The 86,527-nt window shown below is 37.2% G+C and carries 96 protein-coding genes, 1 pseudogene and 4 riboswitches (1 of these 101 running past the window's edge); of the genes and pseudogenes, 66 read left to right on the plus strand and 31 right to left on the minus strand.

Annotated elements, in window-relative coordinates; translation table 11 throughout:
• From ACOI1D_RS02120 to ACOI1D_RS02240, 25 genes are all read left to right on the plus strand, one after another.
• Positions 1–1,071, plus strand: the 3' end of a protein-coding gene (locus ACOI1D_RS02120; RefSeq protein WP_422498871.1) for a 3-hydroxyacyl-CoA dehydrogenase NAD-binding domain-containing protein. 1,329 nt of this gene lie to the left of the window's left edge; 1,071 of the gene's 2,400 nt are visible here — the last part of the coding sequence; its start codon lies off the left edge, out of view; its stop codon occupies positions 1,069–1,071.
• Between the two features lie 19 nt (positions 1,072–1,090).
• Complete coding sequence (locus tag ACOI1D_RS02125; protein WP_422498872.1) at positions 1,091–2,266, plus strand: acetyl-CoA C-acetyltransferase; 1,176 nt, start codon at positions 1,091–1,093, stop codon at positions 2,264–2,266.
• Positions 2,267–2,311: 45 nt separating this feature from the next.
• Positions 2,312–4,096: an acyl-CoA dehydrogenase family protein gene (locus tag ACOI1D_RS02130; RefSeq protein ID WP_422498873.1), complete on the plus strand. Its 1,785-nt coding sequence runs from the start codon at positions 2,312–2,314 to the stop codon at positions 4,094–4,096.
• Between the two features lie 600 nt (positions 4,097–4,696).
• A complete protein-coding gene (locus ACOI1D_RS02135) occupies positions 4,697–5,053 on the plus strand; it encodes an arsenate reductase family protein (protein ID WP_422498874.1) in 357 nt (118 codons plus the stop codon).
• Between the two features lie 30 nt (positions 5,054–5,083).
• Positions 5,084–5,467 carry a glycine cleavage system protein GcvH gene (gene gcvH, locus ACOI1D_RS02140; RefSeq protein WP_422498876.1) on the plus strand — a complete coding sequence of 128 codons (384 nt, stop codon included), beginning with the start codon at positions 5,084–5,086 and terminating at the stop codon, positions 5,465–5,467.
• Positions 5,468–5,594: 127 nt separating this feature from the next.
• On the plus strand, positions 5,595–5,954 hold the full coding sequence (locus ACOI1D_RS02145) for a toprim domain-containing protein (protein ID WP_422498877.1): 360 nt from the start codon (positions 5,595–5,597) through the stop codon (positions 5,952–5,954).
• A gap of 13 nt (positions 5,955–5,967) precedes the next feature.
• Positions 5,968–6,279 (plus strand): thioredoxin family protein, encoded by a 312-nt coding sequence (locus tag ACOI1D_RS02150; RefSeq protein WP_422498879.1) that lies wholly within the window; start codon positions 5,968–5,970, stop codon positions 6,277–6,279.
• 76 nt (positions 6,280–6,355) lie between these two features.
• A riboswitch (SAM riboswitch) is annotated at positions 6,356–6,468 on the plus strand.
• A gap of 164 nt (positions 6,469–6,632) precedes the next feature.
• Entirely contained in the window at positions 6,633–7,664 is a 1,032-nt protein-coding gene (locus ACOI1D_RS02155) for a methionine ABC transporter ATP-binding protein (RefSeq protein ID WP_422498880.1), read from the plus strand.
• On the plus strand, positions 7,654–8,322 hold the full coding sequence (locus ACOI1D_RS02160) for a methionine ABC transporter permease (protein WP_422498881.1): 669 nt from the start codon (positions 7,654–7,656) through the stop codon (positions 8,320–8,322). Before ACOI1D_RS02155 ends, ACOI1D_RS02160 begins: the two co-directional genes overlap by 11 nt.
• Before the next feature lie 12 nt (positions 8,323–8,334).
• Complete coding sequence (locus tag ACOI1D_RS02165; RefSeq protein ID WP_422498883.1) at positions 8,335–9,189, plus strand: MetQ/NlpA family ABC transporter substrate-binding protein; 855 nt, start codon at positions 8,335–8,337, stop codon at positions 9,187–9,189.
• A 221-nt stretch (positions 9,190–9,410) separates the two neighbouring features.
• A complete protein-coding gene (locus tag ACOI1D_RS02170; protein WP_422498885.1) occupies positions 9,411–9,581 on the plus strand; it encodes a hypothetical protein in 171 nt (56 codons plus the stop codon).
• Between the two features lie 325 nt (positions 9,582–9,906).
• Complete coding sequence (gene sufC / locus ACOI1D_RS02175) at positions 9,907–10,692, plus strand: Fe-S cluster assembly ATPase SufC (RefSeq protein WP_422498887.1); 786 nt, start codon at positions 9,907–9,909, stop codon at positions 10,690–10,692.
• A 17-nt stretch (positions 10,693–10,709) separates the two neighbouring features.
• Positions 10,710–12,011 (plus strand): Fe-S cluster assembly protein SufD, encoded by a 1,302-nt coding sequence (gene sufD, locus ACOI1D_RS02180; RefSeq protein WP_422498889.1) that lies wholly within the window; start codon positions 10,710–10,712, stop codon positions 12,009–12,011.
• Complete coding sequence (locus ACOI1D_RS02185) at positions 12,011–13,231, plus strand: cysteine desulfurase (protein ID WP_422498891.1); 1,221 nt, start codon at positions 12,011–12,013, stop codon at positions 13,229–13,231. Before sufD ends, ACOI1D_RS02185 begins: the two co-directional genes overlap by 1 nt.
• Positions 13,221–13,658, plus strand: a complete 438-nt coding sequence (gene sufU / locus ACOI1D_RS02190; protein ID WP_422498893.1) for a Fe-S cluster assembly sulfur transfer protein SufU — start codon at positions 13,221–13,223, stop codon at positions 13,656–13,658. Before ACOI1D_RS02185 ends, sufU begins: the two co-directional genes overlap by 11 nt.
• A 69-nt stretch (positions 13,659–13,727) precedes the next feature.
• Positions 13,728–15,125: a Fe-S cluster assembly protein SufB gene (sufB, locus tag ACOI1D_RS02195; protein ID WP_422498895.1), complete on the plus strand. Its 1,398-nt coding sequence runs from the start codon at positions 13,728–13,730 to the stop codon at positions 15,123–15,125.
• 184 nt (positions 15,126–15,309) lie between these two features.
• A complete protein-coding gene (locus ACOI1D_RS02200; RefSeq protein WP_422498897.1) occupies positions 15,310–15,615 on the plus strand; it encodes a Uma2 family endonuclease in 306 nt (101 codons plus the stop codon).
• A gap of 222 nt (positions 15,616–15,837) precedes the next feature.
• Entirely contained in the window at positions 15,838–16,653 is an 816-nt protein-coding gene (locus tag ACOI1D_RS02205) for a sulfite exporter TauE/SafE family protein (protein ID WP_422498899.1), read from the plus strand.
• Positions 16,654–16,665: 12 nt separating this feature from the next.
• Positions 16,666–18,069: a bifunctional metallophosphatase/5'-nucleotidase gene (locus ACOI1D_RS02210; RefSeq protein ID WP_422498901.1), complete on the plus strand. Its 1,404-nt coding sequence runs from the start codon at positions 16,666–16,668 to the stop codon at positions 18,067–18,069.
• 64 nt (positions 18,070–18,133) lie between these two features.
• A complete protein-coding gene (locus ACOI1D_RS02215; RefSeq protein ID WP_422498903.1) occupies positions 18,134–18,436 on the plus strand; it encodes a YunC family protein in 303 nt (100 codons plus the stop codon).
• 158 nt (positions 18,437–18,594) lie between these two features.
• Positions 18,595–19,686, plus strand: coding sequence for an HD-GYP domain-containing protein (locus ACOI1D_RS02220; protein ID WP_422498905.1), 1,092 nt, complete (start codon positions 18,595–18,597; stop codon positions 19,684–19,686).
• A 58-nt stretch (positions 19,687–19,744) separates the two neighbouring features.
• A complete protein-coding gene (yunB, locus tag ACOI1D_RS02225; RefSeq protein WP_422499008.1) occupies positions 19,745–20,533 on the plus strand; it encodes a sporulation protein YunB in 789 nt (262 codons plus the stop codon).
• A gap of 46 nt (positions 20,534–20,579) precedes the next feature.
• Positions 20,580–20,755, plus strand: a riboswitch (Lysine riboswitch).
• A 119-nt stretch (positions 20,756–20,874) separates the two neighbouring features.
• A complete protein-coding gene (locus tag ACOI1D_RS02230; protein WP_422498906.1) occupies positions 20,875–22,428 on the plus strand; it encodes a Na+/H+ antiporter NhaC family protein in 1,554 nt (517 codons plus the stop codon).
• Between the two features lie 206 nt (positions 22,429–22,634).
• The gene (locus tag ACOI1D_RS02235) at positions 22,635–24,167 is read left to right on the plus strand and encodes a sodium-dependent transporter (RefSeq protein ID WP_422498908.1); all 1,533 of its coding nucleotides are present in this window, start codon (positions 22,635–22,637) and stop codon (positions 24,165–24,167) included.
• Between the two features lies 1 nt (position 24,168).
• On the plus strand, positions 24,169–24,282 hold the full coding sequence (locus ACOI1D_RS02240) for a methionine/alanine import family NSS transporter small subunit (RefSeq protein ID WP_422498909.1): 114 nt from the start codon (positions 24,169–24,171) through the stop codon (positions 24,280–24,282).
• Between the two features lie 48 nt (positions 24,283–24,330).
• Here the strand turns inward: ACOI1D_RS02240 and ACOI1D_RS02245 are convergent, their stop codons facing one another.
• On the minus strand, positions 24,331–25,293 hold the full coding sequence (locus ACOI1D_RS02245) for a M23 family metallopeptidase (protein ID WP_422498910.1): 963 nt from the start codon (positions 25,291–25,293) through the stop codon (positions 24,331–24,333).
• A gap of 9 nt (positions 25,294–25,302) precedes the next feature.
• The gene (locus tag ACOI1D_RS02250) at positions 25,303–25,875 is read right to left on the minus strand and encodes a YhcN/YlaJ family sporulation lipoprotein (protein WP_422498911.1); all 573 of its coding nucleotides are present in this window, start codon (positions 25,873–25,875) and stop codon (positions 25,303–25,305) included.
• A 164-nt stretch (positions 25,876–26,039) separates the two neighbouring features.
• Between ACOI1D_RS02250 and ACOI1D_RS02255 the strand changes: the two genes are divergently transcribed.
• On the plus strand, positions 26,040–26,315 hold the full coding sequence (locus ACOI1D_RS02255; protein WP_422498912.1) for a YutD family protein: 276 nt from the start codon (positions 26,040–26,042) through the stop codon (positions 26,313–26,315).
• Between the two features lie 27 nt (positions 26,316–26,342).
• Here the strand turns inward: ACOI1D_RS02255 and ACOI1D_RS02260 are convergent, their stop codons facing one another.
• Complete coding sequence (locus ACOI1D_RS02260; RefSeq protein ID WP_422498913.1) at positions 26,343–26,621, minus strand: hypothetical protein; 279 nt, start codon at positions 26,619–26,621, stop codon at positions 26,343–26,345.
• A 220-nt stretch (positions 26,622–26,841) separates the two neighbouring features.
• Positions 26,842–27,108: an SAV0927 family protein gene (locus ACOI1D_RS02265; RefSeq protein ID WP_422498914.1), complete on the minus strand. Its 267-nt coding sequence runs from the start codon at positions 27,106–27,108 to the stop codon at positions 26,842–26,844.
• Positions 27,109–27,240: 132 nt separating this feature from the next.
• On the opposite strand from ACOI1D_RS02265, the gene hepT reads away from it, so the two are divergent.
• A complete protein-coding gene (hepT, locus tag ACOI1D_RS02270) occupies positions 27,241–27,678 on the plus strand; it encodes a type VII toxin-antitoxin system HepT family RNase toxin (protein WP_422498915.1) in 438 nt (145 codons plus the stop codon).
• A gap of 16 nt (positions 27,679–27,694) precedes the next feature.
• A complete protein-coding gene (locus ACOI1D_RS02275) occupies positions 27,695–28,462 on the plus strand; it encodes a TIGR01457 family HAD-type hydrolase (RefSeq protein ID WP_422498916.1) in 768 nt (255 codons plus the stop codon).
• A gap of 53 nt (positions 28,463–28,515) precedes the next feature.
• Here ACOI1D_RS02275 and ACOI1D_RS02280 read toward each other — a convergent pair whose 3' ends face one another.
• Positions 28,516–29,028 (minus strand): phosphatidylglycerophosphatase A, encoded by a 513-nt coding sequence (locus tag ACOI1D_RS02280; RefSeq protein ID WP_422498917.1) that lies wholly within the window; start codon positions 29,026–29,028, stop codon positions 28,516–28,518.
• Between the two features lie 77 nt (positions 29,029–29,105).
• Between ACOI1D_RS02280 and ACOI1D_RS02285 the strand changes: the two genes are divergently transcribed.
• Positions 29,106–30,080, plus strand: a complete 975-nt coding sequence (locus ACOI1D_RS02285) for a hypothetical protein (protein WP_422498919.1) — start codon at positions 29,106–29,108, stop codon at positions 30,078–30,080.
• A gap of 92 nt (positions 30,081–30,172) precedes the next feature.
• On the opposite strand, the gene ACOI1D_RS02290 is transcribed toward ACOI1D_RS02285, so the two are convergent.
• Positions 30,173–30,397, minus strand: coding sequence for a NifU family protein (locus ACOI1D_RS02290; protein ID WP_422498920.1), 225 nt, complete (start codon positions 30,395–30,397; stop codon positions 30,173–30,175).
• 151 nt (positions 30,398–30,548) lie between these two features.
• On the opposite strand from ACOI1D_RS02290, the gene ACOI1D_RS02295 reads away from it, so the two are divergent.
• The 10 genes from ACOI1D_RS02295 to ACOI1D_RS02340 all read left to right on the plus strand — a co-directional run bounded on the left by ACOI1D_RS02295 (position 30,549) and on the right by ACOI1D_RS02340 (position 38,370).
• Positions 30,549–30,881 (plus strand): YuzD family protein, encoded by a 333-nt coding sequence (locus ACOI1D_RS02295; protein ID WP_422498921.1) that lies wholly within the window; start codon positions 30,549–30,551, stop codon positions 30,879–30,881.
• A gap of 68 nt (positions 30,882–30,949) precedes the next feature.
• Positions 30,950–31,306 carry a HesB/IscA family protein gene (locus tag ACOI1D_RS02300; RefSeq protein ID WP_422498923.1) on the plus strand — a complete coding sequence of 119 codons (357 nt, stop codon included), beginning with the start codon at positions 30,950–30,952 and terminating at the stop codon, positions 31,304–31,306.
• 219 nt (positions 31,307–31,525) lie between these two features.
• Positions 31,526–32,560 carry a tyrosine-type recombinase/integrase gene (locus ACOI1D_RS02305; RefSeq protein WP_422498924.1) on the plus strand — a complete coding sequence of 345 codons (1,035 nt, stop codon included), beginning with the start codon at positions 31,526–31,528 and terminating at the stop codon, positions 32,558–32,560.
• 21 nt (positions 32,561–32,581) lie between these two features.
• Positions 32,582–32,716: a hypothetical protein gene (locus ACOI1D_RS02310; protein WP_422498925.1), complete on the plus strand. Its 135-nt coding sequence runs from the start codon at positions 32,582–32,584 to the stop codon at positions 32,714–32,716.
• A 538-nt stretch (positions 32,717–33,254) separates the two neighbouring features.
• Complete coding sequence (locus ACOI1D_RS02315; RefSeq protein ID WP_422498926.1) at positions 33,255–33,665, plus strand: hypothetical protein; 411 nt, start codon at positions 33,255–33,257, stop codon at positions 33,663–33,665.
• Between the two features lie 403 nt (positions 33,666–34,068).
• Positions 34,069–34,710 (plus strand): recombinase family protein, encoded by a 642-nt coding sequence (locus ACOI1D_RS02320; RefSeq protein WP_422498927.1) that lies wholly within the window; start codon positions 34,069–34,071, stop codon positions 34,708–34,710.
• A gap of 362 nt (positions 34,711–35,072) precedes the next feature.
• Entirely contained in the window at positions 35,073–36,176 is a 1,104-nt protein-coding gene (locus ACOI1D_RS02325) for a ParB/RepB/Spo0J family partition protein (protein WP_422498928.1), read from the plus strand.
• Positions 36,177–36,286: 110 nt separating this feature from the next.
• On the plus strand, positions 36,287–36,502 hold the full coding sequence (locus ACOI1D_RS02330; RefSeq protein WP_422498930.1) for a helix-turn-helix domain-containing protein: 216 nt from the start codon (positions 36,287–36,289) through the stop codon (positions 36,500–36,502).
• Positions 36,503–36,891: 389 nt separating this feature from the next.
• On the plus strand, positions 36,892–38,169 hold the full coding sequence (locus ACOI1D_RS02335; RefSeq protein WP_422498931.1) for a hypothetical protein: 1,278 nt from the start codon (positions 36,892–36,894) through the stop codon (positions 38,167–38,169).
• A 36-nt stretch (positions 38,170–38,205) separates the two neighbouring features.
• Positions 38,206–38,370, plus strand: coding sequence for a hypothetical protein (locus ACOI1D_RS02340; RefSeq protein ID WP_422498933.1), 165 nt, complete (start codon positions 38,206–38,208; stop codon positions 38,368–38,370).
• 115 nt (positions 38,371–38,485) lie between these two features.
• Here ACOI1D_RS02340 and ACOI1D_RS02345 read toward each other — a convergent pair whose 3' ends face one another.
• The 4 genes from ACOI1D_RS02345 to ACOI1D_RS02360 are packed head-to-tail and all read right to left on the minus strand — an operon-like array spanning position 38,486 to position 41,397.
• On the minus strand, positions 38,486–40,174 hold the full coding sequence (locus ACOI1D_RS02345) for a DUF2326 domain-containing protein (RefSeq protein WP_422498934.1): 1,689 nt from the start codon (positions 40,172–40,174) through the stop codon (positions 38,486–38,488).
• Positions 40,134–40,400: an ABC-three component system middle component 6 gene (locus ACOI1D_RS02350; protein ID WP_422498935.1), complete on the minus strand. Its 267-nt coding sequence runs from the start codon at positions 40,398–40,400 to the stop codon at positions 40,134–40,136. The genes ACOI1D_RS02345 and ACOI1D_RS02350 overlap by 41 nt, the downstream gene beginning before the upstream one ends.
• Positions 40,397–40,687 carry a hypothetical protein gene (locus tag ACOI1D_RS02355; protein WP_422498936.1) on the minus strand — a complete coding sequence of 97 codons (291 nt, stop codon included), beginning with the start codon at positions 40,685–40,687 and terminating at the stop codon, positions 40,397–40,399. The genes ACOI1D_RS02350 and ACOI1D_RS02355 overlap by 4 nt, the downstream gene beginning before the upstream one ends.
• A gap of 35 nt (positions 40,688–40,722) precedes the next feature.
• Positions 40,723–41,397: a hypothetical protein gene (locus tag ACOI1D_RS02360; protein ID WP_422498937.1), complete on the minus strand. Its 675-nt coding sequence runs from the start codon at positions 41,395–41,397 to the stop codon at positions 40,723–40,725.
• Positions 41,398–41,623: 226 nt separating this feature from the next.
• Here ACOI1D_RS02360 and tnpA point away from each other — a divergent pair, with 226 nt between their 5' ends.
• The 5 genes and pseudogenes from tnpA to ACOI1D_RS02385 all read left to right on the plus strand — a co-directional run.
• Positions 41,624–42,022, plus strand: a complete 399-nt coding sequence (gene tnpA, locus ACOI1D_RS02365) for an IS200/IS605 family transposase (protein WP_422498938.1) — start codon at positions 41,624–41,626, stop codon at positions 42,020–42,022.
• A gap of 10 nt (positions 42,023–42,032) precedes the next feature.
• Complete coding sequence (tnpB, locus tag ACOI1D_RS02370) at positions 42,033–43,154, plus strand: IS200/IS605 family element RNA-guided endonuclease TnpB (protein ID WP_422498939.1); 1,122 nt, start codon at positions 42,033–42,035, stop codon at positions 43,152–43,154.
• A gap of 506 nt (positions 43,155–43,660) precedes the next feature.
• Entirely contained in the window at positions 43,661–44,167 is a 507-nt protein-coding gene (locus ACOI1D_RS02375; RefSeq protein ID WP_422498940.1) for a hypothetical protein, read from the plus strand.
• 129 nt (positions 44,168–44,296) lie between these two features.
• Complete coding sequence (locus ACOI1D_RS02380) at positions 44,297–47,008, plus strand: DNA methyltransferase (protein WP_422498941.1); 2,712 nt, start codon at positions 44,297–44,299, stop codon at positions 47,006–47,008.
• A gap of 337 nt (positions 47,009–47,345) precedes the next feature.
• Positions 47,346–47,438 (plus strand): annotated as a pseudogene (locus ACOI1D_RS02385) (iron-sulfur cluster assembly accessory protein); the annotation flags it as partial.
• Positions 47,439–47,545: 107 nt separating this feature from the next.
• On the opposite strand, the gene ACOI1D_RS02390 reads toward ACOI1D_RS02385, so the two are convergent.
• Complete coding sequence (locus ACOI1D_RS02390; protein ID WP_422498942.1) at positions 47,546–48,529, minus strand: NAD(P)/FAD-dependent oxidoreductase; 984 nt, start codon at positions 48,527–48,529, stop codon at positions 47,546–47,548.
• 313 nt (positions 48,530–48,842) lie between these two features.
• On the opposite strand from ACOI1D_RS02390, the gene ACOI1D_RS02395 reads away from it, so the two are divergent.
• From ACOI1D_RS02395 to ACOI1D_RS02405, 3 genes are all read left to right on the plus strand, one after another.
• Complete coding sequence (locus ACOI1D_RS02395) at positions 48,843–50,063, plus strand: NAD(P)/FAD-dependent oxidoreductase (RefSeq protein ID WP_422499009.1); 1,221 nt, start codon at positions 48,843–48,845, stop codon at positions 50,061–50,063.
• 127 nt (positions 50,064–50,190) lie between these two features.
• Positions 50,191–50,487: a YuiB family protein gene (locus ACOI1D_RS02400; RefSeq protein WP_422499011.1), complete on the plus strand. Its 297-nt coding sequence runs from the start codon at positions 50,191–50,193 to the stop codon at positions 50,485–50,487.
• 58 nt (positions 50,488–50,545) lie between these two features.
• Positions 50,546–51,235: a 3D domain-containing protein gene (locus tag ACOI1D_RS02405; protein ID WP_422498943.1), complete on the plus strand. Its 690-nt coding sequence runs from the start codon at positions 50,546–50,548 to the stop codon at positions 51,233–51,235.
• A 39-nt stretch (positions 51,236–51,274) separates the two neighbouring features.
• Here ACOI1D_RS02405 and ACOI1D_RS02410 read toward each other — a convergent pair whose 3' ends face one another.
• The 3 genes from ACOI1D_RS02410 to deoD all read right to left on the minus strand — a co-directional run bounded on the left by ACOI1D_RS02410 (position 51,275) and on the right by deoD (position 53,352).
• Positions 51,275–51,748 (minus strand): divergent PAP2 family protein, encoded by a 474-nt coding sequence (locus tag ACOI1D_RS02410; protein WP_422498944.1) that lies wholly within the window; start codon positions 51,746–51,748, stop codon positions 51,275–51,277.
• 169 nt (positions 51,749–51,917) lie between these two features.
• Entirely contained in the window at positions 51,918–52,517 is a 600-nt protein-coding gene (locus tag ACOI1D_RS02415; RefSeq protein WP_422498945.1) for a biotin transporter BioY, read from the minus strand.
• 127 nt (positions 52,518–52,644) lie between these two features.
• Complete coding sequence (gene deoD / locus ACOI1D_RS02420) at positions 52,645–53,352, minus strand: purine-nucleoside phosphorylase (RefSeq protein ID WP_422498947.1); 708 nt, start codon at positions 53,350–53,352, stop codon at positions 52,645–52,647.
• Between the two features lie 256 nt (positions 53,353–53,608).
• Here deoD and ACOI1D_RS02425 point away from each other — a divergent pair, with 256 nt between their 5' ends.
• From ACOI1D_RS02425 to ACOI1D_RS02435, 3 genes are all read left to right on the plus strand, one after another.
• On the plus strand, positions 53,609–53,872 hold the full coding sequence (locus ACOI1D_RS02425; protein WP_422498948.1) for a phosphocarrier protein HPr: 264 nt from the start codon (positions 53,609–53,611) through the stop codon (positions 53,870–53,872).
• Between the two features lie 137 nt (positions 53,873–54,009).
• On the plus strand, positions 54,010–54,498 hold the full coding sequence (locus tag ACOI1D_RS02430; RefSeq protein ID WP_422498950.1) for a cation:proton antiporter regulatory subunit: 489 nt from the start codon (positions 54,010–54,012) through the stop codon (positions 54,496–54,498).
• A 7-nt stretch (positions 54,499–54,505) separates the two neighbouring features.
• Positions 54,506–55,684, plus strand: a complete 1,179-nt coding sequence (locus tag ACOI1D_RS02435) for a cation:proton antiporter (RefSeq protein WP_422498952.1) — start codon at positions 54,506–54,508, stop codon at positions 55,682–55,684.
• Between the two features lie 743 nt (positions 55,685–56,427).
• On the opposite strand, the gene ACOI1D_RS02440 is transcribed toward ACOI1D_RS02435, so the two are convergent.
• Positions 56,428–56,808: a kinase-associated lipoprotein B gene (locus ACOI1D_RS02440; protein WP_422498954.1), complete on the minus strand. Its 381-nt coding sequence runs from the start codon at positions 56,806–56,808 to the stop codon at positions 56,428–56,430.
• A gap of 148 nt (positions 56,809–56,956) precedes the next feature.
• Here ACOI1D_RS02440 and ACOI1D_RS02445 point away from each other — a divergent pair, with 148 nt between their 5' ends.
• Entirely contained in the window at positions 56,957–57,175 is a 219-nt protein-coding gene (locus ACOI1D_RS02445) for a hypothetical protein (protein WP_422498955.1), read from the plus strand.
• Positions 57,176–57,298: 123 nt separating this feature from the next.
• Positions 57,299–57,877 carry a superoxide dismutase family protein gene (locus ACOI1D_RS02450; RefSeq protein WP_422498957.1) on the plus strand — a complete coding sequence of 193 codons (579 nt, stop codon included), beginning with the start codon at positions 57,299–57,301 and terminating at the stop codon, positions 57,875–57,877.
• Between the two features lie 51 nt (positions 57,878–57,928).
• Here the strand turns inward: ACOI1D_RS02450 and ACOI1D_RS02455 are convergent, their stop codons facing one another.
• Together ACOI1D_RS02455 and ACOI1D_RS02460 are read right to left on the minus strand one after the other, a co-directional pair.
• Positions 57,929–59,098 carry a MalY/PatB family protein gene (locus ACOI1D_RS02455; protein WP_422498959.1) on the minus strand — a complete coding sequence of 390 codons (1,170 nt, stop codon included), beginning with the start codon at positions 59,096–59,098 and terminating at the stop codon, positions 57,929–57,931.
• 275 nt (positions 59,099–59,373) lie between these two features.
• Positions 59,374–60,720, minus strand: coding sequence for a glucose-6-phosphate isomerase (locus ACOI1D_RS02460; protein WP_422498961.1), 1,347 nt, complete (start codon positions 60,718–60,720; stop codon positions 59,374–59,376).
• 127 nt (positions 60,721–60,847) lie between these two features.
• Between ACOI1D_RS02460 and ACOI1D_RS02465 the strand changes: the two genes are divergently transcribed.
• A complete protein-coding gene (locus ACOI1D_RS02465) occupies positions 60,848–61,087 on the plus strand; it encodes a DUF378 domain-containing protein (RefSeq protein ID WP_422498963.1) in 240 nt (79 codons plus the stop codon).
• 192 nt (positions 61,088–61,279) lie between these two features.
• Here ACOI1D_RS02465 and yugI read toward each other — a convergent pair whose 3' ends face one another.
• On the minus strand, positions 61,280–61,669 hold the full coding sequence (yugI, locus tag ACOI1D_RS02470; RefSeq protein WP_422498965.1) for a S1 domain-containing post-transcriptional regulator GSP13: 390 nt from the start codon (positions 61,667–61,669) through the stop codon (positions 61,280–61,282).
• 99 nt (positions 61,670–61,768) lie between these two features.
• On the opposite strand from yugI, the gene ACOI1D_RS02475 reads away from it, so the two are divergent.
• Complete coding sequence (locus ACOI1D_RS02475; RefSeq protein ID WP_422498967.1) at positions 61,769–62,176, plus strand: YugN family protein; 408 nt, start codon at positions 61,769–61,771, stop codon at positions 62,174–62,176.
• On the opposite strand, the gene ACOI1D_RS02480 is transcribed toward ACOI1D_RS02475, so the two are convergent.
• Together ACOI1D_RS02480 and ACOI1D_RS02485 are read right to left on the minus strand one after the other, a co-directional pair.
• Complete coding sequence (locus tag ACOI1D_RS02480; RefSeq protein ID WP_422498968.1) at positions 62,159–63,160, minus strand: potassium channel family protein; 1,002 nt, start codon at positions 63,158–63,160, stop codon at positions 62,159–62,161. The genes ACOI1D_RS02475 and ACOI1D_RS02480 overlap by 18 nt on opposite strands.
• A 103-nt stretch (positions 63,161–63,263) precedes the next feature.
• Complete coding sequence (locus ACOI1D_RS02485; RefSeq protein ID WP_422498970.1) at positions 63,264–63,812, minus strand: thioredoxin family protein; 549 nt, start codon at positions 63,810–63,812, stop codon at positions 63,264–63,266.
• A gap of 141 nt (positions 63,813–63,953) precedes the next feature.
• Between ACOI1D_RS02485 and ACOI1D_RS02490 the strand changes: the two genes are divergently transcribed.
• Positions 63,954–65,012 carry a M20/M25/M40 family metallo-hydrolase gene (locus tag ACOI1D_RS02490; RefSeq protein ID WP_422498972.1) on the plus strand — a complete coding sequence of 353 codons (1,059 nt, stop codon included), beginning with the start codon at positions 63,954–63,956 and terminating at the stop codon, positions 65,010–65,012.
• 70 nt (positions 65,013–65,082) lie between these two features.
• Positions 65,083–65,229, plus strand: a riboswitch (FMN riboswitch).
• Between the two features lie 239 nt (positions 65,230–65,468).
• A complete protein-coding gene (locus tag ACOI1D_RS02495; RefSeq protein ID WP_422498974.1) occupies positions 65,469–66,047 on the plus strand; it encodes an ECF transporter S component in 579 nt (192 codons plus the stop codon).
• A 500-nt stretch (positions 66,048–66,547) separates the two neighbouring features.
• Here the strand turns inward: ACOI1D_RS02495 and ACOI1D_RS02500 are convergent, their stop codons facing one another.
• The 3 genes from ACOI1D_RS02500 to ACOI1D_RS02510 are packed head-to-tail and all read right to left on the minus strand — an operon-like array spanning position 66,548 to position 68,233.
• Positions 66,548–66,889: a hypothetical protein gene (locus ACOI1D_RS02500; RefSeq protein WP_422498975.1), complete on the minus strand. Its 342-nt coding sequence runs from the start codon at positions 66,887–66,889 to the stop codon at positions 66,548–66,550.
• Between the two features lie 24 nt (positions 66,890–66,913).
• Positions 66,914–67,297, minus strand: coding sequence for a hotdog fold thioesterase (locus ACOI1D_RS02505; RefSeq protein ID WP_422498977.1), 384 nt, complete (start codon positions 67,295–67,297; stop codon positions 66,914–66,916).
• A gap of 15 nt (positions 67,298–67,312) precedes the next feature.
• Positions 67,313–68,233 carry a 1,4-dihydroxy-2-naphthoate polyprenyltransferase gene (locus ACOI1D_RS02510; RefSeq protein ID WP_422498978.1) on the minus strand — a complete coding sequence of 307 codons (921 nt, stop codon included), beginning with the start codon at positions 68,231–68,233 and terminating at the stop codon, positions 67,313–67,315.
• 180 nt (positions 68,234–68,413) lie between these two features.
• Here ACOI1D_RS02510 and ACOI1D_RS02515 point away from each other — a divergent pair, with 180 nt between their 5' ends.
• From ACOI1D_RS02515 to ACOI1D_RS02535, 5 genes are all read left to right on the plus strand, one after another.
• Complete coding sequence (locus tag ACOI1D_RS02515) at positions 68,414–69,799, plus strand: isochorismate synthase (protein ID WP_422498979.1); 1,386 nt, start codon at positions 68,414–68,416, stop codon at positions 69,797–69,799.
• A gap of 2 nt (positions 69,800–69,801) precedes the next feature.
• On the plus strand, positions 69,802–71,541 hold the full coding sequence (gene menD / locus ACOI1D_RS02520; protein ID WP_422498981.1) for a 2-succinyl-5-enolpyruvyl-6-hydroxy-3-cyclohexene-1-carboxylic-acid synthase: 1,740 nt from the start codon (positions 69,802–69,804) through the stop codon (positions 71,539–71,541).
• Positions 71,542–71,548: 7 nt separating this feature from the next.
• Positions 71,549–72,367 carry a 2-succinyl-6-hydroxy-2,4-cyclohexadiene-1-carboxylate synthase gene (gene menH / locus ACOI1D_RS02525; RefSeq protein ID WP_422498982.1) on the plus strand — a complete coding sequence of 273 codons (819 nt, stop codon included), beginning with the start codon at positions 71,549–71,551 and terminating at the stop codon, positions 72,365–72,367.
• A 19-nt stretch (positions 72,368–72,386) separates the two neighbouring features.
• Positions 72,387–73,205 (plus strand): 1,4-dihydroxy-2-naphthoyl-CoA synthase, encoded by an 819-nt coding sequence (gene menB / locus ACOI1D_RS02530; RefSeq protein WP_422498983.1) that lies wholly within the window; start codon positions 72,387–72,389, stop codon positions 73,203–73,205.
• A gap of 356 nt (positions 73,206–73,561) precedes the next feature.
• A complete protein-coding gene (locus tag ACOI1D_RS02535) occupies positions 73,562–75,016 on the plus strand; it encodes an o-succinylbenzoate--CoA ligase (protein WP_422498984.1) in 1,455 nt (484 codons plus the stop codon).
• 65 nt (positions 75,017–75,081) lie between these two features.
• On the opposite strand, the gene ACOI1D_RS02540 is transcribed toward ACOI1D_RS02535, so the two are convergent.
• Positions 75,082–75,405 carry a TM2 domain-containing protein gene (locus ACOI1D_RS02540; RefSeq protein WP_422498985.1) on the minus strand — a complete coding sequence of 108 codons (324 nt, stop codon included), beginning with the start codon at positions 75,403–75,405 and terminating at the stop codon, positions 75,082–75,084.
• A 490-nt stretch (positions 75,406–75,895) separates the two neighbouring features.
• Between ACOI1D_RS02540 and ACOI1D_RS02545 the strand changes: the two genes are divergently transcribed.
• The 3 genes from ACOI1D_RS02545 to ytkD all read left to right on the plus strand — a co-directional run bounded on the left by ACOI1D_RS02545 (position 75,896) and on the right by ytkD (position 77,788).
• A complete protein-coding gene (locus ACOI1D_RS02545) occupies positions 75,896–76,726 on the plus strand; it encodes an ABC transporter ATP-binding protein (protein WP_422498987.1) in 831 nt (276 codons plus the stop codon).
• Positions 76,727–76,854: 128 nt separating this feature from the next.
• Complete coding sequence (locus ACOI1D_RS02550; protein ID WP_422498988.1) at positions 76,855–77,175, plus strand: hydrolase; 321 nt, start codon at positions 76,855–76,857, stop codon at positions 77,173–77,175.
• A 139-nt stretch (positions 77,176–77,314) separates the two neighbouring features.
• Positions 77,315–77,788: an RNA deprotection pyrophosphohydrolase gene (gene ytkD, locus ACOI1D_RS02555; protein WP_422498990.1), complete on the plus strand. Its 474-nt coding sequence runs from the start codon at positions 77,315–77,317 to the stop codon at positions 77,786–77,788.
• Positions 77,789–77,907: 119 nt separating this feature from the next.
• Here ytkD and pckA read toward each other — a convergent pair whose 3' ends face one another.
• Positions 77,908–79,497 carry a phosphoenolpyruvate carboxykinase (ATP) gene (gene pckA / locus ACOI1D_RS02560; RefSeq protein WP_422498991.1) on the minus strand — a complete coding sequence of 530 codons (1,590 nt, stop codon included), beginning with the start codon at positions 79,495–79,497 and terminating at the stop codon, positions 77,908–77,910.
• Positions 79,498–79,756: 259 nt separating this feature from the next.
• A riboswitch (SAM riboswitch) is annotated at positions 79,757–79,864 on the plus strand.
• Between the two features lie 235 nt (positions 79,865–80,099).
• Here pckA and metK point away from each other — a divergent pair.
• Positions 80,100–81,299 carry a methionine adenosyltransferase gene (gene metK / locus ACOI1D_RS02565; RefSeq protein WP_422498993.1) on the plus strand — a complete coding sequence of 400 codons (1,200 nt, stop codon included), beginning with the start codon at positions 80,100–80,102 and terminating at the stop codon, positions 81,297–81,299.
• Positions 81,300–81,355: 56 nt separating this feature from the next.
• On the opposite strand, the gene ACOI1D_RS02570 is transcribed toward metK, so the two are convergent.
• A complete protein-coding gene (locus ACOI1D_RS02570; RefSeq protein WP_422498994.1) occupies positions 81,356–81,763 on the minus strand; it encodes a thiol-disulfide oxidoreductase DCC family protein in 408 nt (135 codons plus the stop codon).
• Positions 81,764–81,775: 12 nt separating this feature from the next.
• Positions 81,776–82,291, minus strand: a complete 516-nt coding sequence (locus tag ACOI1D_RS02575) for a gamma carbonic anhydrase family protein (RefSeq protein ID WP_422498995.1) — start codon at positions 82,289–82,291, stop codon at positions 81,776–81,778.
• A 70-nt stretch (positions 82,292–82,361) separates the two neighbouring features.
• Between ACOI1D_RS02575 and ACOI1D_RS02580 the strand changes: the two genes are divergently transcribed.
• Entirely contained in the window at positions 82,362–83,444 is a 1,083-nt protein-coding gene (locus tag ACOI1D_RS02580) for a tetraprenyl-beta-curcumene synthase family protein (RefSeq protein ID WP_422498996.1), read from the plus strand.
• A gap of 32 nt (positions 83,445–83,476) precedes the next feature.
• On the opposite strand, the gene ACOI1D_RS02585 is transcribed toward ACOI1D_RS02580, so the two are convergent.
• From ACOI1D_RS02585 to ACOI1D_RS02600, 4 genes are all read right to left on the minus strand, one after another.
• Entirely contained in the window at positions 83,477–84,205 is a 729-nt protein-coding gene (locus tag ACOI1D_RS02585) for an amino acid ABC transporter ATP-binding protein (protein ID WP_422498997.1), read from the minus strand.
• A complete protein-coding gene (locus tag ACOI1D_RS02590) occupies positions 84,202–84,846 on the minus strand; it encodes an amino acid ABC transporter permease (RefSeq protein WP_422498999.1) in 645 nt (214 codons plus the stop codon). Before ACOI1D_RS02590 ends, ACOI1D_RS02585 begins: the two co-directional genes overlap by 4 nt.
• Before the next feature lie 65 nt (positions 84,847–84,911).
• Entirely contained in the window at positions 84,912–85,694 is a 783-nt protein-coding gene (locus ACOI1D_RS02595) for a transporter substrate-binding domain-containing protein (RefSeq protein ID WP_422499000.1), read from the minus strand.
• A 193-nt stretch (positions 85,695–85,887) separates the two neighbouring features.
• Positions 85,888–86,460 carry a class I SAM-dependent methyltransferase gene (locus ACOI1D_RS02600; protein ID WP_422499001.1) on the minus strand — a complete coding sequence of 191 codons (573 nt, stop codon included), beginning with the start codon at positions 86,458–86,460 and terminating at the stop codon, positions 85,888–85,890.
• Positions 86,461–86,527: the final 67 nt, after the last annotated feature.

Here is an 86,527-nt window from a genome sequence, read left to right on the forward strand (position 1 = left end):
AAAACCGAAAATGGTAATGTTTATTACTATGATCAGGGAGAATACAAACAGCAAACGTTTAATAAAAAAGAAATTAACTTGAAACAATTAAAAAGTGTAAACGGCGTAATCAAAAGTAATACCGGTGCTAGTTTAGTAGATTTAGGCGATGGTGTTGCGGGATTAGAGTTTCATTCAAAAAGTAACGCAATCGGTTTAGATACGATGCAGATGATAAATTTCGCATTGGAGGAAGTCGACAAAAATTATCGTGGACTTGTTATCGGTAACCAAGGAAATAACTTCTCTGTTGGTGCAAACCTTGCTTTAATGTTATTTGAAGCACAGGACGACAACTTTTTTGAACTAGATATGGTTGTTAAACAGTTCCAAAATGTCGGAATGAATATTAAGTATTCAAATAAGCCTGTCGTTGTTGCACCATTTAATATGGCACTTGGTGGAGGTGCAGAGGTATCGTTACCAGCTGCTGCTATTCAAGCTTCGGCCGAGACGTATATGGGGTTGGTTGAGTTTGGTGTTGGATTAATTCCAGGTGGCGGTGGAACGAAGGAACTTTATTTAAAACAACTTCGTAATCTGCCAAAGGGTGTGAATTTTGACCTGACAAAAGTAGCAAATGATGTTTTTGAGAAAGTTGCAACAGCTAAAGTGTCAACATCAGCTGCAGAAGCACGTGAAAACGGCTTTTTAAACAGTCAGGATGATATTAGTGTTAATCCTGATCATTTATTGCACGATGCAAAGCAAAAGGTTTTGTCACTGGCAAATGCTGGCTACCAGGCACCAAAACGCGAAAAAGTACCAGTTGTTGGTGATTCAGGTTATGCAGCGATGCTAATGGGAGCAAAATCATTACAATTAAGTGGCTTTGCCTCAGCACATGATGTAAAGATTGCTGAAAAACTGGCATATGTTTTATCAGGTGGTCGACTTAAAGAAGGCACACTTGTTGATGAACAATTATTACTAGATTTAGAGCGGGATGCATTCCTAAGTTTAATTGGTGAACGCAAGACACAAGAACGAATGCAGCACATGTTGGTAAAAGGGAAACCGTTACGTAATTAATCAAAGAGGGGGAAGTAATGTGAAGGAAGCAGTAATTGTTGCAGGTGCAAGAACCCCTGTAGGAAGAGCAAAAAAAGGAACATTAGCGAATACAAGACCTGACGATTTAGCAGCATTAACAATTAAAGAAACATTAAAACGAGCAGGTAATTATGATGGGAATATAGACGACGTAATCATTGGCTGTGCAATGCCAGAAGCAGAACAAGGTGTAAACATGGGCCGGAATATTGTAGGTTTGGCCGGCCTCAGTCATACGGTCCCTGGTATTACAATTAATAGATTCTGTTCATCAGGTTTACAATCCATTGCATATGCAGCAGAAAAAATAATGGTTGGAGCCAGTGATTCCGTTATTGCAGGCGGTGCAGAATCAATGAGTTTAGTACCAATGGGTGGTCATGTCATTAAGCCCAATTCTAAGCTTGTACAAGATGCTCCAGGTTATTACATGTCCATGGGTCATACAGCAGAAGAAGTAGCAAATCGTTTCAATATATCTCGTGCAGACCAGGATGCTTTTGCAGTACAAAGTCATGAACGTGCTGCTAAGGCAATTCAAGAAGGTAGATTTAAAGACGAAATTGTTCCGGTTGAAGTAGTTGAACGCTTTGTAGGAAAAAACAATAAAATTGAAGAGAGATCTTCTGTATTTGACACTGATGAAGGAGTACGTCAGGGAACAACCACAGATGTATTAGGGAAACTGCGTCCAGCGTTTTCTGTAACAGGATCAGTTACTGCAGGAAACTCGTCACAAATGAGTGATGGTGCCGCATCTGTTCTTGTTATGGATCGAGAAAAAGCAGAGGCAGAAGGACTTACGCCACTAGTGAAGTTTCGTTCATTTGCTGTAGCTGGAGTTGAACCGGAGATCATGGGTGTTGGACCAGTAGAAGCAGTACCAAAAGCATTAAGAATTGCTGGTTTAGAGCTTTCTGATATTGGACTATTTGAACTAAACGAAGCTTTCGCATCGCAATCATTACGTGTCATCCAAGCGTTGAATCTAGACATAGATAAGGTCAATGTGAACGGTGGCGCCATTGCACTTGGACATCCACTAGGGTGTACAGGTACTAAGTTAACCCTTAGTCTCATTCATGAAATGAAACGCCGTAACGTACAATATGGAGTCGTTACCATGTGCATTGGTGGCGGAATGGGTGCTGCAGGTGTGTTTGAATTACTATAATCAAATCGTTTTAAACTATATTTTATTACGAAGGGGACGTTAAACATGAGCGAAACAAGAGAGAAAATTTTTAAGGGTGGGGCATTTTTAATAGAGGATATTACTGCAGACGATGTGATCACACCTGAGGATTTTACTGATGAACACAAGATGATTGCTAAAACAACTGAAGACTTTGTAAGTGGAGAAGTCTTGCCGAAAGTTGAGAACTTAGAAAACCATGAATTTGAATACTCAGTAGAATTATTAAAGAAAGCAGGCGAGCTAGGCTTATTGGGTGCTGATATACCTGAAGAGTACGGTGGTTTGGCTTTAGATAAAATCAGCTCATCATTAATAACTGAGAAATTTTCGCGTGCTGGTGGATTCTCTGTAACACATGGAGCACATGTAGGGATAGGAACACTACCGATTGTATTTTTCGGAAATGACGCTCAAAAAGAAAAATATTTACCTAAGCTTGCAACCGGAGAACTACTGGCTGCTTATGCATTAACAGAGCCAAGTTCAGGTTCGGATGCACTAGGTGCCAAAACTACTGCTAAACTAAATGAGGCAGGAACGCACTATATCTTGAATGGTGAGAAACAGTGGATTACGAACTCTGCATTTGCTGATGTGTTTGTTGTTTATGCAAAAATTGATGGAGAACATTTCACTGCATTTATCGTAGAACGTGAATTTCCTGGCGTTTCCACAGGACCTGAAGAAAAGAAAATGGGTATTAAGAGTTCATCCACCCGTACATTGATTCTGGAGGATGCTGAAGTACCAGTTGAAAACCTGTTAGGCGAAAAAGGCCGTGGACATGTAATTGCCTTTAATATTCTAAACGTGGGCCGTTACAAGCTTGCAATCGGTGGAGTAGGCGGATCAAAGCGTGGTATTGAGGTTGCTACTAAATACGTAAACCAGCGTAAACAGTTCAATACACCAATTTCAAGCTTTACACTTACACAGGAAAAACTAGCTACCATGGCCGCTAGAACATATGCGAATGAAAGTGCTGTTTATCGTACAGTAGGCTTATTCGAGCAACGTATGGGTGCATTAACAGATGAGCAACTTAAAGATGGTCGTGAGGTTGCGGGTGCAATTGCTGAATATCAAATTGAATGTTCAATGAATAAATATACTGCAACAGAATGTTTGGATTATGTGGCTGATGAGGCTGTACAACTTCATGGAGGATATGGCTTCATGGAAGAATATGAAGTTGCACGTATGTACCGTGACTCACGAATTAACCGCATTTTTGAGGGAACAAATGAAATCAACCGTCTAATCGTACCAGGAACATTGTTGAAAAAAGCAATGAAAGGTGAGTTGCCATTACTTCAAAAAGCACAGAGCTTACAAGAAGAATTAATGATGATGATGCCAGAAGAAGTGGGTACAGAAACACTTGAACAAGAAAAATATCTACTAAGAAACGCTAAGAAAATGGTATTGCTTGGAGCGGGTCTTGCTGCACAAACATATATGAAAAAGCTGGAAAATGAGCAAGAAATTCTTGTTAACCTAGCGGATATGACCGCAGAAGTCTACAATATGGAATCTGCAATTCTTCGTACTGAAAAAGCAATTAATAAAACAGGCGAAGAGAAAAACAAACAAAAACTTCTTTATACACAAGTTTATGTACAAGAAGCATTTAACCGAGTTGAGGCCGATGCAAAAGAAACATTAATTGCAATTGAATCTGGTGACAACCTACGGATGATGCTTTCGTCATTACGCAAGTTAACACGTCATACACCAACAAATGTTATTGCGAAGAAACGTGAAATCGCTGCAACAATCATTAAAGAAGAACGTTATGTAGTATAAAAATATGGTTTAGAGCTGCAATCATCTGGTTGCAGCTTTTTTACACGTAAAGGCTACAAATTAGAATTGACGAATTCGGGGTTTTTCTACTGACTTTCTTAGGAGTAAGGAAAGTATAAAAAATTTCCTTTCTCCATAAGTACAACCAAGGTTTTCTACTAATAAGGCTGTTTTCAAAAAGATAGTTGTTTTGACACAAAATGTATAAACTACGACGTAATTTATCGCTAGATTGATTTCCGCTACGGGCAGTCGCTTTCCGCGGGCACGGCTTCAGACTCCTCGCGGGAAACCACCGCTGCGGGGTCTTCAGACACGTGCTGTTCCCGCAGGAGTCGACTGCCCTCCGCTCCAATCAGTAAGATTAGATGAATGACCGCTTGTTAAGTACTACGACAGCGAAGGAAATACACGAAGCCTCCCGCGGAAAGCGTAGTGTATTTCCGCAGCGGTACATTACGTCGCAGTATGTATCAACTGCAAAGCTTAAAGTGCAACAAACTTACGAAAAGAGCCTATAATTAAAACAATTCTTTCGACCATCAAGTACAATTTTGCTATAATAAATAGGCAGTAATTGAAATGTTTGGGGGAATGCTTGTGGCTTTAACATTTTATTGGTATCCTAATTGTGGCACTTGCAAGAAAGCGAAGAAATGGCTAGATGATCACAATATCGATTATACTAGTGTACATATTGTTGACCATACACCTTCAGAACAGGATATTTTAGATTTGATGAACAAAAGTGACCTTCCTGCTAAGAAGTTTTTCAACACTAGTGGGAAAAGTTATCGGGAAAAAAATATCAAGGATGAAATCAGCGGTGCATCTGACGAGGAAATGGCCAAAATTTTAGCTTCTGATGGTATGTTAATAAAACGACCAATTACCACAGATGGCAAAAAGGTTACAATTGGATTTAAAGAAGACATCTTTAATCATACATGGCATTAGGAACCAGAACTTATTATCGGAGGGATTTTAATGAGCTTACCAAAAGACTTATTGTATTCAGAGGAACATGAATGGGTAAAAAAAGAAGATGGAAAGGTGCGAATTGGAATTACAGATTTTGCACAATCAGAACTAGGTGATATCGTATTTGTAGAACTCCCAGAAGTTGGGGACGACATAGAAGCTGATGAACCTTTTGGTAGTGTTGAATCAGTTAAAACCGTTTCTGAACTATACGCTCCTGTAAGTGGAAAAGTTGTTGAAATCAACGAAGATTTAGAAGATAGCCCAGAGTTCGTTAATGAGTCTCCATATGAAAAAGCATGGATGGTAGTAGTAGAACTATCAAATGAATCAGAATTAAATGAATTGCTAACTGCTGAAAAATACGAAGCAGTAATTGAAGAAGATTAATATAATTAAACAATAATTATTAAAGGCTGACTGGCTCCTTGCTTAAAAAGGTGTATAGTCAGCCTTATTATCATCATATTAATATAGTATGAAAGTTTTGGCTTGATTTCATGAGGAGTGATATGTCATGATAACACCTGAATCTGAAAAAGTAATTATTGTTGAAGGATTAACTGATAAGAAGCAGATTGAAAAGATAATCAGCGAACCAATTACGATTATCTGTACAAACGGGACTCTTGGGGTAGCGAAATTTGATGAGATGTTAGACACATATGATTTATATAACAAAGAAGTTTTTATTCTTGCAGATGAAGATGCTGCTGGTATAAAGCTTCGTAAGCAATTATCTCGTGAACTCCCGCATGCTGAGCATATTCATGTGAGCAGTGAGTATCGTGAAGTAGCCACAACTCCAAGATCGATTCTTGCGATAGGATTAATAAACAAAAGAATTGATGTTAATCCTATCTATTTAACTATGTGATTAGGTGATAGTAATGCAACCAATAACAGATAAAGTGTTACAGCAAGATCATTTTTTGTTGTATATTTATACCCCTTTTTGTGGTACGTGTCACTTAGCTAAAACAATGCTAAACAAAATTGAATCAGTCCATAAAGAGGATATTTTTTTCGAAATGAATGCATCCGTACATCCTGAATTCATGCAGGAAGTGCAGGTTGAAAGTGTTCCATGTCTATTGGTAGTTGACCAAAGTCAGGTTAAAGAAAAGATATATGCATTTCGATCAATAGCTAATATATATAGCTATTTAGTAAAATATGAGCCACAGCTTTTCGCGACCTGATTTTTTATGTTGACAGACCTTTAAACAGGTGGTAGGATATGATTTATACTTTTTACACTAAATGAATAATTTTACTCTCTTATCTAGAGCGGTGGAGGGGCTGGCCCTAAGAAACCGCGGCAACCTTCAAACAATTTATTGTTTGAAAGGTGCTAACTCCTGCAAAGCAGCTGCTTTGACAGATGGGGGGACGTAAAGACTTATTTTTAACGTCTTTCTGTTCTCTTACAGAAGGGCGTTTTTTGGGTTTTGGTAATGAAAGTATAAAACTTTCATTCTGCAAAAATGTAACTAAGGCTTGGCGATAAGCCAAGTTTTCTAAAAATAATATGTTTGACATAAGGAGGTTTGACATGATTTCAATTGAAGGTTTACGTAAACAATTTGTAGCAAATAAATCAACAATTCGTGCAGTCGATGATCTGTCGTTGACAATAAAAGAGGGTGAAATATTTGGTGTTATTGGCTACAGTGGTGCCGGTAAGAGTACGTTTGTACGCCTGTTAAACCGTCTTGAAGAACCTTCGAGTGGTCGGATAGTAATTGATGAACAAGAGATTACTGCACTTAACACCAAACAGCTGCGTATTGCCAGGCAAGAGATTGGAATGATCTTTCAGCACTTTAATCTTTTATGGTCTAGGACCGTAAGAGATAACATCGCTTTTCCACTTGAAATAGCTGGGGTATCAAGGTCTGAACGCGAACGACGCGTCACTGAGTTAATTGGTTTAGTAGGACTGGCTGGTCGAGAGGATGCATATCCATCACAGTTGAGTGGTGGTCAGAAGCAACGAGTCGGTATTGCAAGAGCATTGGCCAACAATCCTAAAGTTTTACTTTGTGATGAGGCAACCTCTGCACTGGATCCAGAAACAACGAATTCTATTCTGGATTTATTGGTGGATATTAATGAAAAGCTTGGCTTAACAATTATCTTAATAACTCATGAGATGCATGTTATCCGAAAAATATGTAATCAGGTTGCTGTTATGGAAAACGGTAAGATAGTCGAGCAAGGAGATGTTCTCGATATCTTCTTAAGACCACAACAACAGGTTACAAAGAAATTTGTTCAGCAGGTGATGGGTACTGATGATGAAAATGAAGGTATCAATCAGCTTATTGAAAGCTACGACCAGGGGAGAATTGTACGTCTTCATTTTATTGGTGAAACAACAAATCAGGCTTTAATAAGTCATCTTGCAAAAACGTACAACATTGATATTACAATATTGCAAGGTAAAATAACCCAGACACAGCGAGGCGCATACGGAACGCTATTTGTCCGAATGGATGGGGAAGATGCTGAGCTAGATAAAGCAATAAGTTTTGTGAATGATGGCACCTCTGTGGAAGTTGAGGTGATTCGAGATGCTCACTAAGTTATTTCCAAATTTAGATGTACAGGATTTTTGGCTGGCTACTTACGAAACATTTTATATGACTATTCTTTCCTTGATTGGAACATTTATCATAGGAATTATTCTTGGCCTGCTACTATATCTGACTGCAAAAGATGGAATATGGCAAAATAAGTCGGTTAATCTTTTGGTAGCGGCTATTGTAAATGTTTTTCGTGCTATTCCATTCATAATTTTGATCCTACTATTATTCCCGTTTACCGAGTTTTTAATTGGTACCATACGAGGTCCAAACGCGGCACTGCCAGCTTTAATAATTGGATCAGCACCATTTTATGGTAGGTTGGTTGAAATAGCGTTAAAGGAAGTTGACAAGGGTGTAGTCGAGGCAGCAAAGGCTATGGGAGCGAAAACCCGTACAATTATTTTTCGTGTATTGTTACCTGAGTCAATGCCAGCACTTGTGTCGGGCCTGACGGTTACAGCAATAGCATTAATTGGTTATACCGCAATGGCTGGAGTCATTGGTGCAGGAGGACTTGGAAACTATGCGTATTTCTACGGGTTCCAACGTCATGATTTTGATGTCGTACTGGTCTGTACCATTTTGATTGTAATTATTGTGTTTATATTTCAGTTCATTGGAGACTTTATATCCAACAAATTAGATAAAAGATAAGGAGCGAGAATAATGAAAAAGATTTTAGCATTAGTTTCAATTTTATTAGTATTAGCATTAGCAGCTTGTGGAGGTAGCAAAGAAGAAAGCAGTCAAGAAACTACCAATAGTTCCGAGAAAAAAAGTAATGAAGTTATCAAAGTTGGAGCATCCAGTGTGCCACACGCGCAAATTTTAGAACAAGTTAAACCAATTCTCGAAGAAAAAGGAATTACATTGAAAATTGAAGAGTACCAGGATTATGTACTACCTAACCAAGATTTAGCAAGTGGTGATTTGGATGCGAACTATTTCCAGCACATTCCTTATTTAAATAACCAAAAAGAAGAGCTGGGATATGACTTTACTTCAATTGGTGGCATTCATATCGAACCAATTGGAATTTACTCTCAAAACATCGATAGTGTTGAAAAAATTCCAGAGGGAACTGAGGTAATTATGAGTCGCTCAGTTGCTGATCATGGACGAATACTTTCTCTGTTAGAAAGTAAAGGATTAATTGAGTTGGCAGAAGGTGTTAACAAGATCGAAGCGACTGTTGACGACATTGTTAAAAACCCAAAAAACTTGGAATTCTCTGCAGATATTGATGCAGCGTTTTTACCTGATATGTATAAGTCTGAAGAGGACGCATTAGTTGCAATCAACACAAATTATGCAATTCAAGCTGAGCTTAATCCTATGGAAGATTCTTTAATCTTAGAAGGCGATGAATCTCCATATGTGAATGTAATTGCTGTTCAAACAGAAGACAAAGAGAACAAGGCATTAAACACGTTAGTCGATGTGTTACATTCTAAAGAAATCCAAGATTACATCGTTAATGAATTTGATGGAGCAGTTGTCCCAGTAGACGGAAAGAAATAACTTTTCTGAATTTGTAAGTAAATTTGTAGTAATAATAAGTAAATGAAAGAAAATGGCTTTAGTAGTAAGAATAAAGTTGTTATCTTTATATTCTGACGAATTATTCAATTCAATCGGTCATCCTAGGTTTATTTGCCTTTTGTGAAGGGTAATGTATATATGATAAAATAGTTCTTGTAATTAAATCGAAAGGATGATTCACTATTTATAGTGGTATACGAATGAATTACACTCCAGAAATGGAGAAAGCGATGCAAAGCTCACATAAAATGGGGTTTGCGGAGTACAGTCGAAAGCTCGAGAATCAAATTGCAGTCGAAAAGAGACGTCAAAATGATTATGAAAAATGCAAAAACATAACTGCCGATTTTGTAAGCCAATTACACAAATAAAATAAATTTTACGATGTTGGTAGTGTGAAAATTTCACACTGCCAATTTTTCTTTTTCAATAAAACTTCAAGAGTACCGGACAAAATGATTTCTCAGTTAACATGTAAAAATGTGTCATATTGGGACAAACTGTAAGAATGTGCACCCATAGTTTCAATTATTTTAGAATCATGAGAAATAAGGTCTTCTATACCTAAGATGTACATAGTTGTAACAGTTGATAATAATTGCAAAATGCTTTAAGATTATAATGAGAATAAATTGAGAATGGATATAAACAATCCATTTGAAAAATTAATATAAAAAAGTAACTGGAGGTATCGATATGGCAGGATCAACGCTAGAAATAAAGAATCTTCATGTATCAATTGAAGATAGTGAAATATTAAAAGGTGTAAACCTAACGATAAAAGGTGGCGAATTCCACGCTGTTATGGGCCCAAATGGAACTGGTAAATCGACACTAGCATCCGCAATTATGGGACATCCTAAGTACGAGATAACAGAAGGAAGTGTACATTTAGATGGCAAGGACGTTTTAGAAATGGAAGTAGATGAACGTGCTCGTGCTGGTCTATTTTTAGGTATGCAGTACCCAAGTGAGATTAGTGGTGTAACAACATCAGACTTCTTACGTTCATCTGTTAACGCACGTCGTGAAGAGGGTGATGAGATTTCTTTAATGAAATTCATTAAGGAAATGGATAGCGCACTTGATTATTTGGAAATAGATAAAAATATGGCACAACGTTACTTAAACCAAGGGTTCTCAGGCGGAGAAAAGAAACGGAATGAAATTCTTCAATTGATGATGATCAAACCAGAAATTGCAATTTTAGATGAGATTGACTCTGGACTTGATATTGATGCATTAAAAGTTGTATCAAAAGGAATTAATAAATTAAGAAGCGAAAACTTCGGTTGCTTAATTATCACACACTATCAACGTTTACTTAACTATATTACACCAGACCAGGTTCATGTTATGATGCAAGGTCGTATCGTAAAATCTGGTGGTCCTGAGCTTGCTAAACGTTTAGAAGCAGAAGGTTATGAGTGGATTAAAGAAGAATTAGGTATTGAAGATGAAACTGTAGGTCAAAAAGCGTAGAAGTTAGGAGGGGTAATATGACTGTTGAAACTAAACTGCCATATGATAAAGAATATATCAGCCAGTTTTCTAAAGATAAAAATGAACCAGAATGGATGAAATCATTACGCCTTCATGCTCTTGATCAAGCCGATACTTTAGATATGCCTAGGCCTGATAAAACAAAGATACGTAAATGGAATTTTAGTAACTTTAAGCATTCAGCTGAAGGTGAGGCAATATCGTCACTTGAAAACTTGCCGGAACAAATAAAAGACTTTATTGAAAAAGATTCAGAAAACCTTATTATTCAACGTAATCACTCAGTTGCATATGCATCTTTAAATGCAGAATTAAAAGAAAAAGGTGTAATTTTCACTGACATCTTTACAGCATTAAAAGAGCATGAAGACCTAGTGAAACGTTATTATATGAAAGATGCTGTATCTGTTGATGAGCATCGTTTAACTGCTTTACATGCAGCATTAATGAACGGCGGAATATTTGTATACGTTCCAAAAAATGTAGAGTTAGATGTGCCATTGCAAACTATTTTTTGGCAGGAAGATCCTGAAGTAGCACTTTTCAACCATGTTTTAGTTGTAGCAGATGACAATAGTTCTTTGACATATGTTGAAAATTATATTTCATCCAACCATGAGCAAGAGACTGTAGCAAACATCGTCACCGAGGTAATTGCACATAATAATGCAAAGATTTCATTTGGAGCGGTTGATAACTTTGCTGCTGGAACTACAACCTATGTTAACAGGCGTGGTATTGCATATCGTGATGCCAAAATAGACTGGGCATTAGGACAAATGAACAATGGGAATACAGTTTCGGAAAACGTTACACATTTAGTAGGTGATAACTCGGAGTCAAATGCTAAAACAGTAACAGTAGGGCACGGAAAACAAATCCAGAATTTCACTGCTAAGATTGTTCACTTTGGTAAAGCTTCTAATGGGTACATTCTACAACACGGTGTAATGAAGGATAGTGCAACTGCTATTTTTAATGGTATTGGTAAGATTGAGCATGGGGCCGCTAAATCAAACGCGGAACAAGAATCCCGTGTACTAATGTTGAGTGAAAAATCCCGCGGAGATGCAAACCCGATTCTCTTAATTGATGAAGATGATGTAACCGCAGGGCATGCTGCTTCCGTAGGTAATGTTGATCCTGTTCAATTATATTATTTAATGAGCCGAGGTATTACAAAAAAAGAAGCTGAGCGCCTGATTATTCACGGATTCTTAGCACCAGTGGTAAATCAACTGCCTATCGAATCAGTTAAAAGACAATTGACACAAGTAATTGAAAGGAAGGTTTACTAATGGATGTAAATGCCATACGTAAAATGTTTCCTATCCTTGATCAGGAAGTAAATGGACATCCTTTAGTATATCTAGACTCAGCAGCTACTTCACAAAAGCCATTACCGGTCATTGAAGCAATCGATAGCTATTATCGTATGGACAACTCGAATGTCCACCGTGGAGTACACACACTTGGTACACGTGCTACCGAAAAATATGAAGGGGCTCGTGAAAAGGTTCGTCGCTTCATCAATGCTTCGAGTACCGCAGAAATAATCTTCAATCGTGGGACGACAACATCCATTAATACTGTGGCACAAAGCTATGCCCGCCAGAATTTAAAAGAAGGCGATGAAATAGTAATCACACCGATGGAGCACCATAGCAATATCATTCCGTGGCAGCAGGCTGCTAAAGCAACTGGTGCAACCTTAAAATATATTCCACTTGAAGAAAATGGAACTATTGCACTTAAATCTGTACGTGATACAATAACTAGTAATACAAAAGTAGTTTCAGTTATGCATGTTTCCAATGTTCTTGGGACAATAAACCCAGTAAAAGAGATCGCGGAAATTGCTCACCAGAACGGAGCAATAATGCTAATTGATGGTGCACAGGGTGCTCCACATATGGCCGTTGATGTAATTGATTTGGATTGTGACTTCTATGCATTTTCCGGACATAAAATGGGTGGACCAACTGGAATTGGCGTTTTGTATGGTAAGCGTGAACTTCTGGAAAAAATGGAGCCTGTCGAATTCGGTGGAGAGATGATTGACTTTGTTAATCTATATGATTCAACATGGAAAGAACTGCCTTGGAAATTTGAAGGTGGAACTCCAATTATTGCAAGTGCCATTGGTTTGGGTGCAGCTATTGATTTCTTAAATGACGTTGGAATGGATAACATCACTCGTCATGAGCACAAATTAGCTAATTATGCACTTGAAAGCCTGCGCACTATTGATGGAATTACTATCTTTGGACCGGAAGAACGTGCCGGACTTGTTACATTTAATTTGGATGATGTTCATCCACATGACACTTCAACAGCGCTTGATGCAGAAGGTATAGCAGTACGTGCCGGACATCATTGTGCACAACCTTTAATGAAATGGTTAGACGTAACAGCAACAGCACGTGCTAGCTTTTATTTATATAACACCGAAGAAGATATTGACAAGTTAGTTTCTGGACTTGTAAAAACAAAGGAGTATTTTGGTGATGTCTTTTAATAATCTTGATACATTATATAGGCAAGTAATTATGGATCATTATAAACACCCAAGAAATCGTGGCGTTCTAGAAGGTGATGTGCTGGCGGTTGATATGAATAATCCTACTTGTGGAGATCGTATACAGTTACAGCTTAAAATCGAGGATGGAACGGTTACAGACGCGAAGTTTGATGGAGAAGGTTGTTCCATCAGCTTGTCATCGGCTTCTATGATGACACAGGCAGTAAAGGGCAAGAAATTAGACGAAGCAATAAGATTATCTAAGCTATTTTCACAGATGATGCTTGGTGAAGATGTTGACACAGAACAGTTTGGTTTAGATGACATTGAAGCATTGCAGGGCGTTACAAAATTTCCAGCCCGAATAAAATGTGCAACATTAGCTTGGAAGGCAATGGAAAAAGGCGTAAACGACGACGAGTAGTCAATTGAAATAAAGTTTCTCTCTAAAACCTGTAATTTGATTTACAAAGACCTAAAGGAGGTTTTTTACATGGCGAAAAAAGCACCTGAAATGGAAGGTTATAAATATGGATTTCATGATAAGGACGTTTCCATTTTCCGTACAGAAAAAGGATTAACACCAAACGTAGTTAAGGAAATTTCGAAAATCAAGGATGAGCCTCAGTGGATGCTTGACTATCGTTTGAAAGCACTGGAATATTTTTATAAAACGCCAATGCCACAATGGGGCGGAGATCTTTCTGAACTGAATTTTGACGAGATCATTTACTATGTTAAACCATCAGAAAGACAAGGAAAAACATGGGATGAAGTTCCTGAGGAAATTAAAGAAACATTTGATAAGCTTGGAATTCCTGAAGCAGAGCAAAAATACCTGGCGGGAGTTTCCGCACAGTATGAATCTGAGGTTGTTTACCATAGCCTGAAAAAGGAATTGTCTGATCTTGGAATTGTGTTTAAAGATACAGATACTGCACTAAGAGAGAATGAAGACCTATTTAAAGAATATTTCGGAAAAGTTATTCCTTATACCGATAACAAGTTCTCTGCTTTGAACTCAGCAGTATGGTCAGGTGGATCGTTTATTTATATTCCTAAAGGGGTAAAAACAACAACCCCTTTACAGGCTTACTTCCGTATTAATTCGGAAAACATGGGACAATTCGAACGCACACTAATCATTGTTGACGAGGGTGCATCCGTTCATTATGTAGAGGGATGTACAGCGCCAGTTTATACAACGAATTCATTGCATAGTGCGGTTGTAGAGATTTTTGTTAAAAAAGATGCTTACTGCCGTTATACAACTATTCAAAACTGGGCAAACAACGTATACAATCTGGTAACGAAGCGTGCTACATGTGATGCAAATGCTACGATGGAATGGGTCGATGGTAACATCGGTTCTAAATTAACAATGAAATACCCAGCTGTTATCCTAAAGGGTGAAGGTGCACGTGGTATGACATTATCCATTGCAATTGCAGGACGTGGCCAACACCAGGATGCTGGAGCTAAAATGCATCACTTAGCACCAAACACATCATCGACCATCGTTTCGAAATCAATTTCAAAACAAGGTGGTAAAGTAACATATCGTGGTATTGTTCACTTTGGTAAAAAAGCAGACGGCGCACGTTCTAATATTGAATGTGACACGTTAATTATGGATAATGAATCAACTTCAGATACGATTCCGTACAATGAAGTAAACAACGAAAATATTTCACTAGAGCACGAAGCAAAAGTTTCAAAGGTTTCTGAAGAGCAATTGTTCTACTTGATGAGTAGAGGAATTAGCGAGCAGGAAGCAACTGAAATGATTGTAATGGGCTTTATCGAGCCATTCACAAAAGAACTTCCAATGGAATATGCAGTGGAAATGAACCGTCTTATCAAGTTCGAGATGGAAGGTTCAATAGGTTAGAATGAAAGAAACCTTGGTATAGAGATTCAACTATACCAAGGTTTTTTCATCGTTTGATTCTGGGAAGGTTTAGTTTATTACAAGATTGACCAGTTAACGAATGCCCATATTATTTGCAGCTATCCCTTCATACGCTGAACATTATAAAATACAGTTAACTAATTCGGAAAAAGGGGATAGTGAAATGTACAAATATCTTAATGAATCAATTTCAGTAGACGAATACTTTAAAATACGTGAAAACAATGAAGTATTACTGGAATATATTGACGGATTTGTCTACATGTCACCTTCACCATCGACGGAGCATCAGCGGATATCGAATATTCTTGAAACGAAATTGAGGGTATTTCTTGAAGGAAAAGATTGCGATTTATTTCATGCTCCATATGATATTGAATTAAAAAGTGAAAAAATAGATGGAACAAAAATTGTCATTCCCGACATTAGCATAATTTATGATAAAGCGGGTTTTATCCCGGCACCCTAATTGCTAAATAAACCGGTTAATGTTGCATGTAGTGTCTTTCATATAAGCCCTGAAAAAACCCGTACGTGGTTGCGGTTTTTTTCATTTATACGATAGATCCCCGTTAAACATACTATACCGACATGCCACCTCACTTCACCTCATAATTCGAAATGGCATGAAAAGCGTGCTAAAATAGAGAATACAGGTTTTATAATCAATGGCAGACAGAAGGGGTATTAAGTGGTTTATATTATTTGTATTATCATTGGGATTTTTACCGCCTTTGCAGGCAGCTTAGTTGGACTTGGCGGTGGTATTCTACTCATACCAAGCTTATTATTTTTAAATCAAATATCAAGTGAATTTTCATGGGCTACTCCTCAAACAATTGTAGGAATTTCATTAATCGTAATGGTATTTACTGCACTTTCGTCAACAATTTTTTATTTTAGAGAAGGACGAGTTGATTATAAAACAGGTTTTCTACTTTTGTCTGGAAGCGTTCCGGGGGGAATCCTTGGTTCCTGGTTAAATCAATTTGTGGCAGAAGACGATTTTTCGTTTTATTTTGGCATTCTAATGATTGTTCTATCTTTGCTCTTTTTTATAAAAAGAAATATGTTGGGGAAACAGCCTGTTACAAAAAAAGGTTTGCGGTCTTTCCAGTTTGATGGAGTGACTTATCAATACACAGTAACTTTTTGGGTGGCTTTTATAACATCATTGGTTGTTGGAACCTTGTCAGGATTGTTTGGAATAGGTGGGGGCTCTATTATGGTGCCGCTAATGATTTTACTATTTGGTTTTCCAGTACATATAGCGATCGCTACATCGATGTTTATCATATTTTTCAGCAGCATCATTAGTGCTGGAACTCATATAATACTTGGTCATGTATCATGGGAATACGTCTTATTTTTTATCCCTGGTGCTTGGATAGGTGGAACGATTGGTGCAAAGGTTAACCAGAGGATGAATAGCAGGGCACTCGAGTGGATTTTACGTGTATTATTAATGCTAATTGGATTACGCTTAATTATTGCAGGATTGACATAAGGAGTAGTTATCATGGAGGAAAAATTATTCTTTTATTATACAAATGATTTACATAGTAATTTTGATCAATGGTCACGTGTTACTGGTTATTTAAAAGAAGCAAGAGAAGATAAAAGAATAGCTAAACAGTCCTCTTGGCTAGTTGATATAGGGGATCACGTCGATCGTGTAAATCCTATTGCTGAAGCTTTTAAAGGTAAGGCAAATGTACAGCTAATGAATGATATAGGATATGATATCGCTACATTTGGTAACAACGAAGGAATCACACTGGCTCATGAAGACTTCTATCATTTGTACGACGAAGCTGACTTTGACGTTGTTTGTGCAAATTTGAACAATATAAGAGGGGATAACCCTCAATGGGTTCAGCCCAGTGTTACGGTTAAAACTAAGGGCGGTGTTAGAATCGGTGTTTTAGGTCTAACCGCTCCTTTTAATGCATTCTATGAGCTGCTTGACTGGCATGTATCACACCCTTTTGACGTTCTGGATGCTTATGTCAGTGAACTTGCAAAGCATACAGATATTATTGTCCTACTTTCTCATTTAGGTATAACAGAAGATCGGGAAATTGCCAGAAGGTATAACGATGTTGACGTTATTATCGGTGGACACACACATCATTTGCTTCGCACTGGAGAGACGATCAACAACACCATTATTACAGCAGCTGGTAAGCATTGTGCGTTTGTTGGTGAGGTCATTTTGACTTGGGATCATAATCAGAGACAGTTAGTACGTAAAGAAGCATATACAACTGATATAACACATAGAGCCAAAGATTTACAAACAGAACAGAAACTAAATGAATTGATTAGTGAAGCTGACAAAATACTTGATGAAAAAATTACCACACTGGACAAAACGATTGAAGTTAACTGGTTTAAAAATACCCCCATAATGGAAAAACTCACAGCAACATTAAAAAAATGGACTGAAGCTGACTGTGCGATGTTAAATGCCGGCGTTTTACTTGATCAAATAGAATCTGGTGATGTGTCACTTAAAGATATTCACCGTATTTGTCCCCATCCAATTAATCCCTGTGTGGTTCAATTAAAAGGTGATGAACTAGTCGAGGTAATCCGTGCATCGTTCACCAAGGAATTTATGGAATTAAAATTAAAAGGTTTTGGGTTTCGTGGAGAAGTTCTCGGGAGAATGATCTTTGCAGGATTAGAAGTGGAAACAGAAGTCAAAAAAGATGGTCAGGAACACGTGAAAAATGTAACGATAAATAATCAACCTATTGATCACAACCATACATACCATGTCGCAACTGCAGACATGTTTACCTTTGGAAGACTTTTACCTGAGATTGCCAAGTCAGAAAGTAAACGATACTTTTTACCTGAATTTTTACGGGATTTGTTAGCTAGAACATTAAATGAAGAATACGGACAGGCAAATTAGTCGAGTAGCACCTATTTTTCCTCTGCATACACTTATAAGGTATGAAGAGGAGGAGGAGGCCAGAATGATTACCGTAAATCCTTTGGAAATTAAGGGAATGTTCTTTACCGCGATTACTGTGGAACTCCCGAAAACAAATTTATTGATGATATCAAATGATATAGGCTATATCATGTGCGGTGCATTAGATGTGGATTTGTTAAATGAGAAGCTTGCAAAACGGGAAATAATTGCAGCAAGAGCAGTTGGTGTTAAAACAATAGACGAATTATTACATGCGCCACTTGAGAAAATAACGGATGCATCAAAGGAGTATGGCTGGAAAGTAGGAATGATCGGTAAAGAAGCGCTAGGTTTAATATCTTAATCAGTATGTCTTCCACATTGGGAGACATTTTTTTGCTGATGAAAGCCAGTTTTATAGTTTTTGTAAAATTAGATGGTATTTTTTGTTGAAATTTGTTAGAATTTTGGTAAAGATGTTTCAGGATGATATTTTGGGAGATGCACAGTTAGGAGAACATTATGAGATTAGCTAATACAAAATCACTTATACCAGGCACTATTGTAGGACAAGCTGTACGAAATGAAAACGGAAGTGTTTTAATACAAAGAGGCCTAAGCCTTACTGGGAAAATGATTAACCGTCTTGTACAACAGGGGATTACATATATTTATATTGAAGATGATCTAACCAGTGATATCCATATTCCAACCGTTATATCCGAAACGACAAGAATCGATGCTACAAATACAATCAGGGATACATTTACTAGTATAAGGCAGCAGGGATTTGCAAATCGTTCTTTTATCATGGAGAAAAAAAACGGCCAAATGACAAGCGTGGTTGAACGGTTGTTAGATGAGGTTATGAATCGGGATGATGCTTTATCATTATTAGCCGATGTTTTTGTTACGGATGATTATATTTTTCAACATTCCTTAAATGTGACTATTTATGCACTTGCAATTGGTACAGAGCTTAAGTTGTCAAAAGAAAAGCTTGTTCAAATTGGTGTCGGTTCAATGCTCCATGATGTTGGGAAAATATTTATAGACCCAAAAATACTTAAAAAGCCGTCCGGGTTGTCGGACGTCGAATATGAAACAATAAAAAATCACACACAATATGGCTATGACTTTCTGCGAAAACAACATAACCTACCGCTTGTAGTTGCACATTGTGCTTTACAACACCATGAGCGCTTAGATGGTACGGGATATCCGAGAGGCATAAAGGGAGAAGACATGCATGCATACGCAAAGATAATAGCGGTTGCTGACGTGTTTGATGCTGTAACAAGTAATCGAAGCTATCGTGAAGCAATGCTGCCTCATGAAGGCCTGGAGATATTATACGCAGGTGCTGTTAATTTGTTTGACAAGGAACTAGTCGAGGCCTTTAAACGAAGTGTTGCTGTGTATCCAAATGGATTAACAGTTGAGTTAAGCGATAACAGGTTGGGAGTGGTTGTCAAACAGCACAAGCATTTATGTGATCGACCAGTTATTCGAATCATCAAAGATTCAACGCAACAGGATGTCATTCCATATGAAATTGATTTGTCAACGAGTCTTTCTATTACTGTTAAATCCTGCTTCCATCAAATAGCTTAATTTAAATTCTAACCTCCTTCATACAAGCATAACTTGTAATAAGGGGGTTTTACTTTTGATGCAACCCAAAAGATTTGTTTTTAAGAGAAAGCGCACGCCACCTCCAGTAAGATACATATTCGTTTTGACGAGTATTTTATTTGTTACAATGGTGTCGTTTAGTATTTGGTATGTTGGTAATAAAATACAACCAACCTTAATGAATATAGCGAAACCAAAAACGATTGAATTTGCGACACGTGCAATAAACGCAGCAGTTAAGTCGACTGAAGGGGTTACATTTGATAATCTTGTTGATGTTCAAAAGGATGATGAGGGATACATCACAATGGTTGATTGGAGCGGCGAAGCTCAAAATAAACTATTAAGAAAAGCAACTGAACGTGCAGAACATTTTCTTTATAATATGAATAAGGGTGAAACTGTTGATACAGATGATCCAGACTTACCACCTATAGATTATGACGATACAGCAGATGATTTAGCAGATAAAGATCCGACTGTAGTTGAGATACCAATTGGGCAGGCTACCGGAAACACTATTCTTGCTAACCTGGGCCCTAAAATACCAGTAAACTTTGAAATTGTAGGCGCCATTGAATCCGATCTAAAAATGGAAACCAAAATGATAGGAATAAATACAACGGTTTACCAATTATATGTTCTAGTTACCGCAAACGTACAGATTGTTATTCCTTTCTCAACGGAACCTGCAATTGTAGAAACGAGAATTTATATTGACTCAAGAACGATCAATTCGGAGGTCCCATTGTATTACGGTGGTGATGGTGGAGGTGATCTGCCCCCTATAGCCATTCCAAAAGAAGACTTGCAAAGTGAAGAATAACTTAGTATAATATAAAAATAATTTCATACACTAAACCTTATCAGATCGGTGAGGTAGAGGAGCAGGCAGTATCAGTAATCGATAGGAGGATGACACCTATGATCATCGACTAAAGGATTGTTTGCCGAAGCATAAGAAGTGTCAACCTTCTTGTGCTGGGATAGTTTTGAAGAAAGACTATACTGTCATGCTTAAGATTGTGCATGGAGAACTACTGATCGACATGGAGGATAACGTATATTGTAAAAACAATGGTAGGTTATTTTCTATCGTTGTTTTTTTGCGTGCTTTTTAAAGTAGTTCTCCTGTACTTTCGTATAAAATATATGGAGGTAAGAACAATGGAAGGAACAATTTATTCATTAATACCAGCAATACTTATGCTTATTTTGGTACTACTAACTAAAAGAGTTTTATTATCACTCGGAATTGGAATCGTTGTAGGGGCTTTATTTATACATGATTTTAATGTGGTAAGCTCGATTGAAGAAATATGGACAGTATTTTATCAGATTTTCTATTCAGAAGGTCTTAATATTGGAAGCTTGTTATTATTAGGATTTTTATTGCTTCTTGGGATAATGACTGCATTTCTAAGCGCATCCGGTGGAAGTCGTGCATTTGGAGAGTATATGATAAAACGGGTTAAGACTCGTACTGGTGCACAATTAATGACTGCATTCTTAGGGGTTATTATCTTTATCGATGATTATTTTAATGCTTTGGCTGTGGGGCAGATTGCTCGTCCATTAACTGACAGACATAAAGTTTCACGTGCAAAGCTAGCTTATTTTATAGACTCAACCTCAGCTCCAATAACCGTACTATCACCAATATCCAGTTGGGGTGCGTACATCATCGGAGTTTTGGGAAGTCTGTTTGTAGCAAATGGAGTAACAGATTTGCAGCCTTTAGAGGCATTCATCAAAATGATTCCTCTTAATTTTTATGCTGTTGGGGCGTTGGTATTTGTATTTTTTGCTGCTGCATTAAAAATGGATATTGGTCCAATGCGAAAGCATGAGCTTAGAGCAATTAAGAATGGACAACTAACTGATCCAGATGAAAAAAACATTCCTGGTGATTTGGGTGAGGTTTTCAATCCACACAAAAATGGACAAGTATATCATCTTATAATTCCTATTATCGTACTGGTATTCGGAACAGTTATTGCGATGATTGTCACCGGAATACAAGCGAGTACAGATGTATCCGCATTATCTATTTTTGCGAATACAAATGTTAATCTTTCATTGTTTATTGGTGGTGCACTTGCAGTTTCTTTAGCAATTATTTTTCACCTACTTCAAGAAAAGCCTAGAAATAACGGATTTAAAATTGTAGGTGAAGGCTTAAAAACCATGCTTCCTGCTATTTATATTCTATTATTAGCGTGGATGATTGGCTCTATAATTGGAACACTTGGAACTGGTGATTACCTTGCTCATTTAGTAGAAAGAGCTTCAATTGATGCTGCAATGTTACCATTCCTGTTTTTCATAATAGCAGGTCTGATGGCGTTAGCGACTGGAACTTCATGGGGAACCTTTGGAATCATGTTGCCAATTGCCGCAGAGATTATGGTGATTACAGATGTATCCTTGTTACTTCCATCCCTTGCTGCTGTTCTAGCGGGGGCAGTATTTGGTGATCATTGCTCACCAATTTCTGATACTACTATCTTGTCATCAACAGGTGCTGGGTCGAATCATATCGCCCATGTCCTAACACAGCTGCCATATGCTTGTATTGTAGCAAGTGTAGGAGCAATTAGTTTTCTGATTGTAGGATTCTCTGGTAACGTGGTATTAGCACTGATATTTACGTTGGTTTTACTAACAATAATAAGCTTCTTGATTAACAATATAAATAGAACAAAAGAATATAGTAAGTAAAATCTTAACCAAGCTGTCGATGATATTCGACAGCTTGGTTCTTTTTATTGACAAAATTTATGCAATTAGCTTTGACATCATAATAAAGTATCGTTTATAATACAAACATAAATATCTGAAAAAAGTAAACATTTATAACATTCCTTCTTAACTTTTTTCATAGGATAATTTATGGAAGGAATAAAAACTAAAAGGAGGTAGAAAAAATGGAGACAAGGTCACAGTGGGGAACAAGAGCCGGCTTTATTATGGCTGCTGTTGGTTCGGCGATTGGACTAGGAAATATCTGGCGTTTTCCAGCAGTTGCTTACGAAAATGGTGGTGGAGCTTTCTTTATTCCATACTTATTTGCACTTCTTACAGCAGGTATCCCAATCCTTATCATGGAATTTACCATGGGTCATAAATACAAGGGTTCTGCACCGTTAACGTACAGAAGAATTAATAAAAAGGCTGAATGGGTTGGCTGGTGGGCAGTTTTAGTTGCCTTTGTAATATCAACTTACTACTCGGTAATTATTGCCTGGGCAATATCCTACTCCATGTTTTCGTTTAATTTAAATTGGGGTGAAGACACACAAGCATTTCTGTATGGTGAGTATTTGAAATTATCGGTTGATCCAGGACAAACAGGAAGCTTTGTTCCAGGAGTACTCATTCCATTAATTATTGTTTGGATTGTCGTATTAGGTATTTTATTTAAAGGTGTTAAAAAAGGTATCGAAGTTGCAAACAGAATATTTATTCCAGCATTGGTAATTATATTTCTTATTATCGTAATTCGTGCAGTTACTCTACCTGGTGCATTAACAGGGTTAGAGGCATTCTTTGAACCTGACTTTAGTAAAATTCTCGATCCAACTGTATGGGTAGCAGCATATGGACAGATATTCTTCAGTTTATCAATTGCATTTGCTATCATGATTACATACTCAAGTTATCTGCCTAAAAAGTCAGATATTACCAACAACGCATTTATCACTGGTTTTGGTAATTCGAGTTTTGAATTATTGGCGGGTATTGGAGTATTTTCTGTTCTTGGTTTTATGGCTGTACAACAGGGAGTTCCAGTTGATGAAGTAGTAAAAGGCGGAGTTGGATTAGCGTTCATAGTGTTCCCGCAAATCATCAATGAGTTCCCAGCATTTAAAGAGTTATTTGGATTCCTGTTCTTTGCTTCATTAGTTTTAGCAGGTTTGACGTCTTTGATGTCTATCACTGAAACTTATGTAGCTGGTTTGGTTGACAAATTTAAAATTTCCAGAACAAAAGCTGTCTTATTTGGTGGAGGATTAGCAGCGCTTGTGTCACTCTTATTCGCGACACAAGGTGGTTTACTCTTCTTGGACGTGGCTGATTATTACATTAACCAATTTGGTGTAGCTTTTGTAGGATTAGTCGAAGTAGTTCTAATGGCGTGGGTGTTCCGTAAGCTAGGTGAATTCAAAACACATGCAAATGAAATATCTGATATACGTTTAGGATCATGGTGGACTGTGAGTTTAGGCGTCATAACACCAATTGTGCTTGGATATATGATGTTTGGATTGTTCAAAGAGAACTTATTGAAAGAATTTGACAATGCAACAGGTAACTATGGTGAATATGGAGATACATTTATCTTATTCAGTGGTTGGGCAGTTGCTGTTGGAGCAGTTATAGTTGCTATAGTGCTAGCTGTGATCAAATGGAAATCCAATCCTGAGCTTGAAGATGATTCTTCAAAAGGAGGCGAATAATATGACTGTTAGTTCAATCTTTGTCATGATATTAGGTATAGTTATCATTTGGGGAGGACTTGCTGCGAGTATTATGAATGCCGTTAAAAAAGCAAAGCAGGCAAAGGAAAGTTAATAAATTCTAAATTTAAGGAGCTATTGCGAATATCGCAATAGCTCCTCTTTATTTTTGTTTCCCCATTCTTTCCCACTTTCGTAAATAAGGATAGGGGTCAAATGACCATTCACTGTAGCCATTATCCTTATACATACCATAATGAAGATGTGGGGGGAACTTTCCGGACGTGCCTGGGGGACCGTACCCTGTTGAGCCGACGTAACCAACAACATCACCGGGCTTAACGATTTGTCCCACTTTTATATCTTTCTCATACTTAGTGAGATGAGCGTAATAATGATAGATGTTATGGACATCACGTAACCCAATTCGCCATCCACCAAATAAATTCCAACCCATTAGTTCAACCACACCATAAGTTGTAGACCTTACGGGAGTACCATAGTTTGCGAAAATATCTGTTCCTTCATGAATACGTAAACCGCCGAATCCCCGTCTGTTGCCCCAAGTATTGTTATAACTGTAATTGTAATTTGATGGCATAGGAAATGTACGGTCGGTTAATTCAATATCTTTGAATTTTTTAAAAACACGGGCGTTATTCATGATTGATTGCACATTTAAATCGCGCTTATATAAATTCCAAAGAGCTATTTTAATATCCTCATTAGAATATCCGTAATTTTGCAGGTACTTTCCCATCGTGTATAGAACATCATCTGGATTCTTTGGGTCTGCCTTTTTATCACCATTTCCATCTTTTCCAATTCCATGAAAAAGTGCAATAACACTTTCATTCTTATTATCCACATTACCAATTCCAAACCATTTGGTTGGAGTAAAAGTAATGGAAATTAGTTGATCAGATGGAACATTCTTTTGAATATTTCGTTCATACTGATCAATGGCAGCAAAATAGTACCAGGGTATTAAAGTTAAAGCTTCTGTTTTTTTGAATAATTCTATACGCTTTGCGTAAATATCTTTATCTGCATGAACAGTCTTTACATCTATTTGCGTGATGAGACCAACAAATAAGATGAGGGCTATTATTTTATAATATCTCACAATACATCATCACCTTTTTTGGTCATTTTCTTTGTCTATTCCCTGAGGTGACCTTTTCATTTCTTGAACAATAGACGTAATCGTGTTTCTGTATTCTCCACCTTGTGGTGTACTATTATGCAAGCTACGGATATCGGCAATTAAATCTCTATCATTAGAAACGTATACCTCAAAATAACTAGGCATGGCAGCAATAGCAGTTTGTTTAGCAATATCTGAAGCTACATCTTCCTCTAGGTCATCGTTGTTGACATAAGCTATTAATACCTCTCTATCCGTAACCAAAGTGGCTACCTCATTAATTCCCTCAGTACGTAATATAATTCGTGTAATCATATCTGCTATCTTGTGTCGATCCATGGTCACAGCATGACCTTTTTCATCGTTGGTGTTTACCTGGTCCCTTGTGTAATGAACGAAACCAAGTCGATTTTCCTCTTCATTGGAAGTGGGGGTTTCGTCGTTTCTATTAGGGTCCAATTCGTTTCTAATCTGCTCCCCTTGATCAGCCTCTTCGTTTGTACCGCATGCTGTTAAGAATGTCATACATAATAAAAGAGCCAATGCGAACTTTTTATACATTATTCATCCCGCCTTTTTGTGTAGGTTTTATTGCGTTATTTTGCTACATGAAAAAGTTTTCATTCATCATTAGAAAGAATCTTCGCATGTAAATTAAGGATAAAATCTGGTTATAACGGAGAACTTTATGGTAAACTGTAAACAGTTAGGTGGGGGTGAAACAGGTGATTGAATTGCATGGAAAGACGTATGAAATAATTGAAAATATAAAGGAAGGTTATGATGCAGAACGCTTAGAAGAGCGATTCTCTGACATTCTAACCAAATACGACTTTATTGTTGGAGATTGGGGTTATGATCAGCTTCGTTTAAGAGGCTTTTACGATGACCAAAACACGAAAGCAGCCTTTGATTCAAAAATAAGTACACTGGACGATTATTTGTATGAGTACTGTAATTTTGGATGTGCCTATTTCGTTCTAAAAAGAATAGATAAGTAATAGCGGTAGTGAAAATAAAAACTACCGCTATTCTTCTGGCCGGACTTCTCCACCCTCATCGTCATGGATTGGATGCGCTCCAGGTGTTTGTCTTGGTAAATCATCATGTTGTTCCTTATCTGGAAAGACAAAAGCACTTTGCCTAAACTGTCCTTCTTCCCACTCGGTCGATTTACTTTGGACTGGTTCCCCCTGATTAATAGGAGATCCCAGTGGACCTTCAGGAAATTCCTCAGGTATTAATTCACTTCTTTGCCTCTTTACATTATCAACTTCAGAGTAATTTTTTTTTCTTTTTCTCTTCATGGTATATCACCCTTTCAGAATTATGTTTTGTTTGATTGTCTATTTTTATTCCATTTTTAAACATGAAAGATTGATTTATTACCTAATTCATAAAAAGCTTTTCTCAATAAGTGAGTAAAAAACCGAAAGGACATTCTAAAGGTGTTAGTGCACTTTAGTAATCATTGTGATATTAGATAAACAAAAAAACGTCGACCACATAGGTCGGCGTTGTCTTAGTTTATAGTAAATCTCTAAGTATTTTCCGCAATTCATCTGCTTCTATTTCTGTAACGTGGAAAGAGTGTTCTATTCCACCTTCATTTGAAAAATCCTCTTTGCTTAACACAGCATAGCGGTTTTTTTGTAAGTCAATTACTACCTTTTTGTCTTGTTCACGAGCGTTTGTGATGGCGAAATCATATCTGCGAAAGTTCCCCATAAAACTTAAGTAGCGAACTTCTTGCTCCAGCGATTCATCTTTTAAAAGTTTATAGTTTTTAGCCATGAAAATCCTCCTTTAATAAAGTGCGACTAGAATATTACTTGGGTCATCACATTTATCTCCACTATAACATGTTTTATTTTTGCAATCATTGTATGATATATTTGGAGTATCAAGAACGGTGGAGGTTTTTTTATGTATTTCGTTGACCGAAGTAAAATAGAACAAACATTAACATACATGGATAGCTTGCTTCAGGAACTTTGGAACCAATCTTTTGAATCCTTTCAGGAAAAGCTATTGTTGGAGAGAATTACACAAATGATTATTGAATCAATGCTAGATGTTGGGAATATGATGATTGATGGGTTTATCATGCGGGATCCTGGAAGTTATGAGGACATTATAGACATTCTTGTAGATGAAAAGGTACTGCCTTCTAATGATCAGGATGGTTATAAAAAGGTAGTAAGACTGCGCACGCTACTTGTTAAAGAGTATTTGAACATAGATCATGAAAAAGTAAAAAGTATCACCACAGAAAATAAACAGTTACTAAACCAATTTGGCGATCGGGTTCGTACTTATTTGGAAAACGAGCTTGGTGTTGCTAACGCGTTCTCAAATGAATGAAATGAGGGTTATTTAGGTGAAGAATTATCAAGGTTATTTGGTTGATCTAGACGGAACAATGTATCAAGGAGAAGCAAGGATCCATGCTGCTAAAGAATTTGTGGATTTTTTACATGAAAATAATCTTCCACATTTATTTTTAACTAATAACTCTTCTAAAACACAGTTGGAAATTGCCGAAAAGTTAAACAAGATGGACATACGTGCAACTGAAAAACATATATTCACCTCTAGTATGGCAACAGCTAGCTATATTGCCAGCCAAAATCAGGGTAGGCGTGTATTTGTTATTGGTGAGAGAGGTCTTCATGAGGCGATTGAAGAGAAAGGTTTAATAATAACTGAAGAGAATCCCGACTTTGTAGTAATTGGAATTGATCGAGAAATTACATATGAGAAACTAACGAAAGCTTGTTTATTTGTTCGAAACGGTGCTACATTTGTTTCAACAAATAGTGATGTAGCAATTCCCACAGAGCGTGGGCTGGTCCCGGGAAATGGAGCACTTACCTCTGTTATTACTGTAAGCGCCGGAGTTGAACCAATTTTCATTGGGAAACCTGAACCTATTATTATGGAGCAAGGATTAAAAACACTCGGTTTATCAAAGGATGCGACATTAATGGTTGGCGACAATTACCACACAGACATAATGGCTGGAATTCAGGCTGGCGTAGACACATTAATGGTGTTTACAGGTGTCACCCGCTTTAAGGACTTTCCTGATTTACCAAAGAAACCAACCTATCATGTACAAAATTTAAGTGAATGGTTAGTGACATAAAAAAAAAGCTGCCTACCTGAGTGAATACCCCGGTAGGCAGCTTTACTTATATTTTAATCATCTAACATTTCAGCATCCCGTGTCCCATGTGCTAATCTACTTGAGGCTGCAGCTGCAATTGCGCCAACAATATCATCTAAAAAGGTATGACATTCTCCTGTTGATTTATCATTTAACCGCTCAAGAATTCCTGGTTTTTGTTTATCAATATAACCATAATTAGTAAACCCTATTGATCCATAAACATTAACGATTGATAAGGCAATAATCTCATCTACACCATATAGACTTTCATCTGTTTCAATTGTTTGTTGAAGTGGAAAATCCAACATTTTTTGCTCTGCTAGTTTGTCTAATTGAATACCAGTAAGTACTGCATTTTGAACCTCGCGCTTTGTTAAAACACGATCCACATTGTGAAGACAATCTTCCATACTCAAATCATCATGATATTTTGATTGCAAATAATAAACCAGCTCAGCAATATCATCTAAGGTAACACCTCGTTCAGTTAACCATTCACGTGCTTTTAATTCTAATTGATCTTGATTTGTATTTTCATCCATTAAAATCACCTACTCTTACGTATTTTTGACCATTTGTAATACATATACTTATTGTAAATGTGAAAAGGGGGAAATATGTGCGAAACTTACTTACTACTTATTATGGTATCCAAACAGAAGGAACTTGTTTTTTGGATGGAGCAGAGGGTTATATCGGCAACGAATACATTTATTTTATCATTCCTGCTGTAAACAATGAAACTATTCATGCAGAACAGCTCTCATTAGCGTATTACCTTTTTGAGAACGGATTAAACAATATTGCTGTACCAGTTCAAAATATTAATGGAGATTGGGTTACTTTATTTATGGGTGAGGAATATATTGTAACCAAAACACAACATATAAATCAACAAAACAGATTAGAACATGGACAGTATTTAGCCAATTTCCATCGAATAGGGGCAGGCTATCCATATGAACCACAGGATTTTTCAAGCTATGGGGAATGGAAACAGCTATGGATAAACAAATTAACTGCCTTTGAGCAAAAGGTGGATCAGGATGAACTGATGTACCAATCATCCTATCACCGGAAACTTTCCGATCTGTTTCCTTATATTATTGGTATTAGTGAAAATGCGATTCAATATTTACAGGAAACCGAATTTGATAATCGTTTTCATGATGGTGATAGAGGGGCAATAACCTTCAGACGTTACACAAATCAGTGCAGCAGGGATATAATTTGGCATGGTAATTTTATTGTTGACCATCCAGTACGTGATCTAGCAGAATACATAAGATATTGTGTTCTGTATCAAGGGGATAGCGGGAGGGATAATGTTGTTAAATTCCTCCATGTGTACCAACGTGAGCAACCACTTTCCGTATTTAGCTGGCGATTATTGTACGCACGTCTTCTTTACCCAGTTCATTTTTTTGATTTGATGGAAAAAGGCTTTACCTCGACTTCGCATGATTCGTTATTAACTAGTTTGAACGATTTACAACAAAAACAATTACGTTACGAAAAGTTTATGGGTGAGTTTTTTCAACTAGTTGAGGTTAATCATGACATTTGGAAAATACCTGTGGTAGACTGGTTATAAGAAATAAAGAGTAGCGGCATTTACTAAGATTTATACGTGTTAGATAAATAAAAAAAGGCAAACATACAGATGTTTGCCTCCAATCTATTGTATTAAAATACTTGTTCGATTTCTCTAACTCCAGGAACTTCAGCAATTAATGCGCGTTCGATTCCAGCTTTTAACGTGATTGTTGAACTTGGGCAGTTACCACATGCACCCATCAAACGAAGAAGTACAATGCCATCCTCATCAACATCTATTAACTCCACATCTCCACCGTCACGAAGTAAAAATGGGCGTAATTTATTTAAGACTTCTTGGACTTGTTCTTGCATTATTCATCTTCCCCTTTCATATTTCCATTATAAGATGAATGACTAAAAAAATCTATTGTTAATATATATTATATCATTAATAGATGGTTATATTTTATCTTTTTTAGAAGGTTTTGTAAAATATAAGTAACTAAATAGTAGGGAGGCTATCATGGTGGATGAAAAAGCTGTAATTACAGTTTATGGGGCGGAACAGATATGTGCCAGCTGTGTAGGTGCCCCAGGGTCAAAGGACACATATGAATGGTTGCAGGCAGCGATAGGCAGAAAGTATATAGACAATGTAGTTGGTTACAATTATATTAATATTAATGAACCTCAAGCAGACCAAAAACACAGTGATTTTATTGAAAGAATTTTTTCTGAGGATTTATTTTATCCGATTGTGTTTGTAAATGAAGAAATGGTCGCAGAGGGGATACCGCGTTTGAAAACGATTTATCAGGCATTAGACAAATATGAAATTCCATTACAGTTGAAATAAATTTATAGCAATAAGTTGAATAGTAATGCAACAGTTTGTATAATTAAAGGTAAAGAGGAGGGGACGACATGGTTGTTACATTTACTGACAATGCAGTAGGACAGATTAGAGAAATGATGCAAGACGAATCAGAAGATGTTCGTCTACGCTTTGGAATAAAAGGTGGCGGCTGTAGTGGATTATCCTATTCTTTAGGATTTGATTATGACATTAATGCCGAATTGGATATGGTTGATGAAATTAATGGTGTTCCTGTTGTGATTTTTAAACAGGATATCCCTATTATAGAAGGAACGAAAATTGATTTTAAACAAAATATGATGGGCGGCGGATTTAGCATCGATAATCCGAACGCTATGGTTAGCTGTGGTTGTGGATCATCGTTTAAAGCGAAAGATCGCGCGGGCGCACCGGAAAAATGTTAGCGGTGTGACAACGTTTTGTGAAGGTTTTCTAATCGTAGTATCATTCGGTAAACCTAAACGGAAACAAATCGTAAAGGTTGCGGACTACACTAGTTTAACCGAGCATATCGACAGTTCAAACGAATATAAACAACCGTTATATAGACGTTTTGCGGTTGTTAATAACGATAAGTAAGACTTTCTTAGCGCTAAATTTAGGCGTTGGGGAGGTCTTTTTTTGTGTCTTTAAAGAAACGCAAGAGAATCACAAAACTAGCGGAACCTGTAAAGGATTTTCCGAACTTGACGCAAACACAAGCGATTGACATTGTTATTAGCGGAAAGCGAACGGAAGGTGTAAGGGACCGCACTATTAAAGATTACGTTAAGATGTGGGAATATTTCACGAAGTGGCTAAACGATAACTACATAGTGGACTATGTAAACGACTTAACGGCGGAGGAATTTCGGAATTATATAAATTACATGAAGTACGACAAGCGCAAGTATGCGGGACACAAGTATATAGACGGTGATAAGCAAGCGATCGGATTGTCCGACACGACGATAAATATTAACTTGCGATGTTTGAAGGCGTTGTTTAATTACTTATATCGCGAGGGCTTGCTCGAAGTGAATCCGATAGAAAACGTTAGGTTACTACGTCAGGACAACGTAAACGACTTAACCAACCCGTTAACAAATGACGAGGTGAAGGATATTTTAGCACTACCAAACAAGCGTGATTTCGTGGGTTACCGTGACTTTGTAGCTATTAACACCTTGTTAGATAGTGGCCTACGTATTCGTGAATTACTTTCATTACGTGCGGAAGACGTGGATATAAAGACACGGTTTATTACGATTAAGTCTAGCGAAAGCAAGAGCCGTAATTTCCGATTAGTTCCTATATCTACGCACGTAGCGAAGTTGCTATTGCAATTAATAACGGAAACCAAGACGCATTTTAAAACGGATAGGATTTTCTTATCTAGTTACGGGGAGCCGTTAGGAGCGAATCACTTTAATAAACGGTTGAAATATTACGCAGAAAAGGCAGGAGTTAAGAACAAGAAGGTTACGGCACACGTCTACCGCCATACATGGGCCAAGAATATGATACTTAACGGTTGCGACGCCTTCACGTTGCAGAAAATCGGCGGCTGGGCAGATATACGTACAATGCGCCGGTATATACAAATGGACGTATCAGAAATGAGAGAAAGCCACGACCAGTTTTCACCGGTCAATACGATGTTTAATAAACGTAAATAAAAAAGTGAAGGAGGTAATCAAGTGGACAAACGAATTGCATTTTATACAAAAAAAGTAGCGCAATACGGATCGACTCATGTTAGCAAACGCAGGAACCAATACCGTTATGACCGACTCATGCAGTACAAATCGAAGTTGAACGAACTAGCAAAGTAAAAATCACACAAAAAAAAGGCGCTATACCCAAACGTCGAAACGTAAGAATACACCACCTAGTCACGTAGGTATATCTTATAAAATTTAAGTGTATTTGTCAATTCGGAGGGTTTAACACAAAAACAGAACATACGTTTGTTTTATAGCGCCCTAATCGGAGGGCAACGACATGCAACCTAAAACTTACGAGTCATTAACATTCGAGAATATCGAGCAATACCGCACGTTTGAAACTAAGCACGAAATGGACGTTAAAATATATGAATACATTGAACGGTTACGCACGGACGAGCAGCCGGAATCAGTAATAGAAGTATTACGTTTCTTTGGGCGGTGTAGCTTACGAGTTAAAGGCGTTAGTTTCGCTAAGTATCAAACAATAGCGGACAGTATAGGCAAGTCCGTAAGCACCGTCAAAAGGTCGGTCAAGGTACTTAAAGAGTACTGCATGATCGAGTGTGTTCCGACTATTAAGAAGTGGCTAGGACGTGGCAAAAGCCGTAGAAAGTCAGTTAATATTATTCAGATTTTATCGCAGATGAACCGACAGAATGAACCCACAGCAGAACTCAAAGAAACTAGCACGGACGCGCCTTCCAACGTTGAAAAGGAAGTCGAACCATCTGTATTAAATCATTCAAATACTAATACCTACGTACTAGAGACGGGAGTGACGTTAAACTCGGCCAGGGCGATTAAGAACGCTATACCGGAAGTAATTTATAACACGTTAAACCCGTTCTTCAACGCCAAGGATTTACAGCGATTGACTGGCGTTGTGTTCCGTGCTAAGACGTCTAAATTACATATAGAAAGCTATTCAGACGCATTTACAGACGCTCTACTCGACGTTATAAGACGTTACAAGGAAGGCACTATATCGAACCTTGACGGCTATTTGTACGCAACTATAAAACGATTAAGTAGACGGCTATTTCTTGCGAGTTAATGTGTAAAGTATAAAAACTTGACGGCCATGCGCGAGTTTAGTCGTAAATTCACGTGTGATTTAGTGTGATAAAGCGTGTGTTACTTTTAGTAAGTGTATGAGATTACACGTATCTTCACGTATGTGAAACGTTGGGGGTACAGAGTGGCGGTTTTTCCGTTCACCAGCCGTCCTTGCCGAAAAATACGAGGGTGCTGCTTGGTATAACCGGACAAAACGCGGGATCAGTGACGCTTGGCAACCGTGTCCGCAAAAGTATACATATATGAACATGACGAACTTAGCCGTTCCGCCGTTCATAAAAGTATTACGCTCGATTACATGAAAGTTCGTATAAATATTGACATTTTACGAACGATAAGTTATACTGAACGTACCATAAATTAATCGGAGGTAATCGTACATGAGTGAGGACAAAACATTCGCATATATTCGAGTATCAAGCAAGGATCAGAACGAAGCTAGGCAAGTCGATACTATGCAACGGTTAGGCGTCAACGAACGGGACGTATACGTCGATAAGGTTAGCGGTAAGAACACGAATAGACCGCAATACCAAGCGTTAAAGACGCAAGCACGGAAGGGTGATACAGTTATATTCGACAGTATAACTCGTATGAGCCGGAACATGAACGACATAAAGGCAGAGTTTAAATATTTTGTTGACAAAGGCGTATCGTTACAATTCGTTCACGAACCTATGTTAAACACGACAGCCACGGACGAGAACGGCGACGTATTACAACGTGCTATATCCGATATAATTCTAACGTTACTATCCGCATTTGCAGAGAAGGAACGGACAGACATAAACGAACGCCAAGCAGAAGGAATCGCAGCAGCTAAACGCAACGGGAAACAGTTAGGACGTCCAACAGTAACATATAACACGCTTACCAAGGAACAACGTGACTTATTCAACGTACAGTATAGACGTTGGAAAGAAGGCGCACAGACCGCCGTAGAAACAATGAATAACGTAGACATGAAGAAAACAACGTTTTATAAGATTGTAAAGGAATATGAAGGGTTAATCGGAACGTAAGCACAGACGCAAACAGCCACAGGAACGCCACACACCGCCATACAACAGCATATGAGAAGTAATAGATTTATAGGTCGTTAGTCTACGTATAGCCTTTATACGTGTTACTGACGGCCTTTTTGTGTTGACGGATTACAACGGCAAGGCAAGAGTGTTATGGGGGTGGGGTATCTCGGAAAGACTGGCTGCCGGGCGCTTGAAAATTTACGTTAAAATTTTGTATGTCGAGGGCCAAAAGTTCATAAATTTGTCACAAAGGCACTGCACTGCAGGTATGGCATACGATTAAAGGCTATAACTCGGGAGCAGTGTCGGGCCATTGTCCTGTATATTTGGATGCAAATTTAAGGAGGCGTTATGAAATGGAAATCACAAACATTAAACTTACAGAAATCATTGCAAATCCAAACCAACCACGGAAAAACTTTGATGATCAGGCACTCCAAGAGTTGTCCGATTCAATAAAAATTGACGGGCTTATGGCACCGATAACGGTTCGAATCATGCAACATGACACAATGGGCTATGAAATCGTACAAGGTGAACGGCGCTATAGAGCATCGAAAATTGCAGGCTTAACAGAGATTCCCGCATTTATTCAGGAATTAACCGACGAGGATGCGTTCCACCTATCTGTTATCGAGAATATCCAACGTGAACAATTAACGGCGTTAGAAGAAGCGCGGGCATTTCAAAGTTACGTTGAACTCGGTTATAAGCATGGTCAAATAACAGAAAAGGTAAGCAAAAGCCGGACATATATAACGAGTAGGCTTCGGTTGTTGAAATTATTACCGGAAATACAGGACATGATTGCAGAAGGTAAGTTAACAGGAGGACATGCGATACAGATTTTAAAACTTCAGAATGACTTGCCAGGTAAGCGGGATAATGAAAAACCATTCGAATACGCGCAGGAAATATTGGTAGCGGAATATGAGGGAGTGGATAAAGTTTCTGTCAGTGAAGTTAAACAGGCTGGTGAAAAGATAAAACAAGGGTTTATCATTGCCATTTTAGATGTGTTTAATAAGGTGTGCAAAAAATTAAAATCGTTGGATTTGTGTGACGAAACCGGAATAGACATAACGGACATTAAAAAAAGTCATTTAGAATCGGCGGCAGAGTATGAAATCAAAATGATGAATCCAGGTGAAAAGAAATCAGAAGTATATGAAAAGTATGAGGCAATTGAAGAAGAAATACTAAACAGTTCCTATGATGAACTGATGGATAAATGGGTAGACGGATTATTAAAGCTTCGAGAAGAATCCATTAAAAAGTCTATGGAAACCTTACGGCAAACACAGATAGATTTAGTCAAATCATACCGTGATGCTGCGGAGTTAAACACAAGTGGACAAAAACAAGAATTAAAAGATAAGGCAGATTATATTGAGAAGATGACGTTTGAAGATTTCAACGACTATATACTTGAAAGCTTCCTACCAAAAAGTGTCACGTGACACAATCGTAATTGTAAACGTAAATGGCCTAATCTTATTGGTGGTTGGTCATTTTTATTTTAGTAAAAGGAAGGAAATTATCAGAATCTAACGGAAAGGGACGATTTAATATGAATAACCAACAACTGAAACTGATCCGGTTATACAACGGAATGAGCCAACGAGAGTTTGGCGCACATATTGGCGTTGCAGAATCGACCATAGCGAAGATCGAAAGCCGCTGGCAATCGGTAAGCGAAGTGACTAGGGCAAGGGTCCTGCGAAACTTTGACGTAAGCGATCCGGAGTTTATCACGTTTTGTGATCGCATGGACGTAAGAGCATAAAGTTAGCGGCACTCGTGAGTGCGTAAGCAAGTAGTAACGGTATACAACGAAGATAACCGGGATTGTCAACAATCCAAGGGAAAGGCTATCGCCAGCATTTCGGGGAGACCGCCCTCATTGCTAAACTATTGCCTTTTTCGTACAAGGATATTTACGAAAAGGAATTTACACAGTTAGCGCCCTGAATGGAATGAAGGGCGCAGGGTTTAGGATTTGTAGTAACGATATACAACGTTAAAAAGTGTACTTATTCCTTTTAAGGGTTAGGTCGTATAAACCCCGTCATGACAGCGTTTTGGCAGGATTTTGGGACGATAACTTCCCAAAACCGTTCTAAAAACGATGACAAGTAGCACGGTTCTAAAACGAAAATAAATAGGAGGAACACGATGATTAAAGTAAATGAACGTAAGGAAATAACCGTAATTGATTCGATAATGGGAAGCGGAAAGACGCAATGGGCAATACAACGAATGAACGAAGCTAACCCGCCAGAGAAGTTTATCTATATAACGCCGTTTCTTGACGAAGTGGATCGTATCAAAAAGGACGTTACTAACCGTCAGTTTGTAGAGCCTAATAACGCAAATGATGAGGGACGCAAGTTACGCAGCTTAAAGGACTTGATCGTACAAGGAAAGGACATAGCGTCCACACATTCGTTGTTTAAGACGGCGGACGATGAACTTATTGAATTATTAACAGATAGTGGCTATACGATAATACTTGATGAAGTAATGGACTGTGTTGCGTCGGTAGAAGTGAAACCGTCGGACATACGTAAGCTAGAACGTGCTGGCGACATTGAAATAAACGAAGGCAAGGTTATATGGACGGGCGATCCGCAGGACAATAGTCGTTACATGGATATTCGTTTGGTAGCACAAGCGGGCAACCTTTTCTACTACCGCGGTAAGTTTCTAGTGTGGGCGTTCCCGCCAAGCGTATTTAATGTCGTGGACGATGTAACCGTAATGACTTACCTATTCGATGGCCAAACACAACGATATTACTTTGACTTGTACGGATTCGACTGTAATTATAAAGCGATTAAGCAAGTAGGAGAACGATACGAAATAACGGACCACGTCGTACAGAACGAACGTAGGAAAGAATTGTACGCGTTGATTAATATTTATGACGGCAAGATGAACGACATCGGAGAAAGCAAGAATGCATTAAGTGTAACTAATTTAAAGCGAATAAATAAAATGGCTGACCTTGACTTTATGAAGAAAATTAGGAACAACCTAAGAAACTTTTTCGACCACAAGGTAGGCGCAAAGCGCGAAAATGTTTACTATTCTACCTTGAAAGAGATAGAAGGGATCATTCAGCCTAAAGGTTATAAAGAACCAAAAGTAAAAAAGAGTGACCGGGGCAAGCGTATCAAACCAAAAGTAGTTATACCGCATAATACTAGAGCGACAAACGAATACGCCGACAAGTGGGCGATGGCTTATATATTTAACCGCTATATGAAACAAGATATAAAGGTATTCTTCCAGGACAACGAAGTCAAAGTCAACGACGACCTACTAGCAGTTAGTGACTTATTACAATGGATATACCGATCAAGAATACGCAACGGCGAGCCAGTCGAATTGTATTTACCGTCTAGCCGTATGCGCGGGTTACTCAAACAATGGGCGCATTATGAAATATAAAATCTACTAATCAAACTAAAAAAGGGGAGGTATAACGTGCAAGAGGTCGGAGATTTAGGGAGAGATTCAGGTGCAGGCGCTGTTAGGTTTACGAAACAATTCACGGAAGGTCTAAACGTAAAAGCGCAGGCGGGCATTTGCGCCCGCCCGCTGAAACTAATCCACGCATTGAGCTTGAAAGAGTCATACTGTATAAATTAATTAGAACGAGTTGAACGTTTAAAACTGTGCCAATTAAATGCAAATGTACATCTAAGCTATCATTCAATGACGTTCAGTTGGTTGTTAGAACTCTTAGCTAAATTATTTGTTTAATTTATTCTTTTAGAGTAAATCTTAGAAGCTTATCATCTTCAGCCAATTCAATCACTCTATTACTTAAAATACTCATTAATTCTTCATCATCTTTTTTAATTTGGAAATCATTTACTGAAAGGATAAATTGCTTGTTTTCTTTAATAGCTATATCATTAGAGATTTTTATAATACTCGCGATTTGTCTATTATCTATTCCACCAGAATAACATGAAGAATCATGTACTAGTAATTCAAGTAATGAATTATATTTAAAAACCAAGAGATCAACAATAAGTTTTTTTACCTCTCCAACTCCTTCGCCGCCATCCCCCTTTAAATTTAATTCCATTTTAAAGGGCCTGTTTTTTTGATGCTTTTTTTTAAGCTCTAACGAGAAGAAGGCTGTAACTTGCTCTGTATATATATCTTTAACAGTAGAATAAATGAATTTTTGGTATTTTTGTACTAACTCTTCATACTTGTCAAATTCTTGTTTAACCTCAGTGTATGCATCTGTTAATTTTAATTCTTTTGCTTCTCTATTCTTAATGGCCTCTTCTATGCGAGCCAAATCCCCTTGGTTATATTTCAATTGTTGTAGTTCTAAGCTTTTTGCTTCATATATTTTAATAGCTTCTTGAAATATCTTATTGACAGATATTATTTTAGCTATTTCATCAATCTTTGCTGATCTAAATGTAATCTCGCTCTTTAATTCTTCCTGCTTAATTTGTAATTCTTCTATTTTCATCTGAAGTGTATTTTTTCTATCTATAAACACAGTATTATAGAAATCTTCTACATCTTTAAACCGTTTAATAACCATTTCTGGAATGTCAACTTCAGCTTTTTTAAATAACAAGTTAATTTGAGAGTGTGAAATGTCTACCTGATTAGATTCCTCAATAAATTCTTTTAAACGAATAATTTCTAACTTTACAGATTCAAAACTAGACTTTATTTTCTTTAACTCATAATTCTTATCTGAATAATTTTTCACCAATTCTAGTTTTTCCTCTGAAATTTCAATTGACGAAATCTTTTGATTTAATTTTTTTATTTCTTCTTCTTTTTCTAAAACATTTTGGTTAGTGAGAAATATTTTCTCATTTATTTCTTTGGGTTTTATATCACCAAAAATGCTTGTTACTTCTTTCTCAATTTTTTTAAGATATTTAAGTTTATCTTGGATTTCATAATATTTTCTAGTTAAGTTGGCGAGGTCATATAAACTGAGTAACGAAAAATAGCTTACATAGTCTTCTAGTGTAGGTTCAGGCCTTGAACTAATTATATGACTCTTTTGCTTTATAAAGATTTGCTTATTATACAAATTTCTATCTATGCTAAAGAAACTCTTGTAATCTTTTAAGGAGTTTAATTTACCATTTATTTCCATATCTGAAGATCCTAGTTTTCGAGTAACGTTAAATTCTTCATTTTCATACTTAACTATGGCTATTAACTTCCAACCATTGATTTCTTCTTTTACAACAGTTTTATCTTCATTTGCACCGAAAATATAATCAACAAATTTTAAAAGTAAGGTCTTTCCGATACTGTTTGAGGTTTCCCTGTTTTCATTAGGCTTTGTAATTTTTCCGTAGATGACGGAAGTACCTGTTTCTGAAAAGTTTAGTTTTCTTACTTTCTCACTATTCGGGTTTTCAATTGTGAGATTTAATATTTTCATTAAAAACCATTCCATTCTCGCTATAATTAACCATTCCAACAATATACATAAAATTTATAGTCAATATGAATTTTTGGTATGTTGGTGGATTTTTCAACTTTTTGGTATTAATATATTTCTTTTGAAAGTCTTTCCATATTGTTTCAACCGGAAGGTGTTTTTTACTTAAAACACTAAGAATGAAAGAGCTGATACCTAAGAGACTTTCTGAATTGGAAATATATTTATCAGGTAAAATCACCTTATCACTTCCTCTGTAAAAAATTCATCTTTTTCAAATATATCGCAACGGTCAAATATATATACCACTAACATTTTGCAAGGGGTTATCAGCCCTTGACTAAATTCTGCGTATTCAATAATTTGACTAATAAGCTTTTCATACAATTTTGTTCCTGAAAGTGTTTCTGATAATGTATCGTAGGACGAAATAATATAACTCTTTACTCTATTAAATTTATCTGAATATAATAAGTCCTGATTAATTGTTGAAATCATTTTTTCTACTACATCTAACTGGTTAATCATTTTTTCTATTTCTTCTTTTTTATCATTGAGGTTATTTAAACCAATTTTTTTTCTGAAGAGATTCTATCATAACTCTTATTAGTTTCATTTGAAAATATTTTTTCTTGAACCATACCAGATAGAACGTCTATAACTTCATACATCATCTTTGCACTAATTGCGTTATGATCGATAATTGATCTTACTCTTAATATTGTACTTAAGGATATTAAATCATTAATTTCCATAATCTCTAATATATCTCTTATGTAAGCGACATTTGTAACCTCATATTCAAATTTCTCACCGTACTTTTTTTCTAGTTTCTCACATTCAAGTTTATAATACCTCTCACTATCGTGTGGTAAATTCCGATCAATCGTGTTAACTATAAACACAAATTTTTTCAGTCCTTTTCCCCACTTACCATGAGTGTATATTAAATCAAGCAGCTTGCTAAAGTCCTCTGAAAATTTACTCTGCATATCTTTCCTTAGGCTATTTTTCATTTGCTGCGGAGAATAAATTTGGTAAAAAAGTTGGTCTTCAACAACCCATCCATCGTTTTTATCATCCCCACCAGATGAATTAGGCATTTCATATGTTTTGTTGCAAAAAGTATAATATCTCTTTAAGATTTCTCCAACTTTAACTTGGAAATTTATATCAGTTGTACTTTTTAATTCTAGTACTATCGCCTCTATATAATCATACTTATCCATTCCACTCAAAACTCTTCCCCCCTCATCAAACATAGTTTTTTGTTCGTCTTAGTGCATGGTTTCTTTATCATTTTCCGACAGAAGACTCCCACTTCAAGGAATGTGAAGGGCGTAGCCCAATAAGTAAGTGGGAGATGAATGTCGGTTAGGCGTGAGCCTAAATGCTTTTGCTCTTGATTGTTCAAAACCCGTCATGGTATAATCAGTCTTAATTAGTAGAAAGGTTGATATAACAATGAAATTAGATGGTAATAATCATTCAGTGTTCTTGTTGTATTATCACCTTGTGTTAGTCGTTAAATACCGAAGAAAAGTCATTGATGATACGATTTCTGATTACGCAAAAGAAAAATTTGTATCAATAGGTGAAAAATACAACATTTCCTTAATTGAATGGAATCATGATTATGACCATATTCACATTCTATTTAAGGCACACCCGAACACTGAATTATCAAAGTTCATTAACACTTACAAAAGTGCAAGTTCAAGACTAATCAAAAAGGAATTTCCACAAATAAGGAAACATCTGTGGAAAGAAATGTTTTGGTCAAGAAGTTTTTGCTTGCTGACTACTGGCGGTAGTCCGATCAACGTTGTGAAAAAGTATATTGAAAATCAAGGTTTAAAGTGAGGTGAAATCAATGTTTGTCAACAAAGCATATAAATTTAGAATCTACCCAAGTAAAGAGCAAGAAATTCTAATCGCTAAGACGATTGGTTGCAGTCGTTTTGTATTTAATCACTTTTTAGATAAGTGGAATAGCACATACAAGGAGACGGGTAAAGGCTTAACTTATGGTGCTTGTTCTTCTCAATTAACGAAACTAAAGAAAGAGTTGGTGTGGCTGAAAGAAGTTGACAGCATTGCTGTTCAATCATCACTTAAGAATCTTGCTGATTCGTACTCAAGATTCTTTAAGAAGCAGAATAAATCTCCACGTTTCAAGTCTAAGAAGAACAGAGTGCAGTCTTACACAACAAAACATACTAACGGCAATATTGCGATTATCGACAATAAGATTAAGTTACCTAAACTTGGATTAGTTAAGTTTGCGAAAAGTCGTGAAGTCGATGGTCGCATTCTTAATGCTACTGTTAGACGTAACCCATCAGGTAAATACGTTGTATCTATCCTTGTAGAAACAGAAGTGCATGAGTTACCTAAAACGGATTCTTCTGTGGGTATTGATGTTGGACTGAAAGAGTTTGCTATTCTTTCTGATGGAACAGTGTACAAGAATCATAGATACTTTCGCACATTAGAAAAGAAATTAGCAAAAGCACAGCGTATACTATCAAGACGGCAAAAAGGTTCTTCTAACTGGCATAAACAACGAATTAAGGTCGCACGACTTCACGAAAAAATCACCAACGCACGTAATGACTACTTGCACAAAATCTCTACCGATATTGTCAAAAACCACGACATCATTGGGATTGAAGATTTGCAGGTATCAAATATGCTTAAGAATCATAAGTTGGCGAAAGCCATCAGTGAAGTAAGTTGGTCGCAATTCCGTACGATGCTTGAGTATAAGGCGAATTGGTACGGCAAACAGGTTGTGAAGGTTGCTAAGAACTTCCCATCAAGCCAACTATGTTCATGTTGTGGCTATCGTAATAAAGACGTTAAGAATCTCGCATTGCGTGAATGGACATGTAGAGAATGTGGTGAACATCACGACAGAGATATTAACGCAAGTATAAATCTTAAAAATGAAGCTATAAGGCTTCTAACTGTAGGAACTACAGGGATAGCCTAATCAATAACTGGCGGTTACGCTGGTGTTCTTAGGAATCTCCCACTTCAAACAGACCGCAAGGTCGTTAAGTGGTGAGAGGTTCAATGGAATTGGACTCATAATCAGGAAGATAAGTTAATTTTTAGCTTGAGTATATAATTTCGACAATAAATTCATAAATCCTTCTTTTAAGTCACATAAAATACCCTAGTCATATTCGGACTGGGTTCAGTTATTCTTGTAAGAATCGTATAAGAACGGATATATTCAAACTTATCCGTATGATTCATAGTTAAGCTAACTTTCAAGCTACCTCAAGGCTTTCGCCTATTCATCGACTTGCCGAAAGTTTCTAAACTATGAATCGTAGGTTCGAATCCTGCCAAGGGTATCAAACAATTACTTGACGCTATTTTATCGGCAATTCTTACGATAAGCTATTCGGCAAGCACACATTTTAACCTAATATGTACGAGTAGCCTAAAGTCTCTTTTCCATTCTAATAACGGGAAGGAGGCTTTTTTACGTTGGCTAACCGAAAAGGTAGACCGTTTGTTAAACGCGCACGGCTTCAAAAGTATATTCACCGGCAACAGCGTCAATTTATCGCTAGAGGAACGCTAGAGTACGTTAATTCCTATAAGCAGTCGAAGGTATGCGCCAAAGGACATTGGACCAGTATCGTCTCTTTTATTTGGCTATTTACAACGTGGCTAGGTGAAAGCTATTCGGACATATACCACATAAACGAAATTACTAGCGGACATATTCGCCAGTCTTTTATTTATTTGTCAGAGGAACAACACAACCAATGTAGGCAGGAATACGGGCTATCACTCTATACGGTAAACATTCGGATTAGGTTGCTAAAATTGTACTTTACAGCATTGCATAAAGAGGAAGTTATCGACATGAATCCAACTGCGACTATAAAACTAATGAAAGTTGAAGAGGATAACTTCGAACCTCGACTTTTTCTAAATTCATTCGATATTCTGAATAATTGTGTTAAAATAAATATATGGAGATTGTAAGGGAAGGGATTGTTCTTAAACTAACGTGAGAGGGTTTACTGGAATAAGAACTAGTATAATATTGATAAGAAAATTTTGTACATTCAATTATAGGTGATTTTCTTGCGTTTAGATTTAGGGGGAATTTTAATGAATAATGAAAGCAGAAGTGAAGTATTAAATAAAGCATTAGCATTCGTTAAAGAACATGAAAATGATCGTGATGAAAAACAACAAGCTCAAATGTGGGTTAGAGATTTCTTAGAAGCATTTGGAGTACCATACCAAAAGATTAAGTTAGGTTTCGAATGGCGTGTAAATATCGATGGGAACACTAAATTTGTTGACCACTTGATAAACGGAACCTTACTTATAGAAATGAAGTCTAGGGACAAAGACTTAGATAAAGCGAAGTCACAAGCCTATCGTTATGTGATGAATTTATCCAATGAGGACTTACCAAGATATGTAATGATTTCTAATTTTAAGCGTATCCGACTATATGACCTTTCTAGTGATGGTACATGGGATTTTCTTATAACAGACTTACCGAAATATATTGATCTATTTGGATTTTTAGTAGGGAAGCAAATAAACGTAGCTATTCCAAAGAACCCTGTGAATGAGAAAGCAGCTAAGATGATGGAAACTCTTCACAAGAAATTACTAGAATCTAAGTATCCGCGGAACTTTGCAGATCTACTTATGACTCGCATTGTATTCTGTTTGTTCGCTGATGATAGTGGCATTTTCAAACAGGATCAGTTTACCAATTACTTGAGGAACGAAACAAGAGAAGATGGAAGTGATCTTGTTGACAGATTAGCTGTCCTTTTTCAAGTATTAAATACAACAGAAGATGAACGTTTTCAAGCTGATGTGTTAAAAAACTTTCCTTATATAAATGGTGGTTTATTTGAACATCCACAACTTACAGGGTTACCGTTAACCAAAGAAATCCGAACGCACTTGATTGAAACTTCAGAACTTGATTGGAGTCGAATTTCACCAGTAATCTTTGGTTCCATGTTTGAAGCAGCTATGGATGATACACGGAGGCATAATCTAGGAGCACATTACACGTCTGAAATCAATATTATGAAGGTTATTGATAGTTTGTTCTTGGAAGATTTGAAAGAGGAATTTGAGCATATACGCAAATTGAAGCATGGTCGAGATAGACGATTATTAGAGTTTCATGATAAATTATCTAACTTGAAATTTTTGGACCCAGCTTGTGGTTCAGGGAATTTTCTTATCGTTGCATATCGTGAGTTAAGAAGATTAGAGCATGAGGTTATTGATGAGATTCTCCATGGACAAGCCGTGTTTGATATTGGTGAATTGATTAAGGTTGAGGTAGCACAGTTTTACGGACTAGAGGTTGTTCCTTATGCTGTTTCTATTGCTAAAGTTGGATTATGGCTTATGGATCATTTGATGAATCGTGAAGCCAGTGAATTATTTGGGAGATTATTCTTACGACTACCACTACATGCGGGGGCAAATGTTGTAAATGCCGATGCATTGCAAGTCGATTGGCAAGAAATAGTTACAACGGGTGAATTGAATTACATTTTAGGGAATCCTCCGTTTTTAGGGGCAAAAAAAATGTCTAAAGAAAGCAAGCAGATATTAAAGGAAGTCGCGCCTAAAATGAAAGGAATTTCAAATCTAGACTTTGTAGCTGGTTGGTTTATTAAAGCAGCTAGATTAATGCAGGAAAATCAAAATATAAAATCTTCTTTAGTTTCAACAAATTCAATTTCACAGGGGATTCAAGCAACATTGTTATGGCGAGAGTTGCGTACTATGAATATAAATATAAATTTTGCTCACCAGACGTTTAGTTGGAATAATGAGGCAAATGTTATGGTGGTTATAATTGGTTTTTCAACGCAAAATCAAAAAGAAAAAACTTTATTTACCTATACAAACAAGAAAGGTAATCCTAATAAGAATGTTGTAAGTTCTATTAATGAATATTTGATTGATGAACCATTTTTATTAATAGACCCTAATACTAGAAAACAAATTTCGGGCTATCCACCAATGACTTTAGGAAGTCTTCCATTAGATAATCAGCAATACATACTCTTGGAAGATGAAAAAAATGAAATTATCAAAAAGTACCCTGAGATGGTAAATTATATTCACCCTTATTTCGGTAGTCAAGAACTACTAGAACCTAATAAGTATAAGAGATTTATTATTTATGCTAAAGATATTCCGTTTAACCGACTAATGAAAATGCTTGAGATACAAAAACGTGTAGAAAACGTTAAGAGGTTTAGATCAACTGTTGCTCAAGAAGATAGAAAATTAAGCAAAACACCTTTGTTATTTAAGCGTGATAGGTACTGGAAACAAAAAGTACTGATTGTTCCTAGAACAAGTTCTGGCGGAAGAGAGTATGTTCCAATGGGATATTATGATGAAAATGTAATTGTTAGTGATGCGGCTTATCAAGTTGCAGATGCTTCTTTGTTATTATTTGGCTTCTTAGAATCTAAGATGCACACCAGATGGATTAATCTTGTTTCAGGGAAACTTAAGGGAGACTTTAGGTACTCTAATACTCTTTGTTATAACACATTTCCGTTTCCACCTATTAATAGCAAAAATAAAATAAGGGTTGAAAATATATCAAAACAAATATTAGATACAAGAGAAAAATACTTCAATGAGGGAAATAGCCTTCGTGACCTATATGGTAAGATTATGCCAACTGATTTATTGTTGTTACATGAAAAATTGGATAAAGTAATCGAAACATTATACAGGAAAAAGGCATTCAATTCAGATGAGGAAAGAGTAAAGCACTTAATCAAGGTATATCAAAAAGAAGTTTACAAAGGGTGAAAAAGCGTACGAGAGAAATAAGAAAGAAGACTAGCGGTCAAGTATTCATTGTTTAGTACACGGCGGGCAGTTTTAACTACTTGTCCGTCTTTTGTGCAAAATTAACCGGTATAATATAGGAAGAAAAAGGAATGACATTAAGTTTTATAAATATACATACAAATAACGGTTGCAATAACGGTATAAGTTGGGTAATATGTAGGTAACGTAATTAGTCGCTAGGAAAGATCGTTATAAACAATCGTTATGAACATTAACAATCGTCGATAATATAAGCAAAGTGCCGGCACACTAACGATAAACTGCCGTTAAACATACCGTAAACGTGTACGCCTACTTTAGCATCGATAATCCGAACGCTATGGTTAGCTGTGGTTGTGGATCATCGTTTAAAGCGAAAGATCGCGCGGGCGCACCGGAAAAATGTTAGCCTGATTTTGGATACTGGAACGCTCACCTGGTGGGTGTTCTACTTTTTTTGCAGAAAATCCAGAAACAAAAAAGCCTGTGTATTGTGCACAGGCTGTAATTTTTATACTAAAACATACTAGTTGAATGCTTTGGTTGCAAGCGTGCTTTTGGATCAATGTATGACTTAGCGTTATTGATGGCTGTTGGACCTTCACCAAAACCGGTTGCAATTAATTTAACTTTACCAAGATACGTACAAATATCACCAGCTGCATAAATGCCCTGAATATTTGTTTCCATTTTAGAGTTAACAACAATACTATTCTTTTCGATTTCAAGTCCCCAATCCTTAATAGGTCCTAAGGAAGAAACAAAGCCATAGTTACACAATAAAGTATCAACATGTAAAGTGATTTCCTTATCCCCTTTAACTTCTTGAAGGACAAGCTGTTCAATTCGTTCTTCCCCTATAACTTCTGCTGGGGCAAAGGGAGTGACGACATTGACACTTGATGCCATCAATTTCTCTACACTGTGTTCATGTGCTCTAAATTTATCACGGCGGTGTACGAGTGTTACACTTTTTGCTATTGGTTCTAACATAAGCGCCCAATCCACAGCAGAGTCTCCTCCACCAAGTAGAACAACATCCTGACCAGCATAATGACTCATTTCTTTTACATGATAATGTAGGTTTATACCTTCAAATTTTTCAGAATTATCAAGATTGAGGCGGCGTGGTTGGAAAGCACCGTTTCCAGCTGTGACAATAATTGTCTTGGAATAGTGAACTTCCTTATTAGTTGTCAACTTAAATGTATTGTCTTCTAATCGTTCGACCTTTTCAATTTCTTGTTCCAATACAATAGATGGATCAAACATGTTCGCTTGTTCTTCAAGGTTGTCCACTAATTCCTGGGCCCTGACTTTCGGAAATCCAGCAATATCATATATATATTTTTCAGGGTAAAGGGCAGTTAGTTGCCCTCCCGTGTGTGGAAGGCTCTCTATAATTTTGACGCTTGCTTGTCTCATTCCACCATAAAAGGCTGTAAATAACCCTACTGGGCCTGCTCCAACTATTGTCACATCGTAAATATTTTCGGACATGGTTAATTCCCCCAATTTAGCTGTTTCTTTTTCCCATCATGCTTATATTATCATAAACTTAGTGTTTTGTTTATTTTTAACTTCAATAACGTTAAGATTACGAAAATATTAAATTTTATAACATAAAAATAAAGGTTGAAAGTGTAGATGAAAAGAGCTACTATTATTTTTAGGCATTATATTACATTTGTGTGACAAATTAAAAATATCTTTTAACCCTTTTTTTTGTACTAATACGTGAAATATGTCACATACATTTATAATAATAATACAGAAGTGTAACGAAATTATACAGATGGAAGTGATGAGAGAGATGAAGAATCCGAGTATAGTAATTTTGGGTGCAGGGTACGGTGGAATGATGACTACTGTAAATCTACAGAAGTCTTTAGGGGTGAATCAAGCTAATATTACGTTAGTTAACAAGCATGATTATCACTATCAAACAACATGGTTGCATGAAAATGCTGCAGGTACACTGCATCATGACCGAACACGTATTGAAATAAAAGAAGTAGTTAACATGAATAAAGTTAACTTTGTAAAGGATACGGTTGTTTCCATAAAACCTGACGAGAAAAAGGTTAAACTAAAAAACGGTGAGCTTTCCTATGATTACCTGGTAATTGCTTTAGGTTTTGAAGCAGCAACTTTTGGAATTCCAGGACTTGATGAACATGCTTTCAAAATAGGAAGCATCAATAGTGCGCGTTTAATAAAAGAGCACATTGAATACAATTTTGCAAAATATAATAATGAAAAACATCCGAATGATGCGCGTCTGAATATAGTTGTTGGTGGTGGTGGTTTCACAGGAATTGAGTTTGCAGGTGAGTTAGCCAACCGTATACCAGAGTTGTGTAAGGAATATGATATTGATAAACACAAAGTACGCGTTATTACGATAGAAGGTGCGCCAACTGTACTGCCAGGATTTGATCCAGATCTCGTAGAATATGCAATGAATTCTTTAGAAGCCCGTGGGATAGAAATAAAAACAGGTGCATTATTAAAAGAGTGTAAAGCAGACAGCATTGTAATTGAAAAGGATGGCAAGCTGGAAGAAATTCCTACAATGACAACTGTGTGGGCTGCTGGAGTCCGTGCTAATTCAATCGTTGAGGCATCCGGATTCGAAACAAATCGTGGGAAAATAGAAGTGCGGAGCGATATGCGAGCTCCCGATTATGACAATGTTTTTGTTGTAGGTGACTGTGCTTTAATAATGAATAAAGAAAGTGGACGACCATTTCCTCCAACTGCCCAAATCGCAATTCAAATGGCAGGTGCTGTTGCGCATAACGTGAAAGCCGTTGCGATGGGAAGTAGTGGATTGGAAAGTTTTGAACCAAAAATTTTGGGCACTGTAGCATCATTAGGACACGACGACGCAATTGGTGTAATTCTAAATGACCGTAAATTATTTGGTTGGAAAGCTACCGTAATGAAAAAGATTATTGATAACCGCTACCTGTTAAAATTGGGTGGGCCTGGTTTATTATTTAAAAAAGGAAAATTTAATATTTTTTATTAAATTCTTATCCGAGCAAAGGCAAAGTTGCTGCCTTTGCTTTTTTGATGTTTTCCTATAAAATATAACTTGTGTTAAAGATTGTACGAGGGAGGATTCATAAGTGATTCCATCAGTTGTTCAAATTATAATGTCAGTTTTACTATATTTGGTGATTTTTTTCGGACTAGCTTTTATTCTTAATATGCTGTTACGAAAGACTTGGTTAATGGCTTGTATATATCCAATTATTGTATTATTAATAGTTGACGATATAGCAATGACCGCCTATTTTACAGACTTGCCTAATTCAGTTTCTATAGCATTTACCAAACTAATGGAAATTACTCCAGTTGATATAATTATCTTAAGTTCTGGTTTAGCAGGCACGATTATATCTGGGGTAGTTATTAAGTTTTTAAGGAAAAGCGGGTATCAAATGTTTTAATTAAAATGAATAAAAAGCAAATAGAATGGAAATGATGACATGCAGTGAGGTGTTATCAATGAAAACAAAAGCTTTTATTCGGAGAAGTCTAATGGTTTTATTATTTTTTGGGGCAATCTACGGCACCCTTTCATCCATTTCAAACGTAACAATAAAGGATGTTCATGTATGGGCGGAACAGGAGTCTAATAAAGCATCGTCTTTCAATGGTAGTTCCTTGAAACTGAGAGATATAGCTTTAGAGGAAAAGAAGTTGAATTTTGAAAAGGAACAAAAAAGATATATCTCCAGTGAACAAATAGAAGGACCAAAAACCATTGCTGAGGCGATGAATCTTGAACAGTACCCAACTACAACATTGCTTGCAACAGGATATACCGCTGGGTTTGAATCGACTGGTAAAACGCCCGATCATCCTGAATATGGTATTACGTATTCCGGAGTTCAGGTAAAAAGAGATTTATATTCTACTATAGCAGCAGACTTAGACGTATACCCTATTGGTACGATTATGCATATACCAGGATATGGTTTTGGTGTAGTTGCTGATAAGGGAAGTGCTATTAATGGGCATAAAATAGATCTTTTTTACCAAACAGTTGAAGATGTCTATGAAAAGTGGGGCAAGAAAAACGTAAAGGTTCGTATTGTTGAAATGGGTGATGGTTCAATAACAGAAGAAGAATTAGTAGAACTAAACAATAACGAAGTATTGCAAGTCTTTCGTGAAAAACTAATTAAGAGTTAATTAAAAAAGTGTAGGCCCATTAAAGGTGCCTACACTTTTTTAATAGATTAGATAAAGAAGAAAAGCGATACCAATACCTGATACACCGCCAAAAAACACTTCAATTGGCTGGTGACCAAGAAGTTCTTTTAATTCTTTACGTTTTTCAAATTCTTCTTTTTTGTTCCAATCCTTTGCACCCTCAACAAAATGATTAAAGTCCTTCATTAATTGATTTAGAAGTACCGCTTGCTCTCCTGCCTGCCTGCGAACACCTGAAGCGTCAAACATGATAATGATACTGAATACACACGCAACAGCGAAAATTGTTGATGTTACGCCGTCAACTATTCCGATACCAGTTGACAAAGCGGCTACAGCTGCTGAATGACTGCTGGGCATACCACCCGTACTAAAAGCGAGTTCAGGCTTGAATTCTCTCGTTACAATAAAACGTATTGGAATTTTAACGACTTGTGCAAAGATGATTGCTGTTAATGCAGCCCATAAAGGAAAATTTAAAAATAAGTCCATGAATGGATTGTCATCCTTTCTGTGCTATTTACATATTTTAATGACAGTCTATGTTCACTAATTTAATTATATCGGTAATTTTATCATATGAGGTTGTAATAATCATGTATTTACTTTTGTGGAAACAAAAAAATCGTTCTACATGTGCAGAACGATTTGTAATTCAAATTTATATTTTTGCTCTCTGGGCTGTCCATTTCATTGGCACACGTTTTGACAATGTTACCATGAAAACTGCCGCTAGACATGCTAGCACTGTATCCTTCACAATAAATGGTATCATGCTAACCCATGCAACAGAATAAGAGATGTCTAGAGATAACCATGTGTTCATTGCTAGGTACATATAAGAGACACCAATTGAATAATTCATAATTAAACCGACCAAAGCCGCGATTGTATAAATAGGAACGGAAGGCTTTTTACTTGCTTCTGAAATCCACCCTACAAAAAACGCTATAAATATAAATGATAGGATGAAACCGCCGGTAGGACTTACTATTGCCATTGGACCTGCACTGAAATTCGCAAAAACAGGAACACCAGCCATTCCAACTAAAATGTATGTAAGCATTGAAATAGAACCTAGTTTCTTACCAAGCATTAATCCAGCTAATATTGCAAAAAACGTTTGTAAAGATATTGGAACGGTTGCCCCTCCAATAGGAACTGCAAGCATTGGGAACCAAACTGTTATGTTAGCACCTATAGCCATTAAACAAACAAATACTGCTCCAAATGTTAGATCGACAGTACGTAATTTATTCATATATAATTCCACCTTTCCTCATTATAATAAACAGGAAAGCTTTTATTGTCAACTAGTTTTTATTTTAGTTTACAATAAAAATAAAAAATAAAAACTAGCCAGTGGACTAAAAGACCACCGGCTAATTTTATCTAATCGCAGCTTCCAATGCAACAATCATCATTTCATTAAACGTAGTTTGGCGTTCCTCCGAAGAAGTTTCTTCACCAGTGAGTATATGGTCAGAAACTGTCAGTACAGATAATGCCTGACGGTCATATTTAGCAGCAAGTGTATATAAAGCTGATGTTTCCATCTCGATTGCTAAAACTTTATACCTTGCAAGTAAGTCGTTTAATTCTGCTGCATTGTCTCGATAAAAGGTATCACTTGTAAACACATTACCAACGCGTAGATTCATTCCCTTATCGTTTCCAATGTCATATGCAGTTTTTAATAAATCAAAATCAGCTAGTGGAGCATAATCTATCCCATCAAACACCATACGGTTTATTTGAGAGTCGGTTGTTGCACCTTGTGCCAAGATTACATCACGAACTTTTACATCCTTTTGAATGGCTCCACAAGTTCCTACACGAATTAATTTTTGAACATCGTAACTTTGGATTAACTCATTAACGTAGATGGATATCGAAGGGACTCCCATTCCTGTGCCCTGAACCGATACACGCTCACCTTTATATGTGCCAGTAAAACCGTACATACCACGAACCTCATTATATTGTGAAACATTTTCTAAAAATGTATCTGCAATATACTTTGCCCGTAAAGGATCCCCAGGCAACAAAATCTTATCAGCTACTTCATTTTTATTAGCGCCTATATGCACACTCATATACTTTCCTCCAATAAACAGGTCTCTATTACAAAATAACGGTACCACATCAGAATATGAAAAACAAATGAATTGTAAATTAGAAGGGTCCCTTGATGGTGCCTGGCACATTATCCATTTTTTCCCACCGATTTTATTTATGTGGGCTTTGTTCTTTCATTCAACCATGAAATTGTATATAATATAATTAGTTTACTTCTGTACATAATGAATGTAAATTTAATGATTGTAGTGAGTAAGGAAAGGATGAGATAAAATGAAAGAACAAACATTTACAATTACAGCAGACACTGGTGTTCATGCACGTCCTGCAACGCTATTGGTAAATAAAGCTGGCCAATACGAATCTGAGGTTGAGGTTAGCTATAACGGTAAAACGGTTAATTTAAAATCGATTATGGGTGTTATGTCCTTAGGAGTTCCAAAGGACGCAGAAATTAAAGTCACTGCTACTGGCGGAGATGAAGAAGAAGCATTAGCAGGTGTTGCGGAAGTTATCAAAGAACATCTAGGTGAATAACATGTAGAAAGCTAGAGCTAAAAAAACTCTAGCTTTTTATTATACTGATAGGAAAGTTAAATATTTAGAGATTTTTCCATTAAATCTTTGGGGAAAGCTAAGTATCCTAATAAAATAACTAGTCAGAGGTGAAAAATATGAAGATCACCGTATCACAATTACCAGGTATAGGACAGAAGATTTCCATGAAGACAGCAGAGGACGATATGCTTGTCATTATTGTTCATCATACAGGTAAAAGAGAGTTGTACTTCTTTGAGGATAGTGACAGTGAAGAAGCAGATTTCGCAATGGACTTAACCCCAGAGGAAACTAGAGAGTTGGCAGCTCAGTTACTGGGAGCAACCTACCAGCCTGCGGATATTGAAAAAATGCGTATGTTTAAACGACAAATTATTGTTGACTATATAAAAATAAAAGAAAAGTCATCACTTGTTGATAAAACTATAGAAGAATCTGACGTTAGAAATAAAACCGGCGCAACTATAATAGGAATTGTTCATGGTGATGATGCTATTGCAATACCGGAAACTGATACGACATTAAAACCAGGAGATATTTTAATGTCGATTGGTAAAGAAGAGCAGATTTCTTCTCTATCAAAGCTTTGTCAGGGAGAGGAATAAAGTTGGCTTGTTAAATGAAATTCCAATTTTATTAGGTGCCGGTCTTGTTTTACTAGGAATCTTTGTTTTAGGTTTTATTGCATTGAAGACGAATTTCCCCAGTGTGATTTTGTATATTCTTTTGGGAATTGTGTTAGCCGGAACACTAAATCACAGTGAAATTTTACACTTTTCAAGCGAAGTTGCTATTGTGTTAATGTTCTTTTTGCTGGGACTAGAATTTAGTACAAAGCGATTGGGTTCGATCGCAAAAAAGATTTGGAGTTCTGGACTACTTGACTTAATACTTAGCCTTGTTGTTTCCATGCTAATAGCTTTTGGGTTTGGGATGGACTGGTTCAGTGCATTTTTAATCGGAGGCATAACTTACGCAACGAGTTCTTCTATTACAGCTAAATTGCTCGATGACAAGGGTAGGATGGCAAACGCCGAAACAGAATTCGTTTTAGGGATACTGATATTTGAAGACTTAATTGCTCCAATAGTTGTAGCAGTTTTAATTGCATTAAGTGCTGGTGATGCATTTACGAGTACAGATCTTTTACTATTAGTAGGGAAGATAGTCGGACTTGCACTAATTGCAATCATCCTCGGAAAAACCCTGTTTAAACACTTCGAAAAGTTCCTGTTACGGATAGACGATGAGGATTTCAAATTCGCATTATTAGTGGGCATTGCACTAGCGTTTGGTGGACTGGCCCTTCTACTAGGACTATCAGAGGTTTTAGGTGCATTTCTTGCAGGTGTTATGCTTGCAGAAATTGGTAAAATTGAACGAGTTGAAGGCACAGTAACTCCAATTAAAAACTTAATGCTACCTACGTTTTTTGTATATTTTGGGACAACTATAAATGTTGGATCAGGTATACCAATGCCAATTCTTTTAATTGTTTTACTTATTTGGTCAGTCATTGCAAAAATTATAGTAGGTGTTGTCGGTGGTAAATTATACGGCCTTTCGAAACGTGTATCATTAAGAGCTGGATTATCACTTTGTGCAAGAGGGGAATTTTCTGTAGTAATTGCCAGTATCGCGCTTGGATCGATAAAGGTATTTGGTGGAATTTACATTATAATATCGGCGTTTATTGGTATGTTACTCTTTAGCTACGCGAACAAGATAACTACAAAGATATATGGTAAACCTGTTAAAAAGAAAAAGAACTTAAATGTGCCCACTGCTTAATACGAAAAAGACGGTACTGCTTTATGGCAGTACCGTCTCTTATTATTTGGCCACTTTCAAAAAAATTGACATAAATAAATAAACGGACTTAGTGAAATTTTCTTTCGCAACCGTTCCTGCAGAATACTTCGCTTTCCACGGGCACGGCCTCAGTCTCCTCAGAAGCAAAGAACGCTTCTTCCGGGGTCTTCGGACGCGTGCTGTTCGAGGCCGCAGAAAAACTTAAATATGGTACAAATGTGTCGATCTACCATCGCATCTTCGAATATACTTCGCGCACCTTAGGGAGAGTGCCGAGCCTCCTCGGACTACCGTCCTGCGGGGTCTCGTCGATCTCTTACTTCCCGTAGGAGTCTACGTATATTCAAGATGCTAATTTGAAGTGAAAAGTTAAATTTTTAAAATCTACCGCTTTTTCAGTGGCCTGCGTGCTGTTCCCGCAGGAGTCTACGTTTTCTGCCGGAACGACGTCACGAGGAGGCTGAAGCGTGCAACACAGTAAGCGAGTGTCTTTCCAAAGAGACAGTTGATATTTTCGTGTAACGGATGATTCTCAAGCCGTGACGGTTGATATTTTAGGATAACGGATGATTCTCAGGCCGCAACGGTCGATTTTATCGGATAACGGTTGATTACTTAGCACCTGGAACCTCCCGCGGAATGTGTATTTCCGTAGTTTTCACCCCTTCGCAATTTACATCAACTGCGAAGGTTAAAGAGCAACAATTCTTACTAATTAGCCACTAGTTATAATGTTTTTCTTCTAATTGTTGGAGCGTTAGTAAAGCTTTATTATTAAAATCTGTATCTTTATAGGTCAGTTTTTCCTTTAATTTATCAACTGATTCTTTCAAAGATGTTTCATAAGATGGCAACTCCCCTTCAAAGGTGTGAACTGCAGGTTTGGCAACATTCATTTTTTCATTATACGCAAGCGCCTTTCTCTCATGAAAAAATACACCGTCAATTTTACCAGGGTTATGTAGATCTCCCTGCATCGGATGTTTTTGAACTGCTAATACTTTGATAAGAAAACGTTCTCCTCGGTCCTCTAATACCTCACCTATGTACTTCCCCGAATTATAATGTGCTCTAACAATCTGTCCAATCTTTATTTCTGCCATAGTAGACCCTCCGTGGAAAAGTTTATATCTCTATTTTACGTTAAATTAAAAAAAATTCAATTAACGCGCTTGTTTTATAATAAAGCATCGTATTGGTTTAAGAAAAAACACGAGTTTGGTACAATAGTGTCGAAGGAAGTGAGCAATTATGATGGACTTTTTATATTTCCCCGAGGATAAAACGGAATATATTCCTGCTATTATAACGTTGGTTATTTTTATGATTGGTGCTGCAATAACAATGTATTATTTCTACAAACATTCAGAAAAAGAAGAAAAACGATTCAACGAACAATATGATCTTAATTCCACTAAGCAATCAAGCAAAGAGCCACAATTAAGCGATAACAAAAATAAAGAAGAATGACCTGTAAAAATACTAAAACCTAATTGGTCTTAGTATTTTTTAGTTTATCAATAAAGATTGTAAGATGATTATTTTTCCCTGTTTGGTTGATACTAAAAGAAAACACCAGTGGAGGGAATGGAAATGATACGAAAAGTTATAGCCGTACTAATTTTCATTATCTTGTTTGGATGCCAAGGTGATGAGCAGACATCGTTAACGGTTGATATGTATAACGCTGCAGGTGATATGGTAGGGACGGCAAAGTTCGGTGAACAACCAGAAGGAGTTTCTATTAAAGTAAAAGTAGAGGGATTAACACCAGGCTTGCACGGTATTCATGTCCATGAATTTCCTGAATGCGAGGGGCCTGATTTTAAAAGTGCTGGAAATCATTTCAACCCTGAAGGCAAAGAACATGGCCTGATGAATCCGAAGGGCCCACATCTGGGTGACCTTCCAAATGTTGAAGCGGATGCTAGTGGGGTCGTGGACGTTGAATTAATGCTAGCTAGCGCAACAATGTTAGAAGGGAAATCATCCATATTTAAAAATGGTGGAAAATCCTTAATTATTCATAGTGAACAGGATGACGGGGTAAGTCAGCCTAGTGGTGAATCTGGTGAACGTTTAATTTGTGGTGAGATAAAACTTGAATCAAAAGAGGATTCTAAGGAATCACCAACTGACCCCACTGAAAACAATGAAAAGAAGAAAAAGTAAAACGAAAGCTTATACTGATGTTTCTTAGTATAAGCTTTCGTTTTTTACACATTAAGTCGTATGAACTGCATCAATTATCCTTTTTACACCTTCCACAAGAGTAGCTTTTGGACAAGCAATATTCATACGCATAAATTGTGACCCTTCCTTACCGTATTCAACCCCAGCATTAAGTCCCACTTTAGCTTTCTTAGTCATAAACTCTTTTAATGATTTGTCATCTAAACCAAGTTTGCTGCAGTCAATCCACAATAAATAAGTTCCTTCAGTTTGAACAACCTTTAGTTTAGATGTATGTTGTTCAAACATGTCTACAACGTAATTTCGATGTTCGTGCAAAACCTTCCTTAGCTCTGTAAGCCACTCATCTCCATGTTTATAAGAAATCTCCAATGCCAGATTACCCATGGTGTTTAACATATGGTGACCTTGGCTTTCTAACTGGTTGTTGAGGATTTTACGTTTTTCCTTATCGGAAGTTACGATATAAGATGCCTGTAGCCCTGCCAAATTGAATGTTTTAGAAGGAGACATAAATGTAATTGTTTCATGGCTGATTTCTTCTGACAAAGCTGCAACAGGGAAATGCTCAATCCCTGGGAAAGTTAGATCTCCATGTATTTCGTCACTAACAATTAAAACATTGTAAGACATGCAAAGGTCAGCTAATTTTTTTAGTTCTTCCTTGCTCCAAACCCTGCCAACTGGATTATGAGGTGAGCATAAAATAAATGCTTTAACACCACTTTTTAATTTTTCTTCAAAGTCATCAAAATTTATTTGGTAAGAGTCTCCATTGTAAACCAGCTTATTCTTAACCACTTCGCGATCATGCTTTGTTATTACACTGTAAAAAGGTGTATACACTGGTGTTTGGATTAGTACTTTATCCCCGGGGTTCGTAAAAGCCTGAATCACCATATGTAGACTTGCAATAACACCAGGGCTGAATGAAAGCCAATCAGTATCAATTGACCAACCATGGTGTCTCTCAAGCCAGCCTGAAATCTCACCCTTCACATCATTATCAAGAATGGTATATCCGAATATTCCGTGTTTAGAACGTTCTACTAAAGCATCTATAACGGGTTGTGGTGTTTGGAAATCCATATCTGCAACCCACATTGGTAGTACATCTTCGCTTTGAAAGACTGTTTGGAGAATGTCCCACTTAACGGATCTTGTTTGTTTACGATCATGGATATCAGTGAAATTTATCATGTCAAAACCTCCCTTTTTTCAGTATATCTAAACACATAAGCAAAGTACAAGAGGTTAGCTTGAATAGGAATGCATGAATTACGAAGCAAAAACACACAAAAAAAAAGCAAAGCGTCAGACGCCTTGCTTACAGGGGGAATACGAGAAAGTCTTACACTATCAGTATTACCCCTTGGGGAATTTAATAAACACAATTTGACATTTTTTTTATAAAATATTTCGAAGTCTTTAAACAAAGTATCTGAAAATACTGATAAACAAGTAAAAGCTTCTTCTTACAGTCTTTTTTCGAGTGCTTCTTTTTCACTTTCAAATCCAGGTTTTCCTAAAAGTGCAAACATATTTTTCTTATATGCCTCAACGCCTGGCTGATTGAAAGGATTTACTCCTAATAAGTAACCACTGATTGCACAAGCTTTCTCAAAAAAGTAAACCAAATAGCCAAAGGTATATGCATCAAGTGCAGGTAATTCAATTACCAGATTCGGGACGCCGCCGTCATTATGTGCAATCATGGTTCCCTGGAAGGCTTTATCGTTAATCTCATGAAGGCTTTTTCCGGTCAAATAGTTCAACCCATCCAAGTTTTGTTTATCCTCTGTTACAGTTAATTCTTTTTTTGATGAGTTAACATGTAAAACAGTTTCGAAAAGGTTTCTTCTGCCATCTTGAATATATTGCCCCAATGAGTGAAGATCAGTGGTAAAGTTAGCTGAGGCAGGGAAAATTCCTTTTTGATCTTTTCCTTCACTTTCTCCAAACAATTGTTTCCACCACTCTCCAACATAATGAAGCTGGGGTTCGTAGTTAATCAGCATTTCAATCGTATTTCCTTTGCTATAGAGACAGTTACGAATAGCTGCATATTGATATGCTGGATTATCATTTAGTGAGTTTATTGCTAAGTCATCAGCAGCTTGTTTCGCACCATCCATCATGTCATCAATGGAAAGGCCACTTGCTGCAATTGGCAACAGACCAACAGCAGTTAGTACAGAAAAGCGTCCACCAACATCATCCGGAATAACAAAGCTTTCGTAGCCTTCTTCTGTGGCAAGCTTTTTTAATGCACCCTGCTGTTTATCTGTTGTTGCATAAATTCTATTTTTAGCGCCATCAATGCCATACTTTTCTTCTAAGAAGCTTCGGAAAATGCGAAATGCAATCGCAGGTTCTGTAGTCGTACCGCTTTTAGAAATTATATTAATGGATACGTCCTTGTCATCTAAAACTTCCAGCAACTCCTGCATATAAGTTGAACTAATGTGATGTCCAACAAAAATGACCTGTGGTGCTTTTCGTTGTTCTTTGTCGAGCATGTGAGCAAAAGAATGGTTCAACATTTCAATCGCAGCCCGTGCTCCTAAATATGATCCGCCAATGCCTATTACTAATAAAACATCGGAGTCTTTTCTGATTTTCTCTGCACTTGCTTTAATTCGTGTGAATTCTTCTTGATCAAAACTGTTTGGTAGGTCTAACCAACCTAAATAATCATTACCAGCTCCAGTCTTGTTATGTAAAGCCTGATGAGCTGCAGAAACAGCTTCCTTCATCTGCTCCAGTTCGTCTTCGTTTAAGAATGGGATTGCCTTTTTATATGAGAAATTAATGTGTGTCATGTTTTGCCTCCTTGTCAATCTTTCCATATTACTGTACCGAACAAATGTAGTGAAATCAAGAACGAACATGCATATATTTTGCTTAACAGGAAAAAATAGTTGTTAATCGTTAGAAGGAGGGATTAAGATGAGTGGAATTCAACGTATCGCACTAGCTCTAACCATTGTCGGGGCAATAAACTGGGGGCTTATCGGCTTGTTTCAATACGATTTAGTTGCAGCAATCTTTGGTGGTGGAGAACAAAGTGGTGCCATTGCACGTGTTATTTATGCACTAGTAGGAATCAGCGGACTAATTGCTTTATCGCTTTTATTTAAACCGGATGAGGCATTTGCTGACAAAAGAGAAACCAGAACAGAAACATAAGTTTTTAATAACCACAGACGCAATTAAAAGGGTTCGCTAAACATTAGAAAACTTGGCTTATCGCCAAGCCTTAATGGCACTTATGCAGTAAGAAAGAATTTATACTTTCTTTCCTGCTAAAAAAAGAGGCTCACTTAACCAAATATACTATTTGCATAGTAGCAATGGTGAGTGGCCTTTTCTTAAGCAAAATTAGTTCTTGTATGTTTCTTCGCGTTCTTCAGATTGTTCAATCCATTGTTCTAGCTTATCTTTTAACGTATTAAAACCAGCTGAACTATCTTGTTGCTGCTGTTGAACAGGTTGGTTTTTAGGTGCTTTCGTTTGTTGCTTTGGTGCTTCTTCTGTAGCACGGATTGATAATGACACTTTGTTTTTATCCGAATCCACGTTTAAAACCTTAACATTTACACTATCACCAACAGTTAAATGCTCATTAATGTCTTTCACATAACCATGTGTAACTTCGGAGATATGAACCAATCCTTGTGTTTCGTCATCTAAAGCAACAAATGCACCGTATGGTTGAATTCCTGTAACTTTTCCTTCTAGTACTTGACCAGTTTCAAACTTGTCTGTCATGCTGAACAACTCCTATACCTATTTCAATTCTTTTCACACAATATAACATTTTACCACAAATTGTGGATTCAAGCAAAAAAAATCGGAAGGATGATAAAAATGGTCCCAATAGATTCTACTATTGAAAATACCATGTTCTCTCTTTATGTTTTAGAGGAATTGCTTAAACCAGAAGGATTTGTCATCGGATCAAGCTGGGATTATGATAGCGGATATTTCGACTATCTGCTTGACAATAAACAAGCGTATTATTATTTACGGATCCCTTTTTATGCAGTTGCTGGATCTCTTGATTATCCCGGAGTTACTGTCCGCGTTGATAAACCATTCTTACTTGCCCATGAATATCAAAAAGGCATTGATGAAAAAGCAGAAACTGGAGCATTAAGCGGTGCAGTTGATCAATTCCAAACACCTACAAATCCGGATGCAGAGATGCCGCACGAATATATAGAGATGGGAAAAGATTTAACCAAACGTGTAGAAGGATTACTCATCCCGAGCTGACAATACGCCCAATATATCACCTGATTGTAGTTCAGTATCAGTTTCGGGGTTTATCTCCCATACGTTGTTACGTTTAACTCCTAGCAAAACCTGGTGATTGTTAAAGTAACGATAAGCTACTTTTCCAAATGATAATCCTTCGAGGTTTGCAGGGAGTTTTTGTCGCTGAATCTGTTGATTTTTTAATAGGGTATCAATCATTTCTACAGGACTAAATTTTTCTGTGGAAAATAATTCCTGATAAAGTAAACTGCTAATTAAATCATTAGGTTGAACGATGGAAGTAGCACCCGCTCTTTTTGTATTTTCTACTTGGTTAGTTAATACTTCAGCCAACAGGTATACAGCGGTATTGTTTCCTCTTATAGCAACTGTTGTCAAAACAGTATGTCGATCAGATATTTTTTCCGTTTTAGATGTATCAGCTGTAATCAAAACAAACTTAGCTGCATCTATGTTTGCCTTTAAAAGTGTTTCATCTACACTTGCTTCGCCACTAATAAAGTGAAAAGGTGTATGGTCATATGATAGATGCCTTAGGGTACTGTCGATCAGAACAATTTCAGCGAACTTATTCTTGGAAATAATTAAATCAACAAGTTTTCTGGCACGTTCATTCCAGCCAACTATTACAATGTGGTTTTTCCCTTTATAAGTAACCTTACCCCTAGATAAATCATTTTTTTGTTTGAAGGTGCTTGTTGACAACGTTGCAATGTAAAACGTAAGCAGCCCACCACCAGATAAAATCAGTAAGATACCAATAATTCTTCCATGCACTGTTAAGGGTACATAATCACCATAACCAACTGTAGCACCTGTGACAAATGCCCACCATACTCCGTCAAAGACCGTTGGAAACTCCTTTGGTTCGACTATATGAATAACTGTACCAAAAAGCATCATGATGAGAAAAACAGTGACTAGCAGACGCAACGTGATTGGTAATCGGTAATAGATATGCTTAAAAAGTTGAGTACGCATGTGGTCACCTTTTATTTAAGATTTTTTATCAGTATGGACAATTAGACACAAAAAAAGACACCCCAGGGGATGTCTTATCATTTAATTAGTAGGAAAACACAATTTATTGTAATGATTTCTTTATACTTTTGTAGACCTCATCCCAAAAATCAGTATTATCACGAAAAGTTTTTGTCATAAATAGCAACATTTCGCCAAGCTTTTCTTGATAATCATCTGTGTCTTTGCTAGGTAAATTAGCGCGTGCATCATCCAAAAACTGTTGGATTTTTTCGGCACGTGGACCCCATTTTGCAACTTCATTACCTGCTTCATCAATGAAAACAAATATAGGTATAGATCTTGATTTTCCATTCGTAAGGTATTTGTCCATGAGTTCAAGATTCGCATCTCTTGGTAACAGGGATACACCAATATTGGAGTGTTCTGCAATTCGCAAAAGGATAGGGATATTTAACATAGCGTCGCCACACCAATCTTCTGTTAATACCAGTACACGAAGCCGCTTGCTTTTTACCTTTTGAAAAAATAGTTCATCATTTGGGGCAGAGAAATTGTCATAGATATGTAGTAGGTTCTCCTTATGCTTCTCCATCGATTCTATATATTCATCAGAGGACATTCCCTTTTCATACCAATTGTTTAATGTCATTAACTTCACTCCTTTTTTTAATCTGTCTTATAAAAGTTTACCCAACTTGTCAAGTTTCGTAAACAAAAGTGCTCTAGTTAAAAAAGTTTGCTATTATGTAATTGGAGCGAACTATTTAATTGTTATAGGAGGAATTTTTCAATGGAACAAGCTAACAAAGATTTTTTATTAGAACTACTAAACACTCCATCGCCATCAAGTAATGAAATGGAGATTCAAAAAAAGTGGATGAATTATGTTAAGGATTTTGCAGATGAAATCCGTACTGATAATGCAGGTAATGCAATTGGTGTTTTGAACCCAGATGCACCGTTTAAAGTCTTGCTGGCAGGACATTGTGACGAAATTGCCCTGGTTGTGAATCGCATCGATGATAACGGATATCTACATTTTGATAAAATGGGTGGTATTAATCCAAAAGCCGCTGTTGGGATGAAAGTAACCATTTTAGGCTATGCAGAAACAATAACTGGCGTCATAGGTGTTAATGCCCAGCATCATGGTGGTCTCAAAAATGAATTCGGACTTGAAGACCTATTTATAGACTGCGGTTGTAAATCAAAAGAAGAGATGACGAAATACGTGCAAATAGGTGACCTCGCAGTATATAAAACTGAGCCGGAAATTTTGATGGATCGCTATTTAGCCGGTAGAGGTCTGGATAATCGTACAGGTTCATTCATCGTTGCAGAAGTACTAAAAAGGTTGGCCAAAAAGGGCTGTAAAGTTGGTGTATATGCCGCTAGTACAGTAAATGAAGAAACAAACATGGGTGGAGCATATTTTGCTGCAGCGGGTATTGAGCCAACAATGGCAATCGCATGCGACGTTACATTTGCAACGGACTACCCAGCAGTTGATAAAAACAAACATGGTGATGTTCGTTTAGACGGTGGACCAGTTCTTGCAAAAGGTGCACCAATTAACATTAAAATTAATCGGTTACTTGAAAAAACAGCCAAAAGCTTAAAAATGGATGTGCAATATGAACTAACACCAAGAATGACAGGAACTGATGCAGACAAAATGCGGCTTACAGGTAGAGGTGTACCTGTATCACTAGTATCGCTACCTTTACGCTACATGCATTCTCCAGTTGAAACAGCAAGCTTCCAGGATATAGAAGAAGAAATTGAACTACTTGTGACAATGATTGCAGGACTTACAGGAGACGAAAGTCTAAATCCGTTAGAGGATTAAAAATTTTGGAACAAAGGACTTTTAAAATACTGATGTAACATGTATAATAAATGGTACAATAACATATCGATTCTATCTTCGGGGCAGGGTGCAATTCCCGACCGACGGTGAGGGACAAAACTTGTTCTAAGTCCGTGACCCACGATGCAGTTGCAAAGTGGTTGACCTGGTGAAACTCCAGGACCGACAGTGAAAGTCTGGATGGGAGAAGATAATTAAGCATATTTAGGTGCAACTTGCGCCTTTATTTTCCTGTGATTTCTAAACCCTGAAGCCTACTATGGTTTTTGGGTTTTAATTTTTTATGCAGAAAGAAAGTATAAAAACTTTCTTTCTGCATAAGTGGAACTAGGGCATTCACTATAAAGATTGGCGATAAGCCCTAGTTTTCTAAGCAGGAAAAAGCTTATCCTTCATCAAAGATTTGAATCGATAACAAGATGGAGGAAATTGAAAATGCAAAAATCATCAAAGTTAGTTAAATTAATAATTTTATCTTTACTTGGAACTATTTCGTTTTTACTGTTTTTCTTAAACTTCCCAGTGCCATTTTTACCAACACCATATCTAAAAATTGATTTTAGTGACGTACCGGCTCTGATTGCTGCTTTGATCTTCTCGCCACTTGCCGGTGTTGCAGTGGAAGCAATTAAAAATCTGCTTTATCTAGTATTATCAGGATCTGGTGAACCAATAGGTGTAACAGCAAACTTTTTATCCGGTGTTCTGTTTATCGTACCAGTCGCGATATTGTACCATAAGTACAAGGGTGTAAAGAGTATTGTTTCTGGTTTAATAACTGGAACGATTATAATGGCTGTAACTATGAGTGTCCTAAATTACTTTGTTATTCTGCCTGCTTACGCTTGGTTTATGGGATGGGGTACTATGTCGGATAGTGTGAAATTCTTCACTGTCTACGCGGGTGTTTTACCATTTAATGTAATTAAAGGTATTGTTGTCGGCATGCTGTTTGTTCCGCTATTTATAAAAATGCGTAGTTGGATTGAGCAAAAAAGAGCAAATCTTGCATAGTAGTATAAAATTGGAGCTGAATCTTAATGTTGAGATTTAGCTTTTTTGTTAGGTTTTGTTGCTCCTTAAACCTCGCAGTTGATACAAACTGCGAAGTAACTAAAAATCATGTTCGATGCTCAATAACCGCTGCGGAAAAATCACTACGCGCACCTTAGGGCTTGCGCTGAGTCTCCTAGGGTCGCAAAGACCGCTCACTGCGGGGTCTCAACACTCTTCGCTCGCAGGAGTCTTCGTGTTTTTCCTTCGCTAAGGTGATGTTTTATACAGCACTTTATGGCTCACTTACTATTACGATAGTTGTTTGGAGTGGAGGACCGTTGACTCTTGCTTAGAACAGCACGAGTCCGAATACCCCGCAGAGTGGTTTTCTCGAGGAGGCTGAGGCCGTGCCCGCGGAAAGCAACGGTCCGCAGCGGAAAACAACTCAGCACATAGTTCGCAGTTTATAATATTAGTATAAAAAAACTGCCCTTCCTGTTGGAAAGAGCAGTTTTCGTTTATGCTTCTTCGACTAAAATGGTTGCTGTTGGTTCAGCTTCTAATCTTTCTTCAGGAATTGGTTTTCCTGAAACTTCGCTTTTACCAAATGTACCATTTTCAATTCTGTCTAATGCGTTATTTATATCCTGTAGCCGTTGTTTTTTTACAAGTCTTAATCCTGCATCACGTTCTTGCTCAAACTGTTCAGTACCCATATCTGCTGGATGATTGTCATAATCTGCTAACTCTTGAGCTGATTCATTTGGGCCCTGATTGTCTTTTTCTAATTGCTGTTCAACATCGTGTTTCATCTCAAGTAAAGTTTTTTTGAAGTATTCGAGTTTTTTATTACTAAGCATGATTAATCTCCTCCTTCAAAAGAATTATTTAATTGGTACAACACCAATCGTACAACGTGATAAACAAATCAGATTTTCTTTTTCGTCTTCAATTTTAACTTCCCAAACCATAGTTGACTTGCCTAAATGTACAGGTGTTGCTTTAGCAGTAACGATTCCTTCACGTTTGCTTTTTAAATGATTGGCGTTAATTTCAATGCCGTAAACACTGACTTGCTCCGGGTTGACGTTTAAATAAGCACCAATACTTGCGGCAGATTCAGCAAGTGCAACACTTGCTCCCCCATGTAAAAATCCCATAGGCTGCTTTGTTCGATGGTCTACTGGCATTGTCATAACAACCAAATTTTTGTCTAATGATTTTGACTCAATCCCTAATGTTTCCATCAATGTATTAGTAAGGTCCATTTACGGTTCACTCCTTTAGATTAGTGAATTTACTAATAGGGAGATCCCCATCAATAATCCATACATACTGTTCGTTTTTCCAGTTAAAATCATTGCTGGCATCATTTCAATAGGCTTTGATTTTCCTTTAAAGGCTTTTACGACTTCAAAAGCCATTTTGGTGCTGATTAGTGCCAAGAGCGACCAAATCGGCAGCATTCCTACAATGATGTAAATAACGGTTAAAACATATGCAACAGAAAATAAAATTCCTAATAAAACTATAGCATTTTTTCTCCCTAATAAAATCGCTATGGTTTTGCGACCGTTTTGTTTATCACCATCTAAATCACGAATATTATTCGATAACATGATACACGCAATGAAAATCGCAATTGGAATAGAGACCCAAACCACATTAGCTGTAATAATTGAGGTTTGAATGTAAAAACTTATCCCGATAATAACCGTTCCCATAAAAAATCCGGCAAAGACTTCCCCGAATGGTGTATAGGCAATTGGAAAAGGGCCTCCTGTATATAAATATCCGAAAAGCATACAGATTAAACCAATAGCTGCAACCCACCAGCTGGTTTCTACACATATATATAAACCTAATAAAGCTGCAACACCAAAGAAAATAAGTGCCAAAGACAAGACGGTTTTAGGTCCTATGCCATCGCGTACAATGGTACCTCCAATTCCTACTGATTCTTCGTTGTCTAAACCACGTTTGAAATCAAAATACTCATTAAACATATTTGTTGCTGCTTGAATAAGTATGGATGCAAGTAACATGGCTAAAAATAGTAAGAAGTGAAGTGATGTTTCATTAAGTGCTAGCATTGTTCCTACAAAAACAGGAACAAAAGAAGCGGTGAGGGTGTGTGGACGTAATAAACGCCACCATATCTGAAACCCTGGTTTTTCATTTAAGGCATGTTTCGTCGATTCCATTGTTGTTCTCTCCCTAATAAGTGCAATATCTCATTAAGTTTATGGCAATTTGCTGTTGGGTGTCAATCGACAATTAATGAGATATTAATAAAAAATAGTTCCTTTTCTTGAGAATTGGGGTAAAAGGGAATAAAATAGGATATGTATGTATTCGTGTATCGCGTGACGGAGGTTTATATTATGATTGAAACAAAAGAAGAAGTACTTGAATCAGTACTTAATAGAGCTATAAATAAAGCAGAAAAAGAAAAGCGGAAGCAATTGGTTAGTGTTACAAAAAAAATAGAAGCAGTTGATCCGCTTCACTTTTTTGAAGCTGCAAAGCAATTAGGTAAAAACCGTTCGTTTTGGTCAAGTACAGCCGAGGACTTCTTTATGGTCGGGGTAGGGGCTACTTATAAGATAGAAGCAACGGATAATCGTTTTAAAGAAACTAACGAACAATGGCAAAGGGTAAAGCAACAAGCAATCATCCATAATCCATATGAAAAACCAGGGACAGGTTTAGTTGCGATGGGGGGGATGGCATTTGACCCTGACAAAGCCAGAACTTTGCTGTGGGACAACTTCTCCGATAGTGAATTTACTGTAGCTGCCTATATGTTAACAAAGCATGAGGATGAATATTATCTGACAATGAATGTTCACGTGTCTGAAAATGACAGGACAAGCGACCTGACAAACCAACTAAATAAAAAAGTTGAAACCTTACTTGGTAATGATGTAAATATCCCTACAAATACGGTGATTCTTGATAAATATGAAATAGAGCCTGACAAATGGAAGCAAACCGTTCAGTTCGCAACAGAACAAATAAAAACTAGTGAAGTTGAAAAAATTGTGCTTTCCAGAGAGTTGAGAGTAAAACTAAACAGGAAAGCTCAAATCAGCACTGTACTACATGACTTATTAGAGACACAAACCAACAGCTTTGTGTTTGCTTTTGAACGCGGAGAGGACTGTTTTGTTGGGGCTACACCTGAGAGGCTAATCAAGATACAGGAAGATCATTTACTTTCTACATGTCTTGCCGGTACTGCACCAAGAGGAAACACATTAAGTGAAGACAAACTATTAGCGGATAACTTACTAGAAGATGACAAAAATCGAAGCGAACATGATTTTGTAGTAAAAATGATTGAAGAGGCTATAAGTCCATACTGTTCAACCATAAATGTACCGAGGGAACCAATTATTTATCCATTAAAAAATCTACAGCATTTATATACTCCAGTAACAGCTATAGTCAGCCCTGATGTTAATATGTTTGATATTATCAAACAGCTGCATCCAACCCCTGCATTGGGTGGGGTACCTAGAGAGAAATCCTTACAATTCATTCGAGAACATGAATTGTTGGATAGAGGCTGGTATGGCGCCCCTGTTGGATGGCTTGACCATAACAATAATGGGGAGTTTGCTGTAGCAATTCGTTCCGGGCTAATTCAAGGTGACGAAGCTTCTTTATTTGCTGGGTGTGGTGTTGTAAGAGACTCTGATCCCGAAGAAGAATACGAAGAAACAAATATAAAACTTTTACCAATGTTAACTGTTTTAGGGGGATAAACATGAGTCATATTGAAGCTTTAACACGTTATACTGCAAATTTTGTGGACGAATTAGTAAAAAGTGGCGTTACCGAGGTTGTTATTTCACCAGGATCACGATCAACGCCTTTAGCAATGACTATTGTTGAGCACGCAGATATGAAGCAATGGGTGATTATCGATGAACGCTCAGCTGCATTTTTTGCATTGGGAAGAGCAAAAAAATCAAAGCGACCTGTTGCAATTGTTTGTACTTCAGGTACAGCAGCAGCAAATTATTTTCCAGCAATAGTGGAGGCACACTACAGCAGGGTTCCATTAGTTGTATTAACGGCCGATCGCCCACATGAATTAAGGGATGTTGGTGCACCACAATCGATTGACCAATTGAAGATGTATGGCGATTATGTAAAATGGTTCCATGAAATGGCTATACCTGATGCAGACCCTAAAATGTTAGATTACGCAAGGAGAAAAGCTTCAAGAGCAGCCCATAGTGCAACGGAAGGGAATGCAGGACCAGTACATGTAAATTTTCCTTTTCGCGAACCACTAATTCCCGATTTTTCTTTAGAAAACTTATGGGGGAGCATTGATAATTCATCTTATTTTCCAACCATAAATGGAAAAAAACGTCTTGATCATTCTGCAATAACGTATTTACTCGGTAAATTGCAAACTAAAAAACGTGGGCTGATTGTTTGTGGTCCACAAATTAATGAAGATTTGGCTGAAGCTATTACAGCATTGGCAGCAAGATGGAATGTTCCAATCTTGGCGGATCCGTTATCACAGATTAGGTCTGGGGAACATTATAAGGATTTAATCATAGAAGGCTATGATGCTTTCCTTAGAAACGAAGCGGTTCGAAAAAAACTAAAGCCAGACTTTATTATTCGTTTTGGTGCAATGCCGGTTTCTAAGGCCTTTCTGTTTTACGTAAAAGAGCATATGGATGCTGAACAATATATTGTAGAAGAACATAGTGGTTACCGTGAACCTGCCGGAAATCGTACGGAATTCATTTATGGAGACGCACAGCTTTTATGTGAAGACCTGAAAGCGGCAGACCATGGAGTGGCTATAGATAAAAATTGGCTTGAGGAATGGCAAAAAATGAACCAGATAGCCAAGAAACATCTAATAAGTGCAACAAGTGATGGAGCGGTTACAGAAGGTATTGCAGTACGGTGCTTAATGGAATCCATCCCAGAAGCGAGTACTTTATATGTTGGGAATAGTATGGCAATCCGTGATTTAGATACATTTTATATGACCACCCCAAAACAATTATCGATATTAGCAAACCGTGGAGCAAACGGAATTGATGGGATGGTATCGAGCGGACTTGGTGCTGCGGCAAATGGACAGCCTACAACATTGCTTTTAGGTGATCTTTCATTTTTCCATGATATGAACGGATTATTAGCTGCCAAACATTACAATATTAATTTAACTATAGTTTTAATTAATAATGATGGTGGGGGGATCTTTTCATTTCTTCCACAACAGAAGGAAAAAGATAAGTTCGAGTTATTATTTGGCACGTCACATGGTATTGATTTTTCTCATGCAATTACTATGTATGGGGGAGAGCATCATATAGTTACAAGAGAGAGTGAGCTCATGGATGTGTTGTTTGAAAGCTACCAATATGAAGGGGTATCTGTTGTTGAGGTTAAAACAGACAGAACTAGTAATATGGAATGGCACCGCACGCAATGGAGTCGGATAGAAAACGAAATTTTAAAAGGCGAGTGAGAAGATTATGTTTGTTACAGTCGATGAATCTGACTATTGGTGTGAGGTTAGTGGTCATGGTGAGCCAATTATGCTTTTACACGGATTCACCGGTAGTACTTCAACCTGGATGTCACTTGCTTCAACGTTAGAAAAATCGTTCCAAGTTATAAGAATTGATTTACCAGGACATGGAAGAACAAAAGTATCAACACCAAAAACTATGACTGACTGTACACGGGATATAAGAGAAATCCTAAAACAACTTGGACATGAAAAAATTCATCTTCTTGGTTATTCGATGGGTGGTAGAACTGCTTTATCGTTTGCGCTGTCTTATCCAGACTGTGTCCAGTCCCTAATATTAGAAAGTTCCTCGCCAGGACTTGAAAAAGCAGAAGAGCGGAAAGCTAGAATAAAAAAGGATCAACAGATTGCAGACCGAATAAATTCTAATGGTATAGAAGCATTTGTTGACTTTTGGCAAAATATTCCACTCTTTGATTCGCAAAAACAATTACCTCAGACAACACAAAAATCTATAAGAGAAGAACGGTTGTCACAAACCAAAGAAGGATTAATCACGTCCCTTACGTATATGGGGAACGGCGCACAACCATCCTGGTGGGGCAAACTTCATTTATTGAAACTACCTGTTTTACTAATTGTAGGGGAATGGGATTCGAAATTCATAAAGATTAATAAATCCATGAAAAATCTGCTTCCTAACAGCAAATTAATGATTGCGGAAAAAGCTGGTCATGCAATTCACGTGGAACAAACCGATTTTTTTGGTAAGATAGTAAATGAGTTTATTTTACATAAACAAACAAGAAACGCACTATAATTCATGAGGAGGAAAATTAATGAGTGTTCAATGGGAAGAAGCAAAAAAGTATAAAGAAATTACTTATGAAAAATATGATGGTGTAGCTAAAGTGACAATGAACCGTCCTGAAAAACACAATGCATTTACACCACTGACGGTAAATGAAATGATCGATGCTTTTGCTGATGCGCGCGATGACTCATCAGTTGGCGTTATTATTTTAGCAGGTGCAGGAGAGAAAGCATTTTGTTCTGGTGGAGACCAATCTGTACGAGGACATGGTGGATATGTTGGAGATGATCAGGTCCCTCGTCTAAACGTTTTAGATTTGCAACGTTTAATCCGTGTAATTCCTAAACCTGTTATTGCAATGGTATCTGGTTACGCTATTGGGGGAGGACATGTTCTTCACCTAGTATGTGATCTAACAATTGCAGCAGACAATGCAGTATTTGGGCAAACTGGTCCTAAGGTTGGAAGTTTCGATGCTGGATATGGTGTTGGACTGTTAGCTCGTATGGTGGGGCAAAAACGTGCCAAAGAGATTTGGTTCCTATGCCGTCAATACAGTGCAGACGAAGCAATGGATATGGGATTAGTTAACACAGTTGTTCCTTTAGACAAATTAGAAGAAGAAACAATGCAATGGTGTACAGAAATGCTTGAAAAATCACCAACAGCATTACGTTTCCTTAAAGCTTCATTTCACGCTGATACAGACGGCCTGGCTGGACTTCAACAAATGGGAGGCGACGCAACACTTCTTTACTACACAACTGATGAAGCAAAAGAGGGTCGCGATTCATTTAAAGAAAAAAGAAAGCCAGACTTTAAAAAATTCCCACGTTTCCCGTGATAACAAGAAAAGCGTAGGCGACTGTACTGGGGTGACACGCATAAGCAAGGAACCGAAGAGTGCGTGACCTATGCACTCGTAGTGTTCATTGCTTATGTCGCGAACCCCAAGGAGCTGCAGCTAGACAAGAAAAGCGTAGAGGGCTTGGTAGTGGCGACCTGCGTAAGCAAGAGACCGTAGAGCACATGGGCTTCGTGCTCGGAGTGTCAATTGCTTACGTCACGAGCCGCTAGCCCTAGCAGCTAGACAAGAAAACTGCTGAAACAAAATATTACGCAGTATGAAGATGGAAAAAGCCTTTGCTTAACTCTAGCAAAGGTTTTTTCACTAACTTTAACTTGATGGAGGAACAAAGCATGAGTGAAACTCTTCCGCACTGGTTGACAAAGCAAGCAAACCTTGCGCCAAATGAAACGGCAATAGAATTGGAAAACGGAGAATGTTTAACTTTTAAACAGCTCAAAGATCAAAGTCAAACATTCGCAAAAAAATTAGCTAGTCAAGGCATACACAAAGGGGAAAAGGTAGGAATATTTTCAACCAACTCTACGGAAATGGTCATTGCTGTACATGCATTAAGTTACCTCGGAGCGGTTGCAGTGATGTTTAATATTCGTTTAACTGAAAAAGAGTTAAACTACCAAATCAAGGATGCAGAAGTAGCTTTGATTTTGTCAGTTGATACCTTAAAACCGCAGTTGAAAAAAATGAATTTTGGCACCCTTGTTTTATCTTTTAGTGACGTAAACATGCTTGAGAAGAAAAACGTCACTGTAGCTGCTGAAGTAGCTTTAGATGACCCATGCACAATCATGTATACATCCGGAACTACAGGAAATCCAAAAGGCGTCGTACATACATACGGAAATCACTGGTGGAGTGCGACTGGATCTGCACTTAACATCGGAATTCATGCAAACGACAAATGGCTGGCGGCCTTGCCATTATTTCATATCGGAGGTTTCTCACTCCTGTTAAAAAGTGTTATTTATGGTATGCCTATATACTTGTTGGAAAAATTTGATGAGCACAAGGTACATCATGCAATTATGAACCGTGATGTTACGATTGTTTCTGTTGTATCAGTAATGCTCCAACGGCTAACCGATTTACTTGGTGAGGAAGAATATCCTGAATCATTCCGTTGTATGCTTTTAGGTGGCGGACCAGCACCTAAAGGATTGCTCGAAAAGTCAAAAGCAAAGCAAATTCCTGTTTTTCAATCCTATGGCATGACAGAAACATCATCACAAATTGTAACACTTAGCCCTGGAGATGCACTTCGAAAACTTGGTTCTGCAGGGAAGTCTCTTTTTCCTGCACAGCTGAAAATTGTAGACCAGGATACTGATGGTGTCGGTGAGATAGTCGTTAAAGGCCCTATGGTTACAAGAGGTTATTACAAAAATAAACAGGCCACAGATAATGCATTGCAGGAAGGCTGGTTATCAACTGGTGATCTAGGTAGATTGGATGAAGAAGGGTTCCTTTATGTTGTAGACAGAAGAAAGGATTTAATCATCTCGGGTGGAGAGAATATCTATCCATCAGAAATCGAAAGTGTTCTTTCGGGTATGGAAGGAATAAATGAGGTTGGTGTGACAGGGGTAGAGGATTCGAAATGGGGACAAGTACCAGTTGCATTTGTTGTTCTAGATGATGAATCTATTTCTGAAATGGATGTCTTTAAATTTGCATTGGAACATTTAGCAAAATATAAAACCCCAAAGAAGATTTATTTTATACAAGAATTACCACGAAATGCATCCAACAAGCTGTTACGAAAAAATTTACTAAAGCCAAGTTCATGAAACATAAAAAAACGTTCGGATTGAATAATCCAAACGTTTTTTATGATTTCTAATTAAGAATAGTATTATACAGACTCTGCTTTTCTGCCGTTATCCACAACTTTTACTTTTTCAATTACTTCTCTTTCAAGTTGAGTTGTTTTTATTTCTAATCTTTTACCAATTAAAAATACATCAATAAGTGCCCAAAAACCTAGTCCTCCAAGAGTGAATAACATACCTAATGCATAACCATTATCACCAAGATAAAAACGATGACCACCGATAACACCTGTAAACCACCATAAAACGTACATAACTAGCTTATTCTTTCCTCGTCTTTCAACTTCTGCATCAACCATTGATAGTTGTTCTGCAGTTAAATCTCTTTTTAAGATTAAATTATCCATACCTAATTTCCCCTTTTAATAAAATTTATATTAACTATGCTGTCTACAACATAGTTAATACTAAGTTGTTTTGTGGTTCTTTTTATCTTTTTTCGTTGTTTGCCCATGTGCTTTTACCCAAAATTATTGCAAATCCTGCACATCTTTTGGACAAGGTTTTTTGATTGATGTAAATCGAGGTATTAATACCAATATTTTACTTTTATTTACATAATATAACACTATTTGATGAAATTAGATATAAAATTTATAATATTTGAGAAATGTTTAAAAATAAGCCAGGAAAATAATATAATACCAACGTATTATTTAATTATTATCCAAATAGGGAAAACAAGTTCACACACAAAAGTTTAAAAACTAATTGATAAAGATTCTCAAAATCATTGACTAATTGATAAAAAAATAATAAACTATAAATACATTAATTTTTACGAGGAATACGTTCAAACATGTAGTTTTTCATGTGGGATGTAGGGGAGTGATTCCAATGCAAACATTAAAAGCGCAAGACTTAACTCTTGGTTACGGTGAAGATATAATCATAGACGATCTAAATATAGAAATACCTAAAGGCGAAATCACAGTATTTATTGGTGGCAATGGTTGTGGGAAATCAACATTACTACGTTCATTGGCCCGTTTACTGAAGCCCAAGGGTGGCGATGTCGTTTTAGACGGTCAGGACATTGCTAAACTTGGTACAAAAGAGGTTGCAAAAAAGCTCTCGATTCTTCCACAAAGTCCTGTAACGCCAGAAGGATTAACGGTAATGGAGTTAGTTAAGCAGGGACGTCATCCATATCGTGGCTTTTTAAAGCAATGGTCAAAGGACGACGAAAGTGCGGTAAACAGAGCATTGGAATCAACGAATATGCTTGAACTCCAAGATCGTTCTGTTGATTCATTATCAGGTGGTCAACGTCAACGGGCATGGATTGCTATGACCTTAGCTCAGGAAACAGATACTATTTTATTAGACGAACCTACTACTTACCTGGATATGACGCATCAGATCGATGTACTCGATTTGTTGTTTGAATTGAACGAAAAAGATGGTCGGACGGTTGTTATGGTATTGCATGACTTAAACTTGGCTTGTCGCTATGCACATCATGTAGTAGCAATTAAGGATAAGAAAGTTTATGCACAAGGTAAACCAGAAGAGATTGTTACCTGTAATTTAGTACATGATGTTTTTGAAATGAAATGTGACGTGACATTTGATCCAATGTTTGGTACACCAATGTGTATTCCTCATGGAAAAGGACGTTGTATTTTCGCTAATAGAACGCAGGAAGCAACAAAACAAACCGTATAATACTAAGCTGGTATTGAGGCATCGCGGATGCTTTATATGCCAGCTTTTTTAGTTCATTCTGCTAAATATTTTAATTTCCATACATGCTTCCCTCATTTTTAGCCAAATTAATGGGTAGGAGGTGCAGAATGGAAAAGAAGAAGTTTTTTATTAATATGGGAACACAAGAGATATCACAAGTTAAATCTGGTAACAATGAAAGTTTTATCATCCATGCAACGGGGGATGAGGTTACATTACTCAGAGAAAAAATGAACGACATGGATTCAGCGAATACCCGAGCTTTTTTTCGTGCCCATGTACCTATTATGTCTTATCACAATGATCAATCAAATGATGATTATGATATGGGGATGACGGGTGCGTTTCAAATGATTTACGAATTGGGTAACGATCAGACAAAGGCACATATAGAATCAATGGGGGTTTTATCAGATAAACATTTGTAGTAATCTATAAGTAACAGTGAAAATGTTTGGATGAATGTGAGCACATACGAGGTGTTTCTAAGAAAAGTAGTTTATACTAGCTGTTTAAAAGGAATATAGATATAGAAGATAATTAATGGGGATAAAGGCAGCTGAAAAAATGAATACATTCAGAGATTATTATAACAATGAAGTTAAATTAACATTTGAAGACCACTATTTTTCCAAAGAACCAAAACATGTATGGGTTATTTGTAATTACAAAAACAAATGGTTATTAACTAAACATAAGGACAGGGGCATGGAATTCCCTGGTGGCAAAGTGGAAGAAGGCGAAAGTGCTAAACAAGCCGCAATACGAGAGGTTAAAGAAGAAACTGGCGGAGTAGTAGAACAAATAAGCTATATAGGTCAGTATTATGTTGCAGGCAAGGGCGGAACTGTAATAAAAAATGTTTATTATGCAATTGTAAGTGAGCTAGTGAGCCAGCCTACTTATTTCGAAACAGATGGACCAGTTTTGCTAGAGGCAGTACCTGTTAATGTACAATTCAATTCGAGGTTTAGCTTTATTATGAAAGATGATGTACTTACGCATTGTATGAAAAAAATTAAAAAAGAATATTTATCTTAAACAACGACTCCTGATTTGTACTTGGAGTCGTTGTTTTACTTTGAATTAAAAAGTCACTTGTAGCTAAACACGTATTAAAAAAACTACCAGTCTCAACGGGGGAGACTGGTAGTTCATTATTAACCTTTATAAAGTGGACCCGCTTGCGTAATCTCTTTATCAGCCTTTGTAAACTTCTTGAAGTTTTCGTGAAACTTTAAGGCCAGTTTTTTTGCTTCTGTTTTATATGCTTCTTTATCTTCCCATGTATTCTTCGGGACTAATACCTCGTCAGGAACCCCCGGCACGTGCATTGGTGCCTCTAGACCAAAGATCTCGTCTTTAGTTGTTTCGGTATTGTTTAACTCACCCTCAAGTGCTGCATGAATCATAGCTCGTGTATAAGCAAGCTTCATTCGATTTCCTACACCATATGAACCACCAGTCCATCCGGTATTTACCAAAAACACATTTGAGTCAAACTGATCAATTTTTTCACCAAGCATTTTTGCATATGTTGAAGGAGCAAGTGGCAGGAATGGTGATCCAAAGCAAGCTGAGAATGTTGCTTGTGGTTCTGTTACTCCACGCTCTGTTCCAGCTAACTTGCTAGTATAACCACTTAAAAAATGATACATTGCCTGTTCTTTTGTCAATTTGCTGATAGGAGGCAGTGTACCGGATGCATCTGCAGTCAAAAAGATAATTGTATTGGGATGTCCCGCCACACTTGGAGAAACAATGTTATCAATATTTTCTAAAGGATATGCTGCACGTGTGTTTTCAGTTAAAGATGTGTCATCGTAATCTGGAACTCTTGTTTCTTCATCAAAAACCACGTTCTCTAACACAGAACCAAAACGGATGGCATCGAATATTTGTGGTTCTTTTTCCTGGGACAGGTTTATGCACTTCGCATAACATCCGCCTTCAATATTAAATACACCATTTGGACTCCAGCCATGTTCATCGTCCCCGATTAAGCGGCGGTATGGATCAGCAGAGAGTGTTGTTTTACCTGTACCGGATAGTCCGAAAAATAATGCAACATCACCTTCCTGGCCCACATTCGCTGAACAATGCATGGATAGTATTTCACGCTGTGGCAAAAGGTAGTTCATCACTGAGAAAATAGACTTTTTAATTTCACCAGCGTACTCTGTTCCCCCGATTAAAATAATACGTTTTTTGAAGGAAACAAGTATGAAAGTTTCTGAATTTGTTCCATCTACTGCAGGATCAGCTTTATACGTAGGTGCAGATACTACCGTAAATTCAGGGTTATGGGATTCCAATTCTTCTTCATCTGGTGTAATAAATAATTGTCTTGCAAATAAGTTATGCCATGCATATTCATTAATGACTTGAATAGGCAGGCGGTAATTTTTATCTGCACCCGCAAATCCTTTAAATTGAAATAATTCATTTTTTTCCTTAAGATAGTTAATAACCTTATCATAAAGATTTTCAAATGACTCTTCATCAATCGCCTGGTTAACTGGGCCCCAATCAACAAGGTTTTGACTTGTTTCATCTCTAACAATGAATTTATCTTCAGGTGAGCGGCCTGTGTATGTTCCAGTTGTTGCCTGAATAGCACCTGTTGAAACTAATGTACCTTCATTGCGATCTAATATTCTTTCTACTAAACGAGGTACAGTTAAGTTTTTTTTCACACTGTTAAGTGATGTTAATTCCTGTAATTGTGATGACTGTTCCACCGATTTCATATAAACATACCTGCCTTTTTTGGATGGATTTTTTAATTTTAAATTTTTATTAAATCTCGACTTATGATTGTAAAAAGTTTTAAACTTAAAAAAGAATTTGTCAGTATTAAAAACTAATTTCCATTAGTATAACACATTAGAAATATTATTCCATACTAATTTATGTTTTTGTGGAGTTAGTTGTAATTTTTTTCTAATTTGATTGAATAAATTTGACACTGGAGTCTGATTTCGGTACGATAAATTCTGAACGGATACTCTCTTATTCAGAGTTGGTGGAGGGACAGACCCTATGAAACCCAGCAACCATCACTTTGGTGAAAAGGTGCTAACCTGATGCAAGGATCTTATCCTTGAACAATAAGAGGAAATGGCCATTAAACCTTTCCTCATGAACACAGGAAGGGCTTTTTTTGTTTAAAGTTGTTCAAAATTGAAGTGTTTCATTATAGAGAGCATTACTGCTAATCAATGAAGTAGCACTTTTTTAAGAATTTTTGAACATCCTCATAAAAGGACCTTGATGTAACAATAGTTACTAGAATTTTTTATACTGGAAAGACAGAGATCCGTAACACATTATAAAGGGAGGATTTAGCCACATGGCTACAAATCGTCGTTTATTTACATCCGAATCTGTTACTGAAGGACATCCTGATAAAATATGTGATCAGATATCAGATTCTATTTTAGATGAAATTTTAAAAAAAGACCCATTGGCGCGTGTTGCGTGTGAAACAACCGTGACAACTGGATTAGTACTGGTATCAGGTGAAATATCAACAAACACGTATGTAGATATTCCAGCCATTGTCCGACAAACCATTAGAGATATCGGATATACCCGAGCCAAATATGGTTTTGATGCAGACACTTGTGCTGTTCTTACTGCGATTGATGAACAATCGGCTGATATAGCAGGAGGAGTAAACACTGCATTAGAAAGCCGCCAAGGCACGATGTCAGATGATGAAATAGCATCAATCGGTGCTGGGGATCAAGGTTTAATGTTTGGATACGCTTGTAATGAAACAGAAGAATTAATGCCACTTGCTATCTCGCTAGCACATAAACTTGCGAAGCGGTTAGCTGACGTTCGAAAGGATAAGACACTTTCCTATCTTCGTCCTGATGGAAAAACACAAGTGACTGTCGAGTATGATGAAAATGATAATCCTGTAAAAGTGGACACCATCGTAATCTCTACTCAACATCACGAAGACCTTACGACAGAACAGATTGAAAAAGATCTGATTGAACATGTGATCCGCCCTATGGTTCCTGCTCATTTACTAGATGAAACAACAAAGTACTTTATTAACCCAACAGGCCGTTTTGTAATTGGTGGACCACAAGGTGATGCAGGTCTGACTGGACGTAAAATAATAGTCGACACATATGGAGGATATGCTCGCCATGGTGGAGGTGCTTTCAGTGGTAAAGATTCAACAAAAGTGGATCGCTCCGGGGCTTACGCAGCAAGATATGTTGCTAAAAATATTGTAGCCGCTAAACTAGCGAAAACCTGTGAAGTGCAAGTTGCATATGCCATTGGTGTAGCAGAACCAGTTTCCATTGCTGTTAACACGTTTGGGACTGGAACAGTTAGTGAGGATGATCTGGTTCAAGCGGTCAGGAAGTTATTTGATCTAAGACCAGCCGGAATTATCAGGATGCTTGATTTACAAAAGCCAATCTTTAGAAATACTTCGGCTTATGGACATTTTGGTCGCACAGACATCTTGTTCCCGTGGGAAAAGACAGACAAAGTTGAAGAATTAATAGCATTGACTAAAAAATAATGTATAGTAAAAAGCGTCACGACACTGTTACATAAAAGTCGTGACGTTTTGTTGTATTATACTTCATTTGGATCATCTAAAAACCTGCTTTTAATGTCGGGGGAAGGAATCATACAACTATCTTTTTTACCGAACCATTTGTATCTGTTAGTAGCAATTATATTATAAAAGAAATCTCTTAGGGATTTTGGAACAATAATAAATATATAAAGTCCTTTCCATAAGCCTGTTAAATTTCTGCAGACACGTAGAGCCGCAGAAGATTTGTCATAGCATCTATTTGCTTCAATTAATATAAAACTATCCACGTTCTGAGGAATATGATGTTTTTTAAGTAATTTTATTCCTATATCACTTTGCAGGGAGGCAAACTTATATATTCCAGTTGGATCCCTTTTAATAATGAATTGAACACTACGGTCACAGAAGTTGCATTCCCCATCGAATAATAATATTGGACCCATTTTAAAACCACCTTATAAGGATGTATTATGTTTATAATATTGTCCTTTTTCCACATATGTTTTACGAACACGTTCCATCTCTAGATAATCTTCGTCGTTGAGCTCACGAACTACCTTGGCTGGTCTTCCCAATGCGAGCGTGCGTGGTGGTATTTTTTTACCTGGTGGGACAAGACTTCCTGCTCCTAGAAAGGCATGTTCACCAATCTCGGCACCATCCAGAACAAGAGATCCCATACCAATTAGAGCGTTTTTACGAACAACTGCAGAATGAAGGGTTACCTGATGCCCAATTGTAACATCGTCTTCAATTATAACTGTATTATTCGGGCTTTGATGAACCATTGAAAGATCCTGTATACTAACCCTATTACCTATTCTTGTGGGGGCGACGTCTCCCCGGATGACAGTTTTAAACCAAATACTCGTTTCTTTACCAATTGTAACGTCACCAGTAATTAAAGCATCTTTTGCAACAAAAGCCGATTCGTGAATTGTTGGTGTTATATTTTTGTAGTGGTGTATCATTTGTGTCCTCCTAAAAGTTTAGTGTATAAGTAGTATAACAAATATTTTTAATTGGGAAGGAGGAAATGGTTTGTCGTATCGTGTCCCGAGGTCATCATTGGTATTAATGGGTAAAGTTTATGTGAAAATTCTCCCGCAGGTACATAAAGAACTGACATATTGGAAAGACCGTGCTGAGCAGATACCTAACGGTGAATTACGTATGCAAGCACTAGCAAGTATTTCCTCCAAACGATTTCACTGTCAAGGTGGGGGAGTATATGCCATTTTGGCTGGCGACAAGTGGAAAGATGCAATTCGGTTTATCGTGGCTTATCAGACCATCAGTGATTATTTAGACAACCTTTGTGATCGAAGTACATCTCTTGATCCTGCTGACTTCCGCTTAATGCACCAATCAATGATCGATGCATTAACCCCTGGAAATCCGGTAGGGAATTACTACAAATTACGAGACGATCGGAATGATGGTGGTTATTTAAATGATCTTGTTAAAACATGTCAACAGATAGTGTACAAATGCCGGGATTATGAAGATATTCAGGATGTTTTAGTATATTTATGCAGTCTCTATGGTGATCTGCAAGTACATAAGCATGTAACAGAGGAGGAAAGAATCCCAAGGCTGACCTCATGGTTTAACAAAAACAAACATGAAGCCCCAGAGTTGAGATGGTATGAATTTTCTGCGGCAGCTGGTTCAACACTTGGGATTTTTTGTTTAGTTTCCTATTCATTAGCAGGGAAGATGTCAGAAGAAATGGGCTCGGCTATATACCATGGATATTTCCCATATATGCAGGGACTACATATTTTACTGGATTATTATATTGACCAACAAGAAGACCAAACAGAAGCAGATTTAAACTTTTGCTCATTTTATGTTAATCAATCAGAAATGAAGGAACGATTACGTTTCTTTATTAAGGAAACACGTCAGTATGTGAGGCAGTTACCTGATCATATGTTTCACCAGATGGTGCAGAATGGCTTAGTTGGATTATATTTAGGTGATAGAAAAGTTCATGGTTTGATCGGCGGTAGAAGTATGAGGAAAAAACTGCTTGGTGCATGCGGTCGACAAGCGAAATTTTTCCATTGGAATACCCGGATGTATTACAAGCTAACTGAGAATAAAAAACAACCTGAGTAATTAAACTCAGGTTGTTGAATCTAAGCGATTTTTTATAAAACTTTACTTAAAAATGCTTGGGTACGTTCATGTTGTGGGTTGCTGAATAATTCTTCTGGTACGTTTTGTTCTACTATTAAGCCTTCATCAATATACAAAACCCGATCTCCAACCTCTCGTGCAAATCCCATTTCATGTGTTACAACTACCATTGTCATTCCTTCAATAGCCAACTGTTTCATAACCTCCAGGACGTCTCCAACCATTTCTGGATCCAGTGCGGAGGTTGGCTCGTCGAACAACATAATTTTAGGGTCCATCGCAAGCGCTCTTGCGATGGCGACACGCTGTTTTTGACCACCTGATAAAGAACCAGGATAGCTGTCAGCTTTATCGCTTAAGCCAACTTTAGCTAAAAGTACTTTAGCTTTCTTCACTGCTTCTAATTTTGAAGTACCGCGTGTTTTCATAGGGGCAAGCGTAATATTTTCCAATACCGTTTTATGTGGAAAAAGATTAAACTGTTGGAAAACCATTCCTACTTCTTCACGAACCTTATTAATATTAACACTGTCATCCGTAATATCATTACCATCAATAACAACCTGACCATCAGTTATTTCCTCCAGGCGATTTAAGCAGCGCAGAAAAGTACTTTTACCTGATCCTGATGCGCCAATAACACAAACTACTTCTTTTTCCTCAACGGAAACACTAATATCTTTTAACACTTCAAGACTTCCGAAAGACTTTTTTAGGTTTTTTACCTCAATCATTGTCATCGTAATTCAAATCTCCTTTCAAGATAACTAGAGAGTAGGGATAATAGATAAATAACAATGAAATACATAACCCCAACCGCTATCCATATGCTAAAGGCTTCAAATGTTCGAGCAATTACTACCTGTCCTTTTTGGGTTAAGTCGGCAATGCCGATAACAGAGAGTAAGGAGGTATCCTTAAGGCTTATTATCCCTTGGTTAGTGAAAGTTGGAAGCATTCGCCTAAATGCTTGAGGTAGTATGATATGGCGCATGTTCTGCGTGTTTGTTAACCCTAGTGAACGGGCAGCTTCCGTCTGTCCTTTGTCCATAGATTGGATACCAGCACGGATGATTTCCGCAAAATATGCAGCAGCGTTGATTGCAACTGTAATAATACCCGCAGTTGTACGATCTAGGGAAATAAATTCTAACGAGTTAAGCCCGTAATAGAAAAAGAATAACTGAACCAGTATTGGGGTGCCACGAATTGCATCGATAAATATTTTGGCAATCCAATTTAGGATCGTCCATGGGGATAATCGCATTAACGCCATTATTAAGCCAAATATAAATCCTAAGATTATTGCTATAATAAATATGTACAGGGTTACTTTTAGACCTTCCCATAAATATGGGAGGGATTCAATGATGATTTCCATTTACTTCAATCCCATCTAATTAAAATGGCACGCTTTAAAAGCGCGCCCTAATAAAATTTTATTAATTACTCTCCAAGATACGTATTAAGTATCTCATCATATTCGCCGCTTTCTTTGAGAGCAGCTAATCCATCATTTATTTTCTTAAGAAGCTCGGCATTTTCGCCTTTAAGTACAGCGATACCATAATTGTCTCCGTTTAAGCGATCTCCTACAACTTGTAATTCAAGGTCACTTTCGGCAATTGCATAAGAAATGACCGGGTAATCTTCAATAAGTGCATCAGCTGTTCCATTTGCAACTTCTTGGAACATGGAAGTACTATCGGGTACCTGTACGATTTCGTATCCGTATTTTCCCTTATTTTCTTCTGCAAAATCGGCACCAGTTGTTCCTTTTTTAACTGCAACAGTTTTTCCTTTTAAATCTTCCAGGCTAGCAATATTTGAATTACCATCTGCAACAACTAAAGACAGACCTGCCTCGAAATAAGGATCTGAGAAGTCAACAATCTTTTTGCGATCATCTGTAATACTCATTCCTGCTATTGCGATATCTAATTGACCTGCTTGCATTGCAGGAATAATACCACCGAAATCCATTGGCTCCAGTTCAATTTTAAAACCCTGATCTTCGGCAATTGCATTAATTAAATCAACGTCAATTCCCTTGTAAACGTCACCCTCCTGAAACTCGAAAGGTGGATAAGTTGTATCAATACCTACCTTATATACTTTTTCATCTCCATCTCCGCCTGATGCATTACCTTCATCTGTGTCACTTGACCCACATGCCGCCAATACAAACATTAAAGCGAATAATAGACTAAATAAACCTATCTTCTTCATTGAATTGCCCCCTAATCCTATTTATAAACGCTATCTGTATTCTATAAAAGGGTAGCAGACATGTCAAGAAGAATCAAAATATTAAAACAGGATTCTAACTATTCAAGTTTATGGGTGCAAAATGACTAATTAGAACAAAAGTTGACAAAACAAAGAGTCCTACTGTTTTTGTAACAATAGGACTCTTTGTTTGTTATTTAGTTTTCTTCTCAATCCCTATAATAAATGGGGGACTATTTTTCTGATTGATAAATCCATAATACAGAACACTATATTGCTTTTGATCTAATTGATGTACATATTCCATGATGTTTCGTTTCTCTGTATCGCCACCCGCGTGTCCATGATACACCACGAGCACCACGACCCCGTTTTCCTTTAAATGGGTTAAAATCCCTTCAATAGCAAGGATTGTAGTTTCACTCTTCGTAACAATTCCCTTATCACTTCCTGGGAGATACCCAAGATTAAATACTGCACCGCCAAGAGATGTTAACTGATCAACAGTCAGATGATGAATTGCATTACTGTGGCTATCTTTTATAATAGTTGCATTGGTTACCTTGTTTCGTGCAAGCTCTTGCTGCGTATGCTGAATGGCTTGATCTTGAATATCAAATCCAAATACATGACCATTTTCTCCGACAACTTTACTTAAAAACACGGTATCATGTCCGTTGCCACAAGTTGCATCGATTACTGTTTCACCTTTATTGACTGCTTCTTCTATTAAGTGATGGGAAAATTGCAGAATCCCTTTTATCATATACATACATCCTTAAATTCTATTTTGTAGTATATTATTTTACCATGAACCCCATAATATAGGAAAG

The organism is Virgibacillus sp. DJP39, from assembly GCF_049310925.1.
Taxonomy (GTDB): Bacteria; Bacillota; Bacilli; order Bacillales; family Amphibacillaceae; genus Virgibacillus_F.

Bases quoted from the DNA above. Each gene is read 5' to 3' on its own strand.
- ACOI1D_RS02130 (WP_422498873.1), top strand. From the start codon at position 2,312: ATGAGCGAAACAAGAGAGAAAATTTTTAAGGGTGGGGCATTTTTAATA.
- gcvH (WP_422498876.1), top strand. From the start codon at position 5,084: ATGAGCTTACCAAAAGACTTATTGTATTCAGAGGAACATGAATGGGTA.
- ACOI1D_RS02145 (WP_422498877.1), top strand. From the start codon at position 5,595: ATGATAACACCTGAATCTGAAAAAGTAATTATTGTTGAAGGATTAACT.
- ACOI1D_RS02150 (WP_422498879.1), top strand. From the start codon at position 5,968: ATGCAACCAATAACAGATAAAGTGTTACAGCAAGATCATTTTTTGTTG.
- ACOI1D_RS02155 (WP_422498880.1), top strand. From the start codon at position 6,633: ATGATTTCAATTGAAGGTTTACGTAAACAATTTGTAGCAAATAAATCA.
- ACOI1D_RS02160 (WP_422498881.1), top strand. From the start codon at position 7,654: ATGCTCACTAAGTTATTTCCAAATTTAGATGTACAGGATTTTTGGCTG.
- ACOI1D_RS02165 (WP_422498883.1), top strand. From the start codon at position 8,335: ATGAAAAAGATTTTAGCATTAGTTTCAATTTTATTAGTATTAGCATTA.
- ACOI1D_RS02170 (WP_422498885.1), top strand. From the start codon at position 9,411: ATGAATTACACTCCAGAAATGGAGAAAGCGATGCAAAGCTCACATAAA.
- sufC (WP_422498887.1), top strand. From the start codon at position 9,907: ATGGCAGGATCAACGCTAGAAATAAAGAATCTTCATGTATCAATTGAA.
- sufD (WP_422498889.1), top strand. From the start codon at position 10,710: ATGACTGTTGAAACTAAACTGCCATATGATAAAGAATATATCAGCCAG.
- ACOI1D_RS02185 (WP_422498891.1), top strand. From the start codon at position 12,011: ATGGATGTAAATGCCATACGTAAAATGTTTCCTATCCTTGATCAGGAA.
- sufU (WP_422498893.1), top strand. From the start codon at position 13,221: ATGTCTTTTAATAATCTTGATACATTATATAGGCAAGTAATTATGGAT.
- sufB (WP_422498895.1), top strand. From the start codon at position 13,728: ATGGCGAAAAAAGCACCTGAAATGGAAGGTTATAAATATGGATTTCAT.
- ACOI1D_RS02200 (WP_422498897.1), top strand. From the start codon at position 15,310: ATGTACAAATATCTTAATGAATCAATTTCAGTAGACGAATACTTTAAA.
- ACOI1D_RS02210 (WP_422498901.1), top strand. From the start codon at position 16,666: ATGGAGGAAAAATTATTCTTTTATTATACAAATGATTTACATAGTAAT.
- ACOI1D_RS02215 (WP_422498903.1), top strand. From the start codon at position 18,134: ATGATTACCGTAAATCCTTTGGAAATTAAGGGAATGTTCTTTACCGCG.
- ACOI1D_RS02220 (WP_422498905.1), top strand. From the start codon at position 18,595: ATGAGATTAGCTAATACAAAATCACTTATACCAGGCACTATTGTAGGA.
- yunB (WP_422499008.1), top strand. From the start codon at position 19,745: ATGCAACCCAAAAGATTTGTTTTTAAGAGAAAGCGCACGCCACCTCCA.
- ACOI1D_RS02230 (WP_422498906.1), top strand. From the start codon at position 20,875: ATGGAAGGAACAATTTATTCATTAATACCAGCAATACTTATGCTTATT.
- ACOI1D_RS02235 (WP_422498908.1), top strand. From the start codon at position 22,635: ATGGAGACAAGGTCACAGTGGGGAACAAGAGCCGGCTTTATTATGGCT.
- ACOI1D_RS02240 (WP_422498909.1), top strand. From the start codon at position 24,169: ATGACTGTTAGTTCAATCTTTGTCATGATATTAGGTATAGTTATCATT.
- ACOI1D_RS02250 (WP_422498911.1), bottom strand. From the start codon at position 25,875: ATGTATAAAAAGTTCGCATTGGCTCTTTTATTATGTATGACATTCTTA.
- ACOI1D_RS02260 (WP_422498913.1), bottom strand. From the start codon at position 26,621: ATGAAGAGAAAAAGAAAAAAAAATTACTCTGAAGTTGATAATGTAAAG.
- ACOI1D_RS02265 (WP_422498914.1), bottom strand. From the start codon at position 27,108: ATGGCTAAAAACTATAAACTTTTAAAAGATGAATCGCTGGAGCAAGAA.
- hepT (WP_422498915.1), top strand. From the start codon at position 27,241: ATGTATTTCGTTGACCGAAGTAAAATAGAACAAACATTAACATACATG.
- ACOI1D_RS02280 (WP_422498917.1), bottom strand. From the start codon at position 29,028: ATGGATGAAAATACAAATCAAGATCAATTAGAATTAAAAGCACGTGAA.
- ACOI1D_RS02290 (WP_422498920.1), bottom strand. From the start codon at position 30,397: ATGCAAGAACAAGTCCAAGAAGTCTTAAATAAATTACGCCCATTTTTA.
- ACOI1D_RS02295 (WP_422498921.1), top strand. From the start codon at position 30,549: ATGGTGGATGAAAAAGCTGTAATTACAGTTTATGGGGCGGAACAGATA.
- ACOI1D_RS02300 (WP_422498923.1), top strand. From the start codon at position 30,950: ATGGTTGTTACATTTACTGACAATGCAGTAGGACAGATTAGAGAAATG.
- ACOI1D_RS02315 (WP_422498926.1), top strand. From the start codon at position 33,255: ATGAACCGACAGAATGAACCCACAGCAGAACTCAAAGAAACTAGCACG.
- ACOI1D_RS02320 (WP_422498927.1), top strand. From the start codon at position 34,069: ATGAGTGAGGACAAAACATTCGCATATATTCGAGTATCAAGCAAGGAT.
- ACOI1D_RS02325 (WP_422498928.1), top strand. From the start codon at position 35,073: ATGGAAATCACAAACATTAAACTTACAGAAATCATTGCAAATCCAAAC.
- ACOI1D_RS02330 (WP_422498930.1), top strand. From the start codon at position 36,287: ATGAATAACCAACAACTGAAACTGATCCGGTTATACAACGGAATGAGC.
- ACOI1D_RS02335 (WP_422498931.1), top strand. From the start codon at position 36,892: ATGATTAAAGTAAATGAACGTAAGGAAATAACCGTAATTGATTCGATA.
- ACOI1D_RS02345 (WP_422498934.1), bottom strand. From the start codon at position 40,174: ATGGAATGGTTTTTAATGAAAATATTAAATCTCACAATTGAAAACCCG.
- ACOI1D_RS02355 (WP_422498936.1), bottom strand. From the start codon at position 40,687: ATGATTAACCAGTTAGATGTAGTAGAAAAAATGATTTCAACAATTAAT.
- tnpA (WP_422498938.1), top strand. From the start codon at position 41,624: ATGAAATTAGATGGTAATAATCATTCAGTGTTCTTGTTGTATTATCAC.
- tnpB (WP_422498939.1), top strand. From the start codon at position 42,033: ATGTTTGTCAACAAAGCATATAAATTTAGAATCTACCCAAGTAAAGAG.
- ACOI1D_RS02380 (WP_422498941.1), top strand. From the start codon at position 44,297: ATGAATAATGAAAGCAGAAGTGAAGTATTAAATAAAGCATTAGCATTC.
- ACOI1D_RS02390 (WP_422498942.1), bottom strand. From the start codon at position 48,529: ATGTCCGAAAATATTTACGATGTGACAATAGTTGGAGCAGGCCCAGTA.
- ACOI1D_RS02395 (WP_422499009.1), top strand. From the start codon at position 48,843: ATGAAGAATCCGAGTATAGTAATTTTGGGTGCAGGGTACGGTGGAATG.
- ACOI1D_RS02400 (WP_422499011.1), top strand. From the start codon at position 50,191: ATGTCAGTTTTACTATATTTGGTGATTTTTTTCGGACTAGCTTTTATT.
- ACOI1D_RS02405 (WP_422498943.1), top strand. From the start codon at position 50,546: ATGAAAACAAAAGCTTTTATTCGGAGAAGTCTAATGGTTTTATTATTT.
- ACOI1D_RS02410 (WP_422498944.1), bottom strand. From the start codon at position 51,748: ATGGACTTATTTTTAAATTTTCCTTTATGGGCTGCATTAACAGCAATC.
- ACOI1D_RS02415 (WP_422498945.1), bottom strand. From the start codon at position 52,517: ATGAATAAATTACGTACTGTCGATCTAACATTTGGAGCAGTATTTGTT.
- deoD (WP_422498947.1), bottom strand. From the start codon at position 53,352: ATGAGTGTGCATATAGGCGCTAATAAAAATGAAGTAGCTGATAAGATT.
- ACOI1D_RS02425 (WP_422498948.1), top strand. From the start codon at position 53,609: ATGAAAGAACAAACATTTACAATTACAGCAGACACTGGTGTTCATGCA.
- ACOI1D_RS02430 (WP_422498950.1), top strand. From the start codon at position 54,010: ATGAAGATCACCGTATCACAATTACCAGGTATAGGACAGAAGATTTCC.
- ACOI1D_RS02440 (WP_422498954.1), bottom strand. From the start codon at position 56,808: ATGGCAGAAATAAAGATTGGACAGATTGTTAGAGCACATTATAATTCG.
- ACOI1D_RS02445 (WP_422498955.1), top strand. From the start codon at position 56,957: ATGATGGACTTTTTATATTTCCCCGAGGATAAAACGGAATATATTCCT.
- ACOI1D_RS02450 (WP_422498957.1), top strand. From the start codon at position 57,299: ATGATACGAAAAGTTATAGCCGTACTAATTTTCATTATCTTGTTTGGA.
- ACOI1D_RS02455 (WP_422498959.1), bottom strand. From the start codon at position 59,098: ATGATAAATTTCACTGATATCCATGATCGTAAACAAACAAGATCCGTT.
- ACOI1D_RS02460 (WP_422498961.1), bottom strand. From the start codon at position 60,720: ATGACACACATTAATTTCTCATATAAAAAGGCAATCCCATTCTTAAAC.
- ACOI1D_RS02465 (WP_422498963.1), top strand. From the start codon at position 60,848: ATGAGTGGAATTCAACGTATCGCACTAGCTCTAACCATTGTCGGGGCA.
- yugI (WP_422498965.1), bottom strand. From the start codon at position 61,669: ATGACAGACAAGTTTGAAACTGGTCAAGTACTAGAAGGAAAAGTTACA.
- ACOI1D_RS02475 (WP_422498967.1), top strand. From the start codon at position 61,769: ATGGTCCCAATAGATTCTACTATTGAAAATACCATGTTCTCTCTTTAT.
- ACOI1D_RS02480 (WP_422498968.1), bottom strand. From the start codon at position 63,160: ATGCGTACTCAACTTTTTAAGCATATCTATTACCGATTACCAATCACG.
- ACOI1D_RS02485 (WP_422498970.1), bottom strand. From the start codon at position 63,812: ATGACATTAAACAATTGGTATGAAAAGGGAATGTCCTCTGATGAATAT.
- ACOI1D_RS02490 (WP_422498972.1), top strand. From the start codon at position 63,954: ATGGAACAAGCTAACAAAGATTTTTTATTAGAACTACTAAACACTCCA.
- ACOI1D_RS02495 (WP_422498974.1), top strand. From the start codon at position 65,469: ATGCAAAAATCATCAAAGTTAGTTAAATTAATAATTTTATCTTTACTT.
- ACOI1D_RS02500 (WP_422498975.1), bottom strand. From the start codon at position 66,889: ATGCTTAGTAATAAAAAACTCGAATACTTCAAAAAAACTTTACTTGAG.
- ACOI1D_RS02505 (WP_422498977.1), bottom strand. From the start codon at position 67,297: ATGGACCTTACTAATACATTGATGGAAACATTAGGGATTGAGTCAAAA.
- ACOI1D_RS02510 (WP_422498978.1), bottom strand. From the start codon at position 68,233: ATGGAATCGACGAAACATGCCTTAAATGAAAAACCAGGGTTTCAGATA.
- ACOI1D_RS02515 (WP_422498979.1), top strand. From the start codon at position 68,414: ATGATTGAAACAAAAGAAGAAGTACTTGAATCAGTACTTAATAGAGCT.
- menD (WP_422498981.1), top strand. From the start codon at position 69,802: ATGAGTCATATTGAAGCTTTAACACGTTATACTGCAAATTTTGTGGAC.
- menH (WP_422498982.1), top strand. From the start codon at position 71,549: ATGTTTGTTACAGTCGATGAATCTGACTATTGGTGTGAGGTTAGTGGT.
- menB (WP_422498983.1), top strand. From the start codon at position 72,387: ATGAGTGTTCAATGGGAAGAAGCAAAAAAGTATAAAGAAATTACTTAT.
- ACOI1D_RS02535 (WP_422498984.1), top strand. From the start codon at position 73,562: ATGAGTGAAACTCTTCCGCACTGGTTGACAAAGCAAGCAAACCTTGCG.
- ACOI1D_RS02540 (WP_422498985.1), bottom strand. From the start codon at position 75,405: ATGGATAATTTAATCTTAAAAAGAGATTTAACTGCAGAACAACTATCA.
- ACOI1D_RS02545 (WP_422498987.1), top strand. From the start codon at position 75,896: ATGCAAACATTAAAAGCGCAAGACTTAACTCTTGGTTACGGTGAAGAT.
- ACOI1D_RS02550 (WP_422498988.1), top strand. From the start codon at position 76,855: ATGGAAAAGAAGAAGTTTTTTATTAATATGGGAACACAAGAGATATCA.
- ytkD (WP_422498990.1), top strand. From the start codon at position 77,315: ATGAATACATTCAGAGATTATTATAACAATGAAGTTAAATTAACATTT.
- pckA (WP_422498991.1), bottom strand. From the start codon at position 79,497: ATGAAATCGGTGGAACAGTCATCACAATTACAGGAATTAACATCACTT.
- metK (WP_422498993.1), top strand. From the start codon at position 80,100: ATGGCTACAAATCGTCGTTTATTTACATCCGAATCTGTTACTGAAGGA.
- ACOI1D_RS02570 (WP_422498994.1), bottom strand. From the start codon at position 81,763: ATGGGTCCAATATTATTATTCGATGGGGAATGCAACTTCTGTGACCGT.
- ACOI1D_RS02575 (WP_422498995.1), bottom strand. From the start codon at position 82,291: ATGATACACCACTACAAAAATATAACACCAACAATTCACGAATCGGCT.
- ACOI1D_RS02585 (WP_422498997.1), bottom strand. From the start codon at position 84,205: ATGACAATGATTGAGGTAAAAAACCTAAAAAAGTCTTTCGGAAGTCTT.
- ACOI1D_RS02590 (WP_422498999.1), bottom strand. From the start codon at position 84,846: ATGGAAATCATCATTGAATCCCTCCCATATTTATGGGAAGGTCTAAAA.
- ACOI1D_RS02595 (WP_422499000.1), bottom strand. From the start codon at position 85,694: ATGAAGAAGATAGGTTTATTTAGTCTATTATTCGCTTTAATGTTTGTA.
- ACOI1D_RS02600 (WP_422499001.1), bottom strand. From the start codon at position 86,460: ATGATAAAAGGGATTCTGCAATTTTCCCATCACTTAATAGAAGAAGCA.